General features: G+C 61.4%; 124 protein-coding genes, 1 other RNA gene and 1 pseudogene (1 of these 126 cut by a window edge). 76 read left to right on the top strand and 50 right to left on the bottom strand.

Going from position 1 to position 108,490, the window contains the following annotated elements; genetic code table 11:
• The 5 genes from B0T39_RS11535 to flgL form a co-directional block, all read left to right on the top strand.
• On the top strand, positions 1 to 204 hold the 3' end of the coding sequence (locus B0T39_RS11535) for a flagellar basal body L-ring protein FlgH (RefSeq protein WP_254894540.1). The gene continues 492 nt to the left of window position 1, outside the view; the window shows 204 of its 696 coding nt (coding positions 493–696); its start codon lies beyond the left edge, outside the window; it ends in the stop codon at positions 202 to 204.
• 80 nt (positions 205 to 284) lie between these two features.
• Complete coding sequence (locus B0T39_RS11530; RefSeq protein ID WP_439823240.1) at positions 285 to 1,361, top strand: flagellar basal body P-ring protein FlgI; 1,077 nt, start codon at positions 285 to 287, stop codon at positions 1,359 to 1,361.
• Positions 1,362 to 1,450: 89 nt separating this feature from the next.
• On the top strand, positions 1,451 to 2,437 hold the full coding sequence (flgJ, locus tag B0T39_RS11525; protein ID WP_254894539.1) for a flagellar assembly peptidoglycan hydrolase FlgJ: 987 nt from the start codon (positions 1,451 to 1,453) through the stop codon (positions 2,435 to 2,437).
• Positions 2,438 to 2,518: 81 nt separating this feature from the next.
• Positions 2,519 to 4,300, top strand: a complete 1,782-nt coding sequence (flgK, locus tag B0T39_RS11520) for a flagellar hook-associated protein FlgK (protein WP_081546711.1) — start codon at positions 2,519 to 2,521, stop codon at positions 4,298 to 4,300.
• A 10-nt stretch (positions 4,301 to 4,310) separates the two neighbouring features.
• Positions 4,311 to 5,234, top strand: a complete 924-nt coding sequence (gene flgL / locus B0T39_RS11515; RefSeq protein WP_081546709.1) for a flagellar hook-associated protein FlgL — start codon at positions 4,311 to 4,313, stop codon at positions 5,232 to 5,234.
• Between the two features lie 63 nt (positions 5,235 to 5,297).
• Here the strand turns inward: flgL and B0T39_RS11510 are convergent, their stop codons facing one another.
• Positions 5,298 to 6,323 carry a hypothetical protein gene (locus tag B0T39_RS11510; protein ID WP_141111195.1) on the bottom strand — a complete coding sequence of 342 codons (1,026 nt, stop codon included), beginning with the start codon at positions 6,321 to 6,323 and terminating at the stop codon, positions 5,298 to 5,300.
• A gap of 105 nt (positions 6,324 to 6,428) precedes the next feature.
• Positions 6,429 to 7,178 carry an MgtC/SapB family protein gene (locus B0T39_RS11505; RefSeq protein ID WP_081546705.1) on the bottom strand — a complete coding sequence of 250 codons (750 nt, stop codon included), beginning with the start codon at positions 7,176 to 7,178 and terminating at the stop codon, positions 6,429 to 6,431.
• A 273-nt stretch (positions 7,179 to 7,451) separates the two neighbouring features.
• Between B0T39_RS11505 and B0T39_RS11500 the strand changes: the two genes are divergently transcribed.
• From B0T39_RS11500 to B0T39_RS11480, 5 genes are all read left to right on the top strand, one after another.
• On the top strand, positions 7,452 to 8,483 hold the full coding sequence (locus B0T39_RS11500; RefSeq protein ID WP_081546703.1) for a flagellin N-terminal helical domain-containing protein: 1,032 nt from the start codon (positions 7,452 to 7,454) through the stop codon (positions 8,481 to 8,483).
• Between the two features lie 208 nt (positions 8,484 to 8,691).
• A complete protein-coding gene (locus B0T39_RS11495) occupies positions 8,692 to 9,546 on the top strand; it encodes a hypothetical protein (protein WP_141111194.1) in 855 nt (284 codons plus the stop codon).
• A gap of 25 nt (positions 9,547 to 9,571) precedes the next feature.
• On the top strand, positions 9,572 to 10,654 hold the full coding sequence (locus B0T39_RS11490) for a substrate-binding domain-containing protein (protein WP_081546699.1): 1,083 nt from the start codon (positions 9,572 to 9,574) through the stop codon (positions 10,652 to 10,654).
• Between the two features lie 54 nt (positions 10,655 to 10,708).
• Positions 10,709 to 11,473 carry a YdcF family protein gene (locus tag B0T39_RS11485; protein WP_081546799.1) on the top strand — a complete coding sequence of 255 codons (765 nt, stop codon included), beginning with the start codon at positions 10,709 to 10,711 and terminating at the stop codon, positions 11,471 to 11,473.
• A gap of 4 nt (positions 11,474 to 11,477) precedes the next feature.
• Positions 11,478 to 12,353 carry an AraC family transcriptional regulator gene (locus B0T39_RS11480; protein ID WP_081546697.1) on the top strand — a complete coding sequence of 292 codons (876 nt, stop codon included), beginning with the start codon at positions 11,478 to 11,480 and terminating at the stop codon, positions 12,351 to 12,353.
• Here B0T39_RS11480 and B0T39_RS11475 read toward each other — a convergent pair.
• Positions 12,327 to 12,911 (bottom strand): LysE family translocator, encoded by a 585-nt coding sequence (locus B0T39_RS11475; protein ID WP_081546695.1) that lies wholly within the window; start codon positions 12,909 to 12,911, stop codon positions 12,327 to 12,329. The two genes, B0T39_RS11480 and B0T39_RS11475, sit on opposite strands and share 27 nt — an antisense overlap.
• 232 nt (positions 12,912 to 13,143) lie before the next feature.
• Between B0T39_RS11475 and B0T39_RS11470 the strand changes: the two genes are divergently transcribed.
• Positions 13,144 to 14,394 carry a chitinase gene (locus B0T39_RS11470; protein ID WP_081546693.1) on the top strand — a complete coding sequence of 417 codons (1,251 nt, stop codon included), beginning with the start codon at positions 13,144 to 13,146 and terminating at the stop codon, positions 14,392 to 14,394.
• A 60-nt stretch (positions 14,395 to 14,454) separates the two neighbouring features.
• On the opposite strand, the gene B0T39_RS11465 is transcribed toward B0T39_RS11470, so the two are convergent.
• Positions 14,455 to 15,183 (bottom strand): peptidylprolyl isomerase, encoded by a 729-nt coding sequence (locus tag B0T39_RS11465; RefSeq protein WP_081546691.1) that lies wholly within the window; start codon positions 15,181 to 15,183, stop codon positions 14,455 to 14,457.
• Positions 15,184 to 16,236: 1,053 nt separating this feature from the next.
• Here B0T39_RS11465 and B0T39_RS11460 point away from each other — a divergent pair.
• On the top strand, positions 16,237 to 16,665 hold the full coding sequence (locus B0T39_RS11460; protein ID WP_081546797.1) for an acyl-CoA thioesterase: 429 nt from the start codon (positions 16,237 to 16,239) through the stop codon (positions 16,663 to 16,665).
• A 72-nt stretch (positions 16,666 to 16,737) separates the two neighbouring features.
• Here the strand turns inward: B0T39_RS11460 and mnmC are convergent, their stop codons facing one another.
• Together mnmC and mnmH are read right to left on the bottom strand one after the other, a co-directional pair.
• Complete coding sequence (gene mnmC, locus B0T39_RS11455) at positions 16,738 to 18,723, bottom strand: bifunctional tRNA (5-methylaminomethyl-2-thiouridine)(34)-methyltransferase MnmD/FAD-dependent 5-carboxymethylaminomethyl-2-thiouridine(34) oxidoreductase MnmC (RefSeq protein ID WP_081546689.1); 1,986 nt, start codon at positions 18,721 to 18,723, stop codon at positions 16,738 to 16,740.
• 225 nt (positions 18,724 to 18,948) lie between these two features.
• Positions 18,949 to 19,986, bottom strand: coding sequence for a tRNA 2-selenouridine(34) synthase MnmH (gene mnmH / locus B0T39_RS11450; protein WP_081546687.1), 1,038 nt, complete (start codon positions 19,984 to 19,986; stop codon positions 18,949 to 18,951).
• A 20-nt stretch (positions 19,987 to 20,006) separates the two neighbouring features.
• Between mnmH and selD the strand changes: the two genes are divergently transcribed.
• Positions 20,007 to 21,047 carry a selenide, water dikinase SelD gene (gene selD / locus B0T39_RS11445; RefSeq protein WP_081546685.1) on the top strand — a complete coding sequence of 347 codons (1,041 nt, stop codon included), beginning with the start codon at positions 20,007 to 20,009 and terminating at the stop codon, positions 21,045 to 21,047.
• A 10-nt stretch (positions 21,048 to 21,057) separates the two neighbouring features.
• On the top strand, positions 21,058 to 21,555 hold the full coding sequence (locus tag B0T39_RS11440) for a LexA family protein (protein ID WP_081546683.1): 498 nt from the start codon (positions 21,058 to 21,060) through the stop codon (positions 21,553 to 21,555).
• A 13-nt stretch (positions 21,556 to 21,568) separates the two neighbouring features.
• Here the strand turns inward: B0T39_RS11440 and B0T39_RS11435 are convergent, their stop codons facing one another.
• Positions 21,569 to 22,051, bottom strand: a complete 483-nt coding sequence (locus B0T39_RS11435) for a hypothetical protein (RefSeq protein ID WP_081546681.1) — start codon at positions 22,049 to 22,051, stop codon at positions 21,569 to 21,571.
• Between the two features lie 245 nt (positions 22,052 to 22,296).
• On the opposite strand from B0T39_RS11435, the gene clpB reads away from it, so the two are divergent.
• Positions 22,297 to 24,876 (top strand): ATP-dependent chaperone ClpB, encoded by a 2,580-nt coding sequence (gene clpB, locus B0T39_RS11430; protein WP_081546679.1) that lies wholly within the window; start codon positions 22,297 to 22,299, stop codon positions 24,874 to 24,876.
• A 58-nt stretch (positions 24,877 to 24,934) separates the two neighbouring features.
• Here the strand turns inward: clpB and B0T39_RS11425 are convergent, their stop codons facing one another.
• Both B0T39_RS11425 and fliW read right to left on the bottom strand, forming a co-directional pair.
• Positions 24,935 to 25,501 (bottom strand): DNA-3-methyladenine glycosylase I, encoded by a 567-nt coding sequence (locus tag B0T39_RS11425; RefSeq protein WP_081546677.1) that lies wholly within the window; start codon positions 25,499 to 25,501, stop codon positions 24,935 to 24,937.
• On the bottom strand, positions 25,501 to 25,935 hold the full coding sequence (gene fliW, locus B0T39_RS11420; RefSeq protein WP_081546675.1) for a flagellar assembly protein FliW: 435 nt from the start codon (positions 25,933 to 25,935) through the stop codon (positions 25,501 to 25,503). Before fliW ends, B0T39_RS11425 begins: the two co-directional genes overlap by 1 nt.
• Before the next feature lie 207 nt (positions 25,936 to 26,142).
• Here fliW and B0T39_RS11415 point away from each other — a divergent pair, with 207 nt between their 5' ends.
• From B0T39_RS11415 to argS, 13 genes are all read left to right on the top strand, one after another.
• Positions 26,143 to 27,357 carry an EAL domain-containing response regulator gene (locus B0T39_RS11415; protein WP_081546673.1) on the top strand — a complete coding sequence of 405 codons (1,215 nt, stop codon included), beginning with the start codon at positions 26,143 to 26,145 and terminating at the stop codon, positions 27,355 to 27,357.
• Positions 27,354 to 28,085, top strand: a complete 732-nt coding sequence (locus B0T39_RS11410) for a response regulator (RefSeq protein ID WP_081546671.1) — start codon at positions 27,354 to 27,356, stop codon at positions 28,083 to 28,085. The genes B0T39_RS11415 and B0T39_RS11410 overlap by 4 nt, the downstream gene beginning before the upstream one ends.
• A 10-nt stretch (positions 28,086 to 28,095) precedes the next feature.
• Positions 28,096 to 31,950, top strand: a complete 3,855-nt coding sequence (locus B0T39_RS11405) for an ATP-binding protein (RefSeq protein WP_081546669.1) — start codon at positions 28,096 to 28,098, stop codon at positions 31,948 to 31,950.
• Between the two features lie 177 nt (positions 31,951 to 32,127).
• The gene (locus B0T39_RS11400; RefSeq protein ID WP_081546667.1) at positions 32,128 to 32,961 is read left to right on the top strand and encodes a ferritin-like domain-containing protein; all 834 of its coding nucleotides are present in this window, start codon (positions 32,128 to 32,130) and stop codon (positions 32,959 to 32,961) included.
• Positions 32,962 to 32,993: 32 nt separating this feature from the next.
• Entirely contained in the window at positions 32,994 to 33,209 is a 216-nt protein-coding gene (locus tag B0T39_RS11395) for a hypothetical protein (protein ID WP_081546665.1), read from the top strand.
• A gap of 166 nt (positions 33,210 to 33,375) precedes the next feature.
• The gene (locus B0T39_RS11390) at positions 33,376 to 33,795 is read left to right on the top strand and encodes a hypothetical protein (protein WP_019101451.1); all 420 of its coding nucleotides are present in this window, start codon (positions 33,376 to 33,378) and stop codon (positions 33,793 to 33,795) included.
• Positions 33,796 to 33,828: 33 nt separating this feature from the next.
• Positions 33,829 to 35,172 carry a prephenate-dependent tRNA uridine(34) hydroxylase TrhP gene (trhP, locus tag B0T39_RS11385; RefSeq protein WP_081546663.1) on the top strand — a complete coding sequence of 448 codons (1,344 nt, stop codon included), beginning with the start codon at positions 33,829 to 33,831 and terminating at the stop codon, positions 35,170 to 35,172.
• Between the two features lie 736 nt (positions 35,173 to 35,908).
• The gene (locus B0T39_RS11380; RefSeq protein WP_081546661.1) at positions 35,909 to 37,009 is read left to right on the top strand and encodes a polyamine ABC transporter substrate-binding protein; all 1,101 of its coding nucleotides are present in this window, start codon (positions 35,909 to 35,911) and stop codon (positions 37,007 to 37,009) included.
• Between the two features lie 436 nt (positions 37,010 to 37,445).
• The gene (locus B0T39_RS11375) at positions 37,446 to 38,354 is read left to right on the top strand and encodes an ABC transporter permease subunit (RefSeq protein WP_043631192.1); all 909 of its coding nucleotides are present in this window, start codon (positions 37,446 to 37,448) and stop codon (positions 38,352 to 38,354) included.
• Entirely contained in the window at positions 38,351 to 39,190 is an 840-nt protein-coding gene (locus B0T39_RS11370; RefSeq protein WP_081546659.1) for an ABC transporter permease subunit, read from the top strand. Before B0T39_RS11375 ends, B0T39_RS11370 begins: the two co-directional genes overlap by 4 nt.
• A 126-nt stretch (positions 39,191 to 39,316) precedes the next feature.
• A complete protein-coding gene (locus tag B0T39_RS11365; RefSeq protein ID WP_081546657.1) occupies positions 39,317 to 40,813 on the top strand; it encodes a DUF3138 family protein in 1,497 nt (498 codons plus the stop codon).
• Positions 40,814 to 40,903: 90 nt separating this feature from the next.
• Entirely contained in the window at positions 40,904 to 41,938 is a 1,035-nt protein-coding gene (locus B0T39_RS11360; RefSeq protein ID WP_081546655.1) for an MBL fold metallo-hydrolase, read from the top strand.
• Between the two features lie 167 nt (positions 41,939 to 42,105).
• Positions 42,106 to 43,824, top strand: a complete 1,719-nt coding sequence (gene argS / locus B0T39_RS11355; RefSeq protein WP_081546653.1) for an arginine--tRNA ligase — start codon at positions 42,106 to 42,108, stop codon at positions 43,822 to 43,824.
• A gap of 81 nt (positions 43,825 to 43,905) precedes the next feature.
• On the opposite strand, the gene B0T39_RS11350 is transcribed toward argS, so the two are convergent.
• From B0T39_RS11350 to B0T39_RS11225, 28 genes are all read right to left on the bottom strand, one after another.
• On the bottom strand, positions 43,906 to 44,112 hold the full coding sequence (locus B0T39_RS11350; protein ID WP_081546651.1) for a hypothetical protein: 207 nt from the start codon (positions 44,110 to 44,112) through the stop codon (positions 43,906 to 43,908).
• 221 nt (positions 44,113 to 44,333) lie between these two features.
• Entirely contained in the window at positions 44,334 to 45,509 is a 1,176-nt protein-coding gene (locus B0T39_RS11345; RefSeq protein WP_081546649.1) for a tyrosine-type recombinase/integrase, read from the bottom strand.
• A 229-nt stretch (positions 45,510 to 45,738) separates the two neighbouring features.
• Positions 45,739 to 46,227 carry a hypothetical protein gene (locus B0T39_RS11340; protein ID WP_081546647.1) on the bottom strand — a complete coding sequence of 163 codons (489 nt, stop codon included), beginning with the start codon at positions 46,225 to 46,227 and terminating at the stop codon, positions 45,739 to 45,741.
• A 13-nt stretch (positions 46,228 to 46,240) separates the two neighbouring features.
• The gene (locus B0T39_RS11335; RefSeq protein WP_081546645.1) at positions 46,241 to 46,696 is read right to left on the bottom strand and encodes a hypothetical protein; all 456 of its coding nucleotides are present in this window, start codon (positions 46,694 to 46,696) and stop codon (positions 46,241 to 46,243) included.
• A 15-nt stretch (positions 46,697 to 46,711) separates the two neighbouring features.
• On the bottom strand, positions 46,712 to 46,915 hold the full coding sequence (locus B0T39_RS11330; RefSeq protein WP_081546643.1) for a hypothetical protein: 204 nt from the start codon (positions 46,913 to 46,915) through the stop codon (positions 46,712 to 46,714).
• Positions 46,912 to 47,139 carry a hypothetical protein gene (locus B0T39_RS11325; protein ID WP_081546641.1) on the bottom strand — a complete coding sequence of 76 codons (228 nt, stop codon included), beginning with the start codon at positions 47,137 to 47,139 and terminating at the stop codon, positions 46,912 to 46,914. Before B0T39_RS11325 ends, B0T39_RS11330 begins: the two co-directional genes overlap by 4 nt.
• Positions 47,136 to 47,351 carry a hypothetical protein gene (locus B0T39_RS11320; RefSeq protein WP_081546639.1) on the bottom strand — a complete coding sequence of 72 codons (216 nt, stop codon included), beginning with the start codon at positions 47,349 to 47,351 and terminating at the stop codon, positions 47,136 to 47,138. Before B0T39_RS11320 ends, B0T39_RS11325 begins: the two co-directional genes overlap by 4 nt.
• Entirely contained in the window at positions 47,348 to 48,607 is a 1,260-nt protein-coding gene (locus tag B0T39_RS11315; RefSeq protein ID WP_081546637.1) for a hypothetical protein, read from the bottom strand. Before B0T39_RS11315 ends, B0T39_RS11320 begins: the two co-directional genes overlap by 4 nt.
• Complete coding sequence (locus tag B0T39_RS11310) at positions 48,600 to 49,358, bottom strand: hypothetical protein (RefSeq protein WP_081546635.1); 759 nt, start codon at positions 49,356 to 49,358, stop codon at positions 48,600 to 48,602. The genes B0T39_RS11315 and B0T39_RS11310 overlap by 8 nt, the downstream gene beginning before the upstream one ends.
• A 50-nt stretch (positions 49,359 to 49,408) precedes the next feature.
• Positions 49,409 to 49,897, bottom strand: a complete 489-nt coding sequence (locus B0T39_RS11305; RefSeq protein ID WP_081546633.1) for a hypothetical protein — start codon at positions 49,895 to 49,897, stop codon at positions 49,409 to 49,411.
• A gap of 13 nt (positions 49,898 to 49,910) precedes the next feature.
• A complete protein-coding gene (locus B0T39_RS11300; protein ID WP_081546631.1) occupies positions 49,911 to 50,105 on the bottom strand; it encodes a hypothetical protein in 195 nt (64 codons plus the stop codon).
• Positions 50,105 to 50,755, bottom strand: coding sequence for a hypothetical protein (locus B0T39_RS11295; RefSeq protein WP_081546629.1), 651 nt, complete (start codon positions 50,753 to 50,755; stop codon positions 50,105 to 50,107). Before B0T39_RS11295 ends, B0T39_RS11300 begins: the two co-directional genes overlap by 1 nt.
• A gap of 88 nt (positions 50,756 to 50,843) precedes the next feature.
• On the bottom strand, positions 50,844 to 52,997 hold the full coding sequence (locus B0T39_RS26195; protein WP_081546627.1) for a DNA cytosine methyltransferase: 2,154 nt from the start codon (positions 52,995 to 52,997) through the stop codon (positions 50,844 to 50,846).
• Positions 52,994 to 55,537: a DNA methyltransferase gene (locus B0T39_RS11285; protein WP_254894538.1), complete on the bottom strand. Its 2,544-nt coding sequence runs from the start codon at positions 55,535 to 55,537 to the stop codon at positions 52,994 to 52,996. The genes B0T39_RS26195 and B0T39_RS11285 overlap by 4 nt, the downstream gene beginning before the upstream one ends.
• Positions 55,538 to 55,544: 7 nt before the next feature.
• On the bottom strand, positions 55,545 to 56,180 hold the full coding sequence (locus B0T39_RS11280) for a hypothetical protein (RefSeq protein ID WP_081546623.1): 636 nt from the start codon (positions 56,178 to 56,180) through the stop codon (positions 55,545 to 55,547).
• Positions 56,177 to 56,500, bottom strand: coding sequence for a helix-turn-helix domain-containing protein (locus tag B0T39_RS11275; RefSeq protein WP_081546621.1), 324 nt, complete (start codon positions 56,498 to 56,500; stop codon positions 56,177 to 56,179). The genes B0T39_RS11280 and B0T39_RS11275 overlap by 4 nt, the downstream gene beginning before the upstream one ends.
• Before the next feature lie 9 nt (positions 56,501 to 56,509).
• Entirely contained in the window at positions 56,510 to 56,689 is a 180-nt protein-coding gene (locus B0T39_RS25035) for a hypothetical protein (RefSeq protein ID WP_141111192.1), read from the bottom strand.
• The gene (locus B0T39_RS11270) at positions 56,689 to 57,327 is read right to left on the bottom strand and encodes a hypothetical protein (protein WP_141111191.1); all 639 of its coding nucleotides are present in this window, start codon (positions 57,325 to 57,327) and stop codon (positions 56,689 to 56,691) included. Before B0T39_RS11270 ends, B0T39_RS25035 begins: the two co-directional genes overlap by 1 nt.
• 131 nt (positions 57,328 to 57,458) lie before the next feature.
• A complete protein-coding gene (locus B0T39_RS11265; RefSeq protein WP_081546617.1) occupies positions 57,459 to 57,905 on the bottom strand; it encodes a hypothetical protein in 447 nt (148 codons plus the stop codon).
• Between the two features lie 4 nt (positions 57,906 to 57,909).
• Entirely contained in the window at positions 57,910 to 58,059 is a 150-nt protein-coding gene (locus B0T39_RS25655) for a hypothetical protein (RefSeq protein ID WP_176219541.1), read from the bottom strand.
• Positions 58,056 to 59,252, bottom strand: coding sequence for a recombination-associated protein RdgC (gene rdgC, locus B0T39_RS26190; RefSeq protein WP_081546615.1), 1,197 nt, complete (start codon positions 59,250 to 59,252; stop codon positions 58,056 to 58,058). The genes B0T39_RS25655 and rdgC overlap by 4 nt, the downstream gene beginning before the upstream one ends.
• A gap of 9 nt (positions 59,253 to 59,261) precedes the next feature.
• Positions 59,262 to 59,474 (bottom strand): hypothetical protein, encoded by a 213-nt coding sequence (locus tag B0T39_RS11255; protein ID WP_081546613.1) that lies wholly within the window; start codon positions 59,472 to 59,474, stop codon positions 59,262 to 59,264.
• A 2-nt stretch (positions 59,475 to 59,476) separates the two neighbouring features.
• Positions 59,477 to 61,090 (bottom strand): YqaJ viral recombinase family protein, encoded by a 1,614-nt coding sequence (locus B0T39_RS11250; RefSeq protein WP_081546611.1) that lies wholly within the window; start codon positions 61,088 to 61,090, stop codon positions 59,477 to 59,479.
• Complete coding sequence (gene bet / locus B0T39_RS11245; RefSeq protein ID WP_081546609.1) at positions 61,077 to 61,934, bottom strand: phage recombination protein Bet; 858 nt, start codon at positions 61,932 to 61,934, stop codon at positions 61,077 to 61,079. The genes B0T39_RS11250 and bet overlap by 14 nt, the downstream gene beginning before the upstream one ends.
• Positions 61,935 to 61,961: 27 nt before the next feature.
• A complete protein-coding gene (locus B0T39_RS11240; RefSeq protein WP_081546607.1) occupies positions 61,962 to 62,153 on the bottom strand; it encodes a hypothetical protein in 192 nt (63 codons plus the stop codon).
• A complete protein-coding gene (locus B0T39_RS11235) occupies positions 62,150 to 62,413 on the bottom strand; it encodes a hypothetical protein (RefSeq protein WP_019103068.1) in 264 nt (87 codons plus the stop codon). Before B0T39_RS11235 ends, B0T39_RS11240 begins: the two co-directional genes overlap by 4 nt.
• A complete protein-coding gene (locus B0T39_RS11230; RefSeq protein ID WP_081546605.1) occupies positions 62,413 to 62,826 on the bottom strand; it encodes a hypothetical protein in 414 nt (137 codons plus the stop codon). The genes B0T39_RS11235 and B0T39_RS11230 overlap by 1 nt, the downstream gene beginning before the upstream one ends.
• Before the next feature lie 79 nt (positions 62,827 to 62,905).
• Positions 62,906 to 63,133, bottom strand: a complete 228-nt coding sequence (locus B0T39_RS11225; RefSeq protein ID WP_141111190.1) for a hypothetical protein — start codon at positions 63,131 to 63,133, stop codon at positions 62,906 to 62,908.
• Between the two features lie 219 nt (positions 63,134 to 63,352).
• On the opposite strand from B0T39_RS11225, the gene B0T39_RS25030 reads away from it, so the two are divergent.
• A complete protein-coding gene (locus B0T39_RS25030) occupies positions 63,353 to 63,850 on the top strand; it encodes a hypothetical protein (protein WP_141111189.1) in 498 nt (165 codons plus the stop codon).
• An 85-nt stretch (positions 63,851 to 63,935) separates the two neighbouring features.
• Here B0T39_RS25030 and B0T39_RS25645 read toward each other — a convergent pair whose 3' ends face one another.
• Positions 63,936 to 64,100 (bottom strand): hypothetical protein, encoded by a 165-nt coding sequence (locus B0T39_RS25645; RefSeq protein WP_176219540.1) that lies wholly within the window; start codon positions 64,098 to 64,100, stop codon positions 63,936 to 63,938.
• A gap of 180 nt (positions 64,101 to 64,280) precedes the next feature.
• Complete coding sequence (locus tag B0T39_RS25025) at positions 64,281 to 64,685, bottom strand: hypothetical protein (RefSeq protein ID WP_141111188.1); 405 nt, start codon at positions 64,683 to 64,685, stop codon at positions 64,281 to 64,283.
• A gap of 468 nt (positions 64,686 to 65,153) precedes the next feature.
• Here B0T39_RS25025 and B0T39_RS11220 point away from each other — a divergent pair, with 468 nt between their 5' ends.
• The 3 genes from B0T39_RS11220 to B0T39_RS11210 are packed head-to-tail and all read left to right on the top strand — an operon-like array spanning position 65,154 to position 66,421.
• Positions 65,154 to 65,780: a BRCT domain-containing protein gene (locus B0T39_RS11220; RefSeq protein WP_081546601.1), complete on the top strand. Its 627-nt coding sequence runs from the start codon at positions 65,154 to 65,156 to the stop codon at positions 65,778 to 65,780.
• Positions 65,770 to 66,225: a DUF4124 domain-containing protein gene (locus B0T39_RS11215; protein WP_081546599.1), complete on the top strand. Its 456-nt coding sequence runs from the start codon at positions 65,770 to 65,772 to the stop codon at positions 66,223 to 66,225. The genes B0T39_RS11220 and B0T39_RS11215 overlap by 11 nt, the downstream gene beginning before the upstream one ends.
• A 1-nt stretch (position 66,226) precedes the next feature.
• Positions 66,227 to 66,421 carry a hypothetical protein gene (locus B0T39_RS11210; RefSeq protein WP_081546597.1) on the top strand — a complete coding sequence of 65 codons (195 nt, stop codon included), beginning with the start codon at positions 66,227 to 66,229 and terminating at the stop codon, positions 66,419 to 66,421.
• A gap of 481 nt (positions 66,422 to 66,902) precedes the next feature.
• Here the strand turns inward: B0T39_RS11210 and B0T39_RS11205 are convergent, their stop codons facing one another.
• Together B0T39_RS11205 and B0T39_RS11200 are read right to left on the bottom strand one after the other, a co-directional pair.
• Entirely contained in the window at positions 66,903 to 67,469 is a 567-nt protein-coding gene (locus B0T39_RS11205; protein WP_081546595.1) for an ImmA/IrrE family metallo-endopeptidase, read from the bottom strand.
• Between the two features lie 19 nt (positions 67,470 to 67,488).
• Complete coding sequence (locus B0T39_RS11200; protein ID WP_081546593.1) at positions 67,489 to 67,845, bottom strand: helix-turn-helix domain-containing protein; 357 nt, start codon at positions 67,843 to 67,845, stop codon at positions 67,489 to 67,491.
• A gap of 205 nt (positions 67,846 to 68,050) precedes the next feature.
• On the opposite strand from B0T39_RS11200, the gene B0T39_RS11195 reads away from it, so the two are divergent.
• Entirely contained in the window at positions 68,051 to 68,386 is a 336-nt protein-coding gene (locus tag B0T39_RS11195; protein WP_081546591.1) for a helix-turn-helix domain-containing protein, read from the top strand.
• 72 nt (positions 68,387 to 68,458) lie between these two features.
• Positions 68,459 to 69,223 carry an autoinducer binding domain-containing protein gene (locus B0T39_RS11190; protein ID WP_081546589.1) on the top strand — a complete coding sequence of 255 codons (765 nt, stop codon included), beginning with the start codon at positions 68,459 to 68,461 and terminating at the stop codon, positions 69,221 to 69,223.
• Between the two features lie 434 nt (positions 69,224 to 69,657).
• On the opposite strand, the gene B0T39_RS25020 is transcribed toward B0T39_RS11190, so the two are convergent.
• A complete protein-coding gene (locus B0T39_RS25020) occupies positions 69,658 to 70,041 on the bottom strand; it encodes a helix-turn-helix domain-containing protein (RefSeq protein ID WP_166452647.1) in 384 nt (127 codons plus the stop codon).
• Between B0T39_RS25020 and B0T39_RS26480 the strand changes: the two genes are divergently transcribed.
• From B0T39_RS26480 to B0T39_RS10975, 41 genes are all read left to right on the top strand, one after another.
• Complete coding sequence (locus B0T39_RS26480) at positions 70,040 to 70,330, top strand: Cro/CI family transcriptional regulator (RefSeq protein ID WP_081546587.1); 291 nt, start codon at positions 70,040 to 70,042, stop codon at positions 70,328 to 70,330. The two genes, B0T39_RS25020 and B0T39_RS26480, sit on opposite strands and share 2 nt — an antisense overlap.
• A 34-nt stretch (positions 70,331 to 70,364) precedes the next feature.
• Positions 70,365 to 70,937 (top strand): hypothetical protein, encoded by a 573-nt coding sequence (locus B0T39_RS11180; protein WP_081546585.1) that lies wholly within the window; start codon positions 70,365 to 70,367, stop codon positions 70,935 to 70,937.
• Between the two features lie 27 nt (positions 70,938 to 70,964).
• On the top strand, positions 70,965 to 71,993 hold the full coding sequence (locus B0T39_RS11175; RefSeq protein ID WP_081546583.1) for a hypothetical protein: 1,029 nt from the start codon (positions 70,965 to 70,967) through the stop codon (positions 71,991 to 71,993).
• A 31-nt stretch (positions 71,994 to 72,024) separates the two neighbouring features.
• Positions 72,025 to 72,762 carry a replication protein P gene (locus B0T39_RS11170; RefSeq protein ID WP_081546581.1) on the top strand — a complete coding sequence of 246 codons (738 nt, stop codon included), beginning with the start codon at positions 72,025 to 72,027 and terminating at the stop codon, positions 72,760 to 72,762.
• Positions 72,759 to 72,995: a hypothetical protein gene (locus tag B0T39_RS11165; RefSeq protein WP_081546579.1), complete on the top strand. Its 237-nt coding sequence runs from the start codon at positions 72,759 to 72,761 to the stop codon at positions 72,993 to 72,995. The genes B0T39_RS11170 and B0T39_RS11165 overlap by 4 nt, the downstream gene beginning before the upstream one ends.
• 226 nt (positions 72,996 to 73,221) lie before the next feature.
• Complete coding sequence (locus B0T39_RS11155; RefSeq protein WP_081546575.1) at positions 73,222 to 73,425, top strand: hypothetical protein; 204 nt, start codon at positions 73,222 to 73,224, stop codon at positions 73,423 to 73,425.
• Between the two features lie 2 nt (positions 73,426 to 73,427).
• Entirely contained in the window at positions 73,428 to 73,868 is a 441-nt protein-coding gene (locus tag B0T39_RS11150) for a RusA family crossover junction endodeoxyribonuclease (RefSeq protein WP_081546573.1), read from the top strand.
• Between the two features lie 7 nt (positions 73,869 to 73,875).
• On the top strand, positions 73,876 to 74,262 hold the full coding sequence (locus B0T39_RS11145; RefSeq protein ID WP_081546571.1) for a hypothetical protein: 387 nt from the start codon (positions 73,876 to 73,878) through the stop codon (positions 74,260 to 74,262).
• 184 nt (positions 74,263 to 74,446) lie between these two features.
• Positions 74,447 to 74,872, top strand: a complete 426-nt coding sequence (locus tag B0T39_RS25015; protein WP_141111186.1) for a hypothetical protein — start codon at positions 74,447 to 74,449, stop codon at positions 74,870 to 74,872.
• A 145-nt stretch (positions 74,873 to 75,017) separates the two neighbouring features.
• Positions 75,018 to 75,215 carry a hypothetical protein gene (locus B0T39_RS11130; RefSeq protein WP_019100044.1) on the top strand — a complete coding sequence of 66 codons (198 nt, stop codon included), beginning with the start codon at positions 75,018 to 75,020 and terminating at the stop codon, positions 75,213 to 75,215.
• On the top strand, positions 75,215 to 75,598 hold the full coding sequence (locus B0T39_RS11125) for an HNH endonuclease signature motif containing protein (RefSeq protein ID WP_081546565.1): 384 nt from the start codon (positions 75,215 to 75,217) through the stop codon (positions 75,596 to 75,598). Before B0T39_RS11130 ends, B0T39_RS11125 begins: the two co-directional genes overlap by 1 nt.
• The gene (locus B0T39_RS11120; RefSeq protein ID WP_081546563.1) at positions 75,598 to 75,792 is read left to right on the top strand and encodes a hypothetical protein; all 195 of its coding nucleotides are present in this window, start codon (positions 75,598 to 75,600) and stop codon (positions 75,790 to 75,792) included. The genes B0T39_RS11125 and B0T39_RS11120 overlap by 1 nt, the downstream gene beginning before the upstream one ends.
• Positions 75,793 to 75,804: 12 nt before the next feature.
• Positions 75,805 to 76,056: a hypothetical protein gene (locus B0T39_RS11115; protein ID WP_141111185.1), complete on the top strand. Its 252-nt coding sequence runs from the start codon at positions 75,805 to 75,807 to the stop codon at positions 76,054 to 76,056.
• Positions 76,057 to 76,194: 138 nt separating this feature from the next.
• Positions 76,195 to 76,680 (top strand): phage terminase small subunit P27 family, encoded by a 486-nt coding sequence (locus B0T39_RS11110; protein ID WP_081546559.1) that lies wholly within the window; start codon positions 76,195 to 76,197, stop codon positions 76,678 to 76,680.
• Positions 76,681 to 76,684: 4 nt separating this feature from the next.
• On the top strand, positions 76,685 to 78,391 hold the full coding sequence (locus tag B0T39_RS11105; protein ID WP_081546557.1) for a terminase large subunit: 1,707 nt from the start codon (positions 76,685 to 76,687) through the stop codon (positions 78,389 to 78,391).
• A 163-nt stretch (positions 78,392 to 78,554) separates the two neighbouring features.
• On the top strand, positions 78,555 to 79,820 hold the full coding sequence (locus B0T39_RS11100) for a phage portal protein (RefSeq protein WP_081546555.1): 1,266 nt from the start codon (positions 78,555 to 78,557) through the stop codon (positions 79,818 to 79,820).
• Positions 79,817 to 80,779 (top strand): S49 family peptidase, encoded by a 963-nt coding sequence (locus B0T39_RS11095; RefSeq protein WP_081546553.1) that lies wholly within the window; start codon positions 79,817 to 79,819, stop codon positions 80,777 to 80,779. Before B0T39_RS11100 ends, B0T39_RS11095 begins: the two co-directional genes overlap by 4 nt.
• A gap of 100 nt (positions 80,780 to 80,879) precedes the next feature.
• A complete protein-coding gene (locus B0T39_RS11090) occupies positions 80,880 to 82,202 on the top strand; it encodes a phage major capsid protein (protein ID WP_081546551.1) in 1,323 nt (440 codons plus the stop codon).
• Between the two features lie 51 nt (positions 82,203 to 82,253).
• Positions 82,254 to 82,469 (top strand): hypothetical protein, encoded by a 216-nt coding sequence (locus B0T39_RS11085; RefSeq protein ID WP_081546549.1) that lies wholly within the window; start codon positions 82,254 to 82,256, stop codon positions 82,467 to 82,469.
• A gap of 2 nt (positions 82,470 to 82,471) precedes the next feature.
• Positions 82,472 to 83,050 carry a head-tail connector protein gene (locus tag B0T39_RS11080; protein WP_081546547.1) on the top strand — a complete coding sequence of 193 codons (579 nt, stop codon included), beginning with the start codon at positions 82,472 to 82,474 and terminating at the stop codon, positions 83,048 to 83,050.
• Positions 83,047 to 83,397 carry a head-tail adaptor protein gene (locus tag B0T39_RS11075; RefSeq protein ID WP_081546545.1) on the top strand — a complete coding sequence of 117 codons (351 nt, stop codon included), beginning with the start codon at positions 83,047 to 83,049 and terminating at the stop codon, positions 83,395 to 83,397. The genes B0T39_RS11080 and B0T39_RS11075 overlap by 4 nt, the downstream gene beginning before the upstream one ends.
• Positions 83,372 to 83,860: an HK97-gp10 family putative phage morphogenesis protein gene (locus B0T39_RS11070; RefSeq protein WP_081546543.1), complete on the top strand. Its 489-nt coding sequence runs from the start codon at positions 83,372 to 83,374 to the stop codon at positions 83,858 to 83,860. The genes B0T39_RS11075 and B0T39_RS11070 overlap by 26 nt, the downstream gene beginning before the upstream one ends.
• Positions 83,857 to 84,276, top strand: coding sequence for a hypothetical protein (locus B0T39_RS11065; RefSeq protein ID WP_081546541.1), 420 nt, complete (start codon positions 83,857 to 83,859; stop codon positions 84,274 to 84,276). Before B0T39_RS11070 ends, B0T39_RS11065 begins: the two co-directional genes overlap by 4 nt.
• 63 nt (positions 84,277 to 84,339) lie before the next feature.
• On the top strand, positions 84,340 to 84,873 hold the full coding sequence (locus B0T39_RS11060; protein ID WP_081546539.1) for a hypothetical protein: 534 nt from the start codon (positions 84,340 to 84,342) through the stop codon (positions 84,871 to 84,873).
• A 235-nt stretch (positions 84,874 to 85,108) separates the two neighbouring features.
• Entirely contained in the window at positions 85,109 to 85,408 is a 300-nt protein-coding gene (locus tag B0T39_RS11055) for a hypothetical protein (RefSeq protein ID WP_081546537.1), read from the top strand.
• A 108-nt stretch (positions 85,409 to 85,516) separates the two neighbouring features.
• Entirely contained in the window at positions 85,517 to 88,705 is a 3,189-nt protein-coding gene (locus B0T39_RS11050; protein WP_081546535.1) for a tape measure protein, read from the top strand.
• A gap of 6 nt (positions 88,706 to 88,711) precedes the next feature.
• Complete coding sequence (locus B0T39_RS11045; protein ID WP_141111184.1) at positions 88,712 to 89,221, top strand: hypothetical protein; 510 nt, start codon at positions 88,712 to 88,714, stop codon at positions 89,219 to 89,221.
• The gene (locus tag B0T39_RS11040) at positions 89,221 to 89,904 is read left to right on the top strand and encodes a hypothetical protein (protein ID WP_081546531.1); all 684 of its coding nucleotides are present in this window, start codon (positions 89,221 to 89,223) and stop codon (positions 89,902 to 89,904) included. The genes B0T39_RS11045 and B0T39_RS11040 overlap by 1 nt, the downstream gene beginning before the upstream one ends.
• Positions 89,901 to 91,670, top strand: a complete 1,770-nt coding sequence (locus B0T39_RS11035) for a hypothetical protein (RefSeq protein WP_081546529.1) — start codon at positions 89,901 to 89,903, stop codon at positions 91,668 to 91,670. The genes B0T39_RS11040 and B0T39_RS11035 overlap by 4 nt, the downstream gene beginning before the upstream one ends.
• Before the next feature lie 2 nt (positions 91,671 to 91,672).
• Complete coding sequence (locus B0T39_RS11030) at positions 91,673 to 92,059, top strand: hypothetical protein (RefSeq protein ID WP_081546527.1); 387 nt, start codon at positions 91,673 to 91,675, stop codon at positions 92,057 to 92,059.
• A complete protein-coding gene (locus tag B0T39_RS11025; protein WP_081546525.1) occupies positions 92,056 to 92,388 on the top strand; it encodes a hypothetical protein in 333 nt (110 codons plus the stop codon). The genes B0T39_RS11030 and B0T39_RS11025 overlap by 4 nt, the downstream gene beginning before the upstream one ends.
• On the top strand, positions 92,385 to 93,452 hold the full coding sequence (locus B0T39_RS25010) for a hypothetical protein (protein WP_141111183.1): 1,068 nt from the start codon (positions 92,385 to 92,387) through the stop codon (positions 93,450 to 93,452). Before B0T39_RS11025 ends, B0T39_RS25010 begins: the two co-directional genes overlap by 4 nt.
• Positions 93,453 to 93,485: 33 nt before the next feature.
• Positions 93,486 to 94,055, top strand: a complete 570-nt coding sequence (locus B0T39_RS11015; RefSeq protein ID WP_081546521.1) for a hypothetical protein — start codon at positions 93,486 to 93,488, stop codon at positions 94,053 to 94,055.
• Positions 94,048 to 94,227, top strand: a complete 180-nt coding sequence (locus tag B0T39_RS11010; protein WP_081546519.1) for a hypothetical protein — start codon at positions 94,048 to 94,050, stop codon at positions 94,225 to 94,227. The genes B0T39_RS11015 and B0T39_RS11010 overlap by 8 nt, the downstream gene beginning before the upstream one ends.
• A gap of 10 nt (positions 94,228 to 94,237) precedes the next feature.
• Positions 94,238 to 94,711, top strand: a complete 474-nt coding sequence (locus B0T39_RS11005) for a hypothetical protein (RefSeq protein WP_081546517.1) — start codon at positions 94,238 to 94,240, stop codon at positions 94,709 to 94,711.
• Positions 94,711 to 95,625, top strand: coding sequence for a tail fiber protein (locus B0T39_RS11000; protein WP_081546515.1), 915 nt, complete (start codon positions 94,711 to 94,713; stop codon positions 95,623 to 95,625). Before B0T39_RS11005 ends, B0T39_RS11000 begins: the two co-directional genes overlap by 1 nt.
• 63 nt (positions 95,626 to 95,688) lie before the next feature.
• Positions 95,689 to 95,913, top strand: coding sequence for a hypothetical protein (locus tag B0T39_RS10995; RefSeq protein ID WP_081546513.1), 225 nt, complete (start codon positions 95,689 to 95,691; stop codon positions 95,911 to 95,913).
• Positions 95,910 to 96,362 (top strand): lysozyme, encoded by a 453-nt coding sequence (locus tag B0T39_RS10990; RefSeq protein ID WP_081546511.1) that lies wholly within the window; start codon positions 95,910 to 95,912, stop codon positions 96,360 to 96,362. Before B0T39_RS10995 ends, B0T39_RS10990 begins: the two co-directional genes overlap by 4 nt.
• On the top strand, positions 96,347 to 96,826 hold the full coding sequence (locus tag B0T39_RS25640; RefSeq protein ID WP_081546509.1) for a hypothetical protein: 480 nt from the start codon (positions 96,347 to 96,349) through the stop codon (positions 96,824 to 96,826). Before B0T39_RS10990 ends, B0T39_RS25640 begins: the two co-directional genes overlap by 16 nt.
• 54 nt (positions 96,827 to 96,880) lie before the next feature.
• Entirely contained in the window at positions 96,881 to 97,531 is a 651-nt protein-coding gene (locus tag B0T39_RS10980) for an SOS response-associated peptidase (protein WP_081546507.1), read from the top strand.
• Complete coding sequence (locus B0T39_RS10975; RefSeq protein WP_081546505.1) at positions 97,524 to 97,946, top strand: hypothetical protein; 423 nt, start codon at positions 97,524 to 97,526, stop codon at positions 97,944 to 97,946. The genes B0T39_RS10980 and B0T39_RS10975 overlap by 8 nt, the downstream gene beginning before the upstream one ends.
• Here the strand turns inward: B0T39_RS10975 and B0T39_RS10970 are convergent.
• The 3 genes from B0T39_RS10970 to ssrA all read right to left on the bottom strand — a co-directional run bounded on the left by B0T39_RS10970 (position 97,943) and on the right by ssrA (position 100,295).
• Positions 97,943 to 99,199 (bottom strand): Y-family DNA polymerase, encoded by a 1,257-nt coding sequence (locus B0T39_RS10970; RefSeq protein ID WP_081546503.1) that lies wholly within the window; start codon positions 99,197 to 99,199, stop codon positions 97,943 to 97,945. The two genes, B0T39_RS10975 and B0T39_RS10970, sit on opposite strands and share 4 nt — an antisense overlap.
• The gene (locus B0T39_RS10965; RefSeq protein WP_081546501.1) at positions 99,199 to 99,624 is read right to left on the bottom strand and encodes a LexA family protein; all 426 of its coding nucleotides are present in this window, start codon (positions 99,622 to 99,624) and stop codon (positions 99,199 to 99,201) included. The genes B0T39_RS10970 and B0T39_RS10965 overlap by 1 nt, the downstream gene beginning before the upstream one ends.
• A 306-nt stretch (positions 99,625 to 99,930) precedes the next feature.
• Positions 99,931 to 100,295, bottom strand: a transfer-messenger RNA (tmRNA) gene (ssrA, locus tag B0T39_RS10960).
• Between the two features lie 613 nt (positions 100,296 to 100,908).
• Here ssrA and B0T39_RS10955 point away from each other — a divergent pair.
• On the top strand, positions 100,909 to 101,352 hold the full coding sequence (locus B0T39_RS10955) for a hypothetical protein (RefSeq protein ID WP_141111181.1): 444 nt from the start codon (positions 100,909 to 100,911) through the stop codon (positions 101,350 to 101,352).
• Positions 101,353 to 101,634: 282 nt separating this feature from the next.
• On the opposite strand, the gene B0T39_RS10950 is transcribed toward B0T39_RS10955, so the two are convergent.
• From B0T39_RS10950 to B0T39_RS26475, 5 genes and pseudogenes are all read right to left on the bottom strand, one after another.
• Entirely contained in the window at positions 101,635 to 102,735 is a 1,101-nt protein-coding gene (locus B0T39_RS10950; protein WP_081546497.1) for a response regulator, read from the bottom strand.
• Positions 102,732 to 105,830 carry a response regulator gene (locus B0T39_RS10945; RefSeq protein WP_176219539.1) on the bottom strand — a complete coding sequence of 1,033 codons (3,099 nt, stop codon included), beginning with the start codon at positions 105,828 to 105,830 and terminating at the stop codon, positions 102,732 to 102,734. The genes B0T39_RS10950 and B0T39_RS10945 overlap by 4 nt, the downstream gene beginning before the upstream one ends.
• Positions 105,831 to 106,070: 240 nt before the next feature.
• Positions 106,071 to 107,384, bottom strand: coding sequence for an amidohydrolase family protein (locus tag B0T39_RS10940; RefSeq protein ID WP_081546493.1), 1,314 nt, complete (start codon positions 107,382 to 107,384; stop codon positions 106,071 to 106,073).
• An 18-nt stretch (positions 107,385 to 107,402) separates the two neighbouring features.
• Complete coding sequence (locus tag B0T39_RS25000; RefSeq protein WP_141111179.1) at positions 107,403 to 107,780, bottom strand: hypothetical protein; 378 nt, start codon at positions 107,778 to 107,780, stop codon at positions 107,403 to 107,405.
• Positions 107,740 to 108,189 (bottom strand): annotated as a pseudogene (locus tag B0T39_RS26475) (uracil-DNA glycosylase family protein); the annotation flags it as partial. The pseudogene B0T39_RS26475 and the gene B0T39_RS25000, both read right to left, overlap by 41 nt.
• Positions 108,190 to 108,490 lie beyond the last annotated feature (301 nt).

The following is a 108,490-nucleotide window of genomic DNA, read 5'->3' as shown; positions in this document are numbered from 1 at the left end:
GAAAAAGTCGTGCGTGTGAACAGCGATACCGAGTCGATCCGGCTGTCCGGCGTGGTCAATCCGCGCGATATCAGCGCGGATCGCAGCGTGTCTTCGCTCAAGGTGGCGGATGCCCGCATCGAGCAGCAGACCAAGGGCACGCACCGGCTGTACAATGAGCCGGGCTGGCTGGCCAAGTTTTTCATGAGCATATTGCCGATTTAACGGATTACCGGCCCGCCGCGGTCGCTTAGCGGGCGCGATGGGCTGAAAGCGGGCGGAAAATGAAGCGATTGATGTTAGGGATGTTGTTGGCGCTGGCGCTGTTCCCGGCCATGGCGGCGCAGCGTTTGAAGGATCTGACCAATGTCGGTGGGGTGCGTCCCAACCAACTGATAGGCTACGGCCTGGTGGTGGGCCTGGATGGTAGCGGTGACAAAGTCACCTCTTCGCCGTTCACCGGTCAGGCGATGTCCAATATGTTGAACCAGTTGGGCGTACAAGTGCCTCCCGGCACCAAGCTCGATCCCAAGAACATCGCCGCAGTCACGCTGACTGCGACTTTGCCGCCGTTTGCGCGGCAGGGGCAGGCGATAGACGTGACGGCTTCGTCGATCGGCGATGCCAAAAGCCTGCGCGGCGGCACCTTGCTGCTGTCGCCGCTAAAAGGCGCGGATGGTCAGATCTACGCGATGGCGCAGGGCAATGTGGTCGTCGGCGGCGCCGGCGCCTCGGCGGGCGGCAGCTCCGCCCAGATCAATCAGCTTAGCGTGGGCCGCATTCCCGCGGGCGCCACGGTGGAGCGCGAAGTGCCTACCGCGCTGGGGTCCGGCGAATTCGTCAATCTGGAACTGCGCGAGTCCGATTTCACCACCGCCAACCGCGTGGTGCAGGCGATCAACAAATCGTTCGGCCAGGGCACCGCGCGCGCGGTAGACGGCAGGCTGATCGAAGTGCGCGCGCCGTTCGATCCGGACCAGCGCGTGCAGTTTCTGTCCAAGATGGAAAATATTGCCGTCGACCCGGCAGATGTTTCCCCCACCGTCATCATCAACGCCCGCACCGGCTCCATCGTGATGAATCAGGCGGTGACCCTGGCGCCGTGCGCGGTATCGCACGGCAACCTGACCGTAACCGTCAGCAACACGCCGCAAGTGAGTCAGCCCAATCCGTTGTCGGGCGGCAAGACTACGGTGACCAACCAGGCGGACATCAGCATCAACACCCCGGGCAGCAAGCTGATTAGCCTGCCCAATGGAGCCAATCTGTCGCGAGTGGTGGCGGCGCTGAACGCGCTGGGCGCGAATGCTCAGGACCTGATTTCCATTTTGCAGGCGATGAAGTCCGCCGGCGCGCTGAAAGCAGACTTGCAGATCATCTGAGCCTTGCGAGGCCAGAAAAAAAGACGGCCAAGCAGCCGTCTTTTTTTCTGGCCCGAATCTTGCTTTTAGATGAATTCCAGGAGCGAGAAATGACGATTCAGTCCATCAATACCGGTGCCATGAGCGCCAACGATTTGCTAAACCGGCAGTTGGCTGTGGATCCGAGCCAGCTGAATGAGCTGCGGGCACAGGCGATCAAAGACCCAAAGGGCGCGGCGCGGCAAGTGGCGTCGCAGTTCGAGGCCTTATTGATGAACACCTTGCTCAAGAATATGCGCGAGACCAAGTTCGACCCGGAAGGCGAATCCAACGATTTGAACACCTACCAGGGCCTGTACGATCAGCAACTGACTCAGGCCTTGAGTTCCAACGGCGGTTTGGGTTTGGGCGATATGCTGTATCGCCAGATCGCCAAACAGTCGAATTTCGATCCGGACGACAAGAGCGCGCACACGGTTTACGCCGCTCCGGGCCCGCAACTGGCCGCGCGTCCGACCGGTGGCTCCAAGGCCTTGCTGGCCTACCAGGAGGCGCAGCAGACCGCCGGCGCGGCGCTGACCTTGGCTACCCCGGCGGCTCAGGCCAAGACCGAAGCGGCCGGCAAGGGCGGTAGCCGTGACTTCGCCGCCGAGATGTTGCCGCATGCCCGCACGGCCGCGGCCCAACTGGGCGTGGCGCCTGAAGCGGTGGTCGCGCATGCGGCGCTGGAAAGCGGCTGGGGCAAGCGGGCGATCCGCCACCCGGACGGCAGCAACAGCCATAATCTGTTCGGCATCAAGGCCAGCGGGGATTGGCAAGGGCGCACGGTTAGCGTGATGACCACCGAATACGAGGGTGGGATCGCACAGAAGCGGGTGGAAAAATTCCGCGCCTACGGTTCTTACGCCGAGGCTTTCAGCGATTATGCCCGTCTGTTGAAGGATTCGCCGCGCTACAAGAGCGCGTTGAACCAAGGGCAGAACATGTATGGTTTCGCGCATGCGCTGCAATCCGGCGGCTACGCCACCGATCCGCGCTACGCGCGCAAGCTGGTGGACGTGGCGGCGACATTGGCGCAGCAAACCACGCGCAGTTGAGGACAAGGCAGCGGCGGCGGAACTTGCGCTTCAGGGTCAAGTTTCGGCGCGTCGGGCCGATAAAGCAAACAGAGGTAAATCATGGGCTCCAATATTTTCTCGATCGGCGTGAGCGGACTGAATGCGGCTCAAACGGCTTTGTCGGTAACCGGCAACAACATCGCCAACGTCTCCACGCCGGGGTACAACGTTCAATACATCACTCAGGCCGGCCGCACGCCGCAATATGAGGGTTTCGGCTTCCTGGGGCAGGGCGTGGACGTTACCAATGTGCTGCGCACCTATGACAAATTCTTGTCCGGTCAGGTGCAAACCGCGCAGACCAACAGCAGCTATTACAGCACCCAGGTCAAGCAACTGAATCAGATCAACAATCTGATGGCGTCGACCGACGTGTCCATCCTCCCCGCCTTGCAGGATTTCTTCGGCGCGATGCAGACGCTGTCGCAGCAGCCGGACGCCATTCCCAGCCGGCAGACCGTGTTGAACATGGCTCAGGCCTTGAGCACCAAGTTCGCCACCATCGACGGACAGCTACAACAGCTGCAGTCCGGCGCCAACGGCCAGATCAAGACCACGGTGGACAGCATCAACGCGCTGGCCACGCAGATCGCCAGCCTCAATACCGAAATCGCCGCATTGACCGGCGGCAATCAGCTGAGCGCGCAGCCCAATACGCTGATGGACCAGCGCGATCAGGCTATGCTGGAGCTGAACAAGTTGGTCAGCGCCAAGGCGGTGCCGCAGGCGGATGGCACTTACTCGGTGTATATCGGCAACGGCCAGACCCTGGTGACCGGCGGTCAGACCAACACCCTGGCCACCCAGCCGCTGCCCAGCGATCCCACCACCTTGCAATTGGTGTTCAACAATCCCAACGGCACGGTGACGGCGATTCCGAACAATCTGGTTTCCGGCGGCCAGCTGGGTGGTTTGCTGAACTTTCGCGATGGTCCCCTGCTGCAGGCTCGGCAGCAGTTGGGCACGATGGCGATCAATTTTTCCGCTTCAATCAATTATCAGAATCAACTGGGCGTGGACAATACCGGCGGAGCCGGCCAACCCATTTTCAACGATCTGAGCGGCTACGCCTCCAATCCGCAGAATGCGGCCAGCAATCTGCAAGTACTGATGGGCGACCCCAATAAGTTGGCCACCGCGTCCAATATGGTGTCCACTGGCGGTGCCGGCGGCAACGGCGTCACCATGAGCGGCGTGTGGGCCACGCTGCCGGGCGGTTACGCGGGCAGCATCAATAGCGTCCCGCCGGTTTTTCCCGGCACCGGTACCCATCCGTCCATCGGCATGACCGGGATGACCGTTACCGCCGCCGGCAGTCCGGCGACGATGACCGCCACCATCACCGGCCCCAACGGCGGCGGACCTTACAATGTGGTTCCGGTGGGCGGTGGTGCCAGCAACAGCTTCAAGTTGCAGACAACGGCGGTGCCGCCGGTGGACGTGGGTGTCAGCTTTCAGCTGTCCGGCGCGCCGATCAACGGCCAGACTTTTACCGTGGGGCCGGCCCCGGCCGGCACCAAGCCGCCGCCGGGCGACAACACCAATTTGCGCGAGTTGCTGGCGCAGCAGAACCTTAAGCTGGTGGGCAATCAGTCCTATGGTTCCTATTATTCGACGCTGGTGGCTTCGGTGGGCAATCAGACCAATACCGCGCAATTGCAGTCCGCGGCCATGCTGAATACGTTGAAGCAGACCACGGAAAGCCTGTCCAACGTCACCGGGGTGAGCCTGGATCAGGAGGCGGCCAATCTGATCAAGTATCAACAGTCCTATCAGGCGTGCAGCAAGGTGATACAGGTGGCGCAAACCACCTTCTCCAGCATTCTGAACCTGATGGGCTAAGGAGAGACCGATGCGTATCAGCTCCAACAACATTTATCAGTCCGGCCTGAACAATATGCAGAGCTTGCAGGCCAGCATTTACAAGCTCACGATGCAGATCGACAATCAGCAGCGGGTGGTGACGCCGGCCGACGATCCGGTGGCCGCGGCGCGCATTCTGCTGATCAGTCAGTCGCAGGGCCAGAACAGCCAGTACATCAGCAATACCCAGGCAGTGAGCTCTTGGCTGTCGCTGTCCGAGACCGCGATTAAAAGTTCGTCGGACCTGATGGCCAGCATGAAGAGCCTGGCGATTTCCGCCGGCAGCGGCGCCTTGAGCCCAACCGAGCTGCAGGCGATTCAGAAGCAGTTGCAGGAGGGCATTACCGAGTTGACGACCTACGCCAACTCCACGGACGGCCGCGGCAATTATCTGTTCAGCGGCAACAAGACCGATACGCTGCCTTTCGCAGTCAGCCTGTCGGCGGTGCCGCCGGCTTCGTATCTGGGCGATACCGGCCAGCGCAGTGTACAGATCAGCGCCTCGCAGCAGATGACGATTTCCGATCCGGGCAGCACGGTGTTCGGCACGCCGGGCGGCAGCGCCACCGCGGCCTTCGATGGCCTGATTCAGCTGAACACCCTGTTGGGCCAGAATCCAAAGCCAGCCAACTTCGGAACCCAGTTGAACAGCGCGATCAACGCCATCGACTCGGCTCAGCAGCAGATGTCGCTAGCGTTGGCGTCCATCGGCGCTCGCGGCCAGCAGAACGACAATATGCAGAATGTAGGGGGCAGCCTGAAATTGCAGTACGCCAGCAGCATTGGCGATTTGCAGGATCTGGACATGCCGCAGGCGATCTCTGATTTCACCTTGGCGCAGACCTCGTTGAAATACAGCCAGCTGACCTATAACAAGGTGACTCAGCTCTCGCTGTTCAACTATATCTCCTGACCGGCGTCCGCCGGATACGACAAAGGCCGCGCAAGCGGCCTTTGTCGTTGGCGCGGGCCGGGTTCAGCCGTAGACGTCTACCTGGCTGACGCGGCCGGCGCGGCCGTCTTCGGTCAGATAGACGCCGGAACGGCGGATGTCGGCTTGGGATTGATTGTCGGCGTTCTTGATGCTGAACGGACTGTCCACGCTGGGCAGCAGGATGGCGCCGATGCCCAATTCCTTCAAGCCCATCAACTGGTCCTTGTCGCCGTCGCGGCCGGACCAGAGCTTCAATTGCGCGAACGCGGCGTCGCCGTCGTCCAGCACGCCGTCGCCGTTGCCGTCCAGCTTGGCCAGATCGGCGAAGCCGTTGCCTGATTGGGTGCCGAACAATTCCTTGCCATCATTGATCTTGCCGTCGCCGTTGCGGTCCAGGGCCAGCCAGCCGCCGTTGTTGATGAAGGGCAGCTGGGTTTGCTTGCCGTTGCTTTGCAGGTCGAAGCTGACGCTGGCGCCGCTGAAGCTGCCGGCGTCGTTGCCCAGACTGAGCATCAGCGGGTCGGTGGCCTTGCCGTTGCCAAACTGTATCGTGCTGCTGCTGTGGTATTCGAAGCTGCGGCTCATTTGCACGTCCAGCGCGAAATTGAACTCGCGTCCGTCTTGGGTCTTGATCGAACCCTTGGCCGAAAACGCCAGGCTTTCGCTTTCCTGATAGTCAACGGTTTGTTTGAGTTCGCCGCCGGCGCGCGCTTGCTGCGACTGCGGGACAGAGGACTGGCCGGATCGCGCGGGGCGCGAGTCGGCGGATGGTTCATCTTGGCCGTCGTCTCTTTGCAAAGTGCCGTCAACAACCTTGAACTTGACGCCCAGCACCTTTTCCAGAATGTCCTTGATCAGCCCCAGCATCGGCGTCATGCCATCGGCGAAGGCCTTGTCCTTGGCGCTGGCGTTGACGCCGTCGGAGCTTAGGCTGACGTCGGAGGAGGGTTTGGCCGGAGGGGAGGACGGGGGCAGCTGCGCCCAGGTGCGGCTTTGTTGTTGAACGCTGAGACTTTGGCTGAAGCTGTATTGGCTGCTCATCGACAGCGCCATGGACGCGACTCGCATTGCAGACTCCGGAACAGGAAGTGTAGGTGAACTGATATCGTCAATCCGGAGGGAAACTTGATGGCGTGGAAACACCTAGCCGGCGGGCCGGCCGGGCGATAGGCCTTAATTGCGCGCGGGCTGGATGCTGAGGGTTTCGATATGGTCGATCTGCATGATTTCGCGCGACAGGTCCACGACATTGATCAGGTCGCGCCGGTTTTGCGCGGAGACCAGAAAGCTCCATTCGGTGGCGTCCGGGCCGGCGTTCAGCGCGATGCTGTCCTCGTGCAGACGCACGCCGAAGCGAAGCAGACCGGCGCTGAGCGTCTGCACCGTCCATTGGTATTCCGGCTTGAAGCGGATGACGATGAACAGGCTGAAGCGGCGCGGCAAGCGGTTCTCCATCTGATTGATGGAGAGCATGCACAGCACGCACAGCAAAGTAATGGCGATGGCGGCGGCGTAGAAACCGACGCCGACCAGGATGCCGATCACAGAGGACATCCAGATCGAGGCGGCGGAGGTGAGGCCGCTGATGCTCAGCCCTTCCTTCATGATCATGCCGGCGCCCAGGAAGCCGACGCCGGTCAGGACGCCTTGGGCCACCCGGGTCATGTCGCCATGGGTCATGTCGGGATAGAGGCCGCCGTACCAGTAGCCGGAATAACCGACGATGCTGATGGCCGCGGCGGAGGCCATGGATACCAGGCCATAGGTGCGCATGCCGGCGGCGCGGCCGTTGAACCAGCGCTCGTAACCCATCAGGCAACCCAGCAGCAGGCCGCCGAACAGGTTTAGCGTGATGAGCAGATTGATTTCCCACTTGGGGGTAGACCAGTACTGAGCGATCAGCTCGGAAAAGGATAGTGCCATGGGGGCTCCGGCGATGCGTTAACGCAGAGAATGAATCGACGATAGCAAGTTGCGGGGGCGGTGGCTACTGGCTTTAAGGCGCCGCGTGGCCAAGCCGCGGGGGCTGGAGCGGTCCGATTGATGATGGCGTGAATTGTCGTCGATGCGGAGCGAAGCATGGTCGATGTGATTTTTCACATTTCAATTGAGCTTAAGTTTGCCTCTCCGCCGCCGCCTTGTGATGGTGACGGCAGCGATGCCGGACCAACCAACCTGACTTCTGGAGCAAAAGCTATGCTGAGCCTGCACACCAATATCGCCGCACTGAACACCAAGTCCAACCTGACCGGCACCCAAACCGCGCTGTCCACCTCGATGACCCGTCTGGGCACCGGCTTCCGCATCAACTCCGCAATGGACGACGCCGCCGGCCTGCAGATCGCCACCCGTCTGGACGCGCAAAGCCGCGGCATGCAAGTGGCGATGAAGAACGCGCAGAACGGCATCTCCATGCTGCAAACCGCCGAAGGCGCGCTGAACGAAGTGTCCAACATCCTGCAGCGCATGAAGGACCTGTCCACCGAAGGCGCCAACGCCACCTCCACCAAGGCCGACAAGAGCGCGATGCAGTCCGAATTCGCCGAACTGGGCAAGGAACTGACCAACATCATGAAGAACACCTCCTTCGGCGGCGAGAAACTGCTGCAAGGCGGCAAGCTGACCGATGAGATGAAGTTCCAGATCGGCGCGTCGGCCGACGAATCCATGACGGTGAACATGAAGGACGGCATGACCGCGCTGAACAATGCGCTGGGCAGCGTTTCCAAGACCTTCTTCAAGGATGACGCCGCCGGCACCGCCTACGCCGCCGCTGTCAAGACCGCTACCGATGCGATGCCGGCCCTGGTGACCGCGACCGACACCGCCAAAGCCGCTTACGACGCCGCTCCGACCGATGCAACCAAGAAAACCGCTTACGAAACCGCGCTGAAGGCACAGCAAGACGGCCAGGCCGCGGTAGATAAGGCCACCAATGGCGACGAAATCGGCAAGACCGACACCATCAACACCATCCAGGCCGCTCTGGATTCGGTAGGTTCGGTTCGCTCCTCCCTGGGCGCCAACGCCAACCGTCTGGACCACGTGAACAACAACCTGGCCAACGTCAACAACAACACCCTGGCCGCCAAGGGTCGTATCATGGATACCGACTACGCCAACGAAAGCGCCAGCATGACTTCCAAGCAAATGCTGATGCAAGCCGGCACTTCCATGCTGAAGCAAAGCGGCAGCATGAGCAGCCTGGCCATGTCCCTGCTGCAGTAATTTACGATTCAGCGTCGATCCGGCGCGTATCCAAAGCCAGCTGCGTATGCGGCTGGCTTTTTTTGCGTCATGCGAGTGGTTTTTTTGAAGGAGCACGGCTATTTCAATCCGAGCGATCACGGCGGCGACCCCGGTCACGCCGAGCGCGCCGATTTCGAACGGCGCGCAGCCGGGCGCGGAGCTTGCGCCGGGCCGGGAGTGGCAGGCCGTGTTGAGCCCGGGCGCGGACGGTCGCCCGCTATTGAGCGGCGAAGGCATTCTGCTGAACCTGCCGGCTTGGCCGCAAGGCGCGACGGAGTTGACGCCCGGCACAGTGTTGAAAGTGCTGGTGCTAGCCACGCAGCCGCGACTCCAGCTGTCGCTGGTGCTGGAAAAGCCGGACAAGGACGGCGGCGACGAAGCGCCGGCGCGAGCCTGGCAACTGGAGCAGGCTGCGATGCCGAAGCTGGCGAAACCGCTGCCGACTGCGGCTGAACTGGCTCAATCCTGGCGACAGGCTTTGTTGGGACGGCTGACTCAGGCCGCGACTCAGTTTCAGCAGGCGGGTGGCAATCATCTGCCGGGCGCTTTGTTGCAACAGCTGCCGGAACTGGCTCTGGCCGGCGTCAGACAGGCCACTGGCGAGCCGCCCTTGCCGCTGACCTTGCCGTTTTGGCTCTGGGGCGGTCCGACGCTGGCATTGAGCGTCGAGGATGCGCTGGAGCGCGAGTCCGAGCCGGAGCTGGACGACTTGGACCTGCTGCTGTGGCTGACGGCGCCGGGAATCGGCGCATTCTGCCTGCGCATCCGGCGGGTGGCGGCCGGGGTGGCTTTGGCTTTTGTGGCGGAGGCCGACGTGTGCCGCGCTTTGCGTCGGCGTCTGCCGGAGATTGAGGCCGCGGCCGAGAGAGGCGGCGGCAAGCTGGCAGCTTGCCTGATCGGCGAGCGCATGCCATGGAACGGACTGGCGATCAGCCGGCATGGTGCGACGGGTTTGCAGGCGCAGCGTCTGTCGCCGCTGTTGTTCGCCGTGGCGGCGGAAGTGGCCGGCCAATTGCTGGCGGGGGGCGGCGCGGCGCTTTGATCCGGCCGTGGTCTATAGTGGGTCCATGTTGCGCCTTCTTATACTGCTCCTGTGTCTGCTGAGCGTGGAGTCCGCCATCGCCGGCTCCGCGGTCATAGGTGCTGACGCTCCGCAAGCGCGGGACAACCCGGCGCGGGAGTGGGTCGAGTGGGACGGCCCCGTCAGCGGTCCGGCGGCACAGCCTGGCCGCAGCGTCTGGTTTTTGGCCTCGGATCTGCGCAACGGCGGCGTGGTTGGGGTCTACCGGGGTTTGGCCGAGGCCGGACGTTTGTTGGGCTGGCGCTTGACGCTGCTGGACGGTCAGGGGCAGCGGAGTTCGCTGCTCCAGTTTCTGGAGAGAGCGCAGCGGGAACGGCCGGCCGCCGTGGCCTTGGGGGGCTTCGACGCTCAGGAGTTTCTGCCGCAGATTCAACGTCTGCATGCGCAGGGCGTGACTGTGCTTGGCTGGCATGCCGGCGACAAACCCGGACCCTTGCCCGGCTTGTTGTTCACCAATATCACCACCAGCCCGTTGGCCGCGGCGCAAGCCGCCGCCGACTACATCGTGGCCAGCAGCCGCGGTCCGATCGGCGTGGTGTTGTTCACCGATAGCCGTTTTGCCATCGCCACCGCCAAAACCAGGCAGGCGGTGCGGCAACTGCAAGCTTGCCAGCGCTGCAAGGTTTTGGCGGTGGAGGACATTTCGCTGGCCCAGGTCCAGCAGGAGCTGCCGGATAAGGTGACCGAGTTGTATCAGCGCCACGGCAAGGCCTGGACCCACAGCATAGGCATCAACGACTTGTATTACGATTCCATCGGCCACCCGCTGGGGAAGCTGAACGCCTCCGTCGTGAATATCTCATTGGGAGACGGCTCGCTGAGCGCGATGAGGCGGATTCGAGCGGGCTTGATGCAGGAAGCGACCATCGCCGAACCCTTGCACCTGCATGGTTGGCAGATGGCCGACGAGCTAAACCGGGCCTTTGCCGGTCAGCTGCCCAGCCTTTACGTCACCCAGCCTCATTTGCTGGTCAAGCAGACGATACGCGATAGTTATCTGAGTATCGGTTACGACCCGGACAACGGCTACCGCCGCGCCTATGCGGCCATCTGGTTTCCGCTGCATTGATTTGCCGGGCGTCGCATGTTTAACTGGCGCCAAATCAACGCATTGTCATTTCCCATGGTTTCCTCAATTTCCGCGCAAGTATTGGTCCACTTGGTCTTGGGCTCCTTGTTATTGCCGCCGCTGAACATGTTGCTGCTGATGTCGCTAGGACTGTGGCTGCGTCGCCGTTGGCGACGCTTGGGGGCCTGCCTGCTGATGTTAGGCATGGCGGGCTTGTACGTCCTGAGCACGCCGATGACGGCGATGTGGCTGAACCGGAGCCTGGAACGTTATCCGGTGATTAGCACCGAGCAACTGAGCCGGGTGGAAGCTATTGTGGTGTTGTCCGGCGGCAAGAAGCCGGCGCCAGAATACGGCGGGATGGAGCCCGGCGCGGATTCGTTGGCGCGGCTGCGTTACGCCGCGCGGTTGGCGCGTCAAAGCGGCAAGCCGATCCTGCTGACAGGCGGCGCGCCGATGGGCGGAGAAGCGGAGGCTGAGGTGATGGCTAGGGTCCTGCGCGAGGAATACGGTATTGTCCCGCGTTGGGTGGAGGCGCGTTCCAACACCACGTTGGAAAACGCCCGATATTCCGCCGGCCTGTTGCACGCGGCCGGGGTCAAGCGGATTGCGTTGGTCAGCCAGAGCTGGCATTTGCGCCGGGCCTTGCCGTTTTTCCAGCGTCAGGCTCTGGACGTGACAGCCGCGCCAACCGCCTTCATCCGTTACGATGGAGGCGGCGTGGCCTGGTTGCTGCCCAGCGGGCGGGCGATGCAGGAATGTCACGCCGCGCTGCGGGAATGGCTGGGCATGTTGTTTTACTGGATGAAAGGGGAGTAGGCCGATGTCGGAGCCATTCGCCGCGTCCCTACCCGCGACCGGGAGGCATAGGGTCGATCAACGCTTCTGGCGCGATGCGGCTTTGCCGCAGTTCGAGGCTCGCTCTGTGGCCGATGGACGCCGCGTCTGTTACGCCAGACACGCGCACGAGACGTTTTCCATCGGCGTCATCACCGCGGGCGCCTGCGACTACTTCAACGGCAAAGTGCGCCGCAGCGAGCGAGGCTCCCTGGTGTTGATGAATCCGGGCGATATTCATGCCTGCAATCCCGTGGCGGGGCAGGCCTGGTCCTATCGCATGCTGTATGTGGACGTCGCCTGGCTCGGCGGCTTGCAGCAAACGCTTGGTCTGGATCAGAGTGGCGGCTTTCGTCCCTTTGGCGACGCGGCGAGCCGGGACCCGCGTTTGTTCGCCGGCTTCAACGCTTTGTTCGACTTGCTGTGCGCGGAGGGGCGGGAGCTTCTGGAGAAGGACGCGGCGGCTACGGCTTTTTTCGGCGGCGCGCACAGAGTCTTGGGCTTGGCCGTCGAACCGGCGGCGGAGTCGAGCCAGCGTTTGGCGCGCGCGGCGGAGTATATCGCGGCGCATTGCGACCAGACTTTGCGCCTGGAGGACATCTGCGCGGCGGCGGACTTGTCGGCCTCCTATCTGATTCGCGCGTTCAAACGGCGTTACGGGGTCACGCCTCACGACTTTTTGCTGAATCAGCGGGTGCAGCTGGCGCGGCGGCTGGTGCGCGGCGGGCTGCCCTTGGCGCAAGTGGCGCAGGCCGCCGGTTTTTCCGACCAGGCCCATCTGCATAAAATCTTCAAACAGTATGTCGCCGCCACGCCGGGGCAGTACCGCGCCGGCTCAGTTCAGCAAGCCCAACGCGCTTAGCCCCAGTAATAAAGCCATTGTCTGATTGAAGAGGCGCAGCCGCCTGGGCGACTCCAGCTTTTGCCCTAGCCAGGCCCCGGCCACCACCCAGCAGCCGACTGAGACGTAGCAAATCAGAAAGTAGAGCGCGGCGAAGCGCCATAACGCCGTCGCGTCTTGGCCGGAGGTGAACGCCGCGCAGCCCGCCAGCGCCGCGATCCAGGCCTTGGGGTTCAACCATTGAATCGCCGCGCCGCGCCACCAGCTTGGCCGAGCGCCGTTCTTGTCCATATCCAGCGTGCCGTCGCTGCGAGCCAATTGATACGCCATATAGAGCAAGAAGGTCACGCCGGCCCACTGCAGCGTCTGGGTTAGCGCCGGCCATTGTCGCAAGGTCTGCTCCAGACCCAGTCCGGTCAGTAATAGAAGCAGGGTGAAGCCGGCGGTGGCACCGCCAACATGGCGCATGCCCGCGCGCGCGCCGTAGCGAGCGCCGCAGCTGAGCGCGACGAGGTTGACCGGGCCCGGCGTGATGGAGGCGGCCAGCGCGAAGCCGGTCATGGCGAGAGTCTGATTCATGATGTCTCCTGACGGTGGGTAGCGCGGCGGCCGGATATCCGCCTTTGGCTGTTGCGGACAAAGTAGCCGGGCCGGGGAGGGACGTATTGTAGAAAATTGCCCCGGCTGTCGCATTGATCAAAAAATGCCTTTGACATTACGTGTTTGATGTAATACCAATCAAATACCAGCTTGCGTCCAATCCGGCATCCGCCGGCAGCGCGTGCTGTCGTATCGCAAAGGAGGATGCCGCATGTACTCGAAGGGGAAAGCCATGCTGTTGGCGCCGGTATGCGCAATGATGTTGGGCGCTGGGCCGGTCTTGGCCGCCGCGTGTCCGGATTGGAGAGAGGGCTCAACTTACCAGGCGGGCGATGTGGCGGCTTATGCGGCGGCCAATTTCACCGCGCGCGCGACGCATACCGCTTATGTGGGCACCAATTGGAATCCGCCGGCCACGCCCACGCTGTGGCAGGCTGGAGGAAGCTGCGGCGCGGCGCCGGAGCCGACGCCGTCCCCAGGGCCATCGCCATCTCCGGGCCCGTCCGCGCCGTTCGCCAAGCATGCGCTGGTCGGGTATTGGCATAATTTCACCAATCCCAGCGGCGATACCTATCCGCTCAGCCAGGTTAGCGACGATTGGGATGTGATCGTCGTCGCCTTCGCCGACGATGCCGGCAACGGCAATCTCAGCTTCACGCTGGATCCCAAGGCCGGTTCCGAGACGCAGTTCATCCAGGATGTTCGCGCCAAGCAGGCCAAAGGCAAGAAGGTGGTGCTGTCGCTGGGCGGGCAGAATGGCTCGGTCACGCTGAACACTTCGGTGCAGGCGCAGAATTTCGTCAATAGCCTCTACGCCATCATCGTCAAATTCGGCTTCGACGGCATCGATCTGGATCTGGAAAGTGGTGTGTCGCAGGGCGCGCCCATCATCAGCAACCTGATTGGCGCGGTGAAACAGTTGAAAACCAAGGTGGGGGCGGGCTTTTACCTGTCGATGGCGCCGGAGCATCCCTATGTTCAGGGCGGCTACGTTGCCTACGGCAGCGTCTGGGGCGCTTATCTGCCTATCATCGACGCCTTGCGCGACGATTTGAGCGTGATTCATGTCCAGTACTACAACAACGGCGGGCTGAACACGCCGTATTCCAACGCCGCCTTGGCGGAGGGCAGCGTGGATATGCTGGTGGGCGGCAGCAAGATGTTGATTGAAGGTTTTCCATTGGCTTACGGTGCTTCGGGCAGTTTCAAGGGCTTGCGGCCGGATAAGGTGGCCTTTGGCGTGCCTTCCGGGCGTAGTTCCGCCAACTCTGGTTTTGTCAGCGCGGATACCGTCATCAAATCACTGGATTGTCTAATGGTGTTGAAGAACTGCGGCGTAGTCAAGCCGAATCAGGCCTACCCGACGTTCCGCGGAGTGATGAGCTGGTCGATCAATTGGGACCGCAAGGACGGCTTCCCATTCTCGAGGCCGGTGGGGGCGTCGCTGCGCGGTCGCAACTGATGCGCGCAAAAAAACCGAGGCGCGACTGCGCCTCGGTTTTGTACGGGTTCGAGCCGTGGCTTACAGCGCCGGCATCGCATAGCCTTCGATTTGGGCGGCGGCCACCAATTGGCCCAGATAGGCCTGCATCGCCTTGTTGCCGGCCATGTCGTTCAGATATTGCTGCAAGCGGTCCTTGATTTCCTCAAAACTCACTTTGCCGCCTTCGTGGCGTTCCTGCACCTGGATGATATGGTAGCCGAACTGGGTCTGCACCAGGTCCGGCGCGATCTGGCCGGCGTCGGTGCTGAATACCGCCTGTTCGAATTCCGGCACCATCTGGCCGCGGCCGAACTGACCCAGGCTGCCGCCTTGTTGGCCGGACGGGCAGGTGGAGTGTTCACGGGCCAGGTCGGAGAAGCGGGCCGGGTTGGCTTTGATTTCCTCCAGTACGCCTTCCGCCTTGGCCTTGGCCAGGCTGCCGGCCAGGCCTTCGCCCAGCGCGAACAGGATGTGGCTGGCCACGGCGGATTCGCCGCTGCTGAAACGCTCTGGGTATTGATTGTAAAACGCCAGGCATGCCGCTTCGTCTACGGCGTCAACCTGCAGCTCTTGTTCCAGCAAGGCGCCGATGGCGGTGCCTTGGTCGGCGGTGTCGATGCCGATGGACTTGGCTTTCTGCAGCAGCAGCTCGCGCAGGATCAGTTCCTGAACGGCGGCATCGTGCGGGTTCGGCGCGTCAGCGTAGTGGGCTTGTTCCGCTTGCACCATATCTTCGGTGATTTCGATGCCGTTGACTCGAATGGTCATGGAGGTTTCCTGTGATGGTAAATGAGGGGGCGCACAAAGGCGGGAAATTTGCGATTAGAAAAGCGTTCGCCGCGCTTGTCAAGAAAGGCTGCCGGCCGCCTTCAGGGCTTTGGAATAAAACACGAAAATTTTAAGAATAATCTTATATTTGCCCGGCGGCGTAGCCGATAGTATACGAGTCATGCCGCTTCAAGGCTGGCATGAGGATTCGGCAAGCGGGTTTTTACTTATTGTTTCAAGCCGCTTGTAGGGCCTTCGATTGAGTTTGCGTTATGTAGACGTCGTCCGTCTGTGCTTTAGTTTTGACGCGCCAAGTTTGTACTTGGACACTTTGTGAATTGAGATCCCCGTTTGGGCCGCCTTTGTGCGGCCTCTTTTTTTTGCTTCGCGTCAGGCGAGTCTATCACGAAAGCATGCGGGCGGCAGCGGTTCGCTCCGCTTTGGATGGAAGGTAAAAAAAGAGCCCCGGTAAGGGGGCTCTGAATTGCACCTTCGCTCAGGTGATCGACGCAGCTGCCGGAGGGCGTGTATCCACAGCGAACAGCGCTTCGATCGTATCAAACCGCCCTCGGGGGAGAGCGAATTCGATGGAGGCAGTATGCGCCTGCCGGCACTGGCCAAATAGAGTGATTATTGGGGGCTTGTGTGACGGGCTGTGATGAAATCGGGGCGGGCTTAACATTTGCGCAATGAATTCGCGCTTTTGTTTTGGAGCGGGGCCGCGGAGCATAAAAAAAGAGCCCCAGATGGGGCCCCAATTTGCACCTTCGCTCAGGAGACCAACGCGCTGGCCAGAAGGGGTAGGTAATTTCCAACAGAACCCGCGCGCTGATCATGCCAGATCAGGACTCTTGCGAGCCCTGGCTGCTGACGGAGACCAGTATGCCGTTTTGTTTCGAAGGCGGATATTTGGATTTGTTGTGTTTTATGTGACGCTATGTGACCCGGAAGGGATTGGCCGTTATCATGCACGCAGTGCAAACCATCATGGCGCGCCGGCCGTGAGTGGTGCTTGATGGACGCCGCGCCGGCCCGCCTTTCAAGGGGAAGAGCGTGGACAAGCATTATCCGGTAATCGACACCCGCAGCATCGTGATGCGTTGGGGAGATATGGATGCCGTCGGGCATTTGAACAATACCTATTATTTCCGTTATCTGGAGCAGATCCGCCTGGATTGGCTGGAGAGCTTGGGGCACGGCATCGATCCTTCCGGCTGCGGGCCGGTGCTGGCGGGCACTTCCTGCGTGTTTCGCAAGGAGATCACTTATCCGGCCACGCTCGACATTACCATCGAATTGGAAAAGCTGGGACGCAGCAGCTTGAAGCTGCGTCACCATTTTTATCGGCGCGACGACCCCGGCGTGGTGTACGCCAGCGGCGAGGTAACGCTGGTGTGGGTGGATTATCAGGCGGGCAAGTCGGTATCCATTCCCGACGATATCCGCGAGGCGGTGGAGACGGCGGCCAAATCCGCCGCCTGAAACTCCCGCCGCTGTTCTTGGCCCCCGGCGCTTGGCGCGTTGGGGGCTTTTTGCGTTGGCCCTCGGCCCGCGTTAGCTCCGCTGGGGGACTTTGTTGCGCATCAGGTCGCGCATCAGGAAGCGGCTGGGGTGGGTGGCTTGCATCAGGCTGCGGGCCACCGGGGCCGGCTCGTCCTCCAGCAGGGCGGCGAGGATTTCGCCGGACAGCGGCGCGGTGATCATGCCGCGCGAACCATGGGCCGTGTTGACGTAGAGACCGTCTATCCAGGGAGCGGCGGCGCTTAGTTTCAAGGAAGCGTCCTTGCTCAGCGGCAAATAGGCGTCGATCAGGCTTTGCGCGTGGGCGACCGGGCCGACGATGGGCAGGTAGTCCGGGCTGGTGCAGCGCAGCGCGGCGCGCCCGGCCAGGGCTTTGTCCAGCAAACCTTCTCCGCCCAAGGCCTGGTAGAGGCTGGGCGCCAGCCCCGCCAGCATTTGCAGATTTTCCTGATGCTCGAACAGATTGACGCCGAGATCTTCGGTGTTGAATTTGAAGGTGGCGCCCAGGCAGTGTTCGCCGAAACGGGCCGGGGAGATATAGCCTTCGCCGCACAGCACGGTGCGCAGCGCCTCGCTGTGTTCGGTGGCGCGCGCCACGGTGACTTGGCCGCGAATCTTTTTCAAGGGCAGGTGCTGGGTGGCGTCGAAGGAGCCGGTTTCCGCCGCCCCGGCCAGAATGACCACGGAGCCGATGGCCACGGATCCTTCATCGCCGATGGCGACCCAGCTTTTATCCAGCGGGTTGTAGTCCAGCTCCACGATGGTGCGGCTAGTGCGAACTTGGATATTGGGATGTTCCACCAGTTTGCGCACCAGAGCGGGCGGGTTGACCCAGCCGCCTTCCGGAAAGAACAGGCCGCCGTGCTGCAGTTCGACGCCGGCCAGCTCGCTGGCCTCGCTGGCGTCGACCGGGCGCAGGAAATCGGCGCCGAAACCGGCCGAGGCCAAGCCTTGCTGGCGCTCAGCCTCGGCCGCATCGTAGGCCAATTGCAATACGCCGCACCCGCGCCAGTTCGCGTCGTCTTCCGGCAATTGGGTTTTCAGCGTGCGGAGGCTGTAAGCGTAGCCGGACAGGATCAGGCGGGTCAGCGGGGTGAAGTGCGAAGACAGCTTGGTGTACAGCACGCCTTGCGGGTTGCCGGAAGCGCCGCGGGCCAGTTCGGGCAGGCGTTCTACCACGGTGACCTGCCAGCCGCGGCAAGCCAGGCTGTAGGCGCTGGCGGCGCCGGCGATGCCGCCGCCGATGACGATGGCGCTGCGTTCGCCATGGCGCCGCGCCGGGCGCGCGAACCACGGCGGCGACCACTCTCCGGCGGGCAGGGTTTGCAAATGGCCGTGGCTCATTTCCCGCTTATGGCCGAAACCGGCGGTTTTGCTGACGGCGAAGCCGGCTTCGCTCAAGCCGCGGCGCACGAAACCCGCGCTGGTGAACGTGGCGAAGGTGGCGCCGGGCGCGGAGAGCCGCGCCATGGTCTGGAACAACTCCGGTTGCCACATGTCCGGGTTCTTGGACGGGGCGAAGCCGTCGAGGAACCAGGCGTCGACGCGAGCGTCCACCTCCGGCAGCACTTCCAGAACATCGCCGATCAGCAAGGTCAGCGTGACGCGTCCCTGACTCAACAGCAGGCGGTGCCAGCCAGGGGGCAGCGCCTGGTATTGGGCCAGCAATTGTTGGGTCAGGCCGGCTAGCTGAGGCCAGAGCGCCAGCGCTTGGGTCAGGTCGCGCGGGGTCAGCGGAAACTTCTCCGCGCTGATGAAGTGCAGGCGCGTATCGGCCGGCGCGTATTGCAGGAAACACTCCCACGCGCACAAGAAATTCAGGCCGGTGCCGAAGCCGGTTTCCGCAATGGTGAAGTGGCCGCCGGCGGGCAGTTCGGCGAAGCGTTCGACCAAGCGGTTGTGCCGCAGGAAAACATGGCGGGTTTCGTCCAGGCCGGAGGCGCGGGAGAAGTAGACATCGCCGAATGCGAGGGAAACCGGTTGACCGTCGTGCCAGTCAAGTTGAGCGTGTGGGGTCATGCGCGCGGAGTCGGGGCGCGGCGCGGCGCCGCGGATGAATTAGGATGTTCTGATGATACCGCAGTTTCGCGTCGCGATCAGCGCCGCTCGGCGAGGCGGACGTTGAACCGGTTTACGATCAGTTGCGCTTCAGCGATGCGGCGTTAAAAACAAGCCCAAGATGCACGTGTACATTCCGCTTTCTCCGTCGTTTTCGCCTTGTCTCGCTAGATCGTAAACATGTTCTCAGATGATGCGCGAGGCGGCCAGATCCAGCCCTTCCGGTGCCAGGCTGTCCAGCCGTAGAGGCACGGCTTCGGCCAGTTGCGGGTAATGCTTTCCCAGCGAACGGTAGTAGAGCGGATCATAGTGCTTGGCCAGCAAATCGGCTACCAGCGCATCAAAGCGGTCGGCTCGGATCATCTGGTTCCAGGCGTCCAATTGCTCTCCTGAGTGCAAGCCCTTCAAGAACCCCAACTGGCGGATCAAGGCCTCGGGGTCTTGCAGGTAGAAGGCGTAATCTTCCAGCAGGAAGCGCACGCGTTCGGCCAAGGGCACGTCGATCAGCAGGCAGTCGCCTTGGTGCATCTGACGATACAGCGCATCGGGCAGGGTGACGAAGCCCACTTTCTTGCTTTCCGACTCGATGAAGACCGGTCGCATGGGGTCCAGGCCGCGAATCTGTTGCAGCAGCAAGGTGTCGAACCACTTTTGCGGCGGTTGCGGCAAGTCCGGCAGGCGGCCGAGCACCGAGCCGCGGTGATTGGCCAACTGCTCCAGATCCAACACTTGGTGGCCTGCGCGCGCCAAGGCATGCAGCAAGCGGCTTTTGCCGGAGCCGGTGGGGCCGCAGATCACGCGCAGCTTGAGCTGGCCCGGCAGCTCATCCAGCCATTGCAGCGCTTGGCGACGGTAGGCTTTGTAGCCGCCCTCCAACTGATGCGCTGGCCAGCCTATCTGTGCGAAGATCAGCGCCATGGAGCCGGAGCGTTGGCCGCCGCGCCAGCAGCAGATCAGCGGGCGCCAGGATTTGGGGCGATCAGCGAAGCGTTCTTCGATGTGTCGGGCGATATTCTTGGCGGCCAGCGCCGCGCCGACTTTGCGCGCTTCGAATGGAGAAACCTGTTTGTACAGCGTGCCGACGCGAATCCGCTCATCGTTGTCCAGAACCGGGCAGTTAATGGCGCCGGGAATATGATCCTCGGCAAATTCTGCCGGAGAGCGGACGTCGATGATCTCGTCAAACTGCTCAAGCTGTGATACGTTCGCGACCTTGAAAAGCATAAATATGGCGGAGTCCGCAAATGGCTGAAATCAAATTGACGCAATTGTCTCACGGCGGCGGCTGCGGCTGCAAAATTGCCCCGGCGGTGCTGGAGTCTATTTTGTCGACGGCCAAGGAAAAAATGGCCTTTCCCAATCTCTTGGTGGGTGCGGAAACCAGCGACGACGCCGCAGTGTATCAATTGAACGCCTCGCAGGCGATCGTGGCGACCACCGATTTTTTCATGCCCATCGTAGACGATGCTTATGACTTTGGCCGCATCGCCGCCACTAACGCCCTTTCGGACATTTACGCGATGGGAGCGACGCCCATCATGGCGCTGGCCATCGTCGGCATGCCGGTGAAGGTGTTGCCGGTGGAGACCATTCGCGACATCCTCTCGGGCGGCGAGTCGGTATGTCACGCCGCCGGCATTCCGCTCGCAGGCGGTCATTCCATCGACTCCCCCGAGCCTATCTACGGCCTGGTTGCCTTGGGCGTGGTACACCCGGATCAGCTCAAGCGCAACAGCGAGGCGCGAGACGGCGACGTGCTGATTTTGGGCAAGGGCCTGGGTGTTGGCGTGCTGGCGCAGGCGATGAAAAAAGGGGAGTTGGACGACAAGGGTTACCAGGCTTTGATCGCTTCCACCACCAAGTTGAACACGGTGGGAGCGGAGTTGGCGGCCATGGACGGCGTGCACGCGCTGACCGACGTCACTGGCTTCGGCTTGCTCGGCCATGCCTTGGAAGTATGCAAGGGCGCGAAGTTGGCGGCGCACATTGATATGGCCGACGTGCCGGTGATCGAGGAAGCCCGCGTTTTTGCGGAGCAAGGCTGCGGTCCGGGCGCGATCGAGCGCAACCTCGCCAGTTTCGGCGAGCACGTCGACTTTGGCGCGGATCTGCCGGAGTGGCAGTTACGGCTGTTGGCCGATCCGCAGACCAGCGGCGGCTTGCTGGCCGCGGTGGCGCCGGAGCAGGCGGACGAGGTTTTGGCGCGTTTCCAACGCGCCGGTTTCGCTTATGCCGCCAAGATAGGCCGCCTGGCCGCGGGCGAGGCTCGCGTCATTGTCCGCTGAGCGGCGCGATATGGACGAGGAGAAGCCGAAGAGCCCGCCGCTGGTCGCTCGCGACCGGCCTTTGGCGGAACTGGCTCGGCTGGCGCCGGGCCGGATAAGCGCCGCGCGGGGCCCCTCCGCCGGCGACACTCATATTCCGTGGTTCGACGGCAGCGTGGCGGCGGGCTTTCCGTCGCCGGCCGACGACTATCTCGAGCGTTCGCTCAATCTTAACGACTTTCTGATTCAGCACCCGGACACCAGTTTCTTCGTGCGCGTCGCCGGCGACGCCATGGCCGGGGCCGGCATTTTCGACGGCGATCTATTGATCGTCGATCGCATGCCGCCGCCGCGCCACAACGATGTCGTTGTGGCGGTGATGGGCGACGAGTTTCTGGTGCGCCGGCTGCATCTGAGCCCTGGGCACGCCTGCTTGCGCGCCGCGCAAGCAGGCTGCGCCGATTTGCCGGCGGAGACCGGCGTCGAGATCTGGGGCGTTGTCAGCGCGGTGGTGCGCTCGCTGCGCTAGCTTTGCCGGGCTTTTAAAAGGTCCAGCGTAGATTGAAAGTGGTGACGGCGACCCGCGTTTTGTGCGGCGTATAGTCCATCTTGGGCGCGTAACCCACTTCCAGCGCCAGCTTGCGGGTGCCGATGCTCAGTATGGGGTAGGCGACCACCTGCTTGACGCCGGAGCCGTCCAGATAACCGAGCAACAGGGTGGTGCCGGCGTAGAGCGGGCTGGAGCCCAACTGCCATTCTTTGCGCCAGCCGCCGGCGACGAACCAAGCCGTTTCGCGGAAGGAATCGCGATAAGAGCCGATGCGGCTTATCCAGCGTCCATCCGCGTCGTTGCCCAGCGGCGCCCATTCCAGCCCCAAGCCGGGGTTTTCACCGTTGAAGTCGCAATGTTTTCCGCTGCATTGGCTGTGTATGGATGCGCCGAACACCAGCAAGGAGATGTCGTTGTCGGCGTGGGCCAGGGAACAGGCGGCGCATAGGAGGCCGGCGCTCAGGAGTTGTTTCATGGTGATGCCCCTTTTTAAGATTCGGTAAGCGATTTCATCAGACGGGCGGCTCAAGACTTGGGACCTTTTGTCAGGGCCTGGTCCGATACCGCTCTCGATTTAATGCATAGATTAAGTTTTTCGGCAATGCCATGTGGAAGTGGCGCCAAGTGTAAAATTGAGTTCAAAATCGATAATAAGAGAGGCTTGAAAAGCAACTGGCCATGCCCAAATAGTGCATATCAACGTTCCGAAGGAGCCACTCCATGCGATTCGACAAGCTGACCACGAAGTTCCAGCAGGCGCTGGGGGATGCCCAGAGCCTGGCCCTGTCTCAAGACCATGCTTATATTGAGCCGCAGCATTTGCTGCTGACCATGCTTGACGACGCCGATGGCGGCATCGCCGGCCTGCTGGCGCGCGCCGGCGTCAATGTGCCCGGCCTGAAGGGCGCGCTAAACCAATCTTTACAGCGTTTGCCGCGGGTGCAGGGCAACGGCGGCGAGATCACCGTGTCGCGCGATTTGGCCAATCTGTTGAACCTGAGCGATAAGGCGGCGATGAAGCTGGGCGACGAGTTCATCGCCAGCGAGCTGTTCTTGTCCGCTCTGAGCCAGGACAAGGGCGAGGCTTCCCGGCTGTTGAAAGAGCATGGCGGTCAGCCTGCGGCGATTCAGGCCGCGATTGACGCGGTGCGCGGCGGCGAGAGCGTGTCCAACCAGGATGCGGAAAGCCAGCGAGAAGCCTTGAAAAAGTACACCCAGGACCTGACCGAACGCGCGCGTCAGGGCAAGCTGGACCCGGTGATCGGCCGCGACGACGAAATCCGCCGCGCCATCCAGGTTTTGCAGCGGCGCACCAAGAACAACCCGGTGTTGATCGGGGAGCCCGGCGTCGGCAAGACCGCCATCGTCGAAGGCCTGGCTCAGCGCATTGTTAACGGCGAAGTGCCGGAAAGCCTGAAAAACAAGCGCCTGCTGGTGCTGGACCTGGCCGCGCTGATTGCCGGCGCCAAGTTCCGCGGCGAGTTTGAGGAGCGGCTGAAAGCGGTGTTGAATGATCTGTCCAAGGACGACGGCCAGACCCTGATCTTCATCGACGAGATCCACACCCTGGTGGGAGCGGGCAAGGCGGAAGGCGCGATGGACGCCGGCAATATGCTGAAGCCGGCGCTGGCGCGCGGGGAACTGCACTGCATCGGGGCCACCACGCTGGACGAGTACCGTCGTTACATCGAAAAAGACGCGGCGCTGGAGCGCCGCTTCCAGAAAGTGCTGGTCGGCGAGCCTTCGGTGGAGGACACCATCGCCATCCTGCGTGGCTTGCAAGAAAAGTATGAGATCCATCACGGCGTGGATATCACCGACCCGGCCATTGTCGCCGCCGCCGAGCTGTCGCAGCGCTACATCACCGACCGCTTCCTGCCGGACAAGGCCATCGACCTGATCGACGAGGCCGCCAGCCGCATCAAGATGGAGCTGGACTCCAAGCCGGAAGAGATGGACAGGCTGGACCGCCGGCTGATCCAGCTGAAGATCGAGCGCGAGGCGGTGAACAAGGAGAGCGACGAGGCCTCGCAAAAGCGGCTGAAGCTGATCGAGGACGAGATCGCCGAGCTGTCGCGCGCCTATGCGGACCTGGACGAGATCTGGAAGGCGGAAAAAGCCGCGCAACAGGGCTCGCAGAGCATCAAGGAGGAGATTGAGCGGCTTAAGGTGGAGATGGAGGACCTGAAGCGCAAAGGCGATTGGCAGAAACTGGCGGAACTGCAGTACGGCAAGCTGCCGCAGCTGGAAGCAAGGCTGAAGGACGCGGAGGCGGCCGGCGCCGGCGAGCAGGCCAAGCCCAACCGTTTGCTGCGCACCCAGGTGGGGGCGGAGGAGATTGCAGAGGTGGTCAGCCGCGCCACCGGCATTCCGGTGTCCAAGATGCTGGAAGGCGAGCGCGACAAGCTGCTGCGCATGGAGGAGGTGTTGCATCAGCGCGTGGTGGGGCAGGACGAGGCGGTCAGCGCGGTGGCCGACGCCATCCGTCGCTCCCGTTCCGGCCTGGCGGATCCCAACAAGCCTTACGGCTCCTTCCTGTTCCTGGGGCCGACCGGCGTGGGCAAGACCGAGCTGTGCAAGACCTTGGCCGGATTCATGTTCGACAGCGAAGACCACTTGATCCGCATCGACATGTCCGAGTACATGGAGAAGCATTCGGTGGCGCGGCTGATCGGCGCGCCGCCGGGCTACGTCGGCTACGAGGAGGGCGGCTATCTGACCGAGCAGGTGCGCCGCAAGCCGTATAGCGTGATCTTGCTAGACGAGGTGGAGAAAGCGCACCCGGACGTGTTCAACATCCTGCTGCAAGTGTTGGACGACGGCCGCTTGACCGACGGCCAGGGTCGCACCGTGGACTTCAAGAACACGGTGGTGGTGATGACGTCCAATATCGGCAGTCAGCAGATACAGGCAATGGACACCGATGATTATCAGGTGATCAAGCTGGCGGTGATGGCGGAGGTGAAAACCCACTTCCGGCCGGAGTTTATCAACCGCATCGACGAGGTGGTGGTGTTCCACGGCCTGGGCGAGCAGCACATCAAGTCCATCGCCCGCATCCAGCTTAAGAGCCTGGAAGGCCGACTGGCCAAGCTCGATTTGGACTTGCAGATCAGCGAGGAGGCGTTGGCGCTGTTGTCCGAAGCCGGCTTCGATCCGGTTTACGGCGCGCGGCCCTTGAAGAGGGCGATACAGTCCGAGTTGGAGAATCCGCTGGCCAAGGCCATCCTGGCGGGCGAGTACCCGCCGAAATCCACCATTATGGTAGAGGCGCGCGACGGCCGTCTGAGCTTCGCCTGAGCACAGGCCCGCTCGTAAAAAAGCCCGGATTCCCGGGCTTTTTTTTTGCGCGGCGCGCTTAGCCGCGATCAGGGTGGCGGAAGCAGGCGGACATATGATCGTTGACCACGCCGCAGGCCTGTAGATAGGCGTAAATCACCGTGCTGCCGACGAAGTTCATGCCGGCTTTCTTCAGCGCCTTGCTGATGCGGTCGGACAGCTCGGTGCTGGCGGGCACCCGCTCATCGTCGCGGCGGCGTAGTATCGGCCGGCCGTCCACATGCGCCCACAGCCAGTCGGCGAAACTGCCGTGCTGTTGCTGCATTTGCAGGAATACCTTGGCGTTGCGGATGGCGCTCTGGATTTTCAGCCGGTTGCGCACGATGCCGGCGTCCTGCATCAGGCGCTCAACGTCGCCGTCGTCCATCGCCGCCACTTTGACCGGGTCGAAACCGTGAAAAGCGCGGCGGTAGCCGTCGCGCTTGCGCAGAATGGTGATCCAGGACAGACCGGCCTGAGCGCCTTCCAGAATCAGCATTTCAAACAGCTTGCGGTCGTCGCGCTCGGGACATCCCCATTCCTCGTCGTGATAGGCGACGTAGAGGGGATCGTCGCCGCACCAGGCACAGCGGGTTGGGACGGGCATCAGCGGTTATGCAGCAGGATGTCGCACTGCAGCCCCACTTTTTGCAAGCCGGTGCGGCTTTGCAGATTGACCACCAGAGGGTTGCGAATGTTCGCCTTCATCGTGGACAAGGCTGGATGTTGCTCGTCGGCCTGATTACTCAGCATGAGCAGGATGGCCACATCCTGCGGCTGTTGCAATTTCAGTTCGGACACCTCGGTGTCGTCCAATTCGATCTCGTAGCGGATGTCCAGCGCTTCCGGCGTGGTGATGCTGAAGATGACGCCGGGGTCGTCCAAGGATTGGAGCCAGAACACTTGAGGCTGCGCCTGAGTGGCGTTGTGAAACAGCTTGAAACGGGTGCAGTTTTCCAGCGCGGGAATGCCGCGGGGGAAAGTGATGACAGTGCTCTCGTCGATATCGACTTGGCCGAGCTGGCAGGACTGGAACAGCATGGCGTGGCTCCTAGCGTGACAATGTTCTCATTATGCATGGCGGCGGCGGCAATTGCACAAGCGGAACGCCGTCGCGGGAGAAGATTGCAAGCTGTGGTTGTGGCTGCGAGGTTAACGACCTATATCAATATTACTCGAATGTCGTATTTAAATTGGGTTGCGGCCGGCCGGCAGAGTGCCCGCGCGCGATGCTAAGGGGGATATCCCATGGGCTTGCCAGCAAAGCGGTTTCTGATTCTTGAAGACCAGCTGGTGTTGCGGAAATTGATTTCTCGTCAGGCCAGCTTCTTTAGCCGTTACGAAGTGGCCATCGATGAGTTCAGCGATCCGGCTGAGGCGCTGCGCAGCATCGGCGAGAACAACTACGACCTGATTGTCACCGATATCGGCATGCCGGGCATGAACGGCATCGACTTCATCAAACACGTGGCTTTACTCGGTTACCAGGCGGCGTTGCTGATCATTTCCGGCTATGACGGCAAGACCCTGAACACTATCAGCGAGATGGCCTGCAGCCTGGGCATAGGCAGCACCCGCTTTCTGTCCAAGCCGTATTCAGCGGAATCCTTTCTCACCGCGCTTAACAGCATCTTCAACGATCTGGAGCGCGCCTATCAGGTGCAGCAACTGGAAGTGGAGAGCTTTTTCGCCGATGTGTGTTCCGGGGAGTTCAAGCTGGAGCTTGAGCCGATCTTGAGCCTGCCCGGCCACCGGCTGGCAGGCTTCGACGTGGCGGCGCTGATCCGGCCGCAAGGGCGGGTGGAGTGGGGCGCGGGGCTGTTCAATGTGCTGGCGCGCCGCAAGGGAATTTCCGCGCTGGTGCTGGAGGAATTGGTGGCGCGCATCGCCAGCTTGCTGGCGGGCTTGCGCCAACAAGGATTGGGCGAGGAGTGTGGTTTCAATGTGCGCATCGACAAAGCCTGCCTGGAGAGTGAAAACCTGTTCGATCACTGTCATTCCCTGTTGCAGCAGCGAGGCGTGTCGCCGCGCCTGTTGGGCTTTGAGTTGGCCGAGGGCCTGGGCGAGCAATCGCCGGCTCAGGCTTTCGAGAACGTCGCCAAGATCAAGTATCTGGGGTTCCGGCTGATCGCCGATCACTTCGGTACCGGCTCGCTGACTCAGAGCAATATGCTCAAGCTGCCGTTCGACCATGTGAACATCCCCATCGAATCCCTGCAATGGATACGAGCCATGCTGGGAGCGGATCCGCAGGCGCTGCGTTTTTTGCGTATTTACGGCTTGCCGCCGGGGGCGATTACTGTAAGCGGCGTCGATGAGGAGGAAGATGTCGCGCTGGCGCAGGAGATGGGCTGTCCTTGCGTGCAGGGCGCTTGTATGGCTTTGCCGGTACGTGAAAACGAATTGAGCGATTATTTGCGGCGGAGCCAAGAAACCGCGGCGGCGGAAGGAGGCGCGGGATGAGTGTTGCGGCGGTGGATTTTTCGCGGATGCGGATACTGGTTGTGGATGATCAAACCTTGGTGCGTTCATTGATCGGCCAGGCCTTGCAGACCATGGGCATGCGTTCAGACGCCATTTTTCAAACCGCGGATGGCACCGCGTCGATGCGGCTGTTGGACATCCGCATGGTGGACCTGGTGCTGTGCGATGTGCAGATGGCGCCGATGAACGGCATGGACCTGCTCAAGGAGTTGCGTTGCGGGCACACCATGAATCCTTCCAACCTGCCTTTCGTGTTTTTGTCCGGCCATGCGGATCGCAGCAATGTGGTGCTGGCCAGCCAGCTGCACGCCGACGGCTTCGTGGTCAAGCCGCCGAAGCCGGCCGATGTTGAGAAGGCAATTGTGGCGGCGATGCAGCGCAAGCGGCCGGAAATCGATCCGTTCAGCTACTACGGCGTCGCCACCGGCACCGAATACGACCGCAAGGTCTTTGGCCGGCTATTCGACGCTCCGGCGCTGCCCGAGGCGCCGGCGGGCACGGCGGTGAGTTTGTTGACGGTCAAGGCCGGAGCGGTGCTGGCTCAGGACCTATTCAGTAAACACGGCCATTTGCTGCTGCCGCGCGGCGCCGCCATCTCCGCCAACCAGATCACGGTATTGCGTGATTTCAGCGATCGCTACGGCGTGTTGCGGCTTTTCGTCGAGGAGGTTTCCGAGACCGAAGCCGAGTCGTCTCGCGAACATTGAGTGGCCGTCAATGAAGTTTGCCAGGTCGCGCCAGGACCATATCAAATCCATACGCCGAGCGGTCATCCTGATCGTGCTGTTGCTCGGCGTGTTACAGGCGATGGCCATTCTGCGCTTGTTGAACGAGTCTTGGGATTCCTATCGCACGGCCCGGCACGTGGCTGAACTCAATCGCGATATTTCCGCCTTGTATCAGGCGGTTAGCTCGGAAAATCTGGAAAGCAGCAAGCTGCGCTTGTTGTTGACGGCGAAATCCCCGCCGACGCCCCAGCAGCGCGAGGAGCTAAGCGGGCTCGCCCGCAATACGGACGCCAAGTTCGACGTGGCGCTGGCCTCCATTCCCGTGATGACCGGCATGGACGCCTCCAGTCAGACACGGTTGCGCAATCTGGCCCACGATTTCAAAGTGCTGCGTGAGGAGTCCTCCGCGGAGTTGCGCCGGCCGGACTTTCAGAATGAGTCCTTGAGCAATTTGCTGTACTTGGCCACGGCGCGGATGCGCAACGAGGCCGGCGGCATTCTGGCCGCGGACATGGCGCAATTGGCCAGCCAGGGCGACCCCACCCTCAACGGCCTGATGATGATCAAGCAGAGCTTGTGGCAGCTGGGCGGCCAATTGCGCGGCAACGCGGTGGCGCTCATCATGCGCGAGCAATTGGGACACAGGATGAACCGCGACATCGAGGACGATCTGGCCTTCCGGCTTAGTTCCGCGATGTTGATGGTGGAGCAACTGCGCCCGGTGATCCTGGGGGTGCACGACGAAGCGCTGAAAACGGAGTTCACTAGTCTGACCACCTTGACGCTGAAGCTGCAATTGGTGGTGAAGCTGCAACTCGAGCAGATCGACGGCGCCCAGTCCTTCAATCAGGCCACGAATTTTCGCGCCGGCTTGGCGGAGCTGGACGGAGAGTTGCAGCGGGTTTTCGACATGGTGGAACGGATGACGGCCGATCGCATTGACGAGAGCCGACGAGTCAATTTGTTCCGCATGGTGCGCGACGGCCTGTTCGGCGTATTGGCGCTGGGCTTGGTGTTGGTGTTGCTGTACTACATGGTGCGGCGCGTGCTGCGGCCGTTGTCCGCCTTGAAGCATATGCTGGACGCTTCCGGCGACGCGGTGCTCATCGTCAATCGCAATGGGCGGATCGAGATCGCCAACGCCGGAGCCGGCAAGATGTTCGTTTACCCTCAGGCGGCGTTGCACGGCATGTCGGTCTACAGTTTGCTGGAGGTGCCGGGCGGCGCCGCGCATCTGACCCAAGCACTGAACGATCAGGAAACCGTAGCGCTGGCCGGGGAGGGCTTGTCCGCCAAGGGCGAGCGTTTCTATGTGGCGATTTCCCTCAGCCAGTTTAGAAATAGCCGGGACCACGGCTGGCGCATGCTCACGGTGCGCAATGAACAGCAAAGGCGGCAGGCGGAAACCTCGCTGGAGCGCAGCGTCGAGTTGTTATCCGCGATTTCTGTGGTGGAGGGCATGTTGTTGGCGCGGGAACCGCGCGACAAGGTGTTTGAAGAGCTGCACCGCGTGTTCTGCCACCATACCGGTGCTCGCGAATGCCTGCTGGTGGCTTGGTCGCCGTTGGACGAGGGCGGGCAGTCCTTGTGCTTGCAGGCCGGCCAATGGCCGCCGGAGTTGCCGCCACTGTCGGAAGTGGGGCATGCGGCCGCTCCGCTCAGTCAATTGTTCCAACTGCTCAGCGAGCGCTCTACCTGGATTTCCATGCCGGTGATGCTGGGCGGCGATGTCGCTGCCGCAGTGTGCATGCAACAGCCGGACGTGTACCGACTGGGCGTAGGCATGCAGCCTCTGATCGGCGCTTACGCCAATATCCTGGGTTTTTACGACGAAGAGGCTCGGCGCAAGGTGTCGGAAGCGCAGTTGCGCACCGTGCTGCAGGAAGAGGAGGCGGTGTTCGCCTCGTCCCCGGTGGGCTTGCTACGCCTGAACGAGCAATTGCAGATATCCCGTTCCAATCAGACGGCGGAAATGATTTTCGATGTCGGAATCTACGGCCTGGTTGGCATGCACTTGATGGAGCTGATGGCTTCGGATCAAGGCTGGATCGAGCTGACCGAGCATTTGCAGCAAATGCGGCAAGGCACGCGCGTCCATTGCGAGCTGGAGTGTTTTACCGGCGCCGGCCTCCCGATATGGGTTTTGTTCGAAGGTCAGATGGTGGCGACGGAAACGGTGGAGGGCGTGATGATCCTGGCCTGTCTGGACATCACCGAACGCAAGATGGCCGAGTTTGAGCTGCGCATGGCGCGGGACCAGGCCAATGCCGCCAACCGCGCCAAGAGCGCCTTTCTCGCCACCATGAGCCACGAGATCCGCACGCCGATGAACGGGGTGCTGGGCATGTTGGAGTTGTTGAACATGACCCGGCTAGATGGCGAGCAGCGGGACGCGGTGGCCACGATACACGATTCCGCGCATACGCTATTGCGTTTGATCGACGATATTCTGGATTTTTCCAAGATCGAGGCCGACAAACTGGAGATCGTTACCGCGCCCACGGCGACGCGGCCGTTTTTGGAGAGCATCCGCAGCCTGTACCAGGAAAACGCCTACAAGAAGGGCTTGGATTTTCAGCTGGAAGTGGATGAGCAACTGGCGCCGACGCTGGTGCTGGATCCCTTGCGCGTACGGCAGATTCTGCAGAACTTCATCAGCAACGCGATCAAGTTCACCGCTCAGGGCGGCGTGACCATCCGTGTCAAGGTGCTCAGCACCATGGCCAATTATCAATCGCTCAGCTTCGAGGTGGAGGACAGCGGCATCGGCATGACCGAGGACAGCTTGTCCAGGTTGTTCCAGCCTTTCACTCAGGCGGATTCCGACACCACCCGGCGCTTTGGCGGCACCGGCCTGGGGCTTGCCATCTGCCGGCGGCTGGCCGGTCTGATGGGCGGCCACGTGGAGCTGGAGAGCGAATTGGGCAAGGGCAGTTGCGCGAGCCTGTTGCTGGAAGCGGAGTGGTCGGAACAGGTGGTGGCCCCGGTCAGCCTGCCCCAGATCCATGTGCCGGCGGAGACGCCGCGCGAGGAGGAGATCGAAACCGCGGCGCCTTCGCCGGAGCAGCGCGTGTTGCCCATTCTGTTTGCCGAGGACAACCCGACCAACCGAAAGCTCACACTCAAACAACTGGAAAAACTGGGTTATTCGGCGGAATGGGCCGAGGACGGCGAGCAGGCCTTCGCTAAATGGCAAACCGGCCGCTACTCGATGATTCTGACTGATTGCCACATGCCTGGCATAGATGGTTATCAACTAGCGCGGCTGGTGCGCGCGCAGGAGCAAGAGGAACCGGCGCGAGGCCATATTCCCATCGTCGCCTGTACCGCCAACGCCGCCAAGGAGGAGCTGGACAAGACTCGTGAAGCGGGCATGGATGATTTCCTGACCAAGCCGCTGTCGATCGCGGAGCTGTCCGCCGCTCTGCAAAAATGGACGACGACGGAGGGCGCTCCGGAAATCGCGCCTCCGCCGCCTGCAGAGGCAGGGCCAGAGGACGGGCCGGTGGACCGCTCCGTTCTGCAGGTGTACAGCAACGGCGACTTGCAAGTGGAGCTGGAAATCCTGCGCGACTTCCAGCAGGGCAACGCCGAGGACGTGGGCGAGCTGCGCAGCGCCATTGCCGAAAGCTCCAGCGACCGCGTCAGCTTCGCCGCCCACCGGGTCAAGGGCGCCAGCCGCATGGTGGGCGTCAACGCTTTGGGCGACGCCGCCGAAGCGGTGGAAAAGGCGGGCAAGGCCCAGTCGCTGGAACAGGTGGCGGCCTTGATGCCGGCCTTCGACGCGGCGCTGGCCGAGTTTGAGGCCTGGATGGCCAGACAGAATGAAACCAATCCGGCCTGAGAACCTGTTTACGATCTGCTGCGCGTCGTGAGACGTGACACGGAGAGTACCGCTTCGAAATGCTCATGTACCGTGTGTACACGCCGCTTTCTCAGCGGTTTTCGCCTTGTCTCACCTTAGCTCGCTAGACTTTGAACAGGTGCTGAGGCGCGCCAAGGTCGGCTAGAATGTCCGACCATGAGCGAGCCAACATCACTTTACCCGCAGTTGGAAGCGGCGCTGCTGTGCCGCGACGTTGAGCGCAAGATGGCGCTGGCGGTCGAGGCCTTGCGGGGCTGGCGCGTCGACGCGCTGCCACGCCGAGTGGATGTGCCGCCGCCGTACCCGTTGCCCGAGGCTGGACGTCCTTCGCTGCCGGAGCTGGTGCATCCGTCTAAAGTGCCCAAGCGCAGCCTGTCCTCGCGACAAGGGCATGCCGCCTTGCTCCATGCCATCGCCCACATCGAATTCAACGCCGTCAACCTGGCGCTGGACGCCGCCTGGAGGTTTCGCGCGATGCCGGACGCTTTCGTCAGCGATTGGCTGCAGGTTGCGGCGGAAGAGGCGCGTCATTTTTCCCTCTTGCTGCGGCGTTTGCGGGAATTGGGGTACGACTACGGCGATTTCCCGGCTCACAACGGCTTGTGGGCGATGAGCTGCAAGACCGATTACGATCCGCTGGTGCGCATGGCTCTGGTACCCAGAGTACTGGAGGCCCGCGGTCTGGACGTGACGCCGGGCTTACAGCGGCGGCTGGCCGGCATCGGCGATCACGCGAGCGTGGCCGTGCTGGACATCATCCTGCGCGAGGAAGTGGGGCATGTGCGCATCGGCAACGCCTGGTTCGGCCGGCTGTGCCGGCAGCGCGGACTGGAACCGGAGGCCTGTTTTCAGGAACTGCTGCGGCGCCACGATGTCCAGCTTTACCGCGGGGCTTATAATCTGGCCGCCCGCGAGCGGGCGGGGTTTTCAGCCAGGGAGCTGGAGGCACTGCGCGCCTTGTGCGAAGACGACACCGCTTCAGCCGGCTAGAATGCCGGCGGCCTTACCTGGAACGATGAAACATGCTATTGAATTTGTTTAAGAAGATGCAAAGGCAGCGACGCTTCGCCATGACGGTGCTGCTGCTCAGCACCTTGATCTTTGCGCTCAGCTCGGCGCTGTGGCGCGGCTTTGACGGCGGTCCCGGTCCGTTGCTGGTCATTCTGTGTCCGCTGGCGATGTTGTTGGCCCTGATCTGCCAGTTCAGCGCTTTGCTGGCATTGTCGAAAAGACCTTAAACCAAAAAAGGATTTTTAAAACAGCGGCTTAAAGTGTTGATTGCGGACGGCGAGCGGGCTTGACTGACATCGGCAGGCCGCGCATAATCGCCCCCGTATCGATAAGGGTCAGGGCTCCACATTGGGTGGAGCCTTTGCTTTTTGGAATTTTCGGAGAAACCGAGTCATGGACCATCAGGCATTCCTGCGCCAATTGGAAACCAATGCGCTGCCTGCATCCGACTTCAACCATCGCGCGCATTTGTACGCCGCCTGGGCCTATCGTCGCCAATACCCGGCGCCGGAGGCCGCCGCCCGCTGCGCGCGCGCGCTGTCCCGTTTCGCCATGGTGAACGGCGCGGCGATGAAGTACCACCACACCCTGACCATGGCCATCCTGGTGATTTTGTACAGCCGGATGGCCAGCCAGCCGCAGTTGCTGGAAGATTGGGAAGCGTTCGCCAGCCACTGCCCGGACATGCTGGCCGACCCCCGCGCGGTGATCCTGCAACACTATTCTTCAGAGCGCTTGGACGACGAGTCGGCGCGCAAAGGCTTTGTTGAGCCGGACCGCGAGCCGTTGCCGATGTCCTGTCTGCTGCACTGAGCCCACGCTCAACGAACCCCACCAGAATAAACAATGAAAGCACCGGAACTTCTGCTGCCAGCCGGCACGCTGGACAAGATGCGCGCCGCCTACGACTTCGGCGCCGACGCCGTCTACGCCGGCCAGCCGCGCTACAGCCTGCGCGCCCGCAACAACGATTTCAAACTGGAAGAGCTGAAGCAGGGCATAGACGAAGCCCACGCGCGCGGCAAACTGTTCTTCGTCGCCAGCAATATCCTGCCGCACAACAGCAAGATCAAGACCTATATGGCCGATATGGAGCCGGTGATCGCGATGAAGCCGGACGCGCTGATCATGGCCGATCCTGGCCTGATCATGATGGTGCGCGAGAAGTGGCCGGAAGTGCCCGTCCATTTGTCGGTGCAGGCCAATACCGTCAACTACATGGGCGTCAAGTTCTGGCAGAAGCTGGGCGTGTCGCGCATTATTCTGTCGCGCGAACTGAGCCTGGACGAAATCGCCGAGATCCGCCAGCAATGCCCGGACATCGAACTGGAAGTGTTCGTGCACGGCGCGCTGTGCATCGCCTATTCCGGCCGCTGCCTGCTGTCAGGCTATTTCAACCATCGCGATCCGAATCAGGGCACCTGTACCAACGCCTGCCGCTGGGATTACAAGGTGCACGACACCCAGGGCGACGATGCCGGCGACGTGCAGACCATCCAGTTCGACTTCAACAAAGCGCTGGAAGAGGCCAATCAAAGCTTCGCCTCCTGCGGCGGCGCCGAGCGCCATCCGCTGGCGGACAAGACCTATCTGATCGAGGAAGGCAGCCGCCCCGGCGAATTGATGCCCATCATCGAAGATGAGCACGGCACCTACATCATGAACTCCAAGGACCTGCGCGCGGTGGAGCAGGTGGAGAAGCTGGCCAAGATCGGCGTGGATTCGCTGAAGATCGAGGGCCGCACCAAGAGCCTGTACTATGTGGCGCGCGCCGCTCAGGTGTACCGCAAGGCCATCGACGACGCCGTGGCCGGCCGCCCGTTCGACCTCGGCCTGCTGGCCGAGTTGGACGGTCTCGCCAACCGCGGCTACACCCCGGGCTTTCTGGAGCGCCACCAGACCCAGGAATATCAGAACTACATCACCGGCCACTCCAAGGCCAAGCAGAGCCAGTACGTGGGCGATGTGATCGAGGTGGACGCCGAGGGTTGGGCGCTGATCGAGGTCAAGAACCGCTTCGCGGTGGGCGATCGCATTGAAGTCATCCATCCGAATGGCAACCAGATCATCGAACTGGCGCAGATGACGCGCAACGATCAGCCGGTGAGCGTGGCGGCCGGCAACGGCATGCAGGTCAAGATCCCCGGCATGCAGGGCAAGGAAAAGGCCTTGCTGGCGCGGCTGTTCTGATCTGGTAGGGTAGCAATGGAGTAAGACAGGCGGCTAATAGCCGCCTGTTTTTTTCGTTATTGCGACGTTTTTGGTCAACCCTACGCCGCGTTCATGCGTTTTGGGTGCTGTGGATTGGGTGAGCTTTACCTCGAGTTGTTGATAATAGTGAACGTTTGTAATCAGACTGTGGCGTAAGTGTTTATTTTTTTGCGCTGCAAGATCAATAAAAGTTGCGTGTATAAAAAAATATGGTTAAAAAGTAGTCACGTATCAGAGAGAGATGTAAATTTTATTAAACATTCGCTGAGCGTGGAGACAAGAGGAGACGATGTGAGCAGCAATGGCCGCCTAGCGGTCGCGCATCGGCATGGAAGCGCAGGCTTCGCATGCAGGTTTCCCTGGCCGTTCATCGACACTCGCCAAATAGAACGCGGGGCGGAACGGCCTGAATCATGACCCTTAGCACCTCGAAAGTTGCAAACCGTTACGCGCGGACAGATGGCATGGCGCGCTGCGGGGTGTAAGTTGGCATGAGCAGCACGCGATGGGCGGCGCCGGAACCGGTCCGCCAGCCGCAAGCTCGTGCCGCATTCGACCCAGGTCCGCCCAGGCGGCTGGGGAAAATGGAGCAGCGCCATGGCCCGGCAACGGGCGGGGAGCGTGGCGCTGAGGTTGCCGTTATCGGGTCGCCCGATGTCCGCAGGCCGCAGGCCCGGCGTCGGACTGCGCGACCCGTTCCATTAGGAAGCCTGTCATGCAGAATAAGCTGGTTCGCAAAGCGCTGTGTTCATTGCTGATGTTGCTGCCGGTCGCGGCGGCGCATGCCGAAGACAAGGTGCTGAATGTCTACAACTGGTCGGACTACATCGCCAAGTCCACCATTCCCGGATTTGAAAAACAGAGCGGCATCAAGGTCAAGTACGACGTCTACGACAGCGACGACACCTTGCAGGCCAAGATGCTGACCGGCCGCGCCGGCTACGACATCGTGGTGCCCACCTCCAACTTCATGGCCAAGCAGATTGAGGCCGGCATCTACCAGAAGCTGGACAAGTCCAAGCTGCCCAATCTGGCCAATCTGGACAAGGCGCTGATGGCCAAGATCGTGGACGCGGACCCGGCCAACGCCCATGGCGTGCCCTGGGCCTACGGCACCGACGGTCTCGGCTACAATCTGACCAAGGTCAAGGCGGTGCTGGGCAAGGATGCGCCGCTGGACAGCTGGGACATCCTGTTCGATCCCAAATACGTGTCCAAGCTCAAGGGCTGCGGCGTATCGGTGCTGGATCAAGCCAACGACGTGTTCGCCGTTGCTCTGCACCACTTGGGCAAAGACCCTAACAGCAAGAACCCCGCCGACTACCAGGCCGCCTTCGAAGCGCTGAAGAAAATCCGCCCCTACATCACCCAGTTCAATTCCTCCGGCTATATCAACGATCTCGCCAACGGCGACATCTGTCTGGCGTTGGGCTTTTCCGGCGACGTCAACATCGCCAAGCACCGCGCCCAGGAATCCAAGCGGCCGTACCAACTGGCCTATGTGATTCCCAAGAGCGGCGCGCCGCTCTGGTTCGATGTGATGGTGGTGCCCAAGGATGCGCCGCATCCCGAGGCCGCGCTTAAATGGATCAACTACATCCAGTCGCCGGAAGTCAACGCCGCGATCACCAACGAGGTGTTCTACCCGACAGCCAACGCCGCCGCGCGCAAATTCGTGAAGCCGGAAATCGCTAACGACCCGGGCGTGTATCCGTCAGAGTCCGTCGTTAAAACGCTATTCCTGCTCAAGCCCCTGCCATCCGACATCATGCGCCTGCAGAACCGCCTGTGGACGCAGTTGAAGACAGGGCGCTGAGGCAGGCATCCAATAACGCCGCCGCGCCAGTCTGAATCAGGCCGGCGGCTGCCGTGAGTCGATCCGAGCGCGAGCGCGCCGCTGGCCAGTCAGGCCGGCGGGCACGCGCGCGGCCGGTTCGCATGTGACAGGAGGAGGGAAGGCGCGATGTCCGGCCGCCACGGCCGTGGGTATCCGGGAGAAGAGTTCAAGAGGAGGTCGTTCAACCGGCAGCCCGCGTCATATGCTGTTCAAACTCCGCTGCGCGTAGTGAGGTGTGCCTCGGCGAGCGCCGAATTCGAAATGTTCATGCACCCCATGCCCATTCGCTTTCTCCGCTGTTTTCGCCTTGCCTCGCTCCAGTTGGCTGGATTTTGAGCCGCTTCCAAGACGGGCCTGGGGGACGGCACAAAAGCAATGCAAGCGAGCCGGATCAAACCGGCCATGTGGTGCTGACATGAAAAGTCTTAAGCTAAGCCGTTGGCTGCCGTCGGGCAGAACCACCGTCATCGGCATGCCGTTCCTGTTTTTGCTGGTGTTCTTCCTGCTGCCCTTCCTGCTGGTGGTGGGCATCAGCTTCTCGCAGCAACAACTGGGCATTCCGCCATACACCCCGCTCACCAAGCTGGAAAACGACGTTTTCACCATTGCGCTGAACATCGGTCATTACAAGTTCATGCTGGGCGACGACTTGTACTTCGCCACCTATATCAGTTCGGTGAAGATGGCCTTCGTTTCCACCGTGCTGTGTCTGTTGATCGGCTATCCGATGGCTTATTACATCGCCCGGGCTTCCGACAGCGCGCGCAACACCCTGATGATGATGGTGATGCTGCCGTTCTGGACCTCCTACCTGATCCGCGTCTACGCCTGGATCGGCATTCTGAAAAACGACGGCTTCCTCAATCAGTTCCTGCTGTGGCTGGGCGTGGTCGACACGCCGCTGCGGCTCTACCACACCAACTGGGCGGTCTATATCGGCATGGTGTTTTCCTACCTGCCGTTCATGATCATGCCCTTGTACGCCCATCTGGTGAAAATGGACCTGCGTTTGCTGGAAGCGGCCTACGACCTGGGCGCCAGGCCGTGGAAGGCCTTTGTACAGGTGACCTTGCCGTTGTCCAAGAACGGCATCATCGCCGGCAGCCTGTTGGTGTTCATCCCGGCGGTGGGCGAGTACGTGATTCCGGAACTGTTGGGCGGCTCCGACACGCTGATGATAGGTCGCGTGATGTGGGATGAGTTCTTCAACAATATGGATTGGCCGATGGCGGCGACGGTGACCTGCGCGATGGTGCTGCTGCTCCTGGTGCCGATGGCGCTGTTCCAGCACTACCAGGTCAAGAATATGGAGGCCGCGAGATGATCAAGCCCAACAAGACGCTGTCCCTTCTGGTGCTGGGCCTGGGTTACGGTTTTCTCTATCTGCCGATCGCGCTGCTGGTTCTGTACTCGTTCAACGAGTCCAAGCTGGTGACGGTATGGTCCGGCTTCTCCACCAAGTGGTACGCCGCTTTGCTGGAGGACGACGAACTGATCAACGCCGCCTGGCTCAGCGTCAAGATCGCGCTGATGACCGCCACCGCCTCGGTGGTGATCGGCACCTGGGCCGGTTTCGTGCTGGCGCGCTTTGGCCGTTTCCGCCTGTTCCCGTTGTTCGCCGGCATGATCAATGCGCCGCTGGTCATTCCCGAGGTGATTCAGGGCATTTCCCTGCTGCTGTTGTTCGTGGCGATGGAGCAGGCCTTTGGCTGGCCGGAAGGGCGCGGCGTGTTCACCATCTGGATAGGCCACGTGATGTTGTGCGTGTCCTATGTCGCCATCGTGGTGCAGTCGCGGGTGCGCGAATTGAACCTGTCGCTGGAAGAGGCGGCGATGGACTTGGGCGCGCGTCCCTTGAAGGTGTTCTTCGTGATCACGCTGCCGTTGATCTCGCAGGCGCTGGTGTCCGGCTGGCTGCTGTCGTTCACGCTTTCGCTGGACGACCTGGTGCTGACCGCCTTCCTGTCCGGCCCCGGCTCAACCACCTTGCCCATGGTGATCTTCTCGCGGGTGCGGCTGGGCCTGAATCCGGAAATGAACGCGTTGGCAACGTTGTTCATCGTGTTGGTGTCGGCCGGTGTGGTGGCGGCCAACATCTATATGCGCATGGCGGCGCGCAAGCGCGAGCGCGAGATGAAACTGGCCTTTGCCCAGGCCTGAAGCCGGGCGTTACATAAAAACATAAAACACGCATGCCGGCGCGGCGATGCCGCGCCGGAGCGTCCGTGGATGAGCGCAGCGGTTCTCGAATGTTGTATCCAAAGTCATGCAACAAGGGAGTGGGAAATGAAGAGAATACTGATCAGCGCGCTGATAGCCGGCCTGCCTGGCATGGCGCTGGCCGATGCCAAGGCGGATGAACTCGCCAAGCTCAAGGCGCAATTGCAAGCCTTGCAGGCCCAGATGCAGGCCTTGCAGCAAGCGGTGGCCGCGGCCACCGAAGCCAAGGCGCCGGCGGACGAGGCCAACGCGGACCTGAAGGAGAGGGTGGCCGGCATGGAACTGAAGGTGGACAAGCTCAACAACGCCGCCACCGACGGCCCGCTGGCCGGACTTAGCGTCACCGGCTACCTGGACCCGACTTATATCTACAACCGCGCCAACAACAGCTCCGGCTTCCAGTTTCTGAATCACCAGAATACCTACGCCTACAGCAACAGCACCTTCGGCGATGTCTATCTGGACATCAAGAAGACATTCGGCGTGGGGCCCACCGCGCCCAGCGCGGAAATCAGCATCATGCCCAACCGCGGTTCCGGCAATACCCTGCTGGACGGCGGCAGCGGCAACAACATCATCAACACCGCGCAGTTCACCTATCCGCTGTCGGACACCTGGTCGCTGACCGCGGGTCTGGTCAACAGCTTCGGCGGTTATGAAATGCAGCAATCCAACCAGATGACCACGCTGACCCACGGCTTGCTGTACGACTTCAGCGTGCCCGGCTCCTACGTCGGCGCCGGTTTCAACTGGGCGCACGGCGACTGGGCGTGGAAGTTCATGCTGGGCAACGAGCAATACCGCACACATGCCAACCTGGCCTCCACCGGCAGCAACGGCGATACCGGCAACCCCATCGTCAAAAGCAACAACACGCCCACTCTCACCGGCCGGGTCGACTACACCTGGAGCAGCGCGCTGGACCTGGGCTGGTCCTTCAACGCCGGTCGCCAGACTCTGCTGACCAGCGCCGCCCAGTCCGCCAGCAATCCGGCGCCGGTGAGCAACGGCTGTCTGGCCGGCAACAGCGGATTTGGCTACCAGTGCGCCGGCAGCGACCCATACAGCAATTACTTCTATACCGAAGTCGACGCCAGCTACACCTTGAACGATATTCAGTACAACGCCGAGTTCGATTACGGGCGGCAGCAGAACGCCGCCTGGAACGGCGGCGCGGCGCAATGGTATGGGGTCTCCTTGCTTGGGCACCGCAAATGGGTGACCGATCTTCTGGGCAAGATGGGCGCCACTCTGCGTTACGACTACCTGAACGACAGCAAGAACGGCGGCGGCGGCGCCGGCGTCGCGCTCAATGCCAACGGCTACGACGGCGTCAACGGCTTTGGCGTGTCGCAGGCCTGCGTGGCCAGCGGCGCCGCCGATTGCAAGGGCACCAATCGCCAGGCCTTGACCGCGGACCTGTTGTTCTATCCAACGGACCAGCTGACGCTGAAATTCGAGTACCGTCACGACTGGGCCAGCCAGGACGTGTTCCTGCGCAACGACGGCCGCTTCCGGCGGAGCAACGATATGCTGGGCGCTCAGGCGGTGTACAGCTTCTGACAGAGGGCAGGGTGGGCGGCCCGCGGGCCGCCTTTTGTTTTGTCCGGCCATGCGCGACAATGCCCATTCACCCTCCCTTACCTCCATGTCATGTCGCGATTGAAATCCTGGCTGCAACATCGTTGGCCGCTGCCGGTGTATCGGCCCGATCCGCTACAGCCCCATCATGGGGCCGATGGTTACCGCAATCTGTTCCCGTTTCAGCAGCCGAAGCTGACCGATGTCTTGCGCTGGGAGTGGCAGCGCCGCCGCATGCCGACGGTGCGGCACCAGCTGGAACGCATCCCGCGCCGGGCGCCGGAGCTAGCGGCGTTGAACGGCAACAGGGAGCGGCCCTCGCTGACCTGGGTCGCCCACGCCACTAGCTTCATTCAGCTGTGCGGCAAGAATATATTGATCGATCCGGTTTGGTCGCAACGCGCCTCGCCGTTCCAGTGGGCCGGGCCGGAGCGGCAGTTGCCACCGCCGATGGCTTTGCAGGAACTGCCTGCGATCGATCTGGTGCTGATCACCCACAATCATTACGATCATCTCGACTTCAACACGGTACGCCGGCTGGTGCGCCAAGCGGCCGGTTGCCCGCGTTTCGCCGCGCCGCTGGGCGTGGGAGTGATCCTGCGGCAGGCCGGCGTGCCGGCGTCGCATATCCATGAGCTGGACTGGTGGCAGCGTTGTCGCTTAGACGGCGTGGAGGCGGAGTTGACGCCGGCCCACCATTGGAGCAAGCGTTGGATGGCCGGCGACGAAAACCGCGCGCTGTGGGGCGGTTTCGCCGTGCGCGGCGACGGACTGCAGTTCTGGTATCCCGGCGACACCGGCTATCAGGACCAGCTGTTCCAGCTGATAGGCGAACGCATCGGCGCGGTGGATCTGGCCTTGTTGCCGATAGGCGCTTACGAGCCGCGCTGGTTTCTCCGCCCGCAGCACGTGAATCCGGAGGAGGCTGTGCGCATTTTGCTGGACACCGGCGCGCGAGCCGCCTGGGCGGTGCATTGGGGCAGCTTCATCCTTACCGACGAGCCGCTGGACCGGCCGCAGGACGATCTTGCCGCCGCGCTAGCGCAATGGAATATCTCGCCGGAGGTGTTTCAATTGCCGGCTATGGGCGAAACCCGCTGGTTTTGAGCCGGCTCTTGGCAGTAAATCCCAAACGTCGTTGCTTGAGGCTTATTTTACCGACGCGGCTTGGCTGCAAGCATTGCCCCTGATGGCAAGCGGGAATACAATCAACAAGTAGTTTTTTTCAGAAGCGAAGACTAATTTTCGTTTTCGCGGCAATTCTTGGGGCTCTAATGACTATTCTTCAACTGATCAATCAACGGGTGCAGGCCGCCCTAGCGGCAGCCGGCGCGCCGGACGCGCCCGCCGTGGTGCAGCCGGCGTCCAAGCCGGAATTTGGCGACTATCAAGCCAATGGCGTGATGAGCGCTGCCAAGCAGCTTAAGACCAACCCGCGCGAGCTGGCCCAGAAAGTGGTTGCCGCGCTGGATCTTGCCGGCATCGCCGACAAGGTGGAAATCGCCGGTCCGGGTTTCATCAATATTCATTTAGCCCCTGAATATCTTGCCCGACGAAGCGAAGCCGCCCTGAAAGACGACAAGCTAGGCATCCACCGCGTTGCGCCGCAGCGCGTGATGGTGGAGTACTCCTCGCCCAACCTGGCCAAGGAAATGCACGTCGGCCACCTGCGTTCCAGCATCATCGGCGACGCGCTGGCCCGAGTGATGGAGTTTGTCGGCCACGACGTGGTGCGCGCCAATCATGTGGGGGACTGGGGCACCCAGTTCGGCATGTTGACCGCTTACCTGGTGGAAACCAGCCACGCTGGCGACGCCGAGCTGCAGCTGTCCGACCTGGAGACCTTCTACCGCAACGCCAAGGTGCGTTTCGACGAAAGCGAAGATTTCGCCAACCGCGCCCGCGACTACGTGGTCAAGCTGCAAGGCGGCGACCAGAACGTGCTTAAGCTGTGGGAGCAGTTCGTCGATGTATCGCTGAAACATTGCGAAGCGGTGTACCAGAAGCTCAACGTTGGTCTCAAGCGCGAGCATGTGCGCGGCGAATCCTCGTACAACGACGACCTGCCGGTCATCGTCGAGGAGTTGCGCGCGGCCAGCCTGCTGGCCGAGGACGATGGCGCCCAAGTGGTGTTCCTGGAAGAGTTCCGTACCCAGGAAGACAAGCCCATGGGCGTGATCATCCAGAAAAAGGACGGCGGTTATCTGTACACCACCACCGACTTGGGCGCGGTGCGCTATCGCCATAAAACCCTGAACCTTGACCGTGTGATCTACGTGGTGGACGCGCGTCAGAGCCAGCACTTCGCTCAGATGTTCTCCATCTGCCGCAAGGCCGGCTTCGCGCCGGAAAGCATGAAGCTGGAACATGTTGGTTTCGGCGTGATGATGGGCGACGACGGCAAGCCGTTCAAGACCCGCTCCGGCGGCACCGTCAAGCTGATCGAGCTGCTGCAGGAAGCCGAAGAGCGCGCGTTCGCGCTGGTCTCGGAGAAGAACCCGGATCTGTCGGAAGCCGAGCGCCGCAATATCGCCGCGGCCGTGGGCATCGGCGCGGTCAAGTACGCGGACTTGTCAAAGAACCGCATGAGCGACTACATCTTCAACTGGGACACCATGCTGGCCTTCGAGGGCAATACCGCGCCCTATCTGCAATACGCCTACACCCGCGTGCAGAGCGTGTTCCGCAAGGCCGGCGACTACGACGCCAATGCCGCCATCGTCATCGCCGAGCCGGCGGAGAAGCACCTGGCTGCCGCGTTGGCTCAGTTTGAGGACACCTTGCAGGCGGTGGTGGACGGCTGCTATCCGCACTACCTGTCCCAGTATCTGTACAACATCGCCACGCTGTTCTCGCGTTTCTACGAGGCTTGCCCCATCCTCAAGAGCGAGGGAGAAGTCCGCGCCAGCCGTCTGCAGTTGTCGGCGCTGACCGCCAAGACGCTGAAAACCGGCCTGGATCTGTTGGGCATCAAGGTGTTGGATTCGATGTAAACCGGTCTTCCCGGTTCAAGCATGCCGCCCGCGCTTCGCGCCGGCGGCATTTTTCATGGGGAGCGGAGATGGTCGGGGCGTTTAGGGCGCGGAGGCTGGCTTGCCAGCCTGGGGGGCCCGGTTTGCGTCCGCCATCGGCTCAGCCTCTTTGACGCCCGTCGCGTCGCCCGACGGCGGCTTGATGGCGGCGCCAAGCATTTCCAGTACTTTGGCCAGGCCGGCCGGCATGGTCTTGTCGTGGCGTCCCGGTTCAATACGGTGCTTGCTCGATGGCGTCTGCTCTTTCATGTTCACATCCTTGGAATGGGGGCACTGCGAAGAGGGTGGCGCACGCTGAACCTCAAGCGACAAAAAACCCCGATAGCTTTGAGCTGACGGGGCTTTTGAGTCTTCATGACGCGTCATGAAATGGTGTTGTGGTGGAGGCGGCGGGAATCGAACCCGCGTAAAGCCTTGCAAATTAAAGGCAGGATTTGAATTGCTGACCAAATACAGACCGCTGGCCATTTTTATTCCTCTTCACCACTTCCCGGTTCCTTACAAAACATGGCGACTGCTCTACTGCCAGCATCGTCGACTTCGGAGGGTATCCAGCGTCCATACGTCTTCCTGATCATGCCCCAGTCAGCGTGCCCCATCTGTTTTGCAACCCACATCGGATGCTCGCCGGCGGACAACATCATGGATGCGTAGGTGTGGCGAGTTTGATAGGGGTAGCGGTAACGAACATGGGCGAGCTTCAGAACATGAGTCCACATCGTTTTGCGGATTGGCTGGTCTCCGGTCCAGCGTTCTCCCGTGTTCGGGTTCTGGAAAATCTCCGCCCATTGTTGATAGGTGAATTGCTTTTGATCTATCAGCGCCGATAGAGCAGGGGCGAGAAGCTTCACCTCCCTTCGTCCCGCCCTGGTCTTTGTGTCCTCAGCTTCCCCGGACTTTTGGGTTATGGCCTTATTGACCTTGATAACCTTTCTTGTCCAGTCGACATCAGACCAATCAAGCGCAACTATTTCAGATGTGCGCAGACCAGTCCAGAAAGCAAACTGAATGAAATTTCGGGCTTGCCCTTCGCATGCTTGCAAGATGCGGTTTTGTTCTTCTGAGGTGAACGGATCGATATCATCGCTTAATTTCGGTGGCTCGACCTTTCGGTAAGTCCAATCTGCAATTGGATTGGAACTTATTAAGCCCTCCTCAAGTGCATCGGTTAATGCGGCCCGTAAAACAGATTGAATATTGGCAAGGGTTTTATTCTTGCAGGCGATGTTGGAGAATTTATCCCTCAGAGAACTTCGAGAAACATCGGCCAATGAATCATTGCCGAGGGTGGCAATTAAGTGGCCGTAAATTATTTTCCGATATCCATTTATTGTGCTTGACTTAATAGTCAATGATTTCTTTTCTAGCCAGATAACTAAATAGTCGCTCGCCAACATTTTGCCAGAAGTCGCTCTCGCCAATGTTGAGGCTCGTTTCGAATTCGGAAATGTCGTTGCGTAATCAAAAGTACCTTGCTCAATTGCAATCAAAACGGCGGCCCGGTGTTGGGCCGCGCGTTTCATATTAGCGGGGGTGGGCTGTAGCTTGATCCGCTCCCTGCAGCGCTCTCCCGCATAGTAGAAATCGATTTCGATCGTTGAGGCCGAAGCGGCCCGAACGCCGTCGTACTCCCGTTCTGTACCCATTCCTGATAACCCTCCGTATCAATCAGCACCCGATCATCAGGCGCCTTCCTCCAAACGACACCTTCCTTCCAAATGCCGTCCCGGATTTTGGTTCTGATGGCAACCGGCGTATATCCGGTCTGCTCTGCAAACCTTTCGATGGTGACGAACCTATACATGGTTGCCCTCAAAATAAAAAAGACCGCCGAAGCAGTCTCAAAATTAGTCAAATACTAGTTTCCAGTTGGCGCTAAACCACAGTGCCAACCGTAGGTGGAAGAACGGGGCCGACAAACTCCCAGTCCTTCATCCCGTAGCGGATGCCTTCCAAGTTGCTGACATCGATCAGCGCCCACTTCATCGGCGGGCCGCAGCGTGCCCAATAGCGATTACCGGGCTTCAGCTGGTCAACGCCCAGGATGTTTTGCTGCCGCAGCTGCGCGATGTAGTGGGCAACGGCCGCGGCGTCTTGCCCCTCCGGCCAGCGGACTCCGCCGACGGTCATCTGGAGGAGGGTCTGGATATCGCGCTCAAGCTGCGCCGCGCGCGCGTTAGCGGCCAGCAACTCGTCGCGGATCTCGTTGACCAACTGCAGATGGAAGGGCGTGGTAGGGACCGACTCGGCAACTGCGGAGCGAATGGTCTGGAGGAGGGCAAGGCGGGTGCCCTGGACGCCGGCGCCGGACAACGCGAGCCCGTGCTCGCCGGCAAGCTGGATAACACGTTGATCGGGGATCATCGTCACCTCAAAATTAAGGCCGCTCGGTGGCGGCCTGGGTGGACATCGCGGCGTCGATGGCCGCGTCGAACTCGTCTTCAGTTGGCTCCGTCACCCCGCGCTCAGCGTGGACTTGTCGGACCAGGTTCTTGATTGCCATCTCAATAGGCCCGCGGTTGCCTTTCGGGTCCACGTTGATCAGCGCATGGCGCAGGGCGGCGTACCGCTCAGCGTCGCGATGCAACCTATTGAAGGTCTGGATCAAAGCAAAACAAAGATCCAGCGTGGTGCTAAGGGTCTCTTTATTGTCGTCCCACTCGGCGATGATTGCGGCCAATTCGGTGGCCTGGCCGTCGATGTGGCAGGCCATGGTCAGCGCAAGCTGTTGCAGTTCCTCGAAATGCCTATCTGGGTCGTGGACGAGGTCATTCACCACAGCGAAAGCTCTGCCGTTGGTGGCCTCGGTAGCCAGTTGTTCCTTTGTGATCATTGCCATCCTTTCTCGTCAGCTCGCGTTAATCGCGCCGCCGAATTCGCCTAAGACTTTCGCCGAAGCCTTCATCTCGTCCAGGATCAGCGCGGCGTGCCCGTGGTCAACGGCGTAAATCCAGGTGACAAACTTACCGTCAGCCGTCCCGAACTCGACGCCAAACAGCTTCCACTGCACGCCATTGACCATGACGGCCGGCTGCAAGATAACGGGTTTCATGCCTCGCCCCCTTTCATCGCCGCCAGCACCCGCTCCACCTCGGACCCGGTGATGATGATCGACCGTGGCGGCTGCAATGCCTCGCGCAGCGCGGCAAGTTCGTAACGTATCGCCGCCAGCTCGCCGGCCTGTTGCATCTCTGCCGGCGGGAAACCTGCGAATGCCGTTTCGGGAAGGTCGAGCAGCTTGTGTCCTTGCCGTGCTGTTCCGTTGTTCAGGCTCATGCCTCGCCCCCTTTCACTGCTGCGCTCGCAAATCCAGCGCGCCACCATTCCGCCGTGACGCCGTTGGACCAGGGGCAATCGTTGATGCTACCGCCGCTGAGCGCGTGCCTCCGGCCGGCGGCAGCTACTTTGGATTGCAGGGTGTCATAGCCGGTGTCGAACTCAACCGGTGGAAGCCGCGTCACGACCTTATCACCGAGTTTGATCTTCATGCCTCGCCGCCTTCCTGCGGTCCGGCCGCCAGCGAATCGTCGGCCATCTCAAACACGCCAAAGCCTTCTGCCTGGAGCGAGGCCAGGAGAGAAAGCCCACGGTCTATATGGTCGCCACCCGCAGAGACGTTGGCGGCCGCGCGGCCAAGCCTCCACGCCGCCACGTTATGCGGCTGATCAGCATACGTGTAGGCGCGCTTTTCCTGCGGGTCGTCATACACCTTGCCGAATATCCCGAGCTTGCGGACTTGTATCGCCCCACCAGCCACCGGCGCGGCATAGAGCTGCATTCCTTCCCTCAGCAGCAGGCGCTGCGCCGGCGTGCAGGCGATGGCCACTTCTTCGTCGCTGGCCTCGGCGATATGGCAGGCTGGCTCGCCTGGCGCCGGCAAGCCTTGGATACCCGTCTCGCCGGCGGCGCGGATCGCGGCCTGCAGTTCAGCCGCCAATTCTTTGTGCCCGGCCTTGGCCGCCTGCGCCGACAAGAAATCAATGAACATGACGCCGCGACCGCTGCCCGGCACGGGCGGCTCGTCTTGAACCTGTAAGGAATCCTTACCGGTTGCCGGCGTGGCGCCGGCCTCTTGGAACAGCACAGCATCGGGGTGATCGTGCGCGCACTCGATCCACGGGCCGAACTCACTGGCTTGACGGAACCAAGCGCGCTTGCCTGGACTACCCGGCGCCCGCTGTTCGACCTGGGCCGGCACCGGCGCGGCGGCGATCAGGTCTTCGGCACGATCAATGTTGCGAGCGCATTGTCCGCACGAAGACCAGTAGTCCGGCTTTTCAGGCTCTTGTTTAGATACGCATTCGATAAACTCACGCCACTCCTCCGGCACGGCCGCCAGCTGGGCGATGGCGGGCTGATGGTTTACATAGCCGCTGTGCTGACTCCCGTCGTAATCCAGAATGCTGGGCTCAATTTCCAACTCGCCGATCAGATAGCGAACGCGGTCTGCCTCGTAACGAACGCGGCCCGGATACTCAGACCGTTCAAGTGTGAAGCCTTCCGACAAGCAGCCATCTTTGCGATGAAGAATCGCCGTCCAGTTGGCCTTGCCATTCGATTCCGGCATGCTTCCATACCATACTGTCAGTGCTGCAGACGACTCTGGCTGTGCGACCTTGTCTGCCAGGCGCGCGGCGGCTGCGATGGCGGCGTTGGCCTTAACGGCGGGCAGCCCCATGAATTCCTGATATGCATCCCGCAGTTCTTTCAGCGCCTCCAGCAGCTGCTTTTCCAGTTCAGTCATGTTGCTTCTCCTCACGGTTGAGAAGGCCGCGCAGCGCCCACTCCGCTTTGCCGGCTGGGCCGAGGGTGTGGCCTGGCTTGTCGTCCGGCAGGGCTTCCAAAGCCTCCAGCGCATTGCACACCTCGTCGAAATTGTCGGAGTCGATCAGATGAACACGGCCTTCATCACCTTGCCGTTCTTCGCTGTCGTCCATGGCGATAGAGACGGCCTGCGCCAGTGCAATAAGGCCACGCGCTGCAGCAGCAGCCAATTCTTCCGAATTTACCCAGCGGGTGTGCCGCCACGCCACCGGCTCGCCGGCCGGCTTCGAGCGGGCTGCCTCTGCCAGGTCATCGCACAGCATCAGCAAGTGAGCGCCGGTCAGCGGAGCATCTGCGCCGCAGATGTCGGCCTTGACCGCGGCGTCACGGATGGCCTTGGCCAAAACGGAGAGTTCGTGTTTGGCGGTTTGCAACTCCTCCGCGAGGTGGTCAGCATCATGCAACGGTTGGCGATAGCCCTCGATCAACGCCTTGATAACGTCATCGATGTCGCGCGTATGAAAAACGCGGAAGCACTCGCCCATGTGGTTCCGAATCCGCCCAGCGAGGTAGGGGATATGTTCAAACGCGGTGTTCTGCGGCGTGGCGCCAGCGTGGGTGAGACATTCCTCGCCAGCAGGCAATGGCGGGGGAATGTTGACCTGCTCCTGGCCGTCTGCCACGTCTAAACGCTTGCCGTCGGCAGGGCCGCCGATGAAGAGAGATTTCATGGTGTAGTTCCTATGGCGTTACCGTCGATATGGTCAGTGGAGCGCGACAACTAGGCGCGGGCGGCCTCTGCCAACACCGACGGATCGGCGCCGCGCTGGTGCAGCATCATCGCTAAATTGGCCACGTCCTCGAAGTTGCCGGCGTTGTCTTTGCTGATGTGGCCGACGAGCAGTTGCGCCAGGAACTCGACAGAGCATTTCGCCGGGTCGTCCCAGCCGCTGCGGCCCTTGGCGCGCGCGTCCGCGAGCTTGGCCTTCATCGCCAAGGCGAAACGGTCGACTGCAACGTCGTCCGGGTGCAGGCTTGCAGTGCCGGCGAGAATGGCGTTGAAAGCCTCGGCGGCGTCAACCTCGTCCGGCTCACTCGCGCCGCATACAGCGCAGAAGTATTCGCCGTCGCCGAAGAGAGGGTCTTCAACCAGGCGGCATTCTTCGGAACTGCCCAGCCAGCCGCACTTACTGCACAGGCACAAGAAATAACGCCCCGTCACCGGCTTGGTGCCAATGGCGCGCGCGGCGTCGATCAGGTTCTGTTGCATTGTCACGCCTCCATCACTTGCAGTATTTTTCAACCAGCCGCTGGTCTTGCTCTACGCCAGAGCGGTGGGCCATGTCTTTCAGGAACGAGGGGTCAGCAGCTGTGGCGATCTCGACGCCAAGCTTGGTCTCTCCTTTGACGTCTATGATGGCCAGGGCCATCATCACGCCGCTGAAGAAACCCCGGTCGTTTTGGGTCGGTCTTTTCATCACGCCTCCACTTTCTTGAACGAAATTCGCCACACATACGGGTTTGCATCCCAGCTGCCAGCGCCGTTGAGCTTCTCCCATAGCTGCTCGAACCACCCACGGGCAGTGCCGTTTGGGTGATCTACCGGGCCGCCCTCTGCCACAGCATCCGCCTCGCTGATGTCCTGCAACCGCTCAACACGGACGTCGGTTATCTCCAGAACCAAACGGCATGCCGCCCGCGGCATGTGGATTGATGGATGCCACAGCGAACGAGGCTCGCCGCCGCCATCGTCGTCGTCCGACCATTCATTCGGACCATCGGCGGCATAGATGACGTGGCCGGAGTAGTAGCCATTGCCGAATGGCATCTCGCGGATTGCCGTGGCCGGCCGGTTCGGGGTCCACTTAACCCTATTGCCGTGCCTGTCCCACGAGTGGCTGATGACGCCCCACGTCTCCCGCACCCAAATCCGGTCGCCGGGCTGGCCGTAGGGGCAGATGATGGGGCGGCCATGTTCGTCTTCCCAGCCGGCGCGACCGTCAACGACTATCGGATTCCAGCGGACAAGCGCCGGCGCCCCCTCAACTATCCGACGGGTCTGGGTCTTGGTGCCGGCCAGCAACGCGCGGATCATCTCGCCGCTGAACAAAATCGGGCGTTCTTTCATGCTCACTCCCAATAAGTAAGGGCCGCGTGTGCGACCCATCGAATTACCATCCGGCCATCTCGATAGCCGGTGTGTATCCAGCAGCCGGTCATGCGGCAATCCTCCGGCGTTGTTTCATTTCGGCCTGGCTCCAGGCCATCAGGTCGCGGCAGTTGGCTGCGATCAGCGCAGCGGCCGGCTTCGGTGGGACGCTGTTACCAACCATGCGCACCTGGGCCGATTTGCTAAATGGGCGCCCGTCGTGGCCTCGGTCGATGATGTAATCCGGCGGGAATGACTGGCAGCCGTACAGTTCAGGCGGCTTAAGCATTCGTAGCTTGATATCGACGATTACCCAAGGCTCGCCCTTGATCCATACCGTCACCAGCGCCAGGCGGTCACGTGTGGTGGCGGTGGGCATTGGCTGGTCAAGTCCGCTGGCACTGTCCCTGGTGCCGTAGTAGCTGATAAGGAATGCCGCGACGCGCAGCGCGCCAGCTTCGTCCTCTTGGCTCAGCGCATAGGACACAAGTGCGTGATGCTCTGCGCCGGCGGTCGCGGTCGGCATTGGCTCGCTCATTTCGCGGCCAACGCAATTGCGGCGCAGGGTTGCGAGGTGGGCGGATACCAATTGCTGTTGGCTGCCGGTGGTCGTGATCGTCGTGGCTGGGGCGTTCAGGCTACGGCCCACGGTTTCATTGAAGCCGCCGTTCGCCTGCATCATGTAAGCGGTAGCGACGTGGCGATGGTTCTCCTTCAAAATGGTGCCGAGCGGCTGGTCAAGGGCCACCGGTTTGGCGCTGTAGCTTGGCCCGCCAGCCCCCACGATGATGGCGGAGGCCAGGCCGTGTTTGCCTCCGCCAGCAACGACGGTGCCAAGCGGCTTCTCTATGTCGAGGGCGCGCGGCTGTTGGCCTGTCCGTTCGCCGTATCCCATCTGAACTAAAGTAGCCGCCGCCAATGCTTGGCCGCCGCAGCCGCTGGCGGTGATCGTGTTTAGCGGCTGCTCAATGTCGCGCACGCCGCTGCCCCATCGTTGCGCGCGGCCCGGCTGGCCGTCGCCATAGGCGGCTTGCACCAAGGTCGCCGCTGCCAGTAGTTGGTTGCCTGCTGTAGTGATGGTAGGGGCGGGAGTGTTAGCGCTTTTCGGAGGGTTGCCGGTCGTGTTGGGCACAATGACGGCTGACGCCAGGGCGATTTCGCTGCGATTGGCGGCTGTGATTGTTGGGATCGGCCGCGCCGGATCGTAAACGCGGTCGCCGCCCTGGTGGGTCAGCGGTACGAGCGCCGGGCTGGCCACCGCCATGCTCCCTCCTCGCGGCCATGCCGTAATCGTGCGCAGCGGGTCAGCGGTGGACTGCACGCCGTTGCGGTTGGACCAGTTCGCCAACTCCACGATGAACGGGGCCGCGCTATCTATTACGAACTTTTTCATGCCCTTCGCGATGCGCCGCATTGTTGCATCGGCCAGCGGCTTTTTGCGGTCGAAAATCGACTGCCCCAAGTCGGTGAAATCAATGTGGTCAGCGGCGGGCCGCCACTTTTTTTGACCCGGCGCTGGCTTTTCGTGGTGGGTTGGCTCCGGCCAGATAATCGGCCGTCCATCACGGCGGGCGAACAGGTAGAGCCGTTCGCGGGTCGTCGCGGCGCCGTAATCGGCAGCCACCAGCGTCCGGTGCTCCACCTCGTAGCCCAGCTTGCGCAGCACGCTCAGGAACCGGCGCCAGGTGCGGCCAATGTGGCGCGGGTCTGGCACGAGGAACTGCTCTTGCACCGGAACGCGCTCGCCAGGCTCTGCCACGCTGCCGTCCAGCTTCACCACGCGACCGGTCTTCTTGCAGCGCTTGGCGATCAGCGGCCCCCATTGGCGCATCTGCTTCACGTTTTCCATGCTGATGCTGCGCGGCTTGACCTGGCCGGCCCAGCGCGGAATCACCCAGCCCAGCGAGCGAATGGCTTTGTCCCGCGGCTGGCCGCCAACGGCTTGGCTGAAGTGGGTGCAATCCGGCGAGCCGTGCAGATGGCCAACAGGCCGGCCGTTCGTTACCTCGCGCGGGCATACTTCGAACACGTCGGCGCAATAGTGGTGGGTCTGCGGGTGGTTCGCCATGTGCATGCTGATGGCGTCCATATCGTGATTGATGGCGATATCGACATGGCGCCCGAGCGCGCTTTCAATCGCTGACGACATGCCGCCGCCGCCGGCGAACAGGTCAACGATGATTTCGTCAGTGGTGAGCAGGGAGAACTGGTTGCGGATCATGCTGCATCCTTTTGGTTTTCAAAATCGAAGAGTGTCGGCATGCTGAACTCAGCTTCCGCCGCCTTGCAGTAGTGGGCGCCGTCGAGGAAGTAAGCGGGGTTCAGCTCACTGGCCTGGCCGAGTCGGCCCTTCAAGATCGCGCGGTAAGGTACAGTCATCAGCCCGCCAAACGGGTCGTAAACCAGTTCATCCGGGCTGCTGTAGCGTTCGATCAACCGGTCGACGATGTCGAACTGCAGCGGGCAAACATGCTGCTCGACGTTGCGCTTTGCCTGGTCGCCGTTGAGCGTGCGCATGCGGTTCACGTCGTGCCACACCTCCGGGTGATGGCTGCCTGGCGCCAGCGACATGAAGGTACTGGGCAGCGCGCCGCGGAGCTCAAGTTCTTCGCCAACCCGAACGTGGTGCTCATAGTCGTAGACGCCGGCCAGGCTGTAGTCGGTGAAGAGCTTGGCGAGCTTGGCCGGGCCGTAGCCGGCCATCTCGTCGGCGGATAGCAGGCGGTTGCCGCTGGACCGCCAGAACGCATGTGCGTCGACCTGCCAGCGCGCCCTGGTATAGTTGGCCTTGTCCTTGGCCACCGGCTCGTCAGCGTAGCCGCGGCTGCGGTCGGTCTGCGGTTTGCGGAACAGCAGGACGTACTCCGGCGATCCAACGCCCATCTTGGTGCCGTCCTTGCACTGCTCGGACCAGCCCAAGCGGTAGGTCTGGTTGTTCTCGCGAACCACGTCGGTCACGATGGTGATCATGCCCATGTAGTCGAAGCCATGCCGGCGCGCGTGGAAAATTGCCTCCGCGTGGAAGGGGCTTACCGTCGGCGCGCCGGCGCCAGTGACGTTGCCGAACAGGATTCGGTCTTTGACGTGGCAGCAGTAAAGCCGGCCAGGCTTCAAGATCCGCAGCAGTTCCGGCGTCAGGTAGTCCATCTGCTGCCAGAAGTGCCCGTTGTCCTCGGTGTGGCCGAAGTCGTTGTAGCTGGGGCTGTATTCGTAGTGATTGGCGAACGGGATCGAGGTGACGATCAGATCGACATTGTTGGAAGGCTGGCGGCGCGCTTCATCCACGCAGTCGTTATTTGCCACCACGAAGCGTTCGCCGCTCACTTCTATGCGCTGCACGCCGATGGCGCGCTCCAGCGTCTCTTGCATGGCCAGCTGATTCAAGCCGTACTTGCGGATGATCTCGGTCATTTTCTGCACCATTTCTTCATGCTGTACCCACTTCTGCTGCAGGGTGCGCAGTACCTCGCGCTCCGCCTCGCTGTAGATGATGTCGATGCGTACCGGGTGCTGCTGCTGGAAGCGCTGAACGCGGTGGATCGCCTGGATGAAGTCGTTGAACTTGAAGCCGATGCCGACGAACACCTCGCGGTGGCAATGGCGTTGAAAGTTACAGCCACTGCCAGCGATGATTGGCTTGGTGGACAACAGGCGGTAACGGCCGGCGCCAAAGTCGACGATGCGCTGTTCGCGTTCGTTCAGCTCCTGACTGCCCCACACACTGACAGCCTCGGGTAGTGCGGCCTGTATCGCGTGGCGCTCGGACTCAAGGTCGTGCCAAAGCACGAAGTGGTCAGCGCTATCCGCGTTGACGATCTCGCAGGCCTTGGCCACGCGCGCCGGCAGGCTGTCGCGCTTCTCGGCGGAGGCCGCGGACAGGCCAAGCGCAGGATCAGGGAACAGCAGGTTCTGGCCGATCTTGTCGGCGCCGGCGGCGCTGTAGTCGCTCGGCACCTCGTGATAGCGCACGTCCAGCGGCGGCAGTTCATAGCCTTCGTCGCTGTAGCCCAGGTCGCTGGGTTTCTGGATGAACACCGCCCAGCTGGACACCCACAGCCAGAACTCCTCTTCCTTGTGCGGGTACAGCGTCAGGTTGCCGGCCTTCTCGCTGTCGCGTTGGAAAAAGCGGGTCAGCGCCTGGCCGGTGTCCATCACCCCGAGGAAACCGGCGTAGTGGATCAGCTCTTTGTAGCGGTTCGGGCTCGGCGTGGCGGTGTTCACCAGCTTGTATTGCACCCCATCGAACAGCGGCAGGAACTCCTGATAGGTCTTGCTCCCGAATGAACGCAGTACAGCGGCTTCATCCAGGCTGGACGCAGCGAACCGGCGAGGGTCCAGTTTGCCTTCGCGGACAGTCTCGTAGTTCGTCAGGTAGAACTCACAGCCGGCGCGCATCTCACTGGCAGACTGGATGAACTGGAACTCGACACCAAGCGAAGGCGTGGTGAGTAGGAACTCTTGCCGGACGCCAAGCGGAGCTACCACCAGGGCAGGGCCGCCGGCGCGCTTCTGGATCTGCTTACACCACTCGGTCTGCATGAAGGTCTTGCCGAGGCCGAAGCTGGCAAAGATTGCGCGGTTGCCACCGGCAACGGCCCAGCGAACGATATCGCTCTGGTGGGGCATCAATGTCGGGTGAATCTCAGCCGGTTCGATGGCGAAACCAGCGAAGCGCGCCATTCGGATCTTGGCGCGCAGGAATTCAAGGTAGTCGGTCATGATCGTAGGGCGGCAAAGCGCCCAGGCAATTAGCCTGGGCATGTGGGAATTAGGCGGCCTTTTGCTCTACCGCCGGCGAGATGCACTCGGCCAGCGCCGCGCGCTCCGCCGGGTTGAGTTCCAGCGCCAGGCGTAAGCCGCGGTTCAGGTTCCGGGCCTGGGCCAGTTGGCTCTGCAGCGCCTGCATGTGAGCCGTCTCGTGGACGAGCTCCGCCAGCGACAGCTCCAGCCAGTCAAAAAACGGGATGCCGGCCGAAGGGGAGAAGCCCAAGGCCGCAGCGCTGCATTCCAGTTGCGCCAGCCGGTCTACCTGTTCCTGGCAAAGCTGCAAGGCCTCTTCGGCGATGCCGGCCTGCTTATCCCGCTCTTGCTCGGTGATGGCCAACCGCTGATTCAAGTCGTCCACCTCGCGCGCCAGCTGCTGTTCTCGGCCGCGCACTGCCGTCAACTGCTCAGCTGCGGTGTCAGTCTCTGGCGCCGGCGCTGCCGTGGGGTAAACATGGTCGGTCGGCCGGTAGTGGGTTTCATTGCCGACCTTAACCGGGCTGACGGTCCCGGCGGCGGTCAGCTCGCGCACCTGGCGGCGGGCCTCGCTGCGGTCGATGCCCATGGCGTCGGCCAGCGCCTGCATGGAGATCGGCGCAGAGATGGCTTTCATCACGTCGATGACGGATAGCTTGCTCATGCTGCCTGCTCCTGCTGGTCCTGGTTTGCCGCTTCCGCCCGGGTCTTTGCTGCTTTGCGCAGGCTCTTGTACAGGTCGGGGTGCTCGGCTTTCAGTAGCGCGATGACTTCCAGATCGGCGCGAGTCACAGCGGAGAGGTCGACCTGCTCAATGTGGACCAGGCGCACCAGCTCGCGCACCGGCTTGGGCATGTTGCGGCCGCTCTCGTAGCGGCTGCCGCCGGATTGGGTAACGCCGACGCGACTCCAGAACTCTTGCTGGTTCAGACCGAGCTTGCGGCGGATTTCGCGGGGCTGTTTGATGATGGCGAAAGACGACATGGCCACTCCTTATTTCTGTTGGCTGGGGGGCTGTTGGTTGATGGGCGCGCCGGGGTTCATCTGGCGCCAGGCTTGCACGTCCGCTTCATCCATTTGGGTCTGCTCCAAAGGCAAGGCCCGCGCTTGGCGGGCCAGTTTTTTTAGTGCCGCGCGAATCCACATCCGGCGGCGGTGGGCTGCAATCGACATCAGGCCGCAGCCCTCAACGGTTCGGGCAGGTAGTCGCCGCGGTTGAAGCGCTCGATGACCGGCAGCAGCTGCCGGCGCAGACTGCGGAGAGCCTGGAGGGTTTCGGGAATAGGCGTGGAGCTGTCGTGCAGCATCGCGTGCGCGGCCATGCCGAGAGTGATCACCTGTTCGCGCGCCTCGCGGTTGCCCAGGTCGTGCCGCTGCATCGCTGCGGCCATGCTGGCGCCGTTGATCACCTTGACCACAGCGTCGCGCGCCCAGGCCGGAGCGTCGTACCACTCCGGTGCGACGTCGTGCTCGAACTGCTCGCGGCTTTGCTGCTGCATGACGTCCATCAGCTTGGCCGGCACGAAGGGCAAGGCGTTGATCAGCGCCAGGACCATGCCGCGCAGGATGCGGTACTGATTGGGGCGCATCACTGGTTGCATGCCGTCGTTGCTGAGGTCGAACAGCGCGCAGCGGGCGCCGCGCGCCAGCTTGTCGAGGTCCGGTCGGCTGAGGTTGTGGGCGGTGTAGTAGGCGATTCGATACCAACTGCTCAGGCAGCGGAACGCGAAGCTGTCCCAGCGTTGGGTCAGCTGGTCCAGCGCTGCCAGCATGCCGATGCTGTGGGTCTCGATCTGCTCCCTGGTCATCATCAGCCCAGACTGCCGGCCCGGCGTCATGGTGTTGACCTGGGCGATGACGCGCGCGACCGTGTTCGACGTGCAGTTATCCGTCAGCCGGGCCGCGCGCTCGGCCGCCTTACGCGGGTTGTATTTGCCGGCCATTACGCGGCATCCCGGAGCAGGTCGATCACGTTGTTGCGGCTGGCGACAGGCAGCTTGGCAACGGCCAGCGCCTGGGTCAGCTCGTCGCATTCCCGGTCGCGCGCTTCCAGCTGCTGGTCGCGCAGCTCGACATCCTGTTCGAGAATGCCGATGCGCTTCTGCAGCTCTACGATCTCGGCGGCCAGGCGCTCGCTGTTCGCCCGCTCCGTTTCGAAGTCGGCGGTCACGGCGGCCACCTGACCTTGGGCGAGGGCCAGCTCGCGTTGGATCTGGGCGTGGGCGGCGAAGTGCCGCGCGGCGTTCTCGCTTGCGGTCGCGATGCCGCGCGTCAGTTTTTCGTTGTCCCGTTTTAAGTCCCGGTATGCAGTTTGCAGCCGCTCGATATAGCCGGCATCGCTTCCGGTTTGGCCGGCGGGTTCCGGCCAATTGACGAGAGCTAAAGTCATAGTCTTACTTTCCCGCCGCTTCCGCGACGAACTGGAATATGAGGAGGAGGGACACGATGCCGGCACCGCCGGCGACGGCACCCGCGCCAAAAACAACCCCGTCCCGAAACAGCATCAGGATGGGGCACAGTGAGTTTGGTAAGCGGCGGATCATGCGGCGGCCTTCTCGGTTGCGATCAGGACATCACGGTTGCCTTTGGCGTCCATCGGGCTGACCACGCCGACGGATTCCAGATGCTCCAGCAGCCGCGCGGCCCGGGTGTAGCCGATCTGCAGGTTGCGCTGCAGGTGGCTGATACTGGCCTTGCCGGTCATTGTGACGATACGCAGGGCCTCACTGGCCAGCGCGTCACCACCGTCATAGGACACGGGCTCTTGCTCGATCTGTCGCGGGTTCTTCTCGTCTTCGTCCGGCACTTTGATGCCGCCGAAGCACTCGCCCGTTCGATAGACCAACTCGCGGACGTCGCCGGTCATGATGGTCATGCTGGCGTCGCGGTGATCCTCGACAGTTTCGGCGCCCTGTTCGGCAATGCGCAGTTGCACCGCCTCGCCCCAGGCCAGCTTGCTGAACTGGAACTGCGCGCTGATGACGAAGGAGATCCGGCTGTCCCACGTCAGGCCCAGTTTGTTCACGGCGCGGCCAGGGCAGAGCAGGTTGATGATGTCCGGCTCCAGCATGTCGAGGTGGGCGATGCGGATCGCGCCAGCGTCGTCGCCGGTCTTGATGATCTCGCCTTGGTCGTCGATGGTGAAGCTGTCGAAAGGCGCTTCGCCCTCTTTGACCCAGCGCGTCATCTCGTCCGCCGCGCTCTGCTCGACCTTCAAGCCCAGGAAGCTGATGCCGTTGCCGGAGTTTAAGAACAGGTTTTTGGTCAGGGCTCCGGTCAGTTCATCCAACTTGCCGGCGCTGGTGGAGTCCACCACCAGCAGCCGCTGGCGTAGGTCGAAGTACCCTCGCAACAGCGATTGCTTGGGCAGGGCGGTTGGCAGTACAGATTCAATGACCTGCTCCTGCAATTCGCGGCGCCACTTCTTGCCGACCTTGCGCTGTTCCCTCTCTTCGACTTCTGCCACCTTCGCCGCGACCAGTTGATCCAGTGCCGCCTTGGGGATCTGCTTCTCGTCGGTGCGCAGGGCGAAAAATACGCACTGGTTGGCCGCATAGGTCAGCTCGTCGTCAGGCTGCAACGTGAGCGGATTCACAAAGCCGGTGCTGGTGAGTTGCAGCGCGCTGGGCGGCGCGAACTTCAGGAAGCCCAGACTCTCCTCAATGTCCAGGCGGACGATGGAGCGGCCGCCCAGGACGTGAAAGAGCGAGAGGTTTTTGTAAAAAGCCAAGGACATGCCTGTCTCCTATGAGCCGGCGATGCGCGTCAGCTGGTGCCGTTGGAGGATGCTGATAAGCATCTCCTGGCCGTGCTGCTGGTAGCGCTGCGCCAGGTCGCTGATGAACTGTTCGTCCCACGGACGGCCGGCGGCGTTGGCAACCGCGCTGGCCAGCAGCTGGCGGAACTGGTCGGCGGTGTAGAGTTGGTGAATAGGGCTGCTGAGAGAAAGGAGCGCCATGGTCAGGCTGCCTTTGCTTCTTCGTTGGCCGCCACCGCGGCAACGTGGCGCGCGAGAGCGCCGCAGATGGGGATGAAGTCCTCTTCGTGGTACAGCCGGGCGGCGCCCTCGGAGTGAGCAGGGAAACCCAAGGTGGCCAGCAACTGCGCCGTGACGGTAAAGCCAAGTCGGTCATTGATCATGCCGAGGCGCAGCGTGGGATTGCCTTTGGGCTTCGCTTTGCTGATGCTCGAAGGGCTCGCGGGCTTGACCTGCTCGAGAATCGAAGGCTGCAGATCAAGAGGGGGTTGAGCTTGCGCCGCCTGCGCTTCCTGTTCGCGCTGTCGCTCGGCCAAATCATGCGCATCGATCCGCGACTTGATCAGCATGGCCAGATCATCCGGAGCCTTGTGGACGATGGTTGCCTCATCTGCGAATAGGAAAGCGCGGCCTCCGGCCAGAGTCTTCAACGTCTTGAGGTTAGCCAGGATCTTGTCGGCAATGGAGCCAGCCGCAACCTTGGCGCGGGCAAGCTCGGTGTCGGCAGCATCTTGCAGGCTGGCCAGGGTCTTCTTGCCCTTGATCGCGCCCGCGAAATCGGCGGGGACGTCTGGCATGTAGCGGTTGCCGATCTGCTTGTCCAGATCGTTCAAGTGATCGGCCAAAGCCTGCTTGGCCTTCATGATGATCTCGGTCCGGATTGCCTCCTTGCGCGACTTGACCAGCTTTTCCAACTCCAGGCGCTTGGCCCGCAGTTCTTCTTTCACCAGGTCGATGGTGCGGAACAGGGTGTCAATGCTGGCCGTCTGAGCCAGGGCCTGGCTCTTCACCAGCTCCAGCTTACTCTCGCCATCGCTGCAGAATTTGACCGTCTTTTCCGCATCGGCAAAGTCCTGGTCCGTCTGCAGGTCCGTCTTGATCCCTTGAATGAACGCGCTGGCGCTGCTGCGGAAGGCATCCAGGTTGGAGGAAACGACGCGCCCCTCAACATTCACAACCAGCGCCGGCAATTCCATGATGGCCGCCGCCACCGGCGCGGGCTCAGCGTGAGTCGGGACGTAGTTCGCCAAGTCCTCCGCAAACTGTTTCCAGCCTCGGATCAGGAGGTCGCGGCGTTCAGGCTTGGACTGATACCAGATGCTGACGAAGTTCTCTTCGGTGCCGTCCGTCACCGTGAACATCACGCGGTCGGCGCCGCAGATCAGCAGTTGCTGCTCCAGTTGGGGCCAATGGGTGGCCGGCGCATCGTTGTGGGTTTGGATGTAATCGACCAGGGCTGCATTCCACAACTTGTTTTCCCAGCACACGTCTTCCAGCATAGTGATGCCGTCGAAGCTGGCCAGCAGCGGCAAGTCATCCACTTCCAAAACCCCGGTGGAGGGATACAGGTCTTCCCCGAGGCGAGCCTCAACGATGACCCTGGCCATGGCTTCAACTTCGTGGCCTTTGTCCAGCAGGTTGCGCTGGACCCATTCGGAGAACTCGCGCTCCGTGCCGGTTGCCTTCATGTGCAGCAACTCGTTGCGCTTGACCTTATCGCTCTGGCCAAGCATGGGCGCGGCCTCGCTGGCGGTGAAGAATTTGGACCGGGTGGCAATCCATTCCGGCGACCCCTGGACGAGATTAAGCGTTTTCATAGGTTGCACCTTTTGCGGGGTCGCAGGCGCGCAAGATGGATTCCTGTTGGGCGCTCAGCGTATTGCGGGTATTGATCTTGTTGATGATGTCCTCGGCGGTGCAGCGGCCGGAATCGACCATCCCTTTCCACTGGTCCAAGTTCTCGGAGAACTTGTCCTCGGGGTACGGGGGGAGTAGCGCAGGCTGCCGCGGCGTCGGCGCGGGGGTGACGTCCTTCTCGACCAGCTCCCGGCCCTCCATTTCTTCCGCCGTCGGCTGCGAGCCGACCTCGGGGAATGCCTTGCGCAAAGCCTGAGCTTCAGCGCACTTTGCCAACTGGGCGTAAGGCCGCTTCTTCCACATCTGGTTTGGCGCCTCAGACTTGCTGGACTTGGTCGCGTAATTCTCCTTCCACAGTTCTTTCGCCACATAGTGAGCGATCATCCCGTTGGAGAGGAGCCGTTGGACTGTGACCTTGCACCAGCGCGGGTACGTGACGGATACGCCGTCCAGTATCTCGGTGACGTCTTCGCCAAACTCGGGTTCGGAAACTCCCGCGCATTCACCAGAGCGAGACGCTTGGGTGCGGTAGAGACCGATGCCGGGCATGATGACATCGCGCATTTCCTTGATGTCCCAGCCGTTGTTGTCCTTCTGCCCGGTCGATACGGACATCGGCACTATGTGGACCGGCTTCTGCATCGGATCGAGTTGGCTGGCCCGGCAGTAGCCCACCACCATCCGGATGCTATTTTCCTTCGCGCCGGGATAGAGGCTGTTGCTCAGCACCTCCATGAGGTCGCTTTCGCTCATCGCCAGGGCAGGGATGCCAGCCTGCGGGCTGGTCTGCAACGCAGTGCTCATGCTCAAAACTCCATAGAAAAAGGCCGCTTAGGCGGCCTTGTCGGTGATCGGATCGTTGCCGGCGAGCTCGCGGGCGATGCGGCGTTCCCAAGCGTCGTCGCGCCGGCGGCGCAGTTCGGGGGATTCAGGAGCGCTGCGGACTTTCGGCACAAGCTCGTTGGACCGCGCCTGCCGGGCGGTGATCAGGTAGTCGCGCAGTTGGGTGTTGTGGCTGATCACGCGGCAGCACCTCCATGGTGTTGTTCGTCTTGGATCGGCTTGGCCCTGATGTGCTCCCATTTGTTGACTACCGGCCAGCAGTTTTTGTGGCGGTAGACAACAAAGAGCTCGTCCTTCCAGAGAATTTCCACCTCCAAGTAGGTGTAGCCCTTGTCGTCGTCGCAGTTCGGGCCTGAGATCAAGCAGACTTCACCTGCGTTGGGCCGGTATGTGCAGCCATCGCCCTTGCGATGGGAAAGCATTTTTACTAAGTCGACCATCACGCCGCATCCTCAGCCCGTTGCCAGTTCGCCGGCGCGCTGCCGTCGTCCTCACGCCGCGAAGCCGTGGCCGGCGCCGCCATACTACGGGCCGCGGCCTCGGCCCAGGACCGGGCCAGCTCATGCCGGCGCGCAATCGTGCGTTCCATGCTGCGGCTCAGCGCCACGCGCAGCAGCTCGCCCAGGATGTCGGCCTCTTCCCAGTCCAATTTGCTGATAGAGCGCGACATCGTGCCGCCACCCTCCCACGGCGCGGTAATGTCCAGCAGCAGGCCGCCGCCGGCGTGGCGAATGGTCGCAGAGGGGCGGGGCTCCATGCCTTCAAAATGCCCGTTGATGCGTTCGGCGAATGCCGCGATCAGGCCGGCGGCCTGGATTAGCGCCGGGTCGCCGGCAATGTGTTCGAGTTTCATTTGGGGATCACCATGGAGAGAAGAACAATGGCCGCGAAGAGGGCGGCCATACGGTAGGTAAAGAGCGCGGCGGCGCGAATCATTGCCGGCCAGCCGCCGGCCGCCAGCCAGAAATCAGGAAGCCGGGGTTCAGCCGCGCGGCGGTGGCCAGTGCCGCGTCCAGGTCGCGCTGGACAACATCCAGAGTCCGGCGGATGCGGGTGCGGGGTTGCTGCAGGTCGATCACATAAGCGCCCATGCGCGCCGCCGGCAGATCGGTGTTGCTGGCCACCACCCGCGGCGCCATGTCTACTTTCAGTGCATGCATACAACCTCCTCGGGAATAAAAAAGCCCAGCGTGGAGGCTGGGATATTCGATTTAAATCGTGGGGTTTTGAAGGGTAAAAACTGGCTGATAATAATTATCAATTCAAAACTAAGTGCAATTTCTTAAGTAATGGCAACAACTTGATTTGATTGATTTGGGGGTAATAATTCATTCAAGAACCATAATGCTCCCAATGAAACCAAGGGGATGGAGATTGATATGATCACGCTGCCTGGTGGTGTAACAGTTAATGTGCAGTTTGCAAAGTACGATGTTTGGTACCCGATGATAAATTTTACCCCTAATGCAACAATAAGCTATAGCGAGGATTTCTTGTTATTGTCGGTGCCGTCTAACCTTGTAGACATTTGTGGTAATGCAACAAGTCAACTTGTTTCAAATTTGTTCGGCTTAGTGTGTAATGCGATCCCCGAAGCAAAGCCTTTTTTGTCATTTGCTTCTGGTTGTTTGACGTCTTGGATTGTGAAGGTTGTTAAGGATTCAAATGGAGGCATTACCTTGGCATTTGCACCACATTGGGCAGGGACTTGCACAAATGGTGTGGACTTAAACTACTTGGGAGTTGTGGGCTGGGATAGCAATGTTAAAGCTGTGACTAATTTACTTAAGAGCCACAATGACATATTCGGAAGCAGGGATGTTGGGGTCCCATTGAATATACCCAATATGCGAATGCCGGAGTTTGTCTTGAGTTAATTTGGACTGAAGAGGATGGCCTTCGCTGGATTGATTATTAACCCAGCGACTGCCATCCATTCATCCTGATTGATAGAATTCTTTGTTAAGCCTTGGTCAACTGGCCGGCGCGCACCTTGGTCTTTTTGCCGTCGGCGTCGGTGACTTCGTAGAACGCACCGCGCGCGCCTTCGGTGATGTCGGTGATGACGCCCGAGCCGGATCGGGTTTTGACGGTGAAGTTGACCTTATCGTTGATAACGAAACTCATTGATTGCCTTTCAATGGAGGGAAAAGAAAAGGGGCCACGCTGGCCCCGGAAGCCGTTCTTGTGCAGGCTGCTCTCACCTGTGTGCCGTGGCACACCAAAGCACCCCAGCTAAGGGGCGGAGGCGCTTTGGTATGCCTGCCGGTGGTCGTAAAAAAACCCGCTCAGCGGGCTTTTTGTTGATTACCTTTTCTTCAGTCCTGGCGCTCCACCTCGGACGAAAGTTGCTTTCTCGACGTAGACCGGTGCTGTGCGTTTCGACGGTCGCGAGTACAGGCTTTCGCCATGAGCGAGGCTCTTGTGTTCTAGCAGCGTGCCACCTGGAACTTTCTCACCACAAAGTGGGCAGAAAAGCGGTTTTGGTTTTGGGTGGATCGCGATTGGGAACGAATGTTTTTTTGCTGCTTTCTTCTTTGGTGGGAAGCTCTTATCCGGTGATTTTGCTGCCTTTGAACCCTGATTGGCCTTTGGCCTGTCAATTGGAAGCAACAATCCCACTACATCTCTTGGCCGGCTGGCCACTGCTTCAGCAACTACTCCTGCAGGCTTGATAATCCCTGCCTTGATGTACTCATCCCGCAACGACATGATTTCCACCTCTTCAAGAGAATGACATATCACTATGTCGCATCTCCGAAGAGATGGAAACCGTATCCATACTTACTACCTGCCTCCGTTTCTGCCACGGTGGGCTTGGCATCTCTTTCCCCCTCGTACCCGCCCGAGGTTTTTTGTTCTTCTTGTTGGCGCCTACAGCCGTTTGCCAGGTTCCACCTAGCGGATCTTCCAGGCCTGCTCGCCCGCGTCCCGACTGTTTCGAAGCTTTTTCGGCTCGCCTCGCTCGTGCCCGTCTACGATCCGCCCTTGGGCGGGTATCGACCGTATCGATGTAGGTTGTTAAGGATCAGTGCCCGGTGTGCTGGGCTGGTGAGTGAAATGTAAACCTTGGTTCGCATTAATGTCAACCATGGGTTCCAAAAAAAGTTAACTACAGTTCGCATTTATGCAACACCAACTTCGGGGATAAAATGACAATGTCAAAATACGGAGCTCGCCATGAAGCACCTCGACAACCAAGGGCAGCCAATAGCCGCTTTTCAGTCAAAGGACCGGATCAAGAGAGACGTCTCAGAATTCGTTGGCATCTGTAAGGGGGTCATCGCTGACGGCCTTGTTGTTGCCGAGGAGGTGGAGTTCATCGCGAACTGGCTTCACACCCATCAAGAAGCAATGGACCAATGGCCGCTGAATGTTGTTGTTGAGCGATTGCCAGAAATCATGGCCGATGGAGTGGTGGACCCAGATGAGCAACTGGAATTGATCCGCCTCATTTCAGGCATTACCGGAGGCAATCCTGCCGGCGACGTAGCCTCTCTCTCGACTGAACTCCCGTTCTCTAGCCCTCTTCCGGACCTCACCATTGATGGTTGTAAGTTCTGCGTCACGGGGACGTTTGAATTCGGTACAAGGAAGAAGGTGCAGGAAGCGATAGAGAGCAAAGGAGGGGTAGTGCTACCTGGCGTCAAAGTCGATTTGGACTTTCTAGTGATCGGCACCATTGGCAGCCGAGACTGGAAGCACAGCACGTTTGGAAGCAAGATCGAAAAGGCGGTGGAGTACCAAACTAAGGGCCGTCAAATCCACATCATTCCCGAGTCCCACTGGGTGAGATATGTCGCATAGAACACTTTCATTGATCGCGGCCTTTACCGTCATCGTCGCCGCGGCGCCGGCGCACGCCATCTTCAAATGCGTTGGAGCGGACGGGAAGGTGACTTACTCGGACGTGGCCTGCAGCGGATCGGTGCGGCACCACACGCTGGACAGCGGCTACATGGAATACGACAGCCGCGACATCCAGCGGCAGGAACGGTTGCGGCAAAACCGCGAGGCGCGGAAAGAGAACGACCGGCTACGGCAGCAGGCCAGGAACGAGTACCGCAACGCGATAGAGGATGCCGACAAGAAGGATCACCAGCGCAAGTGCAAGTTCTATAAGGGCTGGCGCGACGACAACGCCGAGGAGCGCAGCCAGGGCTACAACGGCGCCAAGGATCGTGACCTGAAGTGGCAGGAGCGCTACGTCCAGAACGGCATGAAGGACAACAACTGCAAAGAGTTTGAGTGAAATGAAAAGCTATGTTCTCGCCACGACTGGCGAAAAGGTGAAGTGGTATGTGTACCAGCGTGATAATCCGGAGGCCGGCTACACGCTGTCCGATACCCTAGACCTGAGTGCCGCACCGCTATGGGGCAACAAGGAGTCAGCCAAGGTCGTTGCCCTTCGGCTGGGGCTCAAGACCTGGAGGTATGTGTCCATTTGAGAAAAGACACACCGCAGCTTCACTGAGCGGAGCAAGGGTGGCGTCCTCGCCTTCCTGGTGCTGATGACCATCGTCAGCTCAAGGCAACCCATAGACCGTAAGGCCAGGGGCGCCAGCGCTCCGGCAGGCCAATTGAATAAATAAAACCCACCCATCTAGAAGATGGGCGGGTAATTTGCAGCAGTCTACAACTTAGCGCGGCATGCTGCGCATGTGCTTGCGAACTTGCTCACGACGGCCATAGCGCTGACGGTCGTAGGCACGTACAGGTACAGTTTTGGGTCCCATGATGTGTCCTTGATAAGTAGAGTTGCTAGCACTTAACCTATGGACAAGAGATAAACTGATGTGTATAGTGAAATTCCATTTTTCGCTAAACACTCTATCCGTCTCTTGCAAGTGGTGGCTAGAGGACCAGTATCCAAAGCAACGCGCCAACGTTACTTTGACCAAGAGGTCGCATTGTTCTTGAGTGCGGCCTTTATCTTTTTTTCTCCTGGAGTTCGTTTCGTTTCCTCAGCTGCCGCAGCCTGACTTCTGCAGCCGGCAAAGACACGTCAAAGAACTCGGCTAAACCTACAGCATCGTAAAGCTTGCAAGCATTGATCACTGAAAGTGGCATCAGCAACTCTGCAGCAAACTGATCTGCCTGCCACTCCGAATCCTCATATGCTTTATGCTCAACAGGGCAATTCTCTCGATGCAAGCTGAAATCATGTTGCAGAATGAGATGACCCAACTCATGCATAAAAGTAAATCTAGCCCTAGGCTCACCGCTTTCTATCCCTTCCCAGGTTCGTTCGGGAATCCTCATGAAGAACAGGCCGGGGTAGGATGTCGCTTCAATGCCGTTGGAAACCTCATGGTTCTCAACAATATCGACATGGACATTGAACTCGACACTAAGCCGGTCAAGAAGTGGAGCAGCATCAAACCTATCAGGGCCCAACCCAAGAGCAATTCGTGATTGAATTGCTTTTGCCCTAATGCTCTCAACGCTTCGAGGGGTGACTTGGTACCCCCTAGGGCTATAGTACTTTGGCTCCATATTTCCCCTTTGTTTTCAATTAGTCATCGTTTTTGAGTTCAATCAGCAAGTCTTGCAATCTCTGTAGCTGTTGATGACTTGGCGTCATTCTTGCAAAGCCAGCCATCAGTCTTTGGTGTTCTGGTGATAGCCCCTCCAAAGGTATGGACTTGTTTGTAATGTCAGCCGCTTCAGCCAAGCCGGACACCCTCATGTTCATCGATCCAAAGTACTCTTCAACTCTCTTGGCCCAACCATCAGGAATCTTCTTCCTACCGGTCTCTAAGCCACTAAGAAATGCCGAAGTAACTTCAAGATCGTTGGCCATTTTTGTTAGGGTGATCTCGGCATCAAGCCGAGCTTTGCGAATCAGCTTTCCGAATTCAGTGATAATCATGGCGCTCCCCTGGTCACTACTACTTTCATCAATTACTTTACCAATCTGGTAAACAAATGTCAATATTTAGTTAAGCCCTCTCTTGAAGTTCCCTCGTGGCATCTCATCAGGTGATTTCTGCAACAAACCACAGTGCGCAACATCGAGACGCTGATGCGTCACAGCATGCTGCCATCGCGTCGCACCTGTACCCGAAAATGGGTCAATGAATGGACGAGGTGAACGAATACGGGCGGAGCGCGTGCGCCGCAAGTGGCGTCAGGAAGACCTGGCGCGCAAGGCCGGCGTCAGCCGCGGCTTGATCGGCGATCTGGAGAACGGTCGCAACCGCGACACAACCAGAATTCTGGACATCGCCAGGGCGCTGGGCGTCACGCCGCAGTGGCTGGAGACGGGCAAGGGCAACAAGATGCCGCCGGCCACCACTGACCAGCCCTATCTTTCCGCAGATTCGATTGAAGACGTCGCAGAGCAGATGCTGAGCAAGGGCCAGGACGAAGTCTGGCAGCTGGTTCAGCTCCTCCTTAAAACCGCGCGCTGAAACCGCAACGCGCGGTAGGGTTTTTTTGCGTTCCCGAATGGCCTACCTTGAACAATGAGGAGGCCATTTTAAATGCAGATAACCCTGTCGAATCTCCCCGAAGCCATCGAGCTGTTCCGCAACCGTGCCGGCGCCGCCGTCCACGACACCGCGGTGCTTCGCCGGCTGCTGATCCGAGTCAAAACCAAGGACGATCTTGCGGCGGCCTTGTCCTTGGTGCGGGTGACCACTGGCGGCGCGCCGCTGATCCTCGTCGCGTTCTTCGGGGACGATGGCTTCGATGAGGGCATGCACATCAATCTTGGCTGGCCGGCCGCCTGGCTGGAGCAATACGCCGCCGCGCGCTATGACACAGTCGACCCCGTCGCCCTTGGCCCCTCAGGCATTGTTTTCCCCTGGTCGCCCTTGCTGTTGGGCATGAAGCCCAGGACGCAACTGGAAGAGCGATTCCACCGCGGCGTGGTCGCAAGTGGCCTGACTCACGGGCTCTCGTACAAAGCGGCATGGCCTGATTGCCGGCTGATCCTGTCCCTGATCGGCGAGGAGGTAGAGACTCAGCGCCCGGCGCGCGAGCTGCTGGAAATCCTGATGCCCGATTTCGCCGACGTTGCCTATAGAGTTTTTGCTTCAAACAGATTACTAGCAAAAATGACAGTCAATCAGAGAATGATAATAAACCTGATACTGAACCAGGGCTTAACACAGCGGCAGGCCGCATTACAATTGAACATGTCTCTTAATGGGCTGAGATACAGCCTTGACCAGCTGAAAGCCGAGTACGGCTGTACCACGATGGAGCAGTTGATGTTCAAGTTGGGAGCGGGAGAAAACTCATAGCTTGTTAAGTTTTTCTAAACTCGTCATCAGTACAGAATATTTCTGTTAACTAGAATTTTACACAGTGACTCTGAACGATGTCAGATGGGACAATATTTGCATTCAAGATCAGTATGACCCTCACATGTCAGAACTGACACATGACAGATAGGCCCTTAGCTCGACGACGAAACGGAGTAAGAAATGCACTGCGGCAATACCGATGTACCCCACGACCCTGGCGCAACTTGTGTCCATACAGTTTCCTGCCATCACTTCAGGCCACGGACTCAAACTGGCGGCGCCGATGATCTGGTCAGTTTTTTCTATCTTGCAGTAAGACGGGATGGGAAAAAGATTATGAACTACGGGGGAGATGTTGCAGGGATGTTGGCTGCGGCACGGGATATTTTGAAGGGGATTGAGCTACGGTAAAGCGGAAAAAGCGACTGGCTTCAGTCGCTTTTTTTATTGAAGATTTCATCCTTGTTGTCGGCCAGCAGTTTGATCAGCTCCAGCACTTCATCATGGCCACGGGCTTTGACCTGACGAACAAGGTCTTCCATTGTCTCTGCCACAACGTAGTTGCCGTTGTTGGCGTCTGGCTCCATCTCTCCCTTTCCAGAAGCCAGCCAATCAGAACTTACCTGCAGCGCCTTTGCGGCTTTGTATAGGTTCTCTCCATCAATCCCCGCGTTGGGGTTGTTCATCCATTTGTAAGCAGCATTTCGCGACACTCCAACTTGGCCTGCAAGCCAGTTTGGAGTCTTCTTTGCTCCGCTCCGAGCAGTCAACGCATCAAGCGCTCTGCGGATTCGCGCACCGAGTGTGTGTTCCATGGTAACCAAGGTTAGCGCATCGAGTGAAAACCTTGGGTTGCAACTCATGCGAACTGAAGTTACCATTCTATTCATGAAGACCTCTACAGTTGTTTCCTTTTTCGGTGGTGGCCGCGGCGCAAAGTCAAGAATCGCCCGAGCTCTCGGGGTTTCAACTGCCGCTGTGGCTAAGTGGCGTGAGTTTGTCCCGGATGGAAGCGCCTACCAATTGATCCAACGATTTCCAGCTCTATATGACCTGGATAAGGCTGACTGCGTAGATGCTAGCAACGCAAGTCAAACTCAATGAGCCAATTATGACATCGCAAACAAGGCATACCACGATGAGCGCCCAACACTTTCAGTCACCGACTGACACCTTGATTGCCTGGGCCAAGCAGCAAATGGCCGAGACCAAGCAGCCCCTGACCAAGTTTTCCGAGGCGCTGACCGACAACTATCTGGCGATGACGCCGGAGGCGCGCCGGACTTGCCCGCTGGACGAAATCCCTCTGGATGGCAGCACGGATGAGTTTTACGCGATTAAGGCCAAGAACGCGCTGGCGGTGGAGCGATGGATCAAACGGGCAATTAAGATTCCCCTGGAGATCCTGGACGCCTGGGTGGCCACGCTGGAAGGTAAGTACCGCGACGGGTGCCTGGCCGATCTGCTCAAGGTCCACGGCATGCTGGCGGTGGCCAACGACACCACCGCCGACGCGGCCACGCTGGGCGCCACGATGCGTACCACCGCCGACCTGTTCGTCCACCTCGCCGAGATCATTGCGGACGGGAAGGTAGACCATAACGACCGCGAACAGATCAAGCACGCGCGCCAGGCCATGCGCCAGATCGCCGGGCAGCTGGCCGGCTGGGAACTGGAGTTCGCCAAGGTGGACACCATTGAAGGCAAGTAAACCGGCTACGGGCAGAGGAGCAGTGGCATGGCTCGAATTCGCACGGTAAAGCCGGAGTTCTGGACCGCAGAGCAGGTGATGGAGTGCTCGCCGCTGGCGCGCCTCATGTTCATCGGCATGTGGAACTTCTGCGACGACAACGGCGTAATGCCGGCGAGCGCAAAGACCGTGAAGGCCCAAATTTTCCCCTCCGACGACATCCTGACCGCGGATGTCGAAGGCTTCGTTTCCGAGCTGATTGGCCAGGGCCTCCTTGGCCTGTTTGAAGCCGATGGCCGCCGCTGGTGGTTCGTCACTGGCTGGAAGCGTCACCAACTGATCAATCGCCCGTCCAAGTCCCGCTACCCCTCGCCGCCGCATTGCCATATGCCGCAACCCGAGGCCGCCGGACAGGGTGACTCAGTGAGTGATGCTGATCAGCTGAGTGAATCGAACACTGATGACGGCCTCGATTCAATAGCAGATTCAGTGAGTAGTAGCGGAGCACTCACGGAGGACTCAGTGAACACTCACGGAGGACTCAATGAGCACTCACTGACGGAAGTGGAAGGGAATAGGAAGGGAATAGGAAGAGGAAAAGACGGTAGCAGTAGTAGCAGTCTAAATCCCACTCCGCGCGAACAAGCGCCGCCGCGTCCGCCGCTTTCCGAACCCTCGGCCCAGGTCCAGCGAATCGGCTATGTCTGCCGACTGCTGCGGGATAAGGGGGTGAACTGCAGCCCAGCCCAGCTGCAAGGCAAGTACCGAGGGCTGGAGAACGCCAGCGACGATGATTTCCATCTGGCGGTGCAGACGCTTCGGGACCGGGGCCAGCTTCGCATCAACCTTGGCCTGGTAGCGGCGGTGATCGGCGATCTGATCGAAGCTCGCCAATGCCAGCCCGGCGCACCGCCAGCGCCAACAGCAGGAGCAGTCCGGCGAGGGGAGAAGTTCAACCCGACGCTGTACGTGAACGACCCGAGTTACCGCGCCCGCTGGGATGCGGCCAATGGCAACGACAACGGAGCAGGCAATGGCAACGAACCTATCGACGTTACGCCCCAGCGCGTGGCTTGAGCGCCGGGATTGGCCGGATGGGAAAACGGGAATGTCTCTGATGGACCGGCTGTTCAACGCCCTGGACGGCGCTTATCCGAACCGCTGGCGCGCCGCGTTCCCCGACCAGCACGCCATCGACCACTGGCAAGACGAGTGGGCGCAGGCGTTCGAGGACGAAGGGCTGACGCCGCGCGATGTTGGCGTTGGCCGCAAGGCATGCCGCCGGCTCTACGACTGGCCGCCGTCCATCGCCGAGTTCCTGCGCGCATGTCGGCCGGCCAGCACCACCACGCCGGAGGCGCTGTTCTACCGCGCCCAGACCGAGATGCAGCGGCGCCGCGACGGACAGCCGGACAACTGGCCGTCCTGGGCGCTGTTCTGGGCCGCGGCCTCGCTTGGCAATGACCTGCTGTACGGCACGTTCAAGGGCATGGAGGCGCGCTGGTGCGTCGCCATGGAGGCGAACCAGCACCGCACGGACGCGCCCGAGGAGGCGTCCAAGCAGATCGCCGTGGCGCGCATCTCACCGGCGGAGGCTGCCGACCGGCTGCGCGAGATCGGCGGCAAGGTTCGGTCTATCGGCGCGATGGACTCGGGCGTCAAGCTGGGATGGGCGCGCAAAATTGCGGAAGAGACCTCGCTTGGACTGTACGCCAACTCCCGCAACCAGCGGATGGCCGCTGAGGCATTTGTGAAACTGCGGCAGCCGGTGCCGCCGGAGTTGGTTCCGTTCTTGCCGGTAGCGGGCACGGTGGCTGCCAATGACCACGGGGAGGATGCCGCGTGAGCAAGCATGAGGACATCTATTTCGAGCCGGCCAGGTTGTTGCCGAAAGGGATCAGCTACATCTGCCCTTGCTGCAATACGGCCAAGGAGCTGGACGAAGGGCTTGAAGAGGACGACAGCGGGGAGTTCCGAGTCCCAGCGCACAAGCGGTACATCGACTGCGAAGAGTGTGGCCAGCAGATCGATATCGGTTGGGCTGGGTGGAAGTGGCATGACGAAAAGGGCGCGGCATGAAACACGGCGTTTGGATTGGGCGCGTCCCTGAGTCCCAAAAGGCTGCCTGGGCGTTCATGCCGTTCCGCGGGTCTTTTAGCCTTGCGCATTACTGGACCCGGAAAGACGGTGTAGGCATCGAGTCAGCATGCGGCATGAGGGCTGTCGAGACATTTGCTGTCGGCCTTCTGCAAGCGAACGGCGCGGATCAATGCAAGCTCTGCGCAAAACGTAAAGGGAAAGGCGAATGACGGAATGGGTCAAGACCGCCGATGACACGATGGAGTGGCGCGGCTATAGCGTCGTGAAGTACGGCCACGGCGCCAGCGGCGACTCGATCTACCGGGCGTTCACGCCGGAGGGCGCCATGCTGTCGGTTGGCGCCGGCCCGGCCCAGGACCACATGGCGCGGTGCGAGGAGCACTTCGCCAAATCGAACAAGAAAGGGTAGTGATGAACATTTCGTTTTTTGTGCCAGGCGCGCCGGTAGGCAAAGGCCGCCCCAAGGTGAGCAGCAGCGGCGGCAAGTTCGCCAGAATGTACACGCCGGAGAAGACCGCGAACTATGAATCCCTGATCGCTCTGGCGGCGCAGGAGGCAATGGCCGGCAACCCGCTGATCGCCGGCCCCGCTGACGTTGAAATCGCCATGTTCCTGCCGGTGCCGACCAGTTGGAGCAAGAAGAAGCAGGCGGCCGCGCTGCAGGGCCAGGTATACCCGACGAAGAAGCCGGACGCGGACAACGTGATCAAGGCCATCTTTGACGGCATCAACGGCGTGGTCTGGGTGGATGACGTCCAGGCCTGCGATATCGTCGTGCGGAAGCGCTACGCGGATAAGCCCGGCGTGGAAGTGACCGTACGCGAAATCGCCGGCGCACTGTTCGCGGCGTGAGGCGGCCATGATCGAACCGGCGGCAGCATTGGCGCAGTGGGGCAAGTGGCTGAACGACAGCGGCAGCTGGCGCGGCACCACGTTTTCGATTGAGGGGCGCTACGCTAGCGACCCGGAGCGCTACCGGTTTGCGGAGGACGCCGAGACGGCGCGCCGCCGAGTTCAGGTTCGGTATAGCCCGCTGATCGCCAGCCAGGTGGAGCAACTGGTGAACCAGTTGCACCAGGGCGAGAAGGCAGCGCTCCGCGCGCGTCACGTGCATTACCCGCACCTGGCGAACGAGGACATCGCGCGCCGGCTGGCCATGAGTGCCAGGGCCTTCGACACTCTGCTGCTGGCTGCCACTGTGCGCTTTGGCCGGGCGTGGCGCGAACAGAGCAGGAAGGCTGCGTAATTGAAGGCCTCGCCGAGCATCGCCAAGCAAATACTCTGGGTGCTGATGGATTCGCCCAGGCCGCTATTCCTGTCCGAAATATCAGCAGCGTTGGATGGCGATTATCCGGGAACATACATAATGCCAACCTTGATATGGTTGAAGAGGCATAAAAAGATTGGGGCGACTAAGCTCGAAAGAGATCATGGCAAAGGCCCCAAATTGGCGAACGCCTATTTTTATATTCAACCGGAAGACTTGCTTTCTACTGGTTAGCGCGCAATTTGATACTGTTGATTTACACGACGGGGGTGAAATGGAAGACGTTTATTCTTGGTTGGTCAGCAGACCTGGCTTAATTTTCAACACTGGCAAATGCATGTTGAGCACCGGGTTTTTCCTCTTGCTTTCTGGGCTGTTTAACTTATTGATGAAAGCTGCTATCAGTCCATTTACTCCTATGCATGCAGGGCAGGGTAATGGGATCGCAGCTATCTTCCCATCAATTCCGACATGGTGGATTCCAGAGACTGCATTCGGGTTCGGATTCGCATTGCTTTTGATTGTGCTGGGTGTTCTATTGGCCCTCGAAGGCAAGAAGCTAAAGCGCGTGATGGATTGCTACGGATAAAATCTATATATAAATTCATGGTGAGCGGATTCCAATAACCACGGGGATTCGCTATATTGACGACGTGGTGGCGAAGCTACGCACAACAAAGACGACCTGGCCCGACAGTTAACTCTGTCGGGCCTTTTTTATTTCCGGAGGCGGTATGCACATGCGGCAAACGCGGGTTGTTCATGACGCCCTGGGGCTGGCCCACGGTCAGCATGTCCTGATGCCGTCCGGCCAGGCTGCGCGTGTAGCTGAGATCAAGCTGCACTCCATCGTGTTCGAGTACCTGGGGCTGCGCCAGCGCGAGCTGGTCGAGTTGTCGCGGGAGCAGGTCCGCCAGGGCGTCAGGTTCTGATGGCGGGCTCACCCAAGCGGCTATGCGGCCGGCCCGGTTGCGGCGCCCTGGTGACGCCGCCGGCGCGCTACTGCCCAACGCATGCTGAGAGCGAGCGCAAGCTGGCCGCCGAGGCAGACGCGCGGCGCGGCACCCGAACCGAGCGCGGCTATTCGAACGCATGGACCAAGGCGTCCATCGGCTACCGCCGCAAGAACCCATGGTGTGTGATCTGCAAGCGCGCTGGCCGGATGGTGCCATCGGCGTGCGTGGACCACATCACGCCGCATGGCGGCGACCAGACGCTGTTCTGGGATAAAGCCAACTGGCAGGCGCTGTGCTGGCGCTGCCACTCGGAGAAGACCGCCCGCGAGGATGGCGGCTTTGGGAATGGGAGACGCTGATGCGGTTGATCGTGACGATTGCCCTGGCTCTGCTTGCTGGCTGCGGTGAGTCCCCTGCATGCCGCCCGACGGGCGAGATTGGATACCAGTGGCAGCTGATGCCTGCCGGGAAGGTGTACATCACCCACAAGGCCAAGGTCGAGCGGCATCAATGCTCGGATGGCGTAGACCGTTGGTGGGAAGTGGAGAGGTAAGGAGGCATGGACATGAAGGTCAACAGCACTCGGCAGAACCATACGATCCATCTGGCGCATGTTGACGAGCCCGAGCTGCTTCGGCTTGTGACCGATGCAATAGCCCAGCAGCTTGGCTTGGATGCCCGCGCGGCGAACGTCAAGGTGCGGGCTTACACCACCAGCTACTCCGAGGGCAGCCTCGGGACCGGCAAGACGCGCGTCGTGGTGGAGATCACCGAGGACCACGCGGAGCAGGTCAGCGCGGAGCCGGCGGATGCCTGAGCCGGACGCGGTGCGAACTGTTCGCGCTTGAACCATGCCAGGGGGTAGGGGGGGTAAATCCTTCGCGGGATTCGGCCAGCCGGAACCGCGTGCTTCCCTCGATTTTTTTTCCCGCGAAATAAAAAATTTGGGGGTGCGATGGCCCGAGCGCCAGGGGGAGGGCGGAAGCCGAAACCGACCCATCTGAAGATCGTCACCGGCAACCCGGGCAAGCGCGCGCTGAACAAGGCGGAGCCGGAGTATTCATCCGCGCCGGCCGCGCCGCCGCCGGACTGGCTTTCGCCGCTGGCGGTTGAGAAGTGGGAAGAGCTGGCGCCGCTGTTGGCCGGCACCAAGGTGTTGACCGATGTCGACCTGCACAACCTCGAAGTGTTCTGCCAGGCCTATGCGCGCTGGCGGGAAGCCGAGGATAGCGTCAGCAAAAATGGCGTGATCGTTGACACTCCGTTCGGGCCGAAGAAGAACCCGGCCTGCACCGTCATCAACGAGACCAGCCGGCAGCTGGCCGCCTTCGGCGCCATGCTTGGCCTGGACCCTTCCAGCCGAAGCAGGCTCGGAACGGCCGGCGCGGCCACGAAGACAACCAACCGGTTTACCGGGCTGCTGAAAAAGAAAGCGTCATGAAACGATGGCATACCCCCACGTCACCGCGGCTACCAGGTGGGCGCGTGATGTGGTGGCAGGCCGCTTCCCGGCAGGGAAGTGGACGCGGCTTTCCGCTCAGCGCTTCCTTGATGACTTAGACCGCGCAAAAACCAAGGCCTTCCCGTACAAGCTCGACAAGGCGGAGGCCGAGCGTTCTTGCTGCTTCGTCGAAGAGCTCCCGCACACAAAGGGCAAGTGGGCGCGGTCGGCCGAGAATATCAAGCTCGGCGCCTGGCAGTGCTTCATTTTCGTCAACGTCTTCGGCTGGGTCCACAAGAAGACTGGCCGCCGACGCTTCCGCGAGGCGTACAACGAGATCCCTCGGAAGAACGGCAAGTCGGTGTTGGCGGCCGGCGTCGGCCTGTACTGCTTTGTTGCGGATGGGGAGTTTGGCGCCGAGGTGTACTCGGGCGCCTCCAGCGAAAAGCAGGCCTGGGAGGTTTTCCGACCGGCCAAGCAGATGCTGGAGAGGACACAGGATCTGCTCGATGCCTCCGGCGCGGAGGTCTACGCGAAGGCCATGGCCATCCCTGAGGATGGCAGCCGATTCGAGCCTGTGATTGGGAAGCCGGGCGACGGTGCGTCGCCATCCTGCGCGCTGATCGACGAATACCACGAGCACGACTCGTCTGATCTGTACGACACGATGATTTCCGGCATGGGGGCGCGCGAGCAGCCGCTTGCCTTCATCATCACGACCGCAGGCTACAACCTGGCAGGGCCGTGTTATGAGAAGAGGGTGGAGGCCGAGAAGGTGCTGCAGGGGCTGGTGGAGAACAACGAACTGTTCTGCATCATGTTCAGCGCCGACGAGGAAGACGACCCCTATGCGCCGGAAACGCTGATCAAGGCAAACCCGAACTGGGGCATATCCGTTGATCCGGATTTCATGCTCAGCCAGCAGAGACAGGCCGCGCAGAACGCCGGCTTGCAGGTTCGTTTCAAGACGAAGCATCTGAACATCTGGTGCTCGGCGAAATCGGCCTGGATCAACATGGCGGAGTGGCACGCCGCCGGCGACGAGACGCTGAGGGAGGAAGACTTCCTCGGTGAAGAGTGCGTGGCCGCGTATGACCTGGCCAGCAAATTAGACTTTGCAACGCGGGTCAAAATCTTTGCTCGCAAGCACGCGGAAACCGGACGGACTCACTATTACGTTTTCGCGCACCACTATCTGCCCGAGGCGACGCTGGAGGCCGAGGACAACCCGAACCGGGCTGCCTTGGTGCGGTGGCGAAACGCCGGCTGGATCGAGCAGCACGATGGGACGGAGAACGACTTCGCCATGATCCTGCAGGATCTTGAGGACATCCCGACGCGGTTCCAAGTGCGTGAGTTCTGTCAGGACAAGTTCGGCGCTGCCTGGATCGCGCAGCAGCTGACCGCCGCCGGCGCCACTGTGGTGGACGTGCCGATGAAGGCGATGTATCTGACGCCGGCCATGCGCGAGATTGAGGCGGCGTTGCGCTCAGGCCGGTTGCATCACAACGGTGACCCGGTGCTGGCGTGGATGATGTCCAACGTCACCGCGCGGGCGGACAAAAACGACAACCTGTTCCCGGACAAGCAAAGCGCGCAGAACAAGATCGACGGCGCCGTGGCGCTGATCATCGGCATGACGCGCGCGATGAATCCGGAGCAGCCGGACAGCGGTTTCAAGTCCGCCTACGAGGACGAGGTTTATATATGAGCAACACGGACAAGGCCACCATGCTGGTGGGCCTGGCTGGGGCCGCTGCGGTTACGACCGGAGCGGCCCTTCTTCATTCAGCTGCCGGCTGGATTGTTGGCGGCGGTTTCGCCCTGGTGTGGTCGTTCATGACGGCCCGGGCGGCGGCGCGGGGGGCTGGCTAATGTTCTCCTCCCAACAATTTGGCGTTCAGGACGCGGCCAACCCGGAGCGCGGCTGGATATCCAGCCTGATGGGCGCCGGGGCGCGCAGCGCCGCGGGCGTTCGGGTTTCCCCTGAAAAGGCACTGGCGCTGACCACGCTGCAGGCGTGCGTGACGCAGATCGCCGAATCTGTTGCCCAGCTTCCCTGCGAGCTGTACCGGCGCGATGGAGAAAACCGAGTCCGGGCAATTGACCACCCTGTTTACTCGCTGATTCATCACGCACCTAATCAGTGGCAGACCTCGTTTGAATACCGTGAGCAGCAGCAGATATCGGCAGGGCTGCGAGGTGCCGCTTACAGCTTTATTGAGCGTGATGCGGCAGGCTACCCGGTGGCGCTGATTCCGCTGGACCATCCCAAAGTAACGGTCCTGAAAGGCGAGGACTTGCTGCCGTACTACCGGATTGGCAGCAACCCGGCAATGCCGATGCGGATGATTCATCACGTCCGCTGGTTCACCCTCAACGGCTACACCGGCGTGAGTCCGGTGCAATTGCACTGCGACACCATCGGGTTGGCCCTTGCAACGCAAGACCACGCCAGTCAGGTTTTTGCCAATGGCACCCACCTGGCCGGCGTGTTGGAGCGGCCGGCGGTGGTGGGGCAAACCACGTTGGAGCCGTTGAAGAAAGACCGGGTTCAGGACATCAAAGATAGCTGGCGGGCGGAGTACGCCGGCACCAGCAACGCGATGAAGGTGGCGGTACTGCAAGACGGCATGTCGTTCCGGCCGCTGTCGATGACCAACGAGGATGCGCAGCTGATCGACAGCCGCAAGCTGTCGGCGCTGGAGATTGCCCAGATCTACAAGATGCCTCCGCACAAGGTCGGGCTGCTGGACCGGGCGACCAACAACAACATCGAGCACCAGGCGATTGAATTTGTCGTCTACTGCCTGCTGCCGTGGCTGCGCCGGCACGAGCAGGCCATGATGCGCGACCTGCTGCTGCCGAATGAACGTGACGAGTACTACATCGAGTTCAACGTGGGCGGCCTGCTGCGCGGCGATACACAGACCCGCTATGCCGCGTATGCGGTGGGGCGGCAATGGGGCTGGCTCTCGGTCAACGACATCCGCCGGCTGGAGAATCTGCCGCCGATCCCGGGCGGTGACATCTACCTGCAGCCGCTCAACATGGTTCACGCTGGCGCGGGGCTGCCGAAAGGGGCGGGGGCTTCGGCCGAAGCCATCGACGCCATTCACAAGATCCTGGAGACCCAATGAGAAAGCATCTTTTCCTGCACCAGCTGTTCAACCAGCCGCACATGGTGCTGCCGGACATGCTGCATGAAGCGGTGGCCTGGGCCGGCCTGCGCATGGGCGTCAACCTGCAGCAGGTCAACATCGGTTTGCCGATGACGGCCTGGAAGGAAGACGGCGACCACGGCGCAGTGCAAGCAGTCTCCGCCGAGGACCGGCGCATGGAGGCCGCGCGCGGCAGCGGCGTGCTGGTGATGCCGGTCGCCGGCATCTTGGTGCCGCGGACCAACGATGTAGGGCTGTGCTCGAACCAGGCCAGCTATGAAGGCCTGCGCAGCCAGCTGAATGCCGGCCTCAACGACCCGAGCATTGAACACATCGTTGTCGACCTGGCCACGCCCGGCGGCGCGGTATCCGGCTGCTTCGAGTTTGTGGACGACATCCGCGCCGGTCGCGACGTCAAACCGATTACGGCGCTGGTTCACTACAGCGCTTTCAGCGCCGGCTACGCCATTGCCAGCGCCTGCAGCGACATCGTGCTGTCGAAGACTTCCGGCGTCGGCTCCATCGGCGTGATCATGAAGCACGCCGACTTCAGCCAGAAGCTGGAAAACGAGGGGGTGAAGGTCACGACCCTCTACCGCGGCGCTCGCAAAGACGACATGTCGCAGACCGGGCCGCTGAGCGAGGAGGCTATGGCCGCCGCCGACAGCATGCTGGACCACTACTACGAAATGTTCTGCGACACCGTCGCGCAGAACCGTGGCATGAAGGTGTCCGCCGTGAAGGACACCGAGGCCGGGCTGTTCTACGGCGGCAAGGCGATTGAGGCCGGACTGGCCGATAGCCTGGAAAGCCAGCAGCAGGCGGTGAACCGTATAGCCGCCGGTGTCGCCGCCAAGCGCGCCAGCGTGCCGAAAGCGCGCCGCAGCACTCAGGCCATTGCCGCATCCATGGCCATGAGCCTGAACCTTAAACACTGATCCAACGCGCCGCCGCACGGCGACGACAACCCAGCTCCGAAAGGAGCTTTTTTTATTTCTACCGCCGAGAGGCGGTTTTTTTTCGTCTGGAGAAAACCGAATGTCGAAGATCGTAGAACTGAAGCGCCGCCGTGCCGAACTGTCCGCCAAGGTGGCCGAGATGGCCGCCCTGGAGATTGCCGGCGAGGTGATGAGCGCCGAGCAGATCGAGCAGATCAATGCCATGCACGCCGAGTTCAACCAGCTCGGCGCGCAGCTGCAACGGCTGGAAGCTGCTGAGCAGATGCAGGCGGCAGCTGCCGTTCAGGTGGAGAGCCTGAACGCTCAAGGCGCGCCGCCGGAGGACAAACTGTACGCCCAGCCTGCCGGCAAGAAGGTTGCCGGCGCCGGTGTCGCTCACCTGGCCATGGCCCTGATCGAGGCTCAAGGCAACTACCAAGCCGCCGCCAACATCGCCGACCAGCGCGGCTACGGCGCTGAGGTGGCTGCTGCCCTGAATACCGCCACGCCTTCGGCTGGTGGCGTGCTGGTGCCGACCAATCTGGCGAGCGAAGTGATCGAACTGCTGCGCCCGAAAACCGTGGTTCGCCGCCTGGGTGCCCGCTCGCTGCCGCTCAACAACGGCAACTTGACCATCCCGCGCCTGAAGGGGGGCGCGCAGGTCGGCTACATCGGCACTGACACCGACGCTCCGGTCACCGGCGCTCAGTTCGACGACCTGAAGCTCTCGTCCAAGAAGATGGCCGCGCTGGTGCCGATCAGCAACGACCTGCTGGCCAACTCGGGCATCAGCCCCAACGTGGACCGCGTGGTGGTGGACGATCTGACCTCGGCCGTCGGCGCGCGCGAGGACAAGGCGTTCCTGCGCGATGACGGCAGCGGCAACCTGCCCAAAGGCCTGCGCTTCTGGGCGCTGCCGGGCAATGTGTTCCCGGCTCCGGCGATTGCCACCATCGACGCCGCGGCGCTGCAGGCCATCGAGCTGTTCCTCAATACGCTGATCCTGGCGCTGGAAGGCGTTGACGCCAACATGGTGCTGCCGGGCTGGGTGATGTCGCCGCGTACCTACCGTTTCTTGGAAGGCCTGCGCGACATGAAGGGCAACAAGGTTTATCCGGAGCTGGCCCAGAAGCAACTGAAAGGCTACCCGGTTGGCCTGACTACCCAAATCCCGAACAACCTGGGCGCCGGCGGCGACGAATCGGAACTGTATTTTGCCGACTTCGCCGATTGCTTCATCGGCGAGGACCAGGCCTTGATGATCGACTTCTCCAAGGAGGCGACCTACAAGGACGGCGACGGCAACGTCATCAGCGCCTTCCAGCGCGATCAGACCCTGATCCGCGTGATCGCCAAACACGATTTCGGCCCGCGCCACCGCGAGTCGATCGCCATCGGCACCGGGGTGAAGTGGGGCAAGTAAGGCAGTAGCGGCCGGGCTTCCGGCCGCGAACAACTCAAGCTGGAGAGCGAGATGGACAAAATTGTAGTCAAGTTTTTGAAGCCGCATGGCATCTATACCCCTGGCGATATCGCCGGCTTCGATGAATCGCACGTGGAGCGGCTGGAGAAACTGTCCGAGTCCGGTGTCGTTGAGCTGTATAAAGCCGACAAGGCGGACGAAGGCGTCGACGCTAACAAGCGGCAAGGCAACACCGGCCGCCGCGGTGCTGCCGGCGAGGCCAGCTGATCATGGCCGCCGTGGTGACCCAGCGCAGCGCGGCGACGGTGTTGACGCTGGGGCAAATCAAACAGCAGTGCAACATCGATCTCGACATGACCGATGACGACGAGCTGCTGATGCAGATGGAGCGGGCGGCAGTTCGCGCATGCGAGGGAAAGCTCAAGGGGCCGTTGCTCACGGCGAGCTACCGTGAGACCTTCGGTCAGTGGCCGCTGATCCCTTCGTTGCTGCTGCAGACCGCGAATGCCAAGTCGGTGCAATCCATCATGCTGCGCCAGGCCGGCCAAGTGGTGGAATGGCGCGACTTCGTCGCACTGGAAGATGGGCCGCACCTGTTCATCCGGCCGCGCGCGGCGTGGCCGAAGATCGACGCCGCGCCGGATGCGATCCAGATCACCTACATGGCAGGGTTCGGAGCCGCTGGCGACCATGTCCCTGAGGATATTCAGCAGTGGCTGCTGTACCGAGTCGGCACATTCTACGAGTTCCGCGAGCAGTTCATCGCCGGGACCATCGTGACCGATCTGCCGAAATCGTTCGTTGACGAGATGCTGACGCCTTACGCAATGCAAGTGGTGGCGCTATGAGAGCCGGCCGCCTGCGGCATCTGGTCCAGATCCAGCGCGAGGTAAAGCGTAAAAACGACCACGGCGAGAACGTCAGCGGCTGGGAGTTAGTCTGCAAGACCCGGGCAAACGTAGCCGACATCACCGGCCGCGACCGGATCGGAGATGTCACGCTGCATCAGATAGACGCCCGGGCCTTCCTGCGCTGGCGGACAGGCATCGAGGCCGGCATGCGCCTGGTCCACGTCAAAGACGGCGTGACCAGAACCTACACCGTCAAATCGCCGCCGATAGACCGCGACGGCCGGCGCCGCGATATGGAACTGATACTGGAGCTCGACGATGGACGTCAGCCTCAAAGCCGATGACGCTCGGTCCCGGATTTTCGCGCGGCTGGAGGGGCTGGCCGGCGCGGTGGAAGAACGCCGCGAACTCAGCCGGCCGCTGCTGGCCGGCGTCAAAATCATCATGCGGCGCGCCAAGCAGTTGGCGCCGCGGGACAGTGGTTTCCTGCGGTCGCAGATTATCGCATGGACCAACGTCCGCAAAACCGATGCACCGCTAACCGGCTTTGTCACCGTGGCCACCAGGGCCAAGCGCAACCGCGTCGGCGCGTTGAGCCGCGCCAAGTTGGCTGCCAAGGCCAGCAGGGGCCGCAAGACTGATCTGGTGACCGCGTACTACGGCCGGTTTGTGGAACTGGGGACCAGCAAAATGGACCCGCATCCTTACTTGTCGCGCGCGGTGGATGAAGTTGGGGATGAGGCGAAAGCGACGGCCATCGCTGGCGCGCGCGAGGTACTGCTCAAAATGGTGGAGGCCAGACTGTGAAGGATTTCGACATTGCCCGCGCGGTGTACCAGAGGCTGGAGCCGGCGCTTCCTGGGCGGGTTGCGCTCGGCGTGCTGGTGCTGGAGCCGGAGGACGTGGCCGAGCCGATGACTGTTATCCATCTCACAGACCATGACCCAGAAGCAAAGAAGGGTCGGGCTGTACGCAACGACCTCACCCTGCTGAAGGTGACGACGATTGTCGATGCGATGCGCGGTGAGGTCTATTCGCGGCTGGAGCCGCACATGGGCGCGCTGCGCCAGGCACTGTTCGTCGATCACAACCTGGGTGGTGTCCACCACATTATCGAGCTGAATGAAACAGGTACTCAATACCGCTTCAACCGTGAGGAGATGACCTACGTCGTCGACCTGGCCATCGAGGTGAAATTCAGACGCAGGGCGGAGGAGCCCTGATTTACCCGCAACACAATCCATCACCGCCGCCCGGCGGTTTTTTTATGCCTACAGGAGACGGAAATGGCAGCAATTCAGGAATACAGCTACATCGGCAACGGCGTGGTGAAAGTTCAGAAGGGCGCGGCCACTGCGCGCGAAGTCGGTAACTGCTCGGGGCTGAGCCTCAAGATCAGTACCGACGAAAAGAAGCTGGTTGATTACACCCGTGGCGGCGGCGGCACGGCCAACAAGGTGACCCGCATCAGCTCGGTTGATGTCGAAATGGATCTGCGCGAGCTGTCGCCGGACAACATCGCGCTGGCTTTGCAGGGCGACGTCACGATTGACGCGACGAGCAAGGAGGCCACCATCGAAGCGCTGACCCAGTTGGGCACCGAGTACAAGCTGATCTTCGAAGGTCTGAACGAGGCGCAGAGCGGAGCCAAGGTCAATCTCACCATCCATCGCTTCAAGCCTAGCCCGGCCGACGACCTGGCGCTGATCGGCGACGATTTCGCCACGCTGAAGCTCAAGGGCGGCGTGTTGGCTGACCGCACCAAGACCGGCGGCAAGTCCATGTACTTCCAGGTGGTGATGGCGACGCAGACGTCGTGATGCCAGTGCCGGCGAGGCCGCCGGGCAAGGAGCGGAAATCCCACAATAGGAATTTGTTTTGTCGTGACGCGATAGTCGGCGCTAACGCTTACTGGAAAGTCACGACGATGATTGTCCTTTTCATGGTTTCCGTTCTATTTCTGATCCGGCGGGTTCAAGAGCTGAGCTTGCTGTCGTTCATCAAGCTTGTTGTTGTCCTTTGCCTGCTTTGCTTGCTTTCTTACCTGGTCCCGAAATGAAAAAAAGCAAAATCACCACGCTGGATATCGACCGTGATGTGGTCTGCCGCGAACTGACAGTCGCCGAGATCCGCGCGTTGTTTGAGTACACGCCGGCGGATCAAGTCGATGCGTTTCTCCTGCCTGGCATCTCGCTGACCGAGCTGGCCGCCATGACCGACTTGTCGCTGAAAGAAATGGCGGCGCTGCCGCCGTCGCAGCTTGAAAAAGTCCTGGCCGATTGCCGGGAGGTCAATTCGTATTTTTTCGACATGCAGGCCCGCCTCGAAAAGCTACTCGCGTCGACGCGGTCCTGAAGCAGTTCGATATGCTGGTTTCGGCCCTGATCCGCCTGGGTCATAGCGAGGCCTGGCATTACACCCACTCCCAGTTTCAACACGCGATAGACGAAGCCGAGGCCGCCCATGGCAAGCAATGACATGTTGATCCGCATGGTGATGGCCGGCGATGCGTCACCGTTCCTGAAAGAAGTGGTGGCCGCAGAGCAGAAATTCGGCAGCGCGCTGCAGGGTATGTCGGCTACTGCCGCCAAAATGGAGCTGCTCGGCAAGGCCCAGGAAAGCGCGAAGAAGGCCGCCGCCGAGTTCTTCAAGCTGAAGAAGGAGAGCGAGGCGTATCAGAAGGCCATCGCCATGGCGACCGGGCCAACCAAGGATCTTGAAAAGGCCCTGTCCACGACGGACAAGGCACTGGACCGGGCCGAGAAGTCCATGCGCAGGCAGATAGACTCGGTCCAGGGTCTGCGCAAAGAGCTGAGCGCCGCCGGCGTCGACTCGCGGAATCTGGCCGCGGCCCAGGCGGAGATGGCCGCAAAAATTGATTCAGCCCGTGCCCGGCTGGTCCCGCGGCAGAAGATGAACCGCGCGAAGGAAATCCTTGGGCTTGGCGATGACGACGCCGGCCGCAGTCTGCAACTGGCGCACGCCGCTTACAACCGGCTGATCAACAGCGGCCAGCTCAACTACAGCGAGCAGATCGCGGCGGCCCAGGCTTTCCAAGCCAAGATTCGTGAAGTCCGCGGCGAGTTGGCGGCACCGGCCGGATCTGGCTTCCTGTCCGGCGTCCGGGGCGAGATCATCGGCACCGTCGCCGCGCTGGGCTCGCTGACTGGCGCAGTCCAGGCAACCATGAGCGTCCTCAATAAAACAGGGGCTTTTGAGACGCTGCAAGTTCAGCTAAACAACGTGGAAAAGTCTGCGGTGCTCGGCACCCACACCTTCAAGCAGCTGAAGCAATTGGCGCTGGACACACCGTTCGGTGTGCAGGGGTTGACCCAGACCTACACCCAGTTGAAGAACTTCGGCCTCGACCCGATGGCCGGCGCTCTCCAGGCGATTACTGATCAGTCCGCAAAACTCGGCGGCAGCCAGGAAACGCTGACTCGGATTGCACTGGCCTTGGGCCAGGCGTGGAGCAAACAGAAGCTGCAGGGCGAAGAGGTCTTGCAGTTTGTTGATGCCGGCGTGCCGGTGTGGGATCTGCTCGGCAAGAAGTTGAACAAGACCACCGCCGAACTGCAGGACATGGGGAGCAAGGGCCTGCTGGGACGTGACGTGATCCGCCAATTGATTCAGGCAATGGAGGAGGAATCCAAAGGCGCCGCTTCATCGCAGGTTGGCACATGGCAGGGCATGGTGTCCCAGTTACAGGACATCTGGGATCAGTTCCTGGCTGAGGTTGGCAACAATGGTCCGCTGGAAGCTGCAAAATCGCAGATCAAGTCCCTGATGGATGCCATCGCCCAGGCAATGGCAGATGGCTCCGCCGCCGACATGGGACGCAATCTCGCTGCGATCATCAGCACGCTGGGCGAAACCATCCGTGAGACGGTCGGCTTTGTTCGTGAACACGCTGACGCCATCAAGCTTTTGATCGGCAGCTATGTGGGCATGAAAGTGCTGGTGCAGGTCGTGCAGTGGGTGGGTGCGCTGTCCGCGGCGCTGAATACGCTGCGCGCTATTGGATCGACCAAAATCGCGATTGGGATGGCCGTCGATTCGTCTGGCATTGCCAGGGCGATAGGTGAAATCGCGCTTCTCAAGACCGCGATTGGAGCGATACCTATTGCTGCTGTGGCAGGGTTTGCCGCTTTCGGCCTTGCCGCGGCGGCGGGGGCCAAGGTTGCGATTGATCAGTTCGAAATCTGGAATGGTCAGCAGCAGCGCGCGCTCGATTTGAGCCGCGAAATTCTTAAGCAGTACCAGAGCGTAGGTAACCCGACGAAGTTCCAAACGATTGACACGCCTATTGTCGGTTCGGCAGCCCTGAATGGTTATAGCCGTGAACAACTGGCGCTATATGACGATGCTCTTCAAAGGGCATTGAAAACCAAGCAGCTGCTGCTCCAGCAGCGAGCCGAGTCGGTGGAGCGCGGCGGCGGTGACGCCACCCAGGACGCCGAGGCGCGGAGGCTGGCGCGTGAGTCTGCGGCATACAGCAAGGCCCTGGCCGACTACAAGGCCTACACCGAAAACCGCGTCAAAGAAGAGGAGCGGTTCGGCAAGAACGTCGACGCGGTGCGCAACGGCGCGCTGGCTGGCCTGGCCGAAAAATTGGCGAAGGAGCAGAAGCTTTACGACAAAGCCAACGATGCGCTCAAGACGGCGACCGAGGCCCGCAAAAAGCATCAAGAGGCCTGGTATGGCAACAAGGCCGTTGACCCGGCGAAGAAGGCCAAAGACCCGGCGACCATGGGCGTCACCGACTACTACGAGGGATTGTCGAAAGCGAATGCCCTCGGGCGGAAGGCGCAGGAGAGCCAGGCCCAGGCGGCCAAGACGGGGAAGGATGCCGACCTTCGGCAGGCCGCGCGCGACGCCACGGCGACGGAGAAGGCCTTCGAAAGCTTGATGGACACCATCAACAAGCTGCGCGAGGCCGGCAAGATCACGGAGGGGGAGTTCAACTTCTTCAACGACCAGGCCGGCAAAGCGCAGGATGGTTTCGACGCCAAGGCGGAAGGCCAGGCCACCGACCAGTTGCAGCAGGCGATGCAGAAAATCGAGGAGCTGAAGAAGGCCGCGGACTCTGTCAAGCGCCTGCAGGTTGGGTTCGACACGGAGAAAGGCAATCTTGATCTGGACAACTTGATCGCACGCTTTCAAGCGGCGGCCGACGCGAAGCCGATCAAGATCCCGGTGCAGTATGTCGGCCAGGACGGGAAGTACCTGACCGATGCTCGGAAAGATGTTGGCCTGCCCGAGAAACCGCCAGGCTTCTCCGGTGGCGGCTGGACTGGCCCCGGGGGGAAGTATGAGCCGGCCGGCGTCGTCCACGGCGGCGAGTTCGTGCAAACGCAAGAGCGGATGCGCGAGCCCGGCGCGCTGGCTTTCATGTGGGATTTCCACCGGCGGGGCATGGGCGCGCTTCAGGATTGGCGCGGCTACGCCAACGGCGGGCTGGTCGGCGCCGCGCTGCCGACGTTCGCCGACCGCATCAGTCTGCCGGATGTCGGCGGGCTGGCGCAGCCGGCGGCCAAGGCCCTGGGCACCTTGATGCTGTCGCTGGGAGGCCAGCAATTGGCGGTATCGGCTGACCCTGGCGAGGCAGGCGACTTCATGGCCGGCGTCCGCCGGCTGCAACTCAAATCGTGAGGCGGTATGAACGCACCCATGTTCCAGATTGGCGGGCTGGTTTGCCCGCTGTTGTCGCATCTGGATTTCACCCAGAACTATGAGCAACTGGCGTCGCGGGTCACGCTGCGCTCAGCCAGCGGCGCGGGCTTCCGGCAAACGCGCTGGACGCGGCTGAAAACCTCGCTCCAGGGCGGTGGTTGGCTGCCGGCCGGCCTGTCCGCGCTGGACCTGTCCCAGCCGCTGGAGCTGTGGTGCGCGTCGCCGCGCGCCATCGCAAGCCCGGCGGCCAGCATTGCGCTTCCGGCGCATCGCCAAGACATGGGCGTTTACGGTTTCGCGGTGCTGGCCGGCGGCGAGACGGTGGAAACCGTAGTGGAGGTGTCCGGCGCGGTGGCCATTCTCGCGCCGGTGCCGGGCGTGGTCGGCTACCAGGTCAGCTATTGGCCGGTGCTGACCGTGTTCGCCGAGCTGACGGAAACCGGTGATCTGGCCGCCGGCAATTTTCAGTGGACGCTCAACTGCGAGGAGGTGTGATGGACATCTACTGGAACGACCTCAAGGCGGATTTGCCCACCGGCCTGTCCCCGATGCAGATGGGAAACCCGGACATGTTGATGCTGCGTGCGTTCGGCATCACGATGCCGCCGGCGGATAAGCGCAACCGGCGGACGGTGGTGTGCTTTCGCGCAAACGACGGCAGTAAGGCCGAGCTGATGCACCTGGACTTTCAGGAGTTCTTTATCAACCGTGCCGCTGAGCCGGTGCGCGTCGGCGGAGAGATGCAGCAGCAGCAACACAACTGGGACGGCGTGGCCTGCCAGGCCTTCGTCACCCAGTCCGCGGCGTCGCTGAGCGCGCTGTTCAAGCGGCCCACTCAGGCGTTTGAAGCTGAGGCGATGCCGACGGTGCCGTCGGTGCTGTTCGATCTGAGCGGGCTGCCGGCCGGCACCGATTGCTATGTCTATGCGCCAAACACCAAGGCGGTGGCCTGGCCGCGCTGCACATTCGTTGTAGCCAACAACAGCGGAAATGTGTTCACCCTACAGAACGACGGCACGATCAAAAACAAGGACGGCTCGGTGGTCGTGCCGCCGCAGATTGGTCCAGGCCAAACCAGGGCCTGGTATCTCGACCTGATGATGCATGTGCCCTCGATGTGGGGCGATACCAGCACGCCGCCGGCGGCATACGTTTTGAATGAGCTGAGACTCCCATGATTCTGACCCCCATTGCCGGCGCGCCGCTGGCAGCGCTGCCTGGCCCGAGCAAAAGCCCGGGCGAGCGCGGTGTTGTCAGCCTGCCGCTGGCGCTGTCAAAAGGCGCGGTGGCGCTGTCCTTGCCGCTGCACCTCGTGGCGCTGGGCAGCCCGCGGCACGCCGGGCAATGGGATGTTCGCGCGGTGCTGGAGCAGCAGGATGTCAGCGCCTGGCTTACTGGCTCTGTTCGGATTGAGGCCGAGGAGGGGCTCGCGCGGATCTGCGAAATCCAGCTGCTGCCGGGCGCGCCCTACACGCTGGCCAGCGTCAGCGGAAAGCGGCTCATGGTGGACCTGCAATGCGAGCCCGGCGGCGCGTGGTATCGGCGATTCACGGGGCGCGTCGAAATGCCGGAGTTGAGCAGCGCCACCGGCGTGCTGACGCTGCACGCCACCGACGGCCGCCGCGATCTGCTGGCGCGCAAGACGCGGGCGGACTTGGCGTCGCTGCTGGGGGGGCACTGGTCCGACTTGGTGTTCAGCCCGGACGCGGATTCGCTGCGCTACTCGGAGGACCGGTTGTCGACGGTGCAGGCATCGTTTGATCTCGACGTGTACGGCAATCCGCGGGTGACGCCGTGGCGCGCCGGGCCGGCGGCGTTTCGCTTCGACGCCGGAGTGATCCTCGATCAGTCCTTGCAGCTGAAAACGAACAGGCTGGCGGAATTGTTCAACACCGTGGAGGCGAAGTTCGAATTCCGCTTCCCACGGCTGAACGAGTGCCGGCACCGGTTCACATGGGAGAACAGCCAGCGGCTGGCGGACTTCTTCCTTGGCAAATTCCGCTATCCGGAGAAATCAGCTGTCGCCGGCGCCGCCAGCGGTACGGGCTGGACAGTGGTGAACACGACTTATCTGTCCAGTCCGCCCCAGCAGTATTTTTCAGAAAACGGCGTGCTGTACTTTTGGAAGAACCCGTTCACCAGCACCCCCGAGGCAGACCCCTATTGCAGCCGGGCCGAAGTAGATCTCAAGTGGCGATGCGCCCAGCAGATCACGGAAGAAATCAAGGTGGTGGCGGTGGCGCCGGACTCAGTGGCCGCCTATGGCACGCGCAAGAAGGAAGGCAGCACCGGCCAGTTGGCGGTCGAGGTCGATACCAGCGGCTGGGAGAAAGGCGAAGCGACGTTTGACGGGCCGATGCCGGATCTGGATTGGCTGCCCGGACAGGGCCGTGCGCAGGTTAATGTCGCGCTGCAATGCCTTCTTGCCGAGGCTGCGGCGCAGATTGCCGCGAGTCACCGCAATGCGACCCTGACGTTTCAGGTGCCGGCGCATTCGGAGCTGGACGTGTGCCACACCGTAGCTGTCGAGCATCCGCAAGTCGATGCCGTCGGCAAAGTGCAGCGGGTGGTGACCACCCTCGACACTGGCAGCGGCCGCGCGGTCGACGAAATCACGATGGTGCTGTTCGGCGCGCTGGCGGTGGGGACGGTGCCGGTTGATCCTCTGCCGGCTCCGAAAAAGCCGGAGATCCCGCAGCCTCCAATGAGCACCACCGGCAGCGGGCAAACGACGCTCGACGTCAGCAACACATCGACGGCAACGCATGATGGCTTCCTGGGCTTTTCGGACAAGCCGTCGACCGAGGATGCAACGCGAGCGTCCGAGTTCCGCATCACCGTGCCGGAGATACCGGCCAGCACGCGCGACCCGCTGACCGCGCCGGCGACAGTGTCGTACCGAGTCGGCGTGCCGGCGGACATCATCACATTGAAGAGGGGTTAGGTATGGCGGTGACGTTGGGGTTTTACAGCGACGCGGCGCTGACCGTGAAACTGGCCGGTCTGCCGCTGAGGATGGCGGCGGATGGCCAGCGGATGGCCGCACGGTTCTGGTTGGGATCGCCAGACCCCGGCACGTTCAACCCCGGCTCGGCGCCACTGCAGCTGGCGCCGCTCAGCGCCGGCAGCGGTGAGCCGATTGAGTCGATCCGCCTGGCGAGGACCGAGGCCGCACTGGAAACGGCACCGCCCGGCGGCGCGCTGGAATTGCCGGCGCCGCTCCAGGGCGGTGCGGAGAACGCGCTCGAAATCTGGGTGCGCTGGGACCACGCCGGCAGCAACGGCGCGTGGTCGAATGTGAGTTTGACGCTCGGGGAGGTCATCCAGACATGAAGCAGTCCGACGCTAAGATGCTGGCGCAGACGCTTGAGCAGACGCGGCGCGCCGGCCAGGCCAAGGCCGCCTTGCCGAAGCTGCCCGCGCCGGGTGCACTGCCGGCGAAGACCGGCGCCGGCCGCGGTACGGTCAGCGCGCCGACGGCATCTACTGGCGCCATCGCCGGGCCGCTGGTGGAGAAGGACGCGAGCCTGCGGCAGTACCATCCGGAAACTAGCATGACGACCAGCGACGGGCTGTTCGTGATCAAGGTTCAGCCCATCAAACAAGTCACGCTGACCGACGCCAACGGAAAGCCGGTGGTGATGGAGTACGCCGTGCCATGAAGCTGGATACCCGTTCACCGCTGCCGATGGCGCGGCCGACCGCGGTTGGCCATCCGTTCCACGGACTCGTCAAACAGGGGCTGACGCTGCCGAATGGCCGCGTTGTTCCCTATAGCGTGCTGGGGATTTCAACCAAGTTGCAGGTGCCGGGCTGGGATGGGCAGGAGCAATACGACCCGGTCACGGGCTATCGCTGGTTGCCGTATGCGATCTATCAGCGCTACAAGTTTTTCGACGGCTGCTATTTGTACGGTCAATTCATCAACAACTGCGACTGGCTGGTGGCCTTCGGCGTGGCTGATATTTGGGCGGTGGCGATCACCGCCAGCGGCCTTGACCTGAAATGCCTGAACCGGCCCGGCTCGAAATCCTTTCCGCTGAACTGGGGGCCGGTGGCGGATGCCTTCCAGCCGAAGTCCGGATGGGATCGGAGATTGGCCGCCGTCTCAATCTCGGGCAATTCTGCCGCGATGACGTTCGTAAGGGGATCGACTCTGATATCTGCTTCGCTCGCAGTATCAGAAAACAATGCAGCCATTCAATTTACTACCCATCAAAACCAAATACCTTGGCCGGGATATGAATGGATTCGAACTACGACAACGCAATTAGTTGCGGCCACGAGGGCCGTTGGTACGGCTGTTTCGACATGCGGCATGACCGTTTTATCTGTCTCTGAGTCTTCTGTTGGAGGTGGGGGGCGCAAGGTGACGGCACTTGGCGAGCATCGGGTGGGCAATGTACCTCTGGGGCGCTTTAGGTCATCCCAGTATTTCGACATGCCTCCCGGCCCTGTTCCAAATGATGATGCGGACATCCCGCACGGGGTATTGCAGAAACCTGGATTTGTCTGGCTGGTTCATCCGATGTATACGCCAATTGATGATGGGGCTGTAGTTGTAAACGGATATGTCCCATCGACAGGACTATTCACGCCTTACGGGGTCGTCGACATCGTTTCAGGTAATGGAACGCTGTGGGATGGTCCAGCGGATAATCACGTTGCCATCCACCCGGTCACCCGACAAGTGGTATTTGATTCGCAGCCAATCTGCTTTGCCTGACCCGCCGCCGGCGGGTTTTTTCATGGAGCTTCAATGGATCATTTCAAGGGTGATACCTGGCGTCGGCATGTCCGGCTAGAGTCCGGCCAGCTGTCGGCGCGGCCGGTGGCGGCGATTGACTCCAGCGGCGCGGCCGTCCGGCTGAGCGTGCCGGCGCATGGCCTGCCACCCGCCTGGCGCGCCGCGGTGACCGGCGTTGCGCTGCCCGGGCTGACCGCGCGCAACCGGCCGCCGGTGGTGGATGACTTCCACCAGGTCATGGCGATTGATGCGAACACGCTGGAGGTGATCAACGTGTCCGGTGCTGGCTGGCCGCATTACACCGGCGGCGCAGTGTTGCAGTTCGGCGCGCCGCTGGATCTTGCCGGCGTGAGCGCGCGGGCGACGTTTCGGCCGCCGGGTGGCCCGCCGCTGCTCGTGTTGTCGCAAGCGCCGGCGCTGGTCGTGGATCCGGGTGGCGTCTGGATTACCGCGCCGCCGGAGGAAACCGTGCGCTGGCCTTCCGGGCCGATTGTCTGCGCGCTGGCGCTGACATGGCCTGACGGCGCGGTGCAGACCATCATTGCCGGTCGCTTCACGGTGAAGGAGCCGGGCGATGGATAAAGAAGCGGTGGCTGTGGTGGTGGAAACAAGCGCGGTGACGGTGGTCGTTGAGCAAACGCCTGAACTGCGGGTGATTGAAGGCGTGCCCGGACCTGTCGGGCCGCGGGGGAAAAATGTGGTCGATGACTTCGACCTCGACATAGCCCTGCTTTACCAGATAGCGAAACTTTGAGGAGAATCCCATGAGCTTGCAGACACGAATTGCCGAGCTGGCCCAGGCCATCGGTATCGACATCAAAGCCCTGACCGCGGCGCAAGGTAGCCTTGCCGCGCTGAACACGTCGCAGAAGACCAGCCTTGTCGCCGCAATCAACGAACTCCAGGCGCTGGCCGGCGGCGGCGCAGTGATCGACGACACGGCGGCGAGCGCTGGCAAAGCCTATTCGTCGGCCAAGGTCGTCCAACTGCTGGCCGACCTGAAGTCGCAGATTCTGGGCGGCGCCAGCTCCGCTTACGACACGTTGTTGGAGATCGAGCAGAAGCTCGGGGCCGACGATAACGCCATCGCCGGCCTGCTGGCTGCGGTCAATGCGCGGGTCAGCTATGCCGACGCCCAGACGCTGACCGCCCAGCAAAAGGCCACGGCCTGCTCAAACATTGGCATCGGCGACCCTGAAACGGATTTCGTCGCTGCCTACAACGCCGGTAAAGCGTGATGCTGGCCGCCAACATCGCCGCGGGCTTCAATGCCGCCGGGCGGGACATGAAGGCGTTGGCGGCGGCCGGACAGATTGCTTACTTTGCTGGCCAGCATCCGCCGGCGGGCTGGCTGCGCGCCAATGGCGCGGCGCTGCCGCGTGCGCACTATGCGGAGCTATTCGGCTTGCTCGGCAGTGCCTTCGGTGGCGGCGACGGCGTTAACACGTTCAACCTCCCGGCGGTGCCTGCGCCAGCAGGGTTGATGGCATGTATCCGTGCTGGTGGCCAGGCGGTGCAGTCGCCCAGGTCCGCGACCGTGCATGCCTTCCAGCCCTCGACGGGTGAATACCTCGGCGCGCGACAGGCGGACATCTCGCCGAATGAACCGGGCGACGTGGTGCTGTTGCCGCCTTTCTGCACCATTGCGACACCGCCGGCCGCCGGAGCGAACCAGGCGGCAGTCTTCGAAGGTGGTCAGTGGCGGCTGGTGCCGGACTACCGCACGTCCAGAATCTGGAGCACCGCAACCGCGGTGAAGGTGACGGCCCAGCTTGGGCAGTCGCTGGCCGACCTGGGCGCCACGGACCAGCCGCCGCCGTTCTTCAGTGTGTGGGATGGGCAGGCCTGGCAGGTGGATCAGGCCGCCAAGAATGCCGCCGATGCCGTCGCAGCCCAGCCGGAGTTCCGCTATCTCGATGACTCGACACGGCGCAATGCGCTGATTCAGCAAGCGCAGCAGGACGCGCGCCAGATGCTGCTGCTGGCGTATGCGGCGCGCAAGCCGCTGGAAGTCGTGGCACTGGCTGGCTCCGCAACGCAGGCCGAATTGGACCTGCTCGCGGCGTGGAAGCGGTATTGCAATGCGCTGGCGAAGATCGCCCAGCAACCAGGCTATCCGGCCTCAATCGTATGGCCGGCGCCGCCGGCCTGATGCACGTAAACGAATAGATTTACCACCTGGGCCTCCGGCCCATTTTTATTTCTGGGAGGGGAAATGCGGGATATGGGCAAAGCGGGGGAGTTCGCATCGGAAGCGGCCAAGGCGGCGCCGCCGGTGACGATTAGCGCGGTCAGCTTGTACGGCATCAGCCTGGCGGACTGGGTCAGCATTTTGACTATCGCCTATTTGCTGATGCTGTTCTTCACGTCGGGGCCGAAGGTGGTCGCGGCGGCGCGCCGCTACGTGACGGAATTCAAGGGATGGAGGGCGGGGAAATGAGCAAGGCGAAATTCATCGTGGGTGGCGCGCTGGCGCTGGGCGTGGCCATTGTCTCGCAGTTCGAAGGGCTGCGGACCAAGGCCTACCTCGACCCGGTGGGCATCCCGACGATCTGCTACGGCAGCACGGCCGGGGTAAAGCTGGGGCAGACGCGGACGGTGGAGGAGTGCAAGGAACTGCTGGCGGGGGAGTTGGGCAAATCGATGGCCGCAGTTGACCGGCTGGTCAAGGTGCCGCTGCCGGCCCCGCGCAAGGCGGCGCTGGGCTCGTTCGTCTACAACGTCGGCGAAACGGCGTTCTCGCGCTCCAGCATGCTGCGCAAGCTGAACACCGGCGACTGGCGTGGCGCATGCAATGAGCTGCCGCGCTGGAGTTACGCGAATGGCGTGCAACTGCCGGGACTGGTCAAGCGGCGCGCCGCGGAGAGGGAGCTATGTTTGCGCAACTGAAATTGCTGGCCGGGCTGGCGCTGGTGGTGGCGTTGGCCGCCGCCGGCTGGCACTACTTCCAGGTGCTGGCCGAGCGCGACACCGCAGCACAGCGCGCAGCGGCGGCGGAACTCGTGGCGGCCGGCGAGAAGGTGGCCAGGGCCACGGAGCAAAAAACAGCTCGTACCGACAATGCGGCCGCCGCCGCTTATCAGAAGGAACTAGAGAATGGAAAAGTTGAATTGCAGAGCTCTATTGCTCGTCTGCGCGCTCAGCTCCGGCTGCGCGACCAACTCGCTGCCCGCGCCGGGAATCTGCCCGCAGCTGCCGCCGGCGCCGGCCAGCGTGATGGTGAAACGGGAGCCGACTTTCTTGCAGCGCATGGAGACGATGCTCTCCGACTCACTGCCGAAGCCGACGACGCAGTCCGGCAACTCAGTGCCTGCCAAGTGATCCTGGCCGGCGACCGCGCCGGCGTCGAGTGATGTCTATGGTCGAGTGATGTCTATGCTGGAATCTGGCAACCACCGGATTCCAGCATGTGCGTCAACTTCACCCCTCCCACCCACCGCCAATTGCTGGACGGCTTCGGCCTGGACGCCGCCGGCTTGGAGTGGCGCGCCGAGACTTGGCAGGACTACCCCGCGCCCATCATCACCGCGGCCGGCCTACTGATGGCCAGTTACGGCTTTATCCCCAAACCGCACCTGCCGCCGGGCGTGCGGCTGACAACGATGAACGCGCGAGCCGAAACGATAGGGGAGAAGCCGACGTACAAAGGCGCGTGGCGCCGGTGCCAGCTTTGCATAGTGCCGATGCTGGCTTTTTTCGAGCCGTGTTATGAGTCAGGCAAAGCAGTGCGCACCCGTATCAGCATGGCCAGCGGCGAGCCCTTTGCTGTGGCCGGTATGTGGCGAGAGTGGCAGGAGCCGGACGGCGGCGTCTCGCATGCGTTCACGCAGATCACGATCAACGCAGACGAGCATCCTCTGATGAAGCGCATGCACAAGCCGGGTGACGAAAAGCGCTCACTGGTAATCCTGCCGCGCGAGCGGTTCGGCGACTGGCTTGCGTGCCGCGAACCGGAGCAGGCGCGGGCGATGCTGGCGCTGTTTCCCGCTGAATTAATGTGCGCAGAGCCAGCGCAACGGATGACCGGAGCAAATGGAGAGGAGAGAGGCAATGGATAAATCAGACTTCATGAAAGAGGAGTATCTAACCCTTCGCAAGGAAGTTGAAACCGCTGTGGCCGAACTGTCAAACGTAGAGCGACAGGCTTTGTTTGCCTCAGCCATAATTTACTCTTGGTTATCGACTACCAAATTTAGCTCCTCAGTAATATGGTTGGCGTGGTTCGTGCCTACGATGATTATTTCATTCAGCGGGCTCAGGTGTTTCACCATAGGGCAGCATTTACGCCGTTTGAGTACTTACATAAAAAAAATTGAGGCTGAGATGGCCTCTCAAAATCAGTACGCGACCGGCTGGGAGCACTTTCATAGTACTGAGACAAGAAATAAGCTTAGAACGTCTGTCACATTGATTTTTTGGATCGCCGCTTTGGTGGCAACAGTTATTATAGGGTTGGGTAACCAATGCCATTAAGAAACGGTCAATAGCTCCTCCCAACTGGTTGTATATCTGTTGGACCTCAAATCCTGGCGCATGTGCCAGTCGGCTGTCAGCTGCTCGGCGGCGGTGCGCAGCGTGCCGCGTCCCCAGTCCCGGTTGATCTTGTCCATGGCGGCCATCAACCGCGCTCGGCGCGGATCCGGCGGCGCGGCGAACAGGTCCGACTGCTGTACGCCTTCGTCGCCGATCTCCAGCAGCATGATGCCGGCCTTGTGATATCGGAAGCCCGGCCGGAAGACGTGACGCAGGCCGGCCAGCGCCGCTTTGGTGATCAGCAGCGTGTCGCTGCTCGGCTGGACAAGCGGCACGACGATATAGGGCCGGTATTGCGGCGTGTCGGCAAACGGGCTGGTCATGATCTGCACTGCCACGAGCTTGGCCACGCTGTGCTGCTGGCGCAGCTTCTCGGCGCCGCGGGCGGCATGGTGCGCCACCGATGCTGCCAGGGTGGCCAGGTCGGTGACTTTCTCGCTGAACGAGCGCGAGGCGATAATCTGCTGCTTGGCCGGCGCTACGTCCTCCAGCGCCAGGCAGCTGACGCCGTTCAGTTCCTGCACCGTCCGCTCCACCACCACCGAGAACGCGCGCTTGATCCGGCGCGGGTCGGCGCGCTTGAGCTGCAGCGCGGTGGTGATGCCCATCGCGCCCAGCTTCTCGGTCAACCGGCCGCCAATCCCCCAGATGTCGCCGACCGGGATCTGCCCCATCAGCTCGTCGGCCTCGGCCGCGCTCAGCCAGTCCCACGCGAACACGCCGCCCCATTCGGCGCGCTTCTTCGCCACGCGGTTTGCCAGCTTCGCCATCGTCTTGGACGTGCCGAACCCGACGCATGTCGGGATGCCGACCCGTTGCAGCACTGCTTGCCGGATGCGGTGGCCGTGGCTGTCCAGATCCGGCATGCCGTCCATGCCTAGAAAGCACTCATCTATAGAATAGATTTCTTGCTCCGTGGCGAACTCGGACAGCACGCGCATCATGCGGTGGCTCATGTCGCCGTAGAGTGCGTAGTTCGAACTGAACACGGCTACGCGGTGCCGCCGGCAGAGCCCGGCGATCTCGAAGAACGGCCCGAACATTTTCAGGCCCAACGCCTTGGCCTCCGCGCTGGCGGCGACGACACAGCCGTCGTTGTTGCTCAGCACTACAATCGGCCGGCCGGCGAGGTCGGGGCGAAACACCCGCTCGCAGGACGCATAGAAGGAGTTGCCATCCACCAGGGCGAACATCAGCGGAACCTCTTCACGCAGCCGCGCACCACGCCCCACACTTCCAGCTCCTGGCCATCGGCCAGTCGGATCGGAGGGTAGGCCGGGTTCTCGGCGATCAGCGCGCAGCGGCCGCGCACGCGGTGCAAGCGCTTGACGGTGAACTCGCCGTCGAGCACGGCGATCACGATGTCACCGTGATTTGCCGTCAGCCCTTTGTCCACTACCAGTAGATCCCCTTCATCGATGCCGGCACCGCGCATGGAGTCGCCGCGGACGCGGACGAGGAACGTCGCGGCCGGGTCGCTGATCAGATAGCCGTCTAGGCTGATGGCGTCGTCGAGGTAGTCATCAGCCGGGGAGGGGAAGCCGGCGCGCACCGGGGCGGCGGCGACGGGCAGCAGTAGGCCGCCGGCGGCTGGCCGGCTAGATGGATGTGAAATCATGGTCGTTAAATTTGAATGCGTACAAATTCAAATTACATGATGGATGCGGGAAGTCAACCGAGTACAGAAGGATTACCCGGCGGTGTTGGTCGATGGAGGCACTTGTCCCGGATGGAATGGCATGCGATGCTGATAGCGGCTGTGCGCCGCCCGTTGATATGCATCTTGGGACGGTGGAAAGCTAGGGAGAAAAGGGCTTGGGGAAAGCTGACCAAAAGGCTGACCAACCCACCCCAAATAGCCCAAAAAAAAGCCCCGTGTGAACGGGGCTTTGTTTCGTAAGCAATTGATTTTGCTATGAATTGGTGGTGGAGGCGGCGGGAATCGAACCCGCGTCCGAAAGTCCTCTACAGTGAGTTCTACATACTTAGTCGTGTCATTTGGATTTAACCGCTGCCACGCCGACGGACAGGCTGGGCTTTGGCGAGTTACCTATTGTTTCGCACTATGCCAAGTAACCCGACATAGCACTAGCAGATGTAAAGTGACACTACAGGGTTTTGACGCCCCCGGCCCATCTGCGAACCGTTGTAGTGTCTAGCTAGCCCTTAGGCTGCCAGAGCGTAAGTTTCGTCGTTTGCGACTAAATAAACTCAGTGTTTTACGGGGTGACTGAAATCCCGGTATGCCCTCATCTGCTTCGCAACCCTCGTCGAAACCAGGTCGCCCCCAGATAAGAATTCAGATTATATAGACAATGCGCGCCCAAGGCTAGTTCCGCGGCCTTTTTTGTACGAATTCAACCGCTGTCGGGTCAGGAGCGGACGGCGAGACCGGCGAGAGATGATGCTTGTCATATGACTCTGCTTGAAACAGATTTAGCGTTTCTCTTGAGTAAGCCGGTGCCTTAAGAACGTGTTTACGATCTCGCGAGCTAGAACGAGACAAGGCGAAAACGGCTGAGAAAGCGGAATGGTCGAGTGGTACATGGGCATTTCGAAGCGGTACTCACCGTGTAACGCTCCACAACGCGCAGCAGATCGTAAACAGGTTCCAAGAGAGGGTGAAGTCAGGCTATCGGAAATCAAGACCGTGGTCTAGATTGGTAGTTTTATTGATGCGCAATGGAGTGGGACGTTCCGGGTTTCTATTATCCTATTTTCATGTATGAAAGGAGCTTTCCGAAAACTTTAGTGTTTAAGCGTTTTCCATCAAGCGCTGAAGACGGGGGGGCAATTTCAAAATAATGGGCTTTTTACGCGTCAATATTTGCAACTTCAGTTGGATTGACTATGTTGACTTCATGACTGGCCGCAAATGCGTACTTCTCAGCGAGGAGGAAATATGATGGATAAAGAGGCGCTCAGGCAGGAAGCCATGAGATGGCGAAACTGGTTTAGCAAAGGTCAGCGGCTTTGGAGCTTCGCCCATCATACGGCCATTTTCGGATCAATTCTTTGCAGCGTGGTGGTGGGGGGCTTGCTGCAGGTGCAAGGCTATGATCTCAAGGGTTATTCCACAGTGCTGACTTCAATCGCCGCCGCCTTGTCCAGCTTGGCTGCCGCCGGGGGCTTTGAGCGCAAGTGGAAAAGCAACCGCTTGAGCCGCAGCCGGGTGGATGGCCTGCTGATCGATATTGAGGCAGGTTCGTACAGCATGTCGGAATTGGCTTGTCAATTGAAGGAAATCATTTCCAAGCACGATCTGGACGTGACTAAAAGAGACAGCATGGAGCCCTTGCTGGTGGAGCATAAAACCAGCAGCACCGTTAAATCCCTGCTTTCCTAAGCGGCGTTCCCGTAAATGAAAAGCGTTGATGGCGGCCATGGCGCTTTGGTTTGAATGCAAAACAGTCCGTGTCGAATAAACGACAAGGACTGTTTTCTTATTGTCGGGCGAATGGCGGCGCGTTTTTGCGAGTTCTTGGAGCCTGTTTACGATCTCGCGAGCTAGAGCTAGACAAGACGAAAACGGCTGAGAAAGCGGAGTGTACACATGGTACATGAGCATTTTGAATGCGGTACTCGTCGTGTAACGTTCCACGACGCGCAGCAGATCGTAAACGGGTTCTTAGTCGGTATAGCGCTCGGCAATGGCGCGGAACGTTTCCGTTATGGTCAGGAAGGCGGCGACGATGTCCGGGTCGAAATGGCTGCCGCAGCCCTCGCGGATGATGGAGACCGCCTGTTCATGGGGGAAGGGAGGCTTGTAGACGCGGCGGGAAATCAAGGCGTCGTATACGTCCGCCACCGCCATTAGCCGGGCGGAGACGGGGATGTCGTCGCCGACAAGGCCCTGAGGGTAGCCGCTGCCGTCCCATTTCTCCTGATGGCTGTAAGCGATCTCCTTGGCGTGACGCAGAAAGCTGCTGGGAGAATTCAACAGTCTCTCCGCCGCGGCGATGGTGTCGCGCCCCAGGGTGGTGTGGGTTTTCATGATTTCGAACTCTTCCGGCGTCAACTTGCCCGGTTTGAGCAGGATATGGTCCGGAATGCCCACCTTGCCGATATCGTGCAAGGGCGCGGATTTGAACAGCTCTTGGATGGTTTCTTCTTCCAGCGCGGCTTGAAAGCGCGGGTGGCCGCGCAATTGAGTGCACAAGGCGAGAACGTAGTTTTGTGTCCGGCGCAGATGGTTGCCCGTTTCATGGTCGCGGGTTTCCGCCAGCGAAGCCAGCGCGAGGATGGTGACGTCCTGGACGACTTGCACTTCGTGCGTGCGGCGTTCCACTTCGCTTTGCAGGAAAGCGGCCTTGTCTTCCAGAAAGTCCGCGGCGGCTTTGAGCCGCAGATGGGTTTTGACCCGGGCCAGCACGATGGGGGGCGAGATGGGTTTGATGATGTAATCCACCGCGCCGGCATCGAAGCCGGCCTGTTCATTTTCGTTTTCGCCCATCGAGGTGAGAAAGATCACCGGGATCCGCGCGGTGCGCGGATTGGCTTTGACTTGGCGGCAGGTCTCAAAGCCGCCGATGCCGGGCATCATGACATCCAGCAGCAGCAGGTCCGGCAGTGTTTCGCCCTCCAGCAGTTCCAGCGCGCGTTCGCCACTGTTGGCGATTTGGGTTCGGTAGTGATCTTTGAGCAAACCGTAAAGCAAAGTGAGGTTTTCCGGCGTATCGTCCACGATCAGAACGGTTTGGCGCGGCGAGGCCAGGGCGGAGTCCGTCATCTTATGTCCTCCGGCAAAGGGATGCGCTGGGCGGCCGCGGCGTGGCGCAGCAGCGTCAGAGCGTTGACGAAGTCGAACTGGTTCAGCGCTTTTTCGAAATCGGCGAATTCATTCGGGGCGAGCAGGGCGCGCAGAGCCGGCGCCTGTTGCAGGAAGAGCTCCAGGGCGTCGCCGTCGCTGGCGGCCAGAAGGGCCGCCAACCGCCGCAGCAGCGCCGGATCGGCCGGGGCATCCCCATTCGGCGCGCCGGCGCCGGATAAACGATCCTCCGCCTCCAGGCCGGCGCGTAGCGCCGTCATCACCTGCTCCAACGCTTGTTCCAGCGGGGCCAGACGGACGGCGCCGCGCGCGCGCAAATCCCGCTCCAGCGTGGCGGCGGCATCCTGAAGTTGCACGCAACCCACATTGCCGCTGACGCCTTTTAGCGTATGCACGGTGCGTTCGGCCTGGACGTAGTCGCCGATTTCCAGCGCAGCGGACAGCCGCGCGGCGGCGTCGGCCTCTTCCGCGACGAATTGGCGCAGCAGGTGCAGGTATAGTTCGCGTTTTCCCGCCACGCGTTTCAAGCCGGCCAGTTGATCCAGGCCGGGGATGTCCGGCAGCGCTAGCGCGGACGAGACGGCGTGCCGGAGCTCCGCGCCCGGCGGTATCGGTTTGACCCAGCGCAGCAGGGTTTGGAACATCGCATGCGGGTCAATCGGCTTGGCGATGTAGTCGTCCATGCCGGCGTTCATGCAGTCTTCCCGCTCTTCCGACAGCGCGTCTGCCGTCATTGCCAGCACAGGCAAGGAGGAAAATCGCGGATCGGCCTTGATTTGCCGGGTAGCGGATATGCCGTCCAGCACCGGCATTTGCACATCCATCAGCACTGCGTCGAAGCCCTGCGGCCCCATCGCGGCCAGACGGGCCAGCGCTTCGCCGCCGTGATTGGCCAAAGTCACCAGCGCGCCCGCGTCGCCCAGCAGCTCCACGGCGATTTGTTGATTCACCAGGTTGTCTTCCACCAGCAGCAGGCGCACGCCGTCCAAGCGCGGCAATTCCTCTGTGAGCGCCACCATGCCGTGGTCTCGCTGCGGTCCGAACATCGCCAGCACTACGTCGTATAGAGAAGACAGGCTGACGGGCTTGATCAGGACCGCGTCGCAGCCGCTCAGCTCGCCTTGGGCGCGAACGTCGTCGCGGCCAAAGGCGGTGGCCAGGACCACCTTGATGCTGCGGCTGATGCTGCGAATCTGAGAGATGGTTTCCACCCCGTTCATGCCCGGCATCATCCAGTCCACGAAAACCGCGTCGAAAGGCCGATCCAGATTGGCCTGGGCGATCGCGGCCACGGCCTCCGGCCCGGAGGCGCAGACGTGAGCGAAAAAACCCAGCGACCGCAGTTGGTCGGACAGGATGTCCCGCGCCGACGCGTTGTCGTCCACCACCAGCACGCGCAAGCCCTTGATCTCTCCGGGCAAGCCCTGGCGGCGGGTGTCCACGGCAGAGGACACGCCCAGCCAGGCGTTGAACATGAACAGGCTGCCCCAGCCGGGCGCGGACTCTACTCGGATCGCCCCCCCCATCAGTTCCACCAGCCGCTTGGCGATGGTCAGGCCCAGGCCGGTGCCGCCAAAGCGGCGCGTGGTGGAGCCGTCCGCCTGGCTGAACGGCTGGAATAGCCGCGCAGCTTGTTCCTCGCTCATGCCGATGCCGGTGTCGTGCACGCAAAAACGCAGATGGACCTTGTCGCCCACTTGTTCCAGCCTGCTGATGATGATGGCCACTTGGCCCTTTTCCGTGAACTTGATCGCGTTGTTGCTCAAATTGATCAGCACTTGGCTGAGCCGCAAGGCGTCGCCCACCAGGCCTTTGGGCACGTCCGAGCTCACTTCGAATAGTAATTCCAGAGATTTGTCGGTCGCTTTTTGCGCCACCAGCGAGGATACCGCCTCCAACACATCGTCCAGCCAGAACGGTTCGGCTTCCATTTCCAGCTTGCCGGCTTCCACTTTGGAAAAATCCAGAATGTCGTTGATGATGCCCAGCAGAGAGGTGCCGGCGTTGTGGATTTTGCTGACGTAGTCGCGCTGCTGCCCGGTCAGCTTGGTTTTCAGCGCCAGATAGGACATGCCGATAATGGCGTTCATCGGCGTGCGGATTTCATGGCTCATATTGGCCAGGAACATCGACTTGGCTTGGGTGGCGTCCTCAGCCTGTTGCTTGGCCACGCGCAATTGCCCGGCGGTGTCCGCCAGGCGCGCGTAGAGCAGGCCGTTTTCCAGCAGCAGGATGATCAGCACAAAGCTGGCGGACAGCAGGCCGTAGCCGCGGCCGGCGTAAAAGCCCAGGTCGAAGCGGCTGGCGTTGAGCATGGCGGATAAGGCGATGTCGCACAGCCAGGCTGTCATCACGACCGCCAGCCAGACGTCCAGCAAGGTGCGCTTCCAGCGCCGCAGCAAGAGCAGCAAAGCCAGCGCGCTGAAGCCCCAAACGGCGGACACCACGCCGAACATGATGGGCGTGTAGCGGCTGCCCTGCATGATGGGGGGAAACCAAGGGTGGCCCAGCGTGGCCAGCGCGGTCAGCGCCAGCATCAGCGCCAGCGAGCCCGCGACGCAACCCAGCACCGCAGGCAGCGCGCTGGCAAAGCGCTTTGGGCCGTCGTTGCTTTGAGCTAGCAGTGAGTAAGCCAGCACCATCAGCGGAAAGCCGCCATGCCAGAACATATACATCCAGGCCGTGGTTTGCGGCCCGGCGCCCAGCAGGCCGCCCGGAGCGAACACGCCGGGAAAGGTCAGCGAATGCGCCATCGCCATCAGCGCGGTGAACAAATAGCCCGTCGCCAAGGCCAATAAGGCGCGAGCGCGCAAGATCGCGTATTGGCCGAACAACAGGGCCGCAGTGACCAGATCGCACACCGCCATCGCCGCCTGATACGCGGGAATGAAGGCGGGCACCTTGGGCAGGGGCAGTTTGGCGAAAGGCAGCGCGCAGACGAACACCAGCATAGACACCACGATGGCGGCCAGCGCCATCCGGCGCTGAGCGAGGCTGGGCGGCAGCGTGGATAGAAATTCGAATGCGTCGTTGCCGGAGGCGGGCGTTTGCTGCATGCGTCGAAGCTCCATCAATCAACGGATTTCGTGTTTATGAAGGAATCATATTTTGCTGTTTTATAGCATATGGACTCGCAAGAAGGGATGGAATGTCCGTTGCCTGGCTTCGGGTTTCCAAGCGTCGGATAATAAATCGAAGGAGGCTGCGGAGAGGGATGCGGACGCGTCTCCGAACCGACGTTGCCACGAAGCGCGGAGGGCTTGAACGGCGGATGAGGCAGGGCGCGGCGTGGACGCTCACGGCGCTAGCGGCGCTACGCCGGCGTATACCTTGAGCAGAGCGGCGCGAATGTCGCCCAGCCCTTGCTCGCCCTTGGGCGTCTTGGGGGTTCGCGCGCAGAGCCGCTTGGGCGCGCCGTCCACGGTCAGAGCGTCGCAATCGGCGAGGCCGGCCGCCGTCATCGCGTCGTTGTCGCCGTATAGCAACTGGCCGCCCACCAGCACCGCGGCCACGTCGCGCAGCCTGGCGTCCAGCAGCGACTGGCCGGAGGTGGCGGCGTGGCTGGACAGGATGACGACATCGGCCTTCAGGCCGGCGCGCAGCTCGCCGATGTAGTCGTCCAAGGCCAAGGCCTGAGCCGGGTGGCTGGTGATCATGGCCACCCAGTCCCGTTCCCGGATCGCGCCCTGAAACTGCTGTTGATTGACGCGTTCCGCCACGCGCAGTTCGTCGAACAGATTATCGCTGCCGGTGGGGTTCCAATCCACGCCCAGCGAAACCGGCACGCCGTGGCGCAGGGCGAGGTCGACGCGGGTGGTGCGGCCGTACAAGGCCAGATTGCTTTGCGGGGACCAGATCAGCTTACTGCCCGCCATGCCCATCTGACGGAACTCCTCGTCGCCGAAGGCGGTGCCGTGGATGACGGCGGTGCCGGGGGCGAGCAGGCCCTTGGCTTTGAGCGTGGTGAATTCCGCCAGCGCGTCGGCGTCCACGCCTTCGGCGACGTGGATCAGGAAGGCGCTGGTCGCGTTCCAGTCGATTTTGGGCGCGCCGCCGACGTCCAGGATGAAGGTGCGGACGTGCGCGGAGGAGACGGGCAAGCCGGATTGAGGGTTCTCCGCGTTGCGAACCAATCCTTGCAGGCAGCGGCCGGCGGGCGATCCCTGGATGGTGGTGACGCCGCTGATCAGGGCCTTGGCCTCGCCGTATTTCACCATTTCGCAGATCAGGCCGCTTTTCTTCAGTTGATCGTAGGGCCGTTTGAACGCTTTGTAAGAGGCGGCGCGCTGCCATTGCCCGCGGTTTTGGTAGAGCTTGGGCGGCGCCCATTTGGGCAGGGCGTTGTAGGCCACGTGATTGTGGGCGTCGATGAAGCCGGGAAAGACGTAGCCCTCGCTCACTTCCAGCACCGTGGCCCCGGCGGGTTCGACGCAGTCCGCGCCGGCGCAGACGATGCGATCGCCGGCCAGTACCAGCCGGCCGTCGCTCTCTTGTTCCGCCAGCACCAGGCGGCCGCGGATCACCAGGTGTTCGCCGTCGCCCGGCGCCACCGTCACCCCGGCATAGGCCGGAAACAGCGCGGCGCACAGCAGCCATCCCAAGCTTTTCATTCTGTTCTTCCTTCGGCTTCAGCCCAGGTCCGCCTGTGCCGTCCACAGGATGGAGGCGTTGGCGGCCGGGGCTTTCAGTTTGGCCTGACCTTTGATCACCCGCGTGGCCATGTCGCCCTGGCCCAGCCAGGCCGGCATGCCGAAGGGCAGATCCGAGGGCGGAATCCGCGCCAGATCCTGATCGCGAAAGCCCGTGAGCTCGTAAGGCGAGGGGTCCGGCGCGACGCCGGGGTCCGGGCTCAGCAGCGGTGCCAGCGCGGCCAGTGTTTGGTTCCAGGATTTGAGCAGCGCGCTTGGCGCGCGCGGTGGGGTGCTGCGGCTGAAACAGCCGCTGCGCGGCTTTGAAGGAGGCGGCGCCGGGCCAATCCTCCAGCACCTTGGCCGCCGCCTTGCCAAAGCCGATCACCGCCTGCAGGCCGGGATGTTTGAGTTGGTCCAGCAGCTGATTGCGCCAGGCCCGCACCGCGGCCTGGTCCATGAAGCCAGCCATCTCCGAGTCGAACTGGCCGTAGATGCTGTACAGGCTGGCGTTGACGATCACGTAGGAGCGGTCCAGGCCCAGCTTGCGCAGAAAACCCTGTACCCGTTGGCCGGCGGTGCCGACCATGGCGCGACGCGCCAGGTTTTCGTCGGCGGACGGGTCCTGTCCCACGATCAGCACCTTGGCGCTGCCATCCAGGCGGCCTCTGTAGTAGATGGGTCCCCATTCCAAGCGGAATTTGGCCGGGAGAGCCTGGTAGCTGGCCAGCGGAGCGCTCTCGAACAAGGTGGAGAAAGGCGGGGGCGGCCCGGGGTCCCAGAGCATGTGCTTTCCTTTGAACCAGCTGGCGGAGCCCTTGACTATAGGCCGGCTGGGAGGGCCTCGGGGCGGGGTGTTTGAGGTATATGCGATCAAGCGCGTGAATGAAATACGTAATATCCGTTAGCGGGACATTTTGGCGTCATCTTGTCGCGGCAAAATCAGCCTTTCGATCGTTATGGGGACTTCCAGAAACCTCCCGTTCTGGCATGATCTGACCTGCCCCCTGACCGAGACACACCCATGAAGAGCCTGTTCGCCGCCGAAGAACGTGAAAGCAAACTGTCCAAGCTAGGAGACCCGCTGA

Origin of the sequence: Chromobacterium haemolyticum (genome assembly GCF_002081825.1) — a bacterium.
Lineage (GTDB): Bacteria > Pseudomonadota > Gammaproteobacteria > Burkholderiales > Chromobacteriaceae > Chromobacterium > Chromobacterium fluminis.
The sequence above is the reverse complement of the archived record's forward strand: the minus strand, read 5'-3'. Positions and strand labels throughout refer to the sequence as shown.

Coding starts and splice junctions, on each gene's coding strand:
- B0T39_RS11530 (WP_439823240.1), top strand. CDS start 285: ATGTTGTTGGCGCTGGCGCTGTTCCCGGCCATGGCGGCGCAGCGTTTG.
- flgJ (WP_254894539.1), top strand. CDS start 1,451: ATGACGATTCAGTCCATCAATACCGGTGCCATGAGCGCCAACGATTTG.
- flgK (WP_081546711.1), top strand. CDS start 2,519: ATGGGCTCCAATATTTTCTCGATCGGCGTGAGCGGACTGAATGCGGCT.
- flgL (WP_081546709.1), top strand. CDS start 4,311: ATGCGTATCAGCTCCAACAACATTTATCAGTCCGGCCTGAACAATATG.
- B0T39_RS11510 (WP_141111195.1), bottom strand. CDS start 6,323: ATGCGAGTCGCGTCCATGGCGCTGTCGATGAGCAGCCAATACAGCTTC.
- B0T39_RS11505 (WP_081546705.1), bottom strand. CDS start 7,178: ATGGCACTATCCTTTTCCGAGCTGATCGCTCAGTACTGGTCTACCCCC.
- B0T39_RS11500 (WP_081546703.1), top strand. CDS start 7,452: ATGCTGAGCCTGCACACCAATATCGCCGCACTGAACACCAAGTCCAAC.
- B0T39_RS11490 (WP_081546699.1), top strand. CDS start 9,572: ATGTTGCGCCTTCTTATACTGCTCCTGTGTCTGCTGAGCGTGGAGTCC.
- B0T39_RS11485 (WP_081546799.1), top strand. CDS start 10,709: ATGGTTTCCTCAATTTCCGCGCAAGTATTGGTCCACTTGGTCTTGGGC.
- B0T39_RS11480 (WP_081546697.1), top strand. CDS start 11,478: ATGTCGGAGCCATTCGCCGCGTCCCTACCCGCGACCGGGAGGCATAGG.
- B0T39_RS11475 (WP_081546695.1), bottom strand. CDS start 12,911: ATGAATCAGACTCTCGCCATGACCGGCTTCGCGCTGGCCGCCTCCATC.
- B0T39_RS11470 (WP_081546693.1), top strand. CDS start 13,144: ATGTACTCGAAGGGGAAAGCCATGCTGTTGGCGCCGGTATGCGCAATG.
- B0T39_RS11465 (WP_081546691.1), bottom strand. CDS start 15,183: ATGACCATTCGAGTCAACGGCATCGAAATCACCGAAGATATGGTGCAA.
- mnmC (WP_081546689.1), bottom strand. CDS start 18,723: ATGACCCCACACGCTCAACTTGACTGGCACGACGGTCAACCGGTTTCC.
- mnmH (WP_081546687.1), bottom strand. CDS start 19,986: ATGCTTTTCAAGGTCGCGAACGTATCACAGCTTGAGCAGTTTGACGAG.
- selD (WP_081546685.1), top strand. CDS start 20,007: ATGGCTGAAATCAAATTGACGCAATTGTCTCACGGCGGCGGCTGCGGC.
- B0T39_RS11440 (WP_081546683.1), top strand. CDS start 21,058: ATGGACGAGGAGAAGCCGAAGAGCCCGCCGCTGGTCGCTCGCGACCGG.
- B0T39_RS11435 (WP_081546681.1), bottom strand. CDS start 22,051: ATGAAACAACTCCTGAGCGCCGGCCTCCTATGCGCCGCCTGTTCCCTG.
- clpB (WP_081546679.1), top strand. CDS start 22,297: ATGCGATTCGACAAGCTGACCACGAAGTTCCAGCAGGCGCTGGGGGAT.
- B0T39_RS11425 (WP_081546677.1), bottom strand. CDS start 25,501: ATGCCCGTCCCAACCCGCTGTGCCTGGTGCGGCGACGATCCCCTCTAC.
- fliW (WP_081546675.1), bottom strand. CDS start 25,935: ATGCTGTTCCAGTCCTGCCAGCTCGGCCAAGTCGATATCGACGAGAGC.
- B0T39_RS11415 (WP_081546673.1), top strand. CDS start 26,143: ATGGGCTTGCCAGCAAAGCGGTTTCTGATTCTTGAAGACCAGCTGGTG.
- B0T39_RS11410 (WP_081546671.1), top strand. CDS start 27,354: ATGAGTGTTGCGGCGGTGGATTTTTCGCGGATGCGGATACTGGTTGTG.
- B0T39_RS11405 (WP_081546669.1), top strand. CDS start 28,096: ATGAAGTTTGCCAGGTCGCGCCAGGACCATATCAAATCCATACGCCGA.
- B0T39_RS11400 (WP_081546667.1), top strand. CDS start 32,128: ATGAGCGAGCCAACATCACTTTACCCGCAGTTGGAAGCGGCGCTGCTG.
- B0T39_RS11395 (WP_081546665.1), top strand. CDS start 32,994: ATGCTATTGAATTTGTTTAAGAAGATGCAAAGGCAGCGACGCTTCGCC.
- B0T39_RS11390 (WP_019101451.1), top strand. CDS start 33,376: ATGGACCATCAGGCATTCCTGCGCCAATTGGAAACCAATGCGCTGCCT.
- trhP (WP_081546663.1), top strand. CDS start 33,829: ATGAAAGCACCGGAACTTCTGCTGCCAGCCGGCACGCTGGACAAGATG.
- B0T39_RS11380 (WP_081546661.1), top strand. CDS start 35,909: ATGCAGAATAAGCTGGTTCGCAAAGCGCTGTGTTCATTGCTGATGTTG.
- B0T39_RS11375 (WP_043631192.1), top strand. CDS start 37,446: ATGAAAAGTCTTAAGCTAAGCCGTTGGCTGCCGTCGGGCAGAACCACC.
- B0T39_RS11370 (WP_081546659.1), top strand. CDS start 38,351: ATGATCAAGCCCAACAAGACGCTGTCCCTTCTGGTGCTGGGCCTGGGT.
- B0T39_RS11365 (WP_081546657.1), top strand. CDS start 39,317: ATGAAGAGAATACTGATCAGCGCGCTGATAGCCGGCCTGCCTGGCATG.
- B0T39_RS11360 (WP_081546655.1), top strand. CDS start 40,904: ATGTCGCGATTGAAATCCTGGCTGCAACATCGTTGGCCGCTGCCGGTG.
- argS (WP_081546653.1), top strand. CDS start 42,106: ATGACTATTCTTCAACTGATCAATCAACGGGTGCAGGCCGCCCTAGCG.
- B0T39_RS11350 (WP_081546651.1), bottom strand. CDS start 44,112: ATGAAAGAGCAGACGCCATCGAGCAAGCACCGTATTGAACCGGGACGC.
- B0T39_RS11345 (WP_081546649.1), bottom strand. CDS start 45,509: ATGGGTACAGAACGGGAGTACGACGGCGTTCGGGCCGCTTCGGCCTCA.
- B0T39_RS11340 (WP_081546647.1), bottom strand. CDS start 46,227: ATGATCCCCGATCAACGTGTTATCCAGCTTGCCGGCGAGCACGGGCTC.
- B0T39_RS11335 (WP_081546645.1), bottom strand. CDS start 46,696: ATGATCACAAAGGAACAACTGGCTACCGAGGCCACCAACGGCAGAGCT.
- B0T39_RS11330 (WP_081546643.1), bottom strand. CDS start 46,915: ATGAAACCCGTTATCTTGCAGCCGGCCGTCATGGTCAATGGCGTGCAG.
- B0T39_RS11325 (WP_081546641.1), bottom strand. CDS start 47,139: ATGAGCCTGAACAACGGAACAGCACGGCAAGGACACAAGCTGCTCGAC.
- B0T39_RS11320 (WP_081546639.1), bottom strand. CDS start 47,351: ATGAAGATCAAACTCGGTGATAAGGTCGTGACGCGGCTTCCACCGGTT.
- B0T39_RS11315 (WP_081546637.1), bottom strand. CDS start 48,607: ATGACTGAACTGGAAAAGCAGCTGCTGGAGGCGCTGAAAGAACTGCGG.
- B0T39_RS11310 (WP_081546635.1), bottom strand. CDS start 49,358: ATGAAATCTCTCTTCATCGGCGGCCCTGCCGACGGCAAGCGTTTAGAC.
- B0T39_RS11305 (WP_081546633.1), bottom strand. CDS start 49,897: ATGCAACAGAACCTGATCGACGCCGCGCGCGCCATTGGCACCAAGCCG.
- B0T39_RS11300 (WP_081546631.1), bottom strand. CDS start 50,105: ATGAAAAGACCGACCCAAAACGACCGGGGTTTCTTCAGCGGCGTGATG.
- B0T39_RS11295 (WP_081546629.1), bottom strand. CDS start 50,755: ATGAAAGAACGCCCGATTTTGTTCAGCGGCGAGATGATCCGCGCGTTG.
- B0T39_RS26195 (WP_081546627.1), bottom strand. CDS start 52,997: ATGATCCGCAACCAGTTCTCCCTGCTCACCACTGACGAAATCATCGTT.
- B0T39_RS11285 (WP_254894538.1), bottom strand. CDS start 55,537: ATGCCCAGGCTAATTGCCTGGGCGCTTTGCCGCCCTACGATCATGACC.
- B0T39_RS11280 (WP_081546623.1), bottom strand. CDS start 56,180: ATGAGCAAGCTATCCGTCATCGACGTGATGAAAGCCATCTCTGCGCCG.
- B0T39_RS11275 (WP_081546621.1), bottom strand. CDS start 56,500: ATGTCGTCTTTCGCCATCATCAAACAGCCCCGCGAAATCCGCCGCAAG.
- B0T39_RS25035 (WP_141111192.1), bottom strand. CDS start 56,689: ATGTCGATTGCAGCCCACCGCCGCCGGATGTGGATTCGCGCGGCACTA.
- B0T39_RS11270 (WP_141111191.1), bottom strand. CDS start 57,327: ATGATGACCAGGGAGCAGATCGAGACCCACAGCATCGGCATGCTGGCA.
- B0T39_RS11265 (WP_081546617.1), bottom strand. CDS start 57,905: ATGACTTTAGCTCTCGTCAATTGGCCGGAACCCGCCGGCCAAACCGGA.
- B0T39_RS25655 (WP_176219541.1), bottom strand. CDS start 58,059: ATGATCCGCCGCTTACCAAACTCACTGTGCCCCATCCTGATGCTGTTT.
- rdgC (WP_081546615.1), bottom strand. CDS start 59,252: ATGTCCTTGGCTTTTTACAAAAACCTCTCGCTCTTTCACGTCCTGGGC.
- B0T39_RS11255 (WP_081546613.1), bottom strand. CDS start 59,474: ATGGCGCTCCTTTCTCTCAGCAGCCCTATTCACCAACTCTACACCGCC.
- B0T39_RS11250 (WP_081546611.1), bottom strand. CDS start 61,090: ATGAAAACGCTTAATCTCGTCCAGGGGTCGCCGGAATGGATTGCCACC.
- bet (WP_081546609.1), bottom strand. CDS start 61,934: ATGAGCACTGCGTTGCAGACCAGCCCGCAGGCTGGCATCCCTGCCCTG.
- B0T39_RS11235 (WP_019103068.1), bottom strand. CDS start 62,413: ATGGTCGACTTAGTAAAAATGCTTTCCCATCGCAAGGGCGATGGCTGC.
- B0T39_RS11230 (WP_081546605.1), bottom strand. CDS start 62,826: ATGAAACTCGAACACATTGCCGGCGACCCGGCGCTAATCCAGGCCGCC.
- B0T39_RS11225 (WP_141111190.1), bottom strand. CDS start 63,133: ATGCATGCACTGAAAGTAGACATGGCGCCGCGGGTGGTGGCCAGCAAC.
- B0T39_RS25030 (WP_141111189.1), top strand. CDS start 63,353: ATGATCACGCTGCCTGGTGGTGTAACAGTTAATGTGCAGTTTGCAAAG.
- B0T39_RS25645 (WP_176219540.1), bottom strand. CDS start 64,100: ATGAGTTTCGTTATCAACGATAAGGTCAACTTCACCGTCAAAACCCGA.
- B0T39_RS25025 (WP_141111188.1), bottom strand. CDS start 64,685: ATGTCGTTGCGGGATGAGTACATCAAGGCAGGGATTATCAAGCCTGCA.
- B0T39_RS11220 (WP_081546601.1), top strand. CDS start 65,154: ATGAAGCACCTCGACAACCAAGGGCAGCCAATAGCCGCTTTTCAGTCA.
- B0T39_RS11215 (WP_081546599.1), top strand. CDS start 65,770: ATGTCGCATAGAACACTTTCATTGATCGCGGCCTTTACCGTCATCGTC.
- B0T39_RS11210 (WP_081546597.1), top strand. CDS start 66,227: ATGAAAAGCTATGTTCTCGCCACGACTGGCGAAAAGGTGAAGTGGTAT.
- B0T39_RS11205 (WP_081546595.1), bottom strand. CDS start 67,469: ATGGAGCCAAAGTACTATAGCCCTAGGGGGTACCAAGTCACCCCTCGA.
- B0T39_RS11200 (WP_081546593.1), bottom strand. CDS start 67,845: ATGATTATCACTGAATTCGGAAAGCTGATTCGCAAAGCTCGGCTTGAT.
- B0T39_RS11195 (WP_081546591.1), top strand. CDS start 68,051: ATGAATGGACGAGGTGAACGAATACGGGCGGAGCGCGTGCGCCGCAAG.
- B0T39_RS11190 (WP_081546589.1), top strand. CDS start 68,459: ATGCAGATAACCCTGTCGAATCTCCCCGAAGCCATCGAGCTGTTCCGC.
- B0T39_RS26480 (WP_081546587.1), top strand. CDS start 70,040: ATGGTAACCAAGGTTAGCGCATCGAGTGAAAACCTTGGGTTGCAACTC.
- B0T39_RS25020 (WP_166452647.1), bottom strand. CDS start 70,041: ATGGAACACACACTCGGTGCGCGAATCCGCAGAGCGCTTGATGCGTTG.
- B0T39_RS11180 (WP_081546585.1), top strand. CDS start 70,365: ATGAGCGCCCAACACTTTCAGTCACCGACTGACACCTTGATTGCCTGG.
- B0T39_RS11175 (WP_081546583.1), top strand. CDS start 70,965: ATGGCTCGAATTCGCACGGTAAAGCCGGAGTTCTGGACCGCAGAGCAG.
- B0T39_RS11170 (WP_081546581.1), top strand. CDS start 72,025: ATGTCTCTGATGGACCGGCTGTTCAACGCCCTGGACGGCGCTTATCCG.
- B0T39_RS11155 (WP_081546575.1), top strand. CDS start 73,222: ATGACGGAATGGGTCAAGACCGCCGATGACACGATGGAGTGGCGCGGC.
- B0T39_RS11150 (WP_081546573.1), top strand. CDS start 73,428: ATGAACATTTCGTTTTTTGTGCCAGGCGCGCCGGTAGGCAAAGGCCGC.
- B0T39_RS11145 (WP_081546571.1), top strand. CDS start 73,876: ATGATCGAACCGGCGGCAGCATTGGCGCAGTGGGGCAAGTGGCTGAAC.
- B0T39_RS25015 (WP_141111186.1), top strand. CDS start 74,447: ATGGCAAAGGCCCCAAATTGGCGAACGCCTATTTTTATATTCAACCGG.
- B0T39_RS11130 (WP_019100044.1), top strand. CDS start 75,018: ATGCACATGCGGCAAACGCGGGTTGTTCATGACGCCCTGGGGCTGGCC.
- B0T39_RS11125 (WP_081546565.1), top strand. CDS start 75,215: ATGGCGGGCTCACCCAAGCGGCTATGCGGCCGGCCCGGTTGCGGCGCC.
- B0T39_RS11120 (WP_081546563.1), top strand. CDS start 75,598: ATGCGGTTGATCGTGACGATTGCCCTGGCTCTGCTTGCTGGCTGCGGT.
- B0T39_RS11115 (WP_141111185.1), top strand. CDS start 75,805: ATGAAGGTCAACAGCACTCGGCAGAACCATACGATCCATCTGGCGCAT.
- B0T39_RS11110 (WP_081546559.1), top strand. CDS start 76,195: ATGGCCCGAGCGCCAGGGGGAGGGCGGAAGCCGAAACCGACCCATCTG.
- B0T39_RS11105 (WP_081546557.1), top strand. CDS start 76,685: ATGGCATACCCCCACGTCACCGCGGCTACCAGGTGGGCGCGTGATGTG.
- B0T39_RS11100 (WP_081546555.1), top strand. CDS start 78,555: ATGTTCTCCTCCCAACAATTTGGCGTTCAGGACGCGGCCAACCCGGAG.
- B0T39_RS11095 (WP_081546553.1), top strand. CDS start 79,817: ATGAGAAAGCATCTTTTCCTGCACCAGCTGTTCAACCAGCCGCACATG.
- B0T39_RS11090 (WP_081546551.1), top strand. CDS start 80,880: ATGTCGAAGATCGTAGAACTGAAGCGCCGCCGTGCCGAACTGTCCGCC.
- B0T39_RS11085 (WP_081546549.1), top strand. CDS start 82,254: ATGGACAAAATTGTAGTCAAGTTTTTGAAGCCGCATGGCATCTATACC.
- B0T39_RS11080 (WP_081546547.1), top strand. CDS start 82,472: ATGGCCGCCGTGGTGACCCAGCGCAGCGCGGCGACGGTGTTGACGCTG.
- B0T39_RS11075 (WP_081546545.1), top strand. CDS start 83,047: ATGAGAGCCGGCCGCCTGCGGCATCTGGTCCAGATCCAGCGCGAGGTA.
- B0T39_RS11070 (WP_081546543.1), top strand. CDS start 83,372: ATGGACGTCAGCCTCAAAGCCGATGACGCTCGGTCCCGGATTTTCGCG.
- B0T39_RS11060 (WP_081546539.1), top strand. CDS start 84,340: ATGGCAGCAATTCAGGAATACAGCTACATCGGCAACGGCGTGGTGAAA.
- B0T39_RS11055 (WP_081546537.1), top strand. CDS start 85,109: ATGAAAAAAAGCAAAATCACCACGCTGGATATCGACCGTGATGTGGTC.
- B0T39_RS11050 (WP_081546535.1), top strand. CDS start 85,517: ATGGCAAGCAATGACATGTTGATCCGCATGGTGATGGCCGGCGATGCG.
- B0T39_RS11045 (WP_141111184.1), top strand. CDS start 88,712: ATGAACGCACCCATGTTCCAGATTGGCGGGCTGGTTTGCCCGCTGTTG.
- B0T39_RS11040 (WP_081546531.1), top strand. CDS start 89,221: ATGGACATCTACTGGAACGACCTCAAGGCGGATTTGCCCACCGGCCTG.
- B0T39_RS11035 (WP_081546529.1), top strand. CDS start 89,901: ATGATTCTGACCCCCATTGCCGGCGCGCCGCTGGCAGCGCTGCCTGGC.
- B0T39_RS11030 (WP_081546527.1), top strand. CDS start 91,673: ATGGCGGTGACGTTGGGGTTTTACAGCGACGCGGCGCTGACCGTGAAA.
- B0T39_RS11025 (WP_081546525.1), top strand. CDS start 92,056: ATGAAGCAGTCCGACGCTAAGATGCTGGCGCAGACGCTTGAGCAGACG.
- B0T39_RS25010 (WP_141111183.1), top strand. CDS start 92,385: ATGAAGCTGGATACCCGTTCACCGCTGCCGATGGCGCGGCCGACCGCG.
- B0T39_RS11015 (WP_081546521.1), top strand. CDS start 93,486: ATGGATCATTTCAAGGGTGATACCTGGCGTCGGCATGTCCGGCTAGAG.
- B0T39_RS11010 (WP_081546519.1), top strand. CDS start 94,048: ATGGATAAAGAAGCGGTGGCTGTGGTGGTGGAAACAAGCGCGGTGACG.
- B0T39_RS11005 (WP_081546517.1), top strand. CDS start 94,238: ATGAGCTTGCAGACACGAATTGCCGAGCTGGCCCAGGCCATCGGTATC.
- B0T39_RS11000 (WP_081546515.1), top strand. CDS start 94,711: ATGCTGGCCGCCAACATCGCCGCGGGCTTCAATGCCGCCGGGCGGGAC.
- B0T39_RS10995 (WP_081546513.1), top strand. CDS start 95,689: ATGCGGGATATGGGCAAAGCGGGGGAGTTCGCATCGGAAGCGGCCAAG.
- B0T39_RS10990 (WP_081546511.1), top strand. CDS start 95,910: ATGAGCAAGGCGAAATTCATCGTGGGTGGCGCGCTGGCGCTGGGCGTG.
- B0T39_RS25640 (WP_081546509.1), top strand. CDS start 96,347: ATGTTTGCGCAACTGAAATTGCTGGCCGGGCTGGCGCTGGTGGTGGCG.
- B0T39_RS10980 (WP_081546507.1), top strand. CDS start 96,881: ATGTGCGTCAACTTCACCCCTCCCACCCACCGCCAATTGCTGGACGGC.
- B0T39_RS10975 (WP_081546505.1), top strand. CDS start 97,524: ATGGATAAATCAGACTTCATGAAAGAGGAGTATCTAACCCTTCGCAAG.
- B0T39_RS10970 (WP_081546503.1), bottom strand. CDS start 99,199: ATGTTCGCCCTGGTGGATGGCAACTCCTTCTATGCGTCCTGCGAGCGG.
- B0T39_RS10965 (WP_081546501.1), bottom strand. CDS start 99,624: ATGATTTCACATCCATCTAGCCGGCCAGCCGCCGGCGGCCTACTGCTG.
- B0T39_RS10955 (WP_141111181.1), top strand. CDS start 100,909: ATGATGGATAAAGAGGCGCTCAGGCAGGAAGCCATGAGATGGCGAAAC.
- B0T39_RS10950 (WP_081546497.1), bottom strand. CDS start 102,735: ATGACGGACTCCGCCCTGGCCTCGCCGCGCCAAACCGTTCTGATCGTG.
- B0T39_RS10945 (WP_176219539.1), bottom strand. CDS start 105,830: ATGCAGCAAACGCCCGCCTCCGGCAACGACGCATTCGAATTTCTATCC.
- B0T39_RS10940 (WP_081546493.1), bottom strand. CDS start 107,384: ATGAAAAGCTTGGGATGGCTGCTGTGCGCCGCGCTGTTTCCGGCCTAT.